The organism is Geodermatophilus sp. SYSU D00705 (assembly GCF_054050135.1).
This window is the reverse complement of record NZ_JBJGYT010000005.1, coordinates 1-111,830: the sequence shown is the minus strand read 5'-3', so window position 1 is coordinate 111,830 and position 111,830 is coordinate 1. Positions and strand designations below refer to the sequence as shown.

At 74.4% G+C, this 111,830-nt stretch carries 111 protein-coding genes and 1 tRNA gene; 49 read left to right on the top strand and 63 right to left on the bottom strand.

The window, feature by feature from the left end:
• Positions 1–64 precede the first annotated feature (64 nt).
• The 3 genes from ACI78Q_RS06040 (at position 65) to ACI78Q_RS06030 (ending at position 5,897) form a co-directional block, all read left to right on the top strand.
• Entirely contained in the window at positions 65–3,808 is a 3,744-nt protein-coding gene (locus ACI78Q_RS06040) for a Helicase associated domain protein (RefSeq protein WP_456922417.1), read from the top strand.
• 101 nt (positions 3,809–3,909) lie between these two features.
• Positions 3,910–4,059 (top strand): hypothetical protein, encoded by a 150-nt coding sequence (locus ACI78Q_RS06035; RefSeq protein ID WP_456922416.1) that lies wholly within the window; start codon positions 3,910–3,912, stop codon positions 4,057–4,059.
• A gap of 413 nt (positions 4,060–4,472) precedes the next feature.
• Positions 4,473–5,897, top strand: coding sequence for a DNA sulfur modification protein DndB (locus ACI78Q_RS06030; RefSeq protein WP_456922415.1), 1,425 nt, complete (start codon positions 4,473–4,475; stop codon positions 5,895–5,897).
• 747 nt (positions 5,898–6,644) lie between these two features.
• Here the strand turns inward: ACI78Q_RS06030 and ACI78Q_RS06025 are convergent.
• From ACI78Q_RS06025 to ACI78Q_RS06000, 6 genes are all read right to left on the bottom strand, one after another.
• Positions 6,645–7,346: a hypothetical protein gene (locus ACI78Q_RS06025; protein WP_456922414.1), complete on the bottom strand. Its 702-nt coding sequence runs from the start codon at positions 7,344–7,346 to the stop codon at positions 6,645–6,647.
• Complete coding sequence (locus tag ACI78Q_RS06020; RefSeq protein ID WP_456922413.1) at positions 7,343–7,822, bottom strand: hypothetical protein; 480 nt, start codon at positions 7,820–7,822, stop codon at positions 7,343–7,345. The genes ACI78Q_RS06025 and ACI78Q_RS06020 overlap by 4 nt, the downstream gene beginning before the upstream one ends.
• On the bottom strand, positions 7,819–10,368 hold the full coding sequence (locus ACI78Q_RS06015) for a hypothetical protein (RefSeq protein WP_456922412.1): 2,550 nt from the start codon (positions 10,366–10,368) through the stop codon (positions 7,819–7,821). Before ACI78Q_RS06015 ends, ACI78Q_RS06020 begins: the two co-directional genes overlap by 4 nt.
• A complete protein-coding gene (locus tag ACI78Q_RS06010; RefSeq protein ID WP_456922411.1) occupies positions 10,365–10,715 on the bottom strand; it encodes a hypothetical protein in 351 nt (116 codons plus the stop codon). Before ACI78Q_RS06010 ends, ACI78Q_RS06015 begins: the two co-directional genes overlap by 4 nt.
• Complete coding sequence (locus ACI78Q_RS06005) at positions 10,712–11,125, bottom strand: hypothetical protein (protein ID WP_456922410.1); 414 nt, start codon at positions 11,123–11,125, stop codon at positions 10,712–10,714. Before ACI78Q_RS06005 ends, ACI78Q_RS06010 begins: the two co-directional genes overlap by 4 nt.
• Before the next feature lie 329 nt (positions 11,126–11,454).
• Positions 11,455–12,888 (bottom strand): recombinase family protein, encoded by a 1,434-nt coding sequence (locus ACI78Q_RS06000; protein ID WP_456922512.1) that lies wholly within the window; start codon positions 12,886–12,888, stop codon positions 11,455–11,457.
• Positions 12,889–12,910: 22 nt separating this feature from the next.
• On the opposite strand from ACI78Q_RS06000, the gene ACI78Q_RS05995 reads away from it, so the two are divergent.
• The 3 genes from ACI78Q_RS05995 (at position 12,911) to ACI78Q_RS05985 (ending at position 14,185) form a co-directional block, all read left to right on the top strand.
• On the top strand, positions 12,911–13,123 hold the full coding sequence (locus ACI78Q_RS05995; RefSeq protein WP_456922409.1) for a hypothetical protein: 213 nt from the start codon (positions 12,911–12,913) through the stop codon (positions 13,121–13,123).
• Between the two features lie 164 nt (positions 13,124–13,287).
• Positions 13,288–13,776, top strand: coding sequence for an ester cyclase (locus ACI78Q_RS05990; protein ID WP_456922408.1), 489 nt, complete (start codon positions 13,288–13,290; stop codon positions 13,774–13,776).
• A 184-nt stretch (positions 13,777–13,960) separates the two neighbouring features.
• On the top strand, positions 13,961–14,185 hold the full coding sequence (locus ACI78Q_RS05985) for a DUF3073 domain-containing protein (protein ID WP_456922407.1): 225 nt from the start codon (positions 13,961–13,963) through the stop codon (positions 14,183–14,185).
• Positions 14,186–14,320: 135 nt separating this feature from the next.
• On the opposite strand, the gene purM is transcribed toward ACI78Q_RS05985, so the two are convergent.
• Both purM and purF read right to left on the bottom strand, forming a co-directional pair.
• Positions 14,321–15,382, bottom strand: a complete 1,062-nt coding sequence (purM, locus tag ACI78Q_RS05980; protein WP_456922406.1) for a phosphoribosylformylglycinamidine cyclo-ligase — start codon at positions 15,380–15,382, stop codon at positions 14,321–14,323.
• Positions 15,379–16,932: an amidophosphoribosyltransferase gene (gene purF / locus ACI78Q_RS05975; protein WP_456922405.1), complete on the bottom strand. Its 1,554-nt coding sequence runs from the start codon at positions 16,930–16,932 to the stop codon at positions 15,379–15,381. The genes purM and purF overlap by 4 nt, the downstream gene beginning before the upstream one ends.
• A 149-nt stretch (positions 16,933–17,081) precedes the next feature.
• On the opposite strand from purF, the gene ACI78Q_RS05970 reads away from it, so the two are divergent.
• Positions 17,082–17,750 carry a DUF5701 family protein gene (locus ACI78Q_RS05970; RefSeq protein WP_456922404.1) on the top strand — a complete coding sequence of 223 codons (669 nt, stop codon included), beginning with the start codon at positions 17,082–17,084 and terminating at the stop codon, positions 17,748–17,750.
• Positions 17,751–17,804: 54 nt separating this feature from the next.
• On the opposite strand, the gene ACI78Q_RS05965 is transcribed toward ACI78Q_RS05970, so the two are convergent.
• Both ACI78Q_RS05965 and ACI78Q_RS05960 read right to left on the bottom strand, forming a co-directional pair.
• On the bottom strand, positions 17,805–18,413 hold the full coding sequence (locus ACI78Q_RS05965; RefSeq protein ID WP_456922403.1) for an MBL fold metallo-hydrolase: 609 nt from the start codon (positions 18,411–18,413) through the stop codon (positions 17,805–17,807).
• A complete protein-coding gene (locus tag ACI78Q_RS05960; RefSeq protein WP_456922402.1) occupies positions 18,410–19,498 on the bottom strand; it encodes an S-(hydroxymethyl)mycothiol dehydrogenase in 1,089 nt (362 codons plus the stop codon). Before ACI78Q_RS05960 ends, ACI78Q_RS05965 begins: the two co-directional genes overlap by 4 nt.
• Positions 19,499–19,705: 207 nt before the next feature.
• Here ACI78Q_RS05960 and ACI78Q_RS05955 point away from each other — a divergent pair, with 207 nt between their 5' ends.
• The gene (locus ACI78Q_RS05955; protein ID WP_456922401.1) at positions 19,706–21,118 is read left to right on the top strand and encodes an L-lactate MFS transporter; all 1,413 of its coding nucleotides are present in this window, start codon (positions 19,706–19,708) and stop codon (positions 21,116–21,118) included.
• Positions 21,115–21,255: an MFS transporter small subunit gene (locus tag ACI78Q_RS05950; RefSeq protein WP_456922400.1), complete on the top strand. Its 141-nt coding sequence runs from the start codon at positions 21,115–21,117 to the stop codon at positions 21,253–21,255. Before ACI78Q_RS05955 ends, ACI78Q_RS05950 begins: the two co-directional genes overlap by 4 nt.
• 79 nt (positions 21,256–21,334) lie before the next feature.
• Here ACI78Q_RS05950 and ACI78Q_RS05945 read toward each other — a convergent pair whose 3' ends face one another.
• From ACI78Q_RS05945 to purB, 8 genes are all read right to left on the bottom strand, one after another.
• The gene (locus ACI78Q_RS05945) at positions 21,335–21,724 is read right to left on the bottom strand and encodes a sterol carrier family protein (RefSeq protein WP_456922399.1); all 390 of its coding nucleotides are present in this window, start codon (positions 21,722–21,724) and stop codon (positions 21,335–21,337) included.
• Entirely contained in the window at positions 21,724–24,012 is a 2,289-nt protein-coding gene (gene purL, locus ACI78Q_RS05940) for a phosphoribosylformylglycinamidine synthase subunit PurL (protein ID WP_456922398.1), read from the bottom strand. The genes ACI78Q_RS05945 and purL overlap by 1 nt, the downstream gene beginning before the upstream one ends.
• Positions 24,009–24,680, bottom strand: coding sequence for a phosphoribosylformylglycinamidine synthase subunit PurQ (gene purQ / locus ACI78Q_RS05935; protein WP_456922397.1), 672 nt, complete (start codon positions 24,678–24,680; stop codon positions 24,009–24,011). Before purQ ends, purL begins: the two co-directional genes overlap by 4 nt.
• Positions 24,681–24,691: 11 nt before the next feature.
• Positions 24,692–24,931: a phosphoribosylformylglycinamidine synthase subunit PurS gene (gene purS / locus ACI78Q_RS05930; protein ID WP_456922396.1), complete on the bottom strand. Its 240-nt coding sequence runs from the start codon at positions 24,929–24,931 to the stop codon at positions 24,692–24,694.
• A 121-nt stretch (positions 24,932–25,052) separates the two neighbouring features.
• The gene (locus ACI78Q_RS05925; protein ID WP_456922395.1) at positions 25,053–25,934 is read right to left on the bottom strand and encodes an endonuclease domain-containing protein; all 882 of its coding nucleotides are present in this window, start codon (positions 25,932–25,934) and stop codon (positions 25,053–25,055) included.
• A gap of 135 nt (positions 25,935–26,069) precedes the next feature.
• On the bottom strand, positions 26,070–26,831 hold the full coding sequence (locus ACI78Q_RS05920; RefSeq protein ID WP_456922394.1) for an alpha/beta fold hydrolase: 762 nt from the start codon (positions 26,829–26,831) through the stop codon (positions 26,070–26,072).
• Position 26,832: 1 nt separating this feature from the next.
• Positions 26,833–27,696, bottom strand: a complete 864-nt coding sequence (locus tag ACI78Q_RS05915) for a phosphoribosylaminoimidazolesuccinocarboxamide synthase (RefSeq protein WP_456922393.1) — start codon at positions 27,694–27,696, stop codon at positions 26,833–26,835.
• Positions 27,693–29,018 (bottom strand): adenylosuccinate lyase, encoded by a 1,326-nt coding sequence (gene purB / locus ACI78Q_RS05910; RefSeq protein WP_456922392.1) that lies wholly within the window; start codon positions 29,016–29,018, stop codon positions 27,693–27,695. The genes ACI78Q_RS05915 and purB overlap by 4 nt, the downstream gene beginning before the upstream one ends.
• Positions 29,019–29,064: 46 nt before the next feature.
• Here purB and ACI78Q_RS05905 point away from each other — a divergent pair, with 46 nt between their 5' ends.
• On the top strand, positions 29,065–30,525 hold the full coding sequence (locus ACI78Q_RS05905) for an AI-2E family transporter (protein WP_456922391.1): 1,461 nt from the start codon (positions 29,065–29,067) through the stop codon (positions 30,523–30,525).
• Between the two features lie 104 nt (positions 30,526–30,629).
• On the opposite strand, the gene purD is transcribed toward ACI78Q_RS05905, so the two are convergent.
• Positions 30,630–31,886 carry a phosphoribosylamine--glycine ligase gene (gene purD / locus ACI78Q_RS05900; RefSeq protein WP_456922390.1) on the bottom strand — a complete coding sequence of 419 codons (1,257 nt, stop codon included), beginning with the start codon at positions 31,884–31,886 and terminating at the stop codon, positions 30,630–30,632.
• Between the two features lie 21 nt (positions 31,887–31,907).
• Entirely contained in the window at positions 31,908–32,930 is a 1,023-nt protein-coding gene (gene rsgA / locus ACI78Q_RS05895) for a ribosome small subunit-dependent GTPase A (protein WP_456922389.1), read from the bottom strand.
• A gap of 104 nt (positions 32,931–33,034) precedes the next feature.
• Between rsgA and ACI78Q_RS05890 the strand changes: the two genes are divergently transcribed.
• Positions 33,035–34,078 carry a glycerophosphodiester phosphodiesterase family protein gene (locus ACI78Q_RS05890; RefSeq protein WP_456922388.1) on the top strand — a complete coding sequence of 348 codons (1,044 nt, stop codon included), beginning with the start codon at positions 33,035–33,037 and terminating at the stop codon, positions 34,076–34,078.
• A gap of 61 nt (positions 34,079–34,139) precedes the next feature.
• On the opposite strand, the gene ACI78Q_RS05885 is transcribed toward ACI78Q_RS05890, so the two are convergent.
• The gene (locus tag ACI78Q_RS05885) at positions 34,140–35,429 is read right to left on the bottom strand and encodes an adenylosuccinate synthase (RefSeq protein WP_456922387.1); all 1,290 of its coding nucleotides are present in this window, start codon (positions 35,427–35,429) and stop codon (positions 34,140–34,142) included.
• A gap of 69 nt (positions 35,430–35,498) precedes the next feature.
• Here ACI78Q_RS05885 and ACI78Q_RS05880 point away from each other — a divergent pair, with 69 nt between their 5' ends.
• The 3 genes from ACI78Q_RS05880 to ACI78Q_RS05870 all read left to right on the top strand — a co-directional run bounded on the left by ACI78Q_RS05880 (position 35,499) and on the right by ACI78Q_RS05870 (position 38,090).
• On the top strand, positions 35,499–36,116 hold the full coding sequence (locus tag ACI78Q_RS05880) for a hypothetical protein (protein ID WP_456922386.1): 618 nt from the start codon (positions 35,499–35,501) through the stop codon (positions 36,114–36,116).
• A gap of 100 nt (positions 36,117–36,216) precedes the next feature.
• Positions 36,217–37,278 carry an ABC transporter permease gene (locus ACI78Q_RS05875; RefSeq protein WP_456922385.1) on the top strand — a complete coding sequence of 354 codons (1,062 nt, stop codon included), beginning with the start codon at positions 36,217–36,219 and terminating at the stop codon, positions 37,276–37,278.
• On the top strand, positions 37,275–38,090 hold the full coding sequence (locus ACI78Q_RS05870; protein ID WP_456922384.1) for an ATP-binding cassette domain-containing protein: 816 nt from the start codon (positions 37,275–37,277) through the stop codon (positions 38,088–38,090). The genes ACI78Q_RS05875 and ACI78Q_RS05870 overlap by 4 nt, the downstream gene beginning before the upstream one ends.
• A gap of 20 nt (positions 38,091–38,110) precedes the next feature.
• Here the strand turns inward: ACI78Q_RS05870 and ACI78Q_RS05865 are convergent, their stop codons facing one another.
• The 8 genes from ACI78Q_RS05865 to pyrE form a co-directional block, all read right to left on the bottom strand.
• On the bottom strand, positions 38,111–38,254 hold the full coding sequence (locus tag ACI78Q_RS05865; protein ID WP_186817115.1) for a GPGG-motif small membrane protein: 144 nt from the start codon (positions 38,252–38,254) through the stop codon (positions 38,111–38,113).
• Positions 38,255–38,531: 277 nt separating this feature from the next.
• A complete protein-coding gene (locus ACI78Q_RS05860; protein ID WP_456922383.1) occupies positions 38,532–39,125 on the bottom strand; it encodes a hypothetical protein in 594 nt (197 codons plus the stop codon).
• 134 nt (positions 39,126–39,259) lie between these two features.
• A complete protein-coding gene (locus ACI78Q_RS05855) occupies positions 39,260–39,682 on the bottom strand; it encodes a DUF3151 domain-containing protein (protein WP_456922382.1) in 423 nt (140 codons plus the stop codon).
• Positions 39,683–39,759: 77 nt separating this feature from the next.
• Positions 39,760–40,794, bottom strand: coding sequence for a class II fructose-bisphosphate aldolase (gene fbaA, locus ACI78Q_RS05850; protein ID WP_456922381.1), 1,035 nt, complete (start codon positions 40,792–40,794; stop codon positions 39,760–39,762).
• 76 nt (positions 40,795–40,870) lie between these two features.
• A complete protein-coding gene (locus ACI78Q_RS05845) occupies positions 40,871–41,467 on the bottom strand; it encodes a pentapeptide repeat-containing protein (RefSeq protein ID WP_456922380.1) in 597 nt (198 codons plus the stop codon).
• Positions 41,464–42,816, bottom strand: a complete 1,353-nt coding sequence (locus ACI78Q_RS05840; RefSeq protein WP_456922379.1) for an FAD-dependent oxidoreductase — start codon at positions 42,814–42,816, stop codon at positions 41,464–41,466. The genes ACI78Q_RS05845 and ACI78Q_RS05840 overlap by 4 nt, the downstream gene beginning before the upstream one ends.
• A gap of 4 nt (positions 42,817–42,820) precedes the next feature.
• Positions 42,821–44,218: an FAD-binding oxidoreductase gene (locus tag ACI78Q_RS05835; RefSeq protein ID WP_456922378.1), complete on the bottom strand. Its 1,398-nt coding sequence runs from the start codon at positions 44,216–44,218 to the stop codon at positions 42,821–42,823.
• Between the two features lie 47 nt (positions 44,219–44,265).
• On the bottom strand, positions 44,266–44,868 hold the full coding sequence (gene pyrE, locus ACI78Q_RS05830; protein ID WP_456922377.1) for an orotate phosphoribosyltransferase: 603 nt from the start codon (positions 44,866–44,868) through the stop codon (positions 44,266–44,268).
• Between the two features lie 33 nt (positions 44,869–44,901).
• Between pyrE and ACI78Q_RS05825 the strand changes: the two genes are divergently transcribed.
• Entirely contained in the window at positions 44,902–45,381 is a 480-nt protein-coding gene (locus ACI78Q_RS05825; RefSeq protein WP_456922376.1) for a TspO/MBR family protein, read from the top strand.
• Here the strand turns inward: ACI78Q_RS05825 and ACI78Q_RS05820 are convergent.
• The 3 genes from ACI78Q_RS05820 to clpB all read right to left on the bottom strand — a co-directional run bounded on the left by ACI78Q_RS05820 (position 45,365) and on the right by clpB (position 49,658).
• Positions 45,365–46,012, bottom strand: a complete 648-nt coding sequence (locus ACI78Q_RS05820) for a fasciclin domain-containing protein (RefSeq protein WP_456922375.1) — start codon at positions 46,010–46,012, stop codon at positions 45,365–45,367. The genes ACI78Q_RS05825 and ACI78Q_RS05820 overlap by 17 nt on opposite strands.
• A gap of 121 nt (positions 46,013–46,133) precedes the next feature.
• Positions 46,134–46,820, bottom strand: a complete 687-nt coding sequence (locus tag ACI78Q_RS05815) for a hypothetical protein (protein ID WP_456922374.1) — start codon at positions 46,818–46,820, stop codon at positions 46,134–46,136.
• 252 nt (positions 46,821–47,072) lie between these two features.
• On the bottom strand, positions 47,073–49,658 hold the full coding sequence (gene clpB / locus ACI78Q_RS05810; RefSeq protein ID WP_456922373.1) for an ATP-dependent chaperone ClpB: 2,586 nt from the start codon (positions 49,656–49,658) through the stop codon (positions 47,073–47,075).
• 202 nt (positions 49,659–49,860) lie between these two features.
• On the opposite strand from clpB, the gene ACI78Q_RS05805 reads away from it, so the two are divergent.
• Positions 49,861–50,304 (top strand): MarR family winged helix-turn-helix transcriptional regulator, encoded by a 444-nt coding sequence (locus ACI78Q_RS05805; protein WP_456922372.1) that lies wholly within the window; start codon positions 49,861–49,863, stop codon positions 50,302–50,304.
• Positions 50,305–50,373: 69 nt separating this feature from the next.
• Complete coding sequence (locus ACI78Q_RS05800) at positions 50,374–50,814, top strand: OsmC family peroxiredoxin (RefSeq protein ID WP_456922371.1); 441 nt, start codon at positions 50,374–50,376, stop codon at positions 50,812–50,814.
• Between the two features lie 107 nt (positions 50,815–50,921).
• Here the strand turns inward: ACI78Q_RS05800 and ACI78Q_RS05795 are convergent, their stop codons facing one another.
• The 9 genes from ACI78Q_RS05795 to ACI78Q_RS05755 form a co-directional block, all read right to left on the bottom strand.
• Complete coding sequence (locus tag ACI78Q_RS05795; protein WP_456922370.1) at positions 50,922–51,479, bottom strand: hypothetical protein; 558 nt, start codon at positions 51,477–51,479, stop codon at positions 50,922–50,924.
• 186 nt (positions 51,480–51,665) lie between these two features.
• Positions 51,666–53,261: an MDR family MFS transporter gene (locus ACI78Q_RS05790; RefSeq protein ID WP_456922369.1), complete on the bottom strand. Its 1,596-nt coding sequence runs from the start codon at positions 53,259–53,261 to the stop codon at positions 51,666–51,668.
• A 46-nt stretch (positions 53,262–53,307) separates the two neighbouring features.
• The gene (locus ACI78Q_RS05785) at positions 53,308–53,781 is read right to left on the bottom strand and encodes a MarR family winged helix-turn-helix transcriptional regulator (protein ID WP_456922368.1); all 474 of its coding nucleotides are present in this window, start codon (positions 53,779–53,781) and stop codon (positions 53,308–53,310) included.
• Between the two features lie 140 nt (positions 53,782–53,921).
• A complete protein-coding gene (locus tag ACI78Q_RS05780) occupies positions 53,922–54,416 on the bottom strand; it encodes a MarR family winged helix-turn-helix transcriptional regulator (protein WP_456922367.1) in 495 nt (164 codons plus the stop codon).
• Positions 54,413–54,868 (bottom strand): heat shock protein transcriptional repressor HspR, encoded by a 456-nt coding sequence (locus ACI78Q_RS05775; RefSeq protein WP_456922366.1) that lies wholly within the window; start codon positions 54,866–54,868, stop codon positions 54,413–54,415. The genes ACI78Q_RS05780 and ACI78Q_RS05775 overlap by 4 nt, the downstream gene beginning before the upstream one ends.
• A complete protein-coding gene (gene dnaJ, locus ACI78Q_RS05770; RefSeq protein WP_456922365.1) occupies positions 54,865–56,070 on the bottom strand; it encodes a molecular chaperone DnaJ in 1,206 nt (401 codons plus the stop codon). The genes ACI78Q_RS05775 and dnaJ overlap by 4 nt, the downstream gene beginning before the upstream one ends.
• A 19-nt stretch (positions 56,071–56,089) precedes the next feature.
• Complete coding sequence (gene grpE, locus ACI78Q_RS05765) at positions 56,090–56,815, bottom strand: nucleotide exchange factor GrpE (protein WP_456922364.1); 726 nt, start codon at positions 56,813–56,815, stop codon at positions 56,090–56,092.
• The gene (dnaK, locus tag ACI78Q_RS05760; protein WP_456922363.1) at positions 56,812–58,689 is read right to left on the bottom strand and encodes a molecular chaperone DnaK; all 1,878 of its coding nucleotides are present in this window, start codon (positions 58,687–58,689) and stop codon (positions 56,812–56,814) included. The genes grpE and dnaK overlap by 4 nt, the downstream gene beginning before the upstream one ends.
• Positions 58,690–58,933: 244 nt before the next feature.
• On the bottom strand, positions 58,934–59,788 hold the full coding sequence (locus ACI78Q_RS05755) for a type IV toxin-antitoxin system AbiEi family antitoxin domain-containing protein (RefSeq protein ID WP_456922362.1): 855 nt from the start codon (positions 59,786–59,788) through the stop codon (positions 58,934–58,936).
• Positions 59,789–60,034: 246 nt separating this feature from the next.
• Between ACI78Q_RS05755 and ACI78Q_RS05750 the strand changes: the two genes are divergently transcribed.
• Positions 60,035–62,329 (top strand): heterodisulfide reductase-related iron-sulfur binding cluster, encoded by a 2,295-nt coding sequence (locus ACI78Q_RS05750; protein WP_456922361.1) that lies wholly within the window; start codon positions 60,035–60,037, stop codon positions 62,327–62,329.
• A 105-nt stretch (positions 62,330–62,434) separates the two neighbouring features.
• Here the strand turns inward: ACI78Q_RS05750 and ACI78Q_RS05745 are convergent, their stop codons facing one another.
• On the bottom strand, positions 62,435–62,899 hold the full coding sequence (locus tag ACI78Q_RS05745; protein WP_456922360.1) for a DUF4760 domain-containing protein: 465 nt from the start codon (positions 62,897–62,899) through the stop codon (positions 62,435–62,437).
• Between the two features lie 144 nt (positions 62,900–63,043).
• Between ACI78Q_RS05745 and ACI78Q_RS05740 the strand changes: the two genes are divergently transcribed.
• Entirely contained in the window at positions 63,044–64,390 is a 1,347-nt protein-coding gene (locus ACI78Q_RS05740; protein ID WP_456922359.1) for an MFS transporter, read from the top strand.
• Here ACI78Q_RS05740 and dcd read toward each other — a convergent pair.
• A complete protein-coding gene (dcd, locus tag ACI78Q_RS05735) occupies positions 64,356–64,946 on the bottom strand; it encodes a dCTP deaminase (RefSeq protein WP_456922358.1) in 591 nt (196 codons plus the stop codon). The genes ACI78Q_RS05740 and dcd overlap by 35 nt on opposite strands.
• A gap of 165 nt (positions 64,947–65,111) precedes the next feature.
• Between dcd and ACI78Q_RS05730 the strand changes: the two genes are divergently transcribed.
• The 4 genes from ACI78Q_RS05730 to ACI78Q_RS05715 all read left to right on the top strand — a co-directional run bounded on the left by ACI78Q_RS05730 (position 65,112) and on the right by ACI78Q_RS05715 (position 72,267).
• A complete protein-coding gene (locus ACI78Q_RS05730; protein ID WP_456922357.1) occupies positions 65,112–67,790 on the top strand; it encodes a S8 family serine peptidase in 2,679 nt (892 codons plus the stop codon).
• Between the two features lie 143 nt (positions 67,791–67,933).
• On the top strand, positions 67,934–68,512 hold the full coding sequence (locus tag ACI78Q_RS05725) for a PAS domain-containing protein (RefSeq protein WP_456922356.1): 579 nt from the start codon (positions 67,934–67,936) through the stop codon (positions 68,510–68,512).
• 1 nt (position 68,513) lies between these two features.
• Positions 68,514–69,479 (top strand): methyl-accepting chemotaxis protein, encoded by a 966-nt coding sequence (locus ACI78Q_RS05720; protein WP_456922355.1) that lies wholly within the window; start codon positions 68,514–68,516, stop codon positions 69,477–69,479.
• Positions 69,480–69,585: 106 nt separating this feature from the next.
• A complete protein-coding gene (locus tag ACI78Q_RS05715) occupies positions 69,586–72,267 on the top strand; it encodes an ATP-binding protein (RefSeq protein WP_456922354.1) in 2,682 nt (893 codons plus the stop codon).
• A gap of 42 nt (positions 72,268–72,309) precedes the next feature.
• Here ACI78Q_RS05715 and ACI78Q_RS05710 read toward each other — a convergent pair whose 3' ends face one another.
• Positions 72,310–73,455 carry an RNA polymerase sigma factor gene (locus ACI78Q_RS05710; protein ID WP_456922353.1) on the bottom strand — a complete coding sequence of 382 codons (1,146 nt, stop codon included), beginning with the start codon at positions 73,453–73,455 and terminating at the stop codon, positions 72,310–72,312.
• A 7-nt stretch (positions 73,456–73,462) separates the two neighbouring features.
• Positions 73,463–73,870, bottom strand: a complete 408-nt coding sequence (locus ACI78Q_RS05705; RefSeq protein WP_456922352.1) for a YciI family protein — start codon at positions 73,868–73,870, stop codon at positions 73,463–73,465.
• A 210-nt stretch (positions 73,871–74,080) separates the two neighbouring features.
• Between ACI78Q_RS05705 and ACI78Q_RS05700 the strand changes: the two genes are divergently transcribed.
• Positions 74,081–74,151, top strand: a tRNA-Gly gene (locus tag ACI78Q_RS05700).
• Positions 74,125–75,015 carry a putative protein N(5)-glutamine methyltransferase gene (locus tag ACI78Q_RS05695; protein ID WP_456922351.1) on the top strand — a complete coding sequence of 297 codons (891 nt, stop codon included), beginning with the start codon at positions 74,125–74,127 and terminating at the stop codon, positions 75,013–75,015. Before ACI78Q_RS05700 ends, ACI78Q_RS05695 begins: the two co-directional genes overlap by 27 nt.
• A gap of 60 nt (positions 75,016–75,075) precedes the next feature.
• Here ACI78Q_RS05695 and ACI78Q_RS05690 read toward each other — a convergent pair whose 3' ends face one another.
• A complete protein-coding gene (locus tag ACI78Q_RS05690; protein WP_456922350.1) occupies positions 75,076–75,504 on the bottom strand; it encodes a VOC family protein in 429 nt (142 codons plus the stop codon).
• Between the two features lie 181 nt (positions 75,505–75,685).
• Here ACI78Q_RS05690 and ACI78Q_RS05685 point away from each other — a divergent pair, with 181 nt between their 5' ends.
• Complete coding sequence (locus ACI78Q_RS05685) at positions 75,686–76,270, top strand: universal stress protein (protein WP_456922349.1); 585 nt, start codon at positions 75,686–75,688, stop codon at positions 76,268–76,270.
• A 59-nt stretch (positions 76,271–76,329) separates the two neighbouring features.
• A complete protein-coding gene (locus ACI78Q_RS05680; protein ID WP_456922348.1) occupies positions 76,330–77,988 on the top strand; it encodes a GAF domain-containing protein in 1,659 nt (552 codons plus the stop codon).
• 15 nt (positions 77,989–78,003) lie between these two features.
• Here ACI78Q_RS05680 and ACI78Q_RS05675 read toward each other — a convergent pair whose 3' ends face one another.
• The 3 genes from ACI78Q_RS05675 to ACI78Q_RS05665 all read right to left on the bottom strand — a co-directional run bounded on the left by ACI78Q_RS05675 (position 78,004) and on the right by ACI78Q_RS05665 (position 80,618).
• Positions 78,004–78,663, bottom strand: a complete 660-nt coding sequence (locus tag ACI78Q_RS05675) for a response regulator (protein ID WP_456922347.1) — start codon at positions 78,661–78,663, stop codon at positions 78,004–78,006.
• 80 nt (positions 78,664–78,743) lie between these two features.
• Complete coding sequence (locus ACI78Q_RS05670; protein ID WP_456922346.1) at positions 78,744–79,772, bottom strand: type III polyketide synthase; 1,029 nt, start codon at positions 79,770–79,772, stop codon at positions 78,744–78,746.
• Between the two features lie 144 nt (positions 79,773–79,916).
• The gene (locus ACI78Q_RS05665; RefSeq protein ID WP_456922345.1) at positions 79,917–80,618 is read right to left on the bottom strand and encodes a methyltransferase domain-containing protein; all 702 of its coding nucleotides are present in this window, start codon (positions 80,616–80,618) and stop codon (positions 79,917–79,919) included.
• A gap of 122 nt (positions 80,619–80,740) precedes the next feature.
• On the opposite strand from ACI78Q_RS05665, the gene ACI78Q_RS05660 reads away from it, so the two are divergent.
• The 7 genes from ACI78Q_RS05660 (at position 80,741) to ACI78Q_RS05630 (ending at position 85,003) form a co-directional block, all read left to right on the top strand.
• Complete coding sequence (locus ACI78Q_RS05660) at positions 80,741–81,238, top strand: DUF6328 family protein (RefSeq protein ID WP_456922344.1); 498 nt, start codon at positions 80,741–80,743, stop codon at positions 81,236–81,238.
• 49 nt (positions 81,239–81,287) lie between these two features.
• Positions 81,288–82,214 carry a ribokinase gene (locus ACI78Q_RS05655; protein WP_456922343.1) on the top strand — a complete coding sequence of 309 codons (927 nt, stop codon included), beginning with the start codon at positions 81,288–81,290 and terminating at the stop codon, positions 82,212–82,214.
• 61 nt (positions 82,215–82,275) lie between these two features.
• Positions 82,276–82,422 carry a hypothetical protein gene (locus ACI78Q_RS05650; protein ID WP_456922342.1) on the top strand — a complete coding sequence of 49 codons (147 nt, stop codon included), beginning with the start codon at positions 82,276–82,278 and terminating at the stop codon, positions 82,420–82,422.
• 42 nt (positions 82,423–82,464) lie between these two features.
• Positions 82,465–83,505 carry a TIGR03617 family F420-dependent LLM class oxidoreductase gene (locus ACI78Q_RS05645; RefSeq protein ID WP_456922341.1) on the top strand — a complete coding sequence of 347 codons (1,041 nt, stop codon included), beginning with the start codon at positions 82,465–82,467 and terminating at the stop codon, positions 83,503–83,505.
• Positions 83,506–83,580: 75 nt separating this feature from the next.
• The gene (locus ACI78Q_RS05640; protein ID WP_456922340.1) at positions 83,581–83,721 is read left to right on the top strand and encodes a hypothetical protein; all 141 of its coding nucleotides are present in this window, start codon (positions 83,581–83,583) and stop codon (positions 83,719–83,721) included.
• A 172-nt stretch (positions 83,722–83,893) separates the two neighbouring features.
• Complete coding sequence (locus ACI78Q_RS05635) at positions 83,894–84,520, top strand: TetR/AcrR family transcriptional regulator (protein ID WP_456922339.1); 627 nt, start codon at positions 83,894–83,896, stop codon at positions 84,518–84,520.
• A 57-nt stretch (positions 84,521–84,577) separates the two neighbouring features.
• Complete coding sequence (locus ACI78Q_RS05630) at positions 84,578–85,003, top strand: hypothetical protein (RefSeq protein ID WP_456922338.1); 426 nt, start codon at positions 84,578–84,580, stop codon at positions 85,001–85,003.
• Between the two features lie 95 nt (positions 85,004–85,098).
• On the opposite strand, the gene ACI78Q_RS05625 is transcribed toward ACI78Q_RS05630, so the two are convergent.
• On the bottom strand, positions 85,099–86,493 hold the full coding sequence (locus ACI78Q_RS05625; protein WP_456922337.1) for an amidase: 1,395 nt from the start codon (positions 86,491–86,493) through the stop codon (positions 85,099–85,101).
• 2 nt (positions 86,494–86,495) lie between these two features.
• On the bottom strand, positions 86,496–86,696 hold the full coding sequence (locus ACI78Q_RS05620; RefSeq protein WP_456922336.1) for a hypothetical protein: 201 nt from the start codon (positions 86,694–86,696) through the stop codon (positions 86,496–86,498).
• Positions 86,697–86,907: 211 nt separating this feature from the next.
• Here ACI78Q_RS05620 and ACI78Q_RS05615 point away from each other — a divergent pair, with 211 nt between their 5' ends.
• Positions 86,908–87,072, top strand: a complete 165-nt coding sequence (locus tag ACI78Q_RS05615; protein WP_456922514.1) for a hypothetical protein — start codon at positions 86,908–86,910, stop codon at positions 87,070–87,072.
• 33 nt (positions 87,073–87,105) lie between these two features.
• Positions 87,106–87,477 (top strand): lipopolysaccharide assembly protein LapA domain-containing protein, encoded by a 372-nt coding sequence (locus ACI78Q_RS05610; protein ID WP_456922335.1) that lies wholly within the window; start codon positions 87,106–87,108, stop codon positions 87,475–87,477.
• A gap of 10 nt (positions 87,478–87,487) precedes the next feature.
• On the opposite strand, the gene ACI78Q_RS05605 is transcribed toward ACI78Q_RS05610, so the two are convergent.
• Together ACI78Q_RS05605 and ACI78Q_RS05600 are read right to left on the bottom strand one after the other, a co-directional pair.
• Entirely contained in the window at positions 87,488–88,315 is an 828-nt protein-coding gene (locus ACI78Q_RS05605; RefSeq protein ID WP_456922334.1) for a DUF2182 domain-containing protein, read from the bottom strand.
• A gap of 4 nt (positions 88,316–88,319) precedes the next feature.
• A complete protein-coding gene (locus ACI78Q_RS05600; protein ID WP_456922333.1) occupies positions 88,320–88,922 on the bottom strand; it encodes a DUF1326 domain-containing protein in 603 nt (200 codons plus the stop codon).
• Between the two features lie 179 nt (positions 88,923–89,101).
• Between ACI78Q_RS05600 and ACI78Q_RS05595 the strand changes: the two genes are divergently transcribed.
• From ACI78Q_RS05595 to ACI78Q_RS05585, 3 genes are all read left to right on the top strand, one after another.
• Positions 89,102–90,940, top strand: coding sequence for an acyl-CoA dehydrogenase (locus tag ACI78Q_RS05595; RefSeq protein ID WP_456922332.1), 1,839 nt, complete (start codon positions 89,102–89,104; stop codon positions 90,938–90,940).
• 173 nt (positions 90,941–91,113) lie between these two features.
• On the top strand, positions 91,114–91,329 hold the full coding sequence (locus ACI78Q_RS05590) for a hypothetical protein (protein ID WP_456922331.1): 216 nt from the start codon (positions 91,114–91,116) through the stop codon (positions 91,327–91,329).
• 24 nt (positions 91,330–91,353) lie between these two features.
• Positions 91,354–91,545, top strand: coding sequence for a hypothetical protein (locus tag ACI78Q_RS05585; RefSeq protein WP_456922330.1), 192 nt, complete (start codon positions 91,354–91,356; stop codon positions 91,543–91,545).
• Positions 91,546–91,605: 60 nt separating this feature from the next.
• On the opposite strand, the gene ACI78Q_RS05580 is transcribed toward ACI78Q_RS05585, so the two are convergent.
• A complete protein-coding gene (locus ACI78Q_RS05580) occupies positions 91,606–92,979 on the bottom strand; it encodes an MFS transporter (RefSeq protein WP_456922329.1) in 1,374 nt (457 codons plus the stop codon).
• 95 nt (positions 92,980–93,074) lie between these two features.
• Between ACI78Q_RS05580 and ACI78Q_RS05575 the strand changes: the two genes are divergently transcribed.
• Positions 93,075–93,830 carry a 3-hydroxybutyrate dehydrogenase gene (locus ACI78Q_RS05575; RefSeq protein WP_456922328.1) on the top strand — a complete coding sequence of 252 codons (756 nt, stop codon included), beginning with the start codon at positions 93,075–93,077 and terminating at the stop codon, positions 93,828–93,830.
• Between the two features lie 16 nt (positions 93,831–93,846).
• Here the strand turns inward: ACI78Q_RS05575 and ACI78Q_RS05570 are convergent, their stop codons facing one another.
• On the bottom strand, positions 93,847–94,011 hold the full coding sequence (locus ACI78Q_RS05570; RefSeq protein WP_456922327.1) for a hypothetical protein: 165 nt from the start codon (positions 94,009–94,011) through the stop codon (positions 93,847–93,849).
• Between the two features lie 67 nt (positions 94,012–94,078).
• Between ACI78Q_RS05570 and ACI78Q_RS05565 the strand changes: the two genes are divergently transcribed.
• Together ACI78Q_RS05565 and ACI78Q_RS05560 are read left to right on the top strand one after the other, a co-directional pair.
• Positions 94,079–95,005 carry a 3-methyladenine DNA glycosylase gene (locus ACI78Q_RS05565; RefSeq protein WP_456922326.1) on the top strand — a complete coding sequence of 309 codons (927 nt, stop codon included), beginning with the start codon at positions 94,079–94,081 and terminating at the stop codon, positions 95,003–95,005.
• Positions 95,002–95,832, top strand: coding sequence for a tyrosine-protein phosphatase (locus tag ACI78Q_RS05560; protein ID WP_456922325.1), 831 nt, complete (start codon positions 95,002–95,004; stop codon positions 95,830–95,832). The genes ACI78Q_RS05565 and ACI78Q_RS05560 overlap by 4 nt, the downstream gene beginning before the upstream one ends.
• Before the next feature lie 3 nt (positions 95,833–95,835).
• Here the strand turns inward: ACI78Q_RS05560 and ACI78Q_RS05555 are convergent, their stop codons facing one another.
• A complete protein-coding gene (locus tag ACI78Q_RS05555; RefSeq protein WP_456922324.1) occupies positions 95,836–97,896 on the bottom strand; it encodes a diguanylate cyclase domain-containing protein in 2,061 nt (686 codons plus the stop codon).
• A 215-nt stretch (positions 97,897–98,111) separates the two neighbouring features.
• On the opposite strand from ACI78Q_RS05555, the gene ACI78Q_RS05550 reads away from it, so the two are divergent.
• A complete protein-coding gene (locus ACI78Q_RS05550) occupies positions 98,112–98,606 on the top strand; it encodes a DUF4396 domain-containing protein (protein WP_456922323.1) in 495 nt (164 codons plus the stop codon).
• 63 nt (positions 98,607–98,669) lie between these two features.
• Here the strand turns inward: ACI78Q_RS05550 and ACI78Q_RS05545 are convergent, their stop codons facing one another.
• Complete coding sequence (locus ACI78Q_RS05545; protein ID WP_456922322.1) at positions 98,670–98,816, bottom strand: hypothetical protein; 147 nt, start codon at positions 98,814–98,816, stop codon at positions 98,670–98,672.
• Positions 98,817–98,949: 133 nt separating this feature from the next.
• Entirely contained in the window at positions 98,950–100,662 is a 1,713-nt protein-coding gene (locus tag ACI78Q_RS05540; protein WP_456922321.1) for a phosphoenolpyruvate--protein phosphotransferase, read from the bottom strand.
• A gap of 159 nt (positions 100,663–100,821) precedes the next feature.
• Between ACI78Q_RS05540 and ACI78Q_RS05535 the strand changes: the two genes are divergently transcribed.
• From ACI78Q_RS05535 to ACI78Q_RS05520, 4 genes are read left to right on the top strand one after another with little or no spacing between them, the layout of a single operon-like run.
• A complete protein-coding gene (locus ACI78Q_RS05535; RefSeq protein WP_456922320.1) occupies positions 100,822–101,589 on the top strand; it encodes a DeoR/GlpR family DNA-binding transcription regulator in 768 nt (255 codons plus the stop codon).
• Positions 101,586–102,647: a 1-phosphofructokinase family hexose kinase gene (locus ACI78Q_RS05530; RefSeq protein ID WP_456922319.1), complete on the top strand. Its 1,062-nt coding sequence runs from the start codon at positions 101,586–101,588 to the stop codon at positions 102,645–102,647. The genes ACI78Q_RS05535 and ACI78Q_RS05530 overlap by 4 nt, the downstream gene beginning before the upstream one ends.
• Before the next feature lie 22 nt (positions 102,648–102,669).
• Entirely contained in the window at positions 102,670–104,781 is a 2,112-nt protein-coding gene (locus ACI78Q_RS05525) for a PTS fructose transporter subunit IIABC (protein WP_456922318.1), read from the top strand.
• Between the two features lie 43 nt (positions 104,782–104,824).
• Positions 104,825–105,085: an HPr family phosphocarrier protein gene (locus ACI78Q_RS05520; RefSeq protein ID WP_456922317.1), complete on the top strand. Its 261-nt coding sequence runs from the start codon at positions 104,825–104,827 to the stop codon at positions 105,083–105,085.
• Positions 105,086–105,164: 79 nt separating this feature from the next.
• On the opposite strand, the gene ACI78Q_RS05515 is transcribed toward ACI78Q_RS05520, so the two are convergent.
• From ACI78Q_RS05515 to pdhA, 5 genes are all read right to left on the bottom strand, one after another.
• Entirely contained in the window at positions 105,165–105,632 is a 468-nt protein-coding gene (locus tag ACI78Q_RS05515; protein WP_456922316.1) for an SRPBCC family protein, read from the bottom strand.
• 75 nt (positions 105,633–105,707) lie between these two features.
• Positions 105,708–106,874 carry an AGE family epimerase/isomerase gene (locus ACI78Q_RS05510; RefSeq protein ID WP_456922315.1) on the bottom strand — a complete coding sequence of 389 codons (1,167 nt, stop codon included), beginning with the start codon at positions 106,872–106,874 and terminating at the stop codon, positions 105,708–105,710.
• 4 nt (positions 106,875–106,878) lie between these two features.
• A complete protein-coding gene (locus ACI78Q_RS05505; protein WP_456922314.1) occupies positions 106,879–108,378 on the bottom strand; it encodes a dihydrolipoamide acetyltransferase family protein in 1,500 nt (499 codons plus the stop codon).
• Positions 108,379–108,380: 2 nt separating this feature from the next.
• Complete coding sequence (locus ACI78Q_RS05500; RefSeq protein ID WP_456922313.1) at positions 108,381–109,358, bottom strand: alpha-ketoacid dehydrogenase subunit beta; 978 nt, start codon at positions 109,356–109,358, stop codon at positions 108,381–108,383.
• Positions 109,355–110,497 carry a pyruvate dehydrogenase (acetyl-transferring) E1 component subunit alpha gene (gene pdhA / locus ACI78Q_RS05495; protein ID WP_456922312.1) on the bottom strand — a complete coding sequence of 381 codons (1,143 nt, stop codon included), beginning with the start codon at positions 110,495–110,497 and terminating at the stop codon, positions 109,355–109,357. The genes ACI78Q_RS05500 and pdhA overlap by 4 nt, the downstream gene beginning before the upstream one ends.
• 214 nt (positions 110,498–110,711) lie before the next feature.
• Here pdhA and ACI78Q_RS05490 point away from each other — a divergent pair, with 214 nt between their 5' ends.
• Entirely contained in the window at positions 110,712–111,185 is a 474-nt protein-coding gene (locus tag ACI78Q_RS05490; protein ID WP_456922311.1) for an Lrp/AsnC family transcriptional regulator, read from the top strand.
• Between the two features lie 257 nt (positions 111,186–111,442).
• A partial coding sequence (locus ACI78Q_RS05485; protein ID WP_456922310.1) for a DUF222 domain-containing protein occupies positions 111,443–111,830 on the top strand: 388 nt, incomplete at its 3' end.

Genomic DNA, 111,830 nt, shown 5'->3' with positions numbered 1-111,830 from the left:
CCCCGGCGCGGGACATCCGGCCCGACCGACGATCGATTCAGTAGCCACGGAGGTCGGCGGCTTGATGAACGACACCCCGACCAGATCCCACGACGAGCCGAGCGAGGCTCCTGAAGGACTCGGCGCCAGCTCGCAGGCGGGGACTTCGGCTTCCTTGGACACGCTTCTGCACGCCCTAGACCGGGAGTCCGCGTCCATCTTCGGCCGGCAGGGCGAGGACATCGCGCGCCTGGCGTTGTGGCGCAGCCCGGCCACGCGCGGCGAGCTCGTCTCAGTGCAACCTTGGGCCGACTGGGTCCACCAGTGGAACGTTGAGCACCCTGATCGTTCCGAGCAGGTGACTGACCGAGGCATCGACCTGGTCGCCACCTACGCCGACGGTCATCACACCGCCGTCCAGGTGAAGCTGCGGGACGGCCGCGGGGCACCGGTCAGCGTGGGCTGGGAAAAGCTGTCCACCTTCGCCGCGAAGTCAGCCATCGCTCCCTTCACCGACCGGCTCCTCATCCTCCTTGGGGACGCCACGCTGTCCAGCAACGCCCGTGACGAACTGGCCCGGCAGCCGGCACTCACCATCTGGTCGGCCGCGGAGATCGAGACACACGCCGGAGACCAGTGGCCGGCGGACCACGCCGGCGTGCTGGCCGCTCTGGGCAGCGCCCCAGCGCAGGCCATCGGGCCCCGACCGCTCCATGGGTACCAGCTTGATGCAGTTGCCGATGGGGAGGCGGTGTTCGGCAGTGGGGCCGACCGAGCGCAGCTGCTCATGGCCTGCGGCACGGGCAAGACGATCACCACCCATGGACTGGCCGACGCGCTCAACGCCCGCCGACTGCTGGTCCTCGCGCCCAGCCTGTCGCTGCTGCGGCAGCTCATCGGCGAGTACCGCTGGCAGTACGGCGGCCAGATGAGCGGTATCGCGGTGTGCTCAGACAACACCGTCGGCACCGCGACCCCAGGCGAAGACGCCGACGACCCGCGAGTGATCGACGCCGAACTGGGGGTGCCGACAGTCGCCGACCCGGCGCAGATTGGCGCCTTCCTCGCCACGTCCACCGACGACCGGCCACGGGTCGTGTTCGCCACCTACCAGTCCTCTGCCCGGGTGGCCGAGGCCCAGGCTGTCGAGGGCGTCCCGAAGTTCGACCTCGTCGTCGCCGACGAAGCGCACTACCTGGCCGGCCGGCCATCAAGCGCCTTCGCCACCGTGCTCGACAGCGCACGGATCCGGGCGTCCCGTCGACTGTTCGCCACGGCCACCCCCCGGCTCGTCGCCCCACACCTGCGCGCCTCGGACCCCGAGGTCTGGGCCTCCATGGACGACCCCGCCGTGTTCGGCCCGGTCGCCCACCGGCTGCCGTTCGGGGCGGCGATCGCTGGGAAGCTGCTGTCGGACTACCGGCTGCTCGTGCTCGGGGCCGACGAGCAGGCTGCCGCCGCGATCGACACCCGCGCACTCGTTGACGCCGGGGCGGTCACCGACGCCCGTACACTGGCCGCGGCGCTTGCGGTCCTGAGACTGGCCCGCGAGCACGGCCGCCGGCGCATAGTCACTTTCCACTCCCGCCGGACTGGAGCGCGCGCCTTCGCCCGGCTGCTGGAGACGCATCACGCGTGGGCCCCGCCGGAACTGCACGTCGACTTGGCCGCTGAGACCGTCACCGGCGACCAGCCCACCGACCAGCGCGCCGCCGTCCTCGCACGCCTTGCCCGCGCCGGCGACGCAGGGCAACCAGCCGTCCGGGTTCTCACCAACGCCCGCTGCCTCACGGCCGGCGTCGACGTCCCGGCGCTGGACGCGGTCGTCTTCGTCGACCCACGCCGGTCGCGGGTGGACGTGGTTCAGGCCATCGGCCGCGTGCTTCGCCGGGCCGAGAATAAGGACCTCGGCTACGTCGTCGTCCCGGTCCCCATCCCAGAGGACACCGACGCGGAGGCCGCGGTCACCGGAAGCTCCTTCGCCCCCGTGTGGGAGGTTCTGGCCGCCCTCGCCGACCATGACGACGTTCTTGCCGACGAGATAGAGCAGGCCCGCAGGGCACTCGGGAGAACGGGCCAGGTGGGGCGCGAGGGACGCCACCGGCTGGTCGTGGATGTGCCGGGGGTCAGCTCCGCCGAGCTGGCGGGCTCAGTCTGGCTCGCCGGGGTCACCCGGGTCGGCTCCGGCTGGGCTCAGGGCTTCGGCGCGCTGCAAGCCTTCGTGTCCGACCACGGTCACGCCCGCGTCCCACAGAAATATCAAACGGCTGATGGGTTCGCCCTCGGCTCCTGGGCCTCCAGTCGGCGGATGGACCGGACGCGGGGACGGCTGAGCGCCGAGCGGATCACCGCGCTGGACTCGATGGGCTTCGTCTGGGATCCGGGAGCCGAGGACTTCGCACGCGGGCTGACTGCGCTGGCGGCGTTCGTCGCCGCGAACGGTCACCCTCGTGTTCCTCGCGCGCACCGGACGGAGGGCGGGTTCACGCTCGGCGCATGGGTCAGCGGTCGGCGCCAGGACCGCAAGGTGGGGCGCCTGACCGAAGAGCGGATCACTGCGCTGGACGCCTTGGGCTTCGTCTGGGACGCGGGAGTCGCGGACTTCGCCCGCGGGCTGGCCGCGCTGAAGGCGTATGTGGCCACCAACGGTCACGCCCGTGTTCCCCGGTCGCACCGGTCGGAGGACGGGTTCGCCCTTGGCTCATGGGTGGTCGACCGCCGTCGAGCCCGGACTCGGGGGCGGCTCACTGACGATCAGGTGGCCGCGCTGGAGTCAACCGGCATGGTCTGGGACCCCTATGGCGAGAACTTCGCCCGCGGGCTGGCCGAGCTGGAGGCGTACGTGGCCGAGTGGGGGGACTCGCGGGTTCCCCAGAACTTCCGGGCCAAGAACGGCTTCGCCCTCGGCGCGTGGGTGTCCAACCGCCGGAGAGACTGGAAGCAGGAGAGGCTGTCCGCCGAGCAGAGCGCCAGGCTGGAGGCGCTGGGCTTCGTTTGGGACCAGACGGCAGATCAGTTCTCTCTGGGGCTTGCCGCGCTGGAGGCCTTTGTGGTCGAGACCGGCCACGCGCGAGTTCCCCAGAGACACCGAACCGAAGACGGCTTCGCCCTCGGCTCGTGGGTGTCAGCTCGGCGAGCGGACCGCCGGCGAGGCCAGCTCGCCCGTCATCAGGTCGCCGCACTCAACGCCGTAGGGTTCGTCTGGGGGCTTTCCAGCGAGGGCTTCACCCGCGGATTGGCCGAGCTGACGGCCTTCGTGGACGAGACCGGGCACGCCCGGGTTCCAAGCAGCTACCGGACTCCCGGCGGGTTCGCCCTCGGCGCGTGGGTGACCAGCCGCCGTCGGGATCGGGCCGAGGAGCGGCTGACCGCCAGCGAGATCGCAGCGCTCGACGCAACGGGCTTTGTCTGGGACACGAGAGGCGATGACTTCGCCAGCGGGCTGGCGGCCCTGGAGGCGTTCGTGGCCGAGACGGGTCACGCATGTGTTCCCCAGAAGTACCGAACGCAGGAAGGGTTCACCCTCGGCTCGTGGGTGTCGAGTCGCCGGCAGGATGGCCTGAAGGGGCGCCTGGCTGACGACCGGATGGCCGCCCTGCAAGCGCTGGGGTTCGTATGGGACGCGTGGGAGTGGGACTTCACTCGCGGGCTGGCCGCCCTGGAGGCGTTCGTGGCCAAGACCGGCCATGCGCGCGTTCCTCAGAGGCACCAGACCGAGGACGGGTTCGGCCTGGGGGCTTGGGTGCGCAACCGGCGCCAGGACCGCAAGGTGGGACGGCTGGCGGCTGAGCGCATCGCCGCGCTGGAGGCGGTGGGGTTTGCCTGGTGATGTCGACGTTCTCTGCCCCACCGGCCCACCCGAGCGCAGGCGATCGTCGCGACTCGGACGAGGGGCGACGGCGACCCACCTGCGCCTCTACCTGCTTTCGGGTGCCCTATCCACCTCGACCGCAGCTGCGACCGCTGCCGGAGTTCGCCGGGACGGCGAGCCCGCGGCCGGATCCGGCGATGCAGGCCCGGGTCGAGGCGTTCATCGTCGAGCACTACGCCGCCGGCCGGTCGCTGGCGGGAGCTGACTGAGCTTGCGGACCGCTCCTTCGGCGCCGTGCGCAACATCCTGACCAGGCGCGGAGTTCACCGTCGGAGCTCCGGTGCGGCGGCCCTGCGGCACGCGGATGACCCGACGGCAGCGGCGCAGACAACCACGACGCAGGCGAAGTCGTCCGACCGGCACGTCGGCTCCGATGAGCGGCCCGAGGCCACCTGACGGGACCGGGCCGTCGTGGGCGCTGGCGAAAGCCCTGGTCAGAGGCCTTCTAAGAGAATTAATCTAGTAATTCGCCGGCGGATTTACATGCGGGTTCTCTGCTGCTAGCTTCTCCGTCGTCAGCACAGGATGCGACCCGGCGCGAGGGTCAGTGGCATGAACACGCGCCGGGCCGCAGAGCCGCGGAGCCCTCAAGCGAGGGACCCGCAGAGATGAGAGTAAGACGATGAGTGTCATCAGCGCGCCCTCCGTCGCCGACGACTTCGACGACATCCCGCTGCCCAGCAACATCAAGTTCCAGCGCGTCGCCTTCATGTCCTACGCCGGGGACATGACCAAGGTGTCGTTCTCCCTGCCGTTCAAGGAGCTGGCCGAGCACTGGAACTTCGACAAGCTCCTGGAGCGGCACGACTTCGACCTCGACGATGAGTCGACGCCCGGCCAGCGCGACATCACCGAGAGCCACGTCAAGAAGATCGCCGCCGGCATCCAGTCCAGCAACCGGCCCTACCTCGGCAACATCACGGTCGCCCTCGCCGAGGAGCACATCGACATCAAGCCGCTGCGGCAGCTCGACGAGAACATCTGGCTCGTCCAGATCACCGTCTACCAGTCGGCGCCCAACCCGATCGTCGAGGACGGGCAGCACCGGATCAGCGTCTGCGCCTACCTGTGGCCGCTGATCCGGCAGGCCACCGAGGGCGACGCCGCCGTCGCCCGGGCGTACCTGGAGAAGACGTCGGTGGAGATGACCATCCTCCTCGAGGACGACCCGGCCGTCCTGTCGACGCTGTTCGTCAAGATGAACTCGACGAAGCCCATCAGCCCGAGTCTCATCGCGGTGATGGACGTCAGCGCCGAGCAGAACAAGCTGGGGCGTTACGTCACCCGGCGGGCCGAGCTGTTCAAGGACCGCACCGGCTACCTCTCCACCAAGGCGGCGAAGGAGCTGGCCAAGAAGAAGGGCCGCACCTACGACGACCTCTACCCCGCCGCCTCCGTCCGGTCGGCGGCGGCCTCGATCGCCGGGGTCGGCGTCCGGGACCGCACGCCCGAGCAGCGGGAGGCCGTGCTCATGACGATCCTGGAGGAGCGGGCGCAGCTCGACCACGTCACCCTCGACGTGGCGCGTGACCGCATCGGCCAGGAGATCGTCGCTGCCTTCGACTACGCCTACAAGACCCTCCCCGGGTGGCGTGAGATGAAGAAGCAGACGCTCACGGTGGCGGACTTCAAGCGCAAGTACGTCCACTCCTCGGCGGCCGGGCTCCACGTCATCGCCAACGTCATCGCCGCCGGGAGGGCTGCGGGGATCAGCGCCTACCCGGTCATCGACGCCCTGGCGAGCCTCCCGTGGCGCCGCGACGCCCTGCGCGACGCCACGGACCAGGACAACAACCCGATCAAGGTCCACGAGTTCTTCGAGAACACGCTGGTCAAGACGACCTACGACGTCCGGCTCGGCGACTGGCGCGCGGGCACCGGCGGTGCCACCCGCTCCACGTACGAGCCGGCCATCCAGAAGGTTCTGGACCACCTCGCCGGGCAGGACAGCAGCCTGTCGGGCCTGCGTGACCTCACCACCCTCATGGAGATCGGCCTGGTCGCCCAGCAGCGGGGCCCGGGTCGCCCCCGGAAGGCCGCGGCGTAGTTACGGCAGCACCACGGTGCCCTCGCCAGGACGTCCTGGCGGGGGCACCGTCGCGTTCGGCCGATGATCAGTCCCCGGGCGACCCTCGGAGGCTGGCGCGCTGACGGCATCCCGCGCTGCAGAACGTCTGCAGGGCGTTGGTCGTCATGAACATGTCGCCGCACCCCGGGCAAGTGTCCTGCCGTAGGGCACGCTGCCGGCGCCCGGGAGCCACCACCTCGTCGTACCGCCGCCGCGCGTTCGCCAAGTAGCGGTCGCGGTGCTGCCGATACCGGGAACGACCACGGGCGCGCTGAGCCTGCACGCACGGCTCACAGGGGTCCTCGCCACGACGCTGGTGCCGCTTGTAGGCGGCCCAGGTGCCGCACGGCTGGACGGCCGGGATGGAGGTCGCTGAGGCGTCGTCGCTCAGTGCCGACGACTCCTGGCTCGGCGTGGGGAGGGAAACGGCGCTACACGTAGCGGGCTCCGGAGGGGGGCGGGAGAAGGGTTCCTCCCCCAGGGTGGCACCGGGCGTCGGCGAGCCGTCGCGCGCGTCGCTCATCGTGGCCGGCGATCGACCGGGGCAGCGTCCCGCGTGCGTCGGCGTCCCGTAGTGCTGACCGTCGGCCATGGCCAGGTCCCATGGCTGCCCCGGCTGAAGGCGGTCGCGACACCGGGAGCACCGCACGATGCCGACGGCGACGAGCGGGGACCAGCGCCGACGCTCGGCCCCCAGCTCGCCGTCGTCCTGCGGCATTGCCGAGGTCACAGCCCCACGAGCGGGGGCAGGGCGCGCGCACGCTGCGCCGGACCGCGGCTCTGGTTGAACCGCTGGACCTCGGCCACGGCCTGGGCCTGCAGGTCGGGCAGACGCTCCACCTCCTGCGGCTTCGGCAGCGGCGCGAAGGCGTTGCGCACGGCCAGCGACCAGGGGCCCCAGCCGTCCAACAGCTCGGCCGCCTCATCGATGGCGTCGGCCAGCCCGGCCGCGTCGGCCCAGCGGGACTTGACGATGTCGATGCGGCCCCGCTCCACCAGCGCGGTGAGTACGGCCCTGGTCACCACCTCGTCGCCGTACCTCTGCGAGTCGGCCAGCGTCTCGGTGAGCTGGTCGTCGGAGCTGGAGCGCGCCTCGGCCAGCGCGGCCCGGAACAGCGACTGGATGACCGCCCGGTCGGCCGGGGACTGGTCCTCGTCGAGGGCCGGGCCGACGGGCAGGAAACCCTGCAGGTGCTCCTTGCGGGCCTGCCGGCGGGCCATCAGGTCCTTGTAGGCGGTGACCAGCTCGGTGTTGGCGAAGGACAAGACCTGGGCGATCTCCTGCGCCATGGTCAGCTCGCTGGCGGTCTGGTCGGCCCGGATGTCGGCCACCGTCTCGTCGTAGCCCTGGCGCAGCTCCAGCGCCCGCTGAAAGGCGGGGTCGAACTGCACCGGCGGCAGCGGCTCGGGGGTGGGGGTGTAGGTCATCGGGTCCTCTTGTCCTCTCGGCGCTGCTCCAGCAGCTGCACGTCGCCCCGCGTCCACTCGTAGGGCTTCTCCTTGCGCGGCGGGATGTCGTACTGCGCCATGAGCCGCCGCACATGGCGGGGGTCGTGGTGGAGCAGGCCGGCGATCTGGGCCACGGTCAGCAGCTCGTCCTGCCGACGCTCCGAGCATCGGGCCATGTCCGGCGAGGTCCGTCGAATCGGCGGCAGCTCGTCCGCCGACGTCCGTCCGGCCGGCACGCCCACCAGCCTCTGCCGCTCGATGGCGAAGTAGGCCTGCGCCTGCCGGATCTGCTCGCGCAGCTCCCCGACGGCGGGGTGCACCGTCCGGCCGTCCCTCTCCCACGTCGCCGCGTAGAGGTCGATGCTGACCTTGACGATCTGCAGCAGGGGCCCATGGACGAGCACACCCGAGCCCTGGATCAGGGTGGACGGCGACATGGTCGACCGACCGGTCACGAGGCCACCTCGGTGCGCCCGCCGTCCCCCGGGCTCTCGCAGCTATGCTGCGCCGCGAGGCACACGGCGCACTTGCCGTTCTTGGCGCGGACGTTCAGCGGGTGGCCGCAGGCCTGCTGGCCGGGCGAGCCACTGACGATGCCGACGGCGGTCAGCTCGGTGCAGCTCCGGCACCGGCCGTCGTCGCCCGCGAAGGGGTCGAGGGCCTTCCCGCAGACGTCGCAGAGGCCGGCAGGGAGCGTGGGGACGGTGGCGAGCTGAACGGTGGCGACCGTCTCGCCCCTGATCGAGGCCGGCACCGGCGGGACGACGTCACCAGGAATGTCGACAGGGAGCGAGGACCGGTCGCCCTTCTTATCCACCCGAACACCCGGTGTACTGACATTCCTGGTGATGAGCGCGCGCAGGGTCGGCTGGTCGACGGCCTTCGACAGCTCGTAGGGCCAGCCCCTTCCGGCCGCCTCGTGCTGCTCGACCAGGCCGAGCAGGTGCAGCTCCTGCAGCGCCCGATCGACGGTGCTGCGCGGCTTCTGCAACCGCTTGTGGACGTCGGTCACCCTGGCCATCGGGTAGACCAGCAGATCGGCCAGGATGGCCAGGCGCAGCGGCGGCATCGAGTCACCGGCCACCCGCCGGGCCAGCGCCAGCGCCTGCTGGTGGTGCAGGCCCAGGGCCAGCCCGCCACGGACGATCTGCCCGAGCATCTTGGCGAAGCGGGTGGGCATCTCCGGGGCGTGCGCGTCGATGATCTCACCCCTGCTGTCCCGGTCCACGGCGGTGCGGGCGAGGGTGACCAGGTCAGCGAGCGCCAACAGCTGGTCCTCGTCGTCCTCGGTGAGCCGGGCGGCGGCAGGCTGCAGCTGGGCGAGCACCCCGCCGGCGGCCTCGGCCAGCTCCGGGCGCATCTGCTCCTCCCGGCCAACGTTGCGCAACGCCTGCCGCCCAGCGGCCAGCCGCCCGCTGCTGGCCCCGGAGTCCATGCGCACCAGGGCGAAGCGGTCCCCCATCGCGGAGATTACGGCGTGCGCGGCATCCCACGCGGTGGTCACCGCACCGATCAGCGACAGGCGACCGGTCCAGGTGAGCGTGCGCCCGCCGTCGGTGCCGACGTTGCGCTCCCACCGGCCGTCGTAGACCTCCCGCAGGGCGGCGAGGACGGCGGCGCGGCTGTCCCTGTTCATGGACAGGATGGAGGTGACGTCCTTGATGACGAGCAGCCCGTGGTCGCCGATCTTGCGCAGCAGGCCGCCGGTGGCGTCGGTGCCGCGCTCCTTCTTCGAGGTGGCCGACAGCAGCGCACCCTCGCTCGTGATCGTCGACGTGACGTGTGCGCCGATGCCGGCCAGCGCGGCCACGGTCTCGGTCTTGGCGTTCCCCGGCCCGGAGACCACCAGCAGCCACACAGGGTCGCCGTCGAGCTGCTCCACGGCCGCAGCAGCCAGCGCGACGTCGAGGGCCTGCAGGTCGTAGACGTCGCCGAGCCACCGGCGGAACACCGCGTGCGCCTGGTCGAGGTTGCACGGCGTCACCGTCGGCCCGAGAAGCGGCTGCGCCGTCGTCGGGGACGCCTCCGACCGCTTGCCGTAGCCCTGGGCGGCCAGCGCTCTGGCGGCCTGCGAGAAGTCCCCGCCGTGGTGCCAGGCCGCGTGGTAGCCGAACCGGTCGTAGGTGCGCTCGGGCGTCAGGACGGTGGAGCTGGTGAACACGTACAGCCAGTCCCCGCCGTAGCCGGTGGTGGCGCTGATGCCGCGAGCCTTGCCCGGCCGGGTCCAGAACGTGACCTCGCCGCTGGTGAACGCCCGACGCCACCCGTCGGGGGTCAGCACCTCGTCCCAGGTGGTCTGCCGGCTGTAGTCATCGCCGGGGCTCACACTCGCGGCCGCGCCACGGGACAGCGGAGCGAACACAGCCGGGGCCTGGGGCTCGGGCGCGGGGCGCTCGTCCAGCGTGCGGATCAGGGCGTGGAACCGCTCGCGCTCGTCGGCGGTGACGGTCGGGATGGTGTCGGGGCCGCCGCTGATCAGCGCCCACGGGCGCTTGGTCGGGTGGACGTTGCCGTGCGACGGGGCGGTGACGAACCACCCGCCCTCGCCCCGCGTCTCGGCCAGGGTCACGTGGTCGGTGGTGGCGGCCAGCTTGGTGTTGCCCGGCGTCGTCCCGTCGGCGTTGCGGGCGACGATGTGGATACCACCGGCCGGGCTCTTGACCACGTAGCCGTTGACAAGCCGGTCCCACAGCTCGCGCTCACCGGCCGCGTCCACGGCGTCGCGGAGCCTGTCCAGAGCCCCGGCCTCGACCGCCCGGCCCTCGATCTCGGTCAGCTCGATGCCGCCCGAGACGGCCCCCGCGACCACGCCCAGGCCCGTGCGGGCACCGGTGAACCACGCCCGCAGCTCGGCCTCGGTGGGACGCTCGGCCTGGTACCGCTTCCAGTCCACGGCCGGGCGCTTGCTGCCGTCCTCGGCGGCCGGCAGCACGCACAGCCCGGCCGCGTGCAGCGCCAAGGCGGCGCCCAGCAGCTCGCTGGTGATCGTCGGCGCGCTCACCGGGCGGCGTCCAGGTCGAGGACGTAGGTGGTGGTGCGCCCGGAGTCGCAGCGGACCCGGCGGGTGACCGGCCGGTCCTCGTCGTGGCCGACGTGGTGACGGTGGGCCTGCCCGCAGTCGGTGCAGGCAGCGATCACCTCGTCCCAGTCCGCCCGCGGGATCACCGCGTGGATGCGCGCGGTCGGCGTACCGGCGTCGCCGACCATGCCCAGCAACCGGGCGCGCAGGGCCGCGATGGCGGCGGCCTCGCCGTTAGTGTGGGCGAAGAGGCTGGGCATCTGGGCGGCGTTCGTCTCGATGGGGTCGGCCACCTTGGGCGAGGTGGTCGACCTCTTGCTCTTGGTCACGCGGCAGCGCCCCGACCCGGGGTCGAGGCACCGCGCAGCAGGTGGGCGACCCGCACGCACTGCTCATAGGTCAGCGGGGGCAGGTCGGCCACGACTCGGCGGACGTACTCGTCCAACGGATCATCAGCCGGCGCGTCGACGGCGCTCTCGCGGGTCTCAGCGGCCTTGGCACGCCGGGCCTGGGCCGAGCGCAGGGCCAGGCGGGTGTAGTGCGCCTTCTTCGCGGACGCGACACAGCGGGCGCGCTCGGCCGGCGGCAGGGTGCCATCCGGGTCCACGTCGCGCTCGAACTTGGCCATCAGGCCGGCGCGGGCCGGGGCGGTGCGGGCAGAGCGGTCAGCAGTGTTGGCCCACGAGACGCGGGCGGCGAGACGGGCGCGCAGGGCACGCTCGGACGCGGGGCTGGACAAGGGGGGCTCCACGGGGGCAGGGGTCAAGGGATGGCCCCCGGCCCTGCTACGGCTCGCCCGTCCGAGCTGGCTTCGTAGTCCTACCGGAGCATTGTTCAGTTAGTCAGCGATCAAGCGGCGGGTGTCGTGACCCGCGAGGCTCGGACCAGGCCCCCATGTCTGCCGGGCACGCTATGGGCAGTCGCACATCGTCCGCAACCGATGACGCACAGTGCTCGTCTCCCAGGCCTCTCGCGTAACACACGGCCCCCGCGCGGGAGTGTTCACCGCCTGCCATCGGTCCCGGCGTGGGCGGCGGTGCAGGCGGGACCTTCGGCCGAACACCCCTGCTACCTCCGGGGCGGGTCGAACCTCACCGTCTCGGGATCGAAGGGCGCCCGCCCCGGGCGGCCCCGCAGCAGCACGACGCGCAGCAGCCCCTCCACCACGGCTTGCCGGGCCGCCACGTCGTCCAGGGCCCGCCACTCCGCGACCGGGTTCTTGGCGCTGAGGACGGCGCCCAGGCGCGAGGAGCGGGTGAGCGCGGCCACCTGCCGGTCGATCTTGGCCAGCTCGGTGGTCTGCCGATCGATCTGCTCCCGCATGACGCGGGCAGTGATCTCCCCGTCGCCGTAGTCGGCCTCGATCCGCCGGACACGGGCGCGGACGGCAGCGGCCTGCTCGTGCAACGCAGTCAGCTCGGGCTGATCGGCGGTTAGCACCTCGGCGATCGTCGGGCTGGCCAGGCGCTTCTCGACGCCCCGGACCACCAGGTCGTCGATCGGGTCGGCCAGCCGGGTCAGGTGGCGGGCGCTGCCGCAGACGTAGATGCGGACCTTACTCTCCCGGTAGGCGGTGCGCACGGTGGCGTCGACCCCGGCCGCGTCGCAGACGCCGCAGCGGTACAGCGAGGCGCCCAGATGCTTGCGTGCGGTCGATCCGCCCGAGCTGACCCGGGCCGGGTCGCGCAGAACGGCGACGGCCTGCCGGTAGGTGTCCTCGGGGACGATGGCCGGCCACACGCCGAGGCCGGCCTCCTCGCCGTAGTAGGTGCGGATGCCGGCGTTGCGGGCGTTCAGCAGCAGTGTGCGGACGGCAGTCGGCTCCCAGGGCCGGCCCAGCGTGGTCGCCAGCCCTCGCTCGTTGATCCGCCGGGCGATGGTGGCAAGGCTCGTGCCGGCCAGCAGGAGCCGGTAGGCGTCCGCGACGGCGCTGGCCTCGGCCGGCTCGACCGCCATGCCGCCCTTGGCGTAGCCGAACGCGCGCCGGCGGGGCGGGCGACCGCGCTCGACAGCCTGCTGCTCGGACTCGATCTGCCGGGCCGCCTTCTGGTCGGCCTCGAACCGCGCCATGTTGGCGAAGGTACGGGCGGCGAGCTTGCCCTGCGGCGTCTCGAAGTCGAGGTCGCCCTGCACAGTGATCACGCGGACACCGAGGGGCTCACACAGGTCGATCAGGTGCTCCAGCTCCACCGGCTTGCGCAGCAGGCGGTCGAGCGCCCAGGCGATCACCACGTCGACCTCGCGCGCCTCGATGCGCCGCAGGAGAGCGGTCCAGCGCGGTCGGGGCTTGCTCTTGCTGGCGCTGACGTCGTTGTCGACGAAGATCAGCGCCGGGTCGACGGACCACCCTCGCCGTTCGGCCAGCTCGCGGCACCGGTTCTCCTGGCGCTCGACGGCCATCCCCTCGTCGTCACCGCGACGGTGGCCAGTGTCCTGGGACTGACGCAGATACAGCGCGACGCGGGGCGGAGCGGCCTCGGTTGTCGCGTCGCGGGCGCGCATGCGGCGGCGTGACGCTGTGCTCATGCGTCCAAACGTAGCAGTAGACCAGACGAGCGGCACGGGGTTCTCCTTCGCCCGCGCCGGGGCCAGGGCCGCCGGCATCTTCGACGTCGCGCTGCGGGTGTTCCGCAGCGCCGAGGAGCAGGGCGTCTCCCCCGCCGTCGCGGCCGACCGGCTGGCCGAGGAGCGCATGGCCGCCGTCGGCCGGCTGGCCACCATCCGCCTGCCGCGCTGAGGTCGTTCGCCCCTTGCTCCGCGGGACGGCGGGGACCGAGGCTGGGGACGGTCCCGCCGCAGGCGTGGGCCCGGCCCGGGACGCGCTGCTCGCGACGGCGCCCGGCGCCTCGCCGACGGCGACGGTCGGACGGACGGGGCGGCGGGGCGACCGAGGAGGTCGTCATGGGTCAGGCACGCGAGACCATGGACCGCATCACCGACGCAGTCGTCCGGGGCGATGCCGAGGCTCTGGGCCGGCTGTACGCGTCGGACGCCGTCGCCGACCGGCCGGAGGGGCCCCGGCTCCAGGGCGGTCCGGCGATCGTCGAGTACCTCATGGGCTTCCGGAGCGCGTTCCCGGACCTGACGTGGGAGTCCGGGAACGAGTACGAGAGCGGCGACACCGCCATCGACGAGGGGTACCTCGTCGGGACGCACACGGGGACGCTCAGCGGACCCGAGGGCGACATCCCTCCCACCGGCAGGGCCCTCCGCCTCCGCGAGTGCGACCTCGTCACCGTGCGGGACGGGGTGGCCGTGCAGCACCGCTTCTACTACGACCAGCTGGACTTCCTGACCCAGCTGGGACTCAGCCAGCCCGAGGCGGCCCCCGCAGCGGTCCCCGGGCCGCGGGCCACCACCGACGAGGCGCCCGCCCGCGCGCCCCGCTGACACCCGGACGGACGGGTCCGGCCTCCCCACGACGCCCTGACGGGGGACTGCGGGGGGAGACCCGTGCCCGTCGCGGATCCGTGTCGTAAGCTCGTCCGAGACACAGTCACTCAGTCGGGGTCGCCACGCGGGCCGTCCAGCCCGGAGCTGGGCTCCCGTACTCCGTAACGAGGGGGTCGAGCCGATGGGGCGCGGCCGAGCGAAGGCCAAGCAGACACGCGTGGCCCGTGAGCTCAAGTACAGCTCACCGAACACCGACCTCTCCGCGCTCCAGCGCGAGTTGGCCGGTTCACCGTCGTCGTCGTACACCGCTCCTCACCGGGCGACCGACGACGATGACGAGGACGACGAGTACACCGACCGCTGGGCGGACGACGACTCGGACGACGACTGGGCCACCAGCCGTTGATCCGGGTGCGCCCGCACCCGTCGGTCTGACCGCACGACACCGCCGCCCCCTCGGGGGCGGCGGTGTCGTTGCGCGTGCTCCTGCTGCCGCCGGCCCCCCGGGTCCGGCGGCTCCCCGTGCCGGCTGGCAGCGGGCTCAGCGGTAGCTGCCGACCAGCCGTGCAGCGGTGTCGGTCGAGCGCTCCTGCACGCTGCCCGCGACCCAGGCCGGGACCCCGCGCGCGGACAGCGCCGCGACCGCCTCGTCGGCGACCTCCGGGGCCACCGCGGCGACCATGCCGACGCCGCAGTTGAAGGCCCGCTCGGACTCCGTGCGCGGCACCCCGTGCTCCTCGAGCAGGCGCACGGCCGCCGGCAGCGCCCAGGTGCCCCGGTCGAGGACGGCCTCCAGGCCGTCGGGGACGACGCGGGCGGTGTTGCCGGCCAGGCCACCGCCGGTGATGTGCGCGTAGGCGTGCACGCCGTCGACGCCGAACCGCTCCACGAGGGCCAGGCAGTCGAGCGCGTAGATGCGGGTGGGCTCCAGCAGCTCCTCGCCCAGCGGCCGGCCCAGGCCGGCCGGGGTGGCGTGCAGGTCGAGCCCCGCGGCGGCGACCACGCGGCGGACCAGCGAGTAGCCGTTGGAGTGGAAGCCGGAGGACGCCATCGCGATGACGGCGTCGCCGTCCCGGACCCGCTCCGGGCCCAGGACCGCGTCGGCCTCGACGACGCCCACGGCGGTGGCGGCCAGGTCGTAGTCGTCGGCGCCCATTAGGTCGCCGTGCTCGGCGGTCTCCCCGCCGACCAGCGCCGCGCCGGCCAGCGTGGCACCGGTGGCGATGCCGGTGACGATCGCCGCGATGCGCTCGGGCACCACCCGGCCACAGGCGACGTAGTCCTGCAGGAACAGCGGCTCGGCGCCGCAGGCCACCAGGTCGTCGACGACCATCGCGACCAGGTCGATCCCGACGGTGTCGTGGCGGTCGAGGGCGCGGGCCAGCGCGATCTTGGTCCCCACGCCGTCGGTGGAGGAGGCCAGCAGCGGCCTGCGGTACCTGGTCGTGTCGAGGGCGAACAGGCCGGCGAACCCGCCGAGGCCGCCGACGACCTCCGGGCGGTTGGTCTTCTCCACCGCCGCCCGCATCAGCGTGACGGCGCGCTCCCCCGCGTCGATGTCGACGCCGGAGGCGGCGTAGGTGAACTCGCTGCCGTTGCTCACGGGCGGGTCAGGGCGTCGTCGGCACCGCCGGGCACGGTGGCGCTGCCGGCCTGCTGGCCGGTCCAGCCGCTGACCGCACGCGTGGCGTCCACCCGGCGGCCGATGCCCTCCAGCAGGTGCTTGCCCAGCACCTCGGTCTCGCCGAGCGGGATCGGGTACTGGCCGGTGAAGCACGCGGTGCACAGCCGGGTGGCCGGCTGCTCGGTGGCGGCGATGAGGCCCTGCTCGGAGACGTAGGCCAGCGAGTCGGCGTTGATGGAGGCGCGCACGCCGTCGACGTCCAGGCCGTTGGCGATCAGCTCCGCGCGGCTGGCGAAGTCGATGCCGTAGAAGCACGGCCACTTCACCGGCGGCGAGGAGATCCGCACGTGCACCTCGACCGCGCCGGCCTCGCGCAGCATGCGGATCAGCGCCCGCTGCGTGTTGCCCCGCACGATCGAGTCGTCGACGACGACCAGCCGCTTGCCGCGGATGACGTCGCGCAGCGGGTTGAGCTTGAGCCGGATGCCCAGCTGGCGGATCGTCTGCGACGGCTGGATGAAGGTGCGGCCGACGTAGGAGTTCTTGACCAGGCCGAGCCCGTAGGGGATCCCGCTGGCCTCGGCGTACCCGACCGCGGCCGGCGTGCCGGACTCGGGGACCGGGATGACCAGGTCTGCGTCGACCGGGTGCTCCTTGGCCAGCCGCCGGCCGATCTCGACGCGCGCGGCGTGCACCCCGCGGCCGCCGATCGTCGTGTCGGGGCGGGCGAGGTAGACGTACTCGAAGACGCAGCCCTTGGGCTCGGCCGCCGCGAAGTGCTGGCTGCGCAGGCCGTCCTCGTCGATGGCGATGAGCTCACCCGGCTCGACCTCGCGCACGATCGAGGCGCCCACGATGTCCAGGGCCGCCGTCTCGCTGGCCACCACCCAGCCACGCTCGAGCCGGCCGAGGACCAGGGGTCGCACGCCCTGCGGGTCGCGGGCGGCGTACAGGGTGGTCTCGTCCATGAAGGTGAAGCTGAAGGCGCCGCGCAGCTGCGGCAGCACCTCCATGGCGGCGGCCTCGACCGAGAGGTCGGGCCGGGCGGCGATCAGCGCGGTCACCAGGTCGGAGTCGGTGGTGGAGCTGAAGGCGCCCCGCACCCCGCTGTCGGCGGCCTTGGCGGCCAGCTCCGCGGTGTTCACCAGGTTGCCGTTGTGGCACAGCGCCAGGCCGGTGCCGGCGTCGGTGGTGCGGAAGGTGGGCTGGGCGTTCTCCCACGTCGACGCACCGGTCGTGGAGTAGCGGGTGTGCCCCACGGCCAGGTGCCCGTGCAGGCTGCCCAGGGTGGCCTCGTCGAAGACCTGGCTGACCAGCCCGAGGTCCTTGTAGACGACGACCGAGGCACCGTCGGAGACCGCGATCCCGGCCGCCTCCTGACCGCGGTGCTGCAGGGCGTAGAGACCGAAGTAGGTGAGCTTCGCGACCTCCTCCCCCGGCGCCCAGACACCGAAGACGCCGCACGCGTCCTGGGGGCCGGGAGACTGGGGGTCGAGGTCGTGCGTCAGCCGTCCATCACCGCGAGGCACGGTGTCCACGGTACCGGGGCGGCGGCCGCTGCCCGCGAGCCGCGGGGTGACCGTGCCCACGTCCGGCCCGGCCCGCGCGGGTCGTCAGGAACCCGGGCGGGGACCGGCGCGTTGGTCTCCGGCCGTGTCCGTCCGTCTCGGAGGTGCCCGTGCCCGCCGTCCTGCCCGCCGCCCCGCCCACCGTGCTCCCCGCTCTGCCGCGCGTCGCGGACCAGGCCGAGCGGCTGATCGCCCTCGGTGCGCACGAGGTGGCCGGGCTGTCCGCCCAGGACCTGCGCGGCTGCGCTGCCCGCGTCCGGGACGACGGCGCGCTCCTCGTCCTGTCGCCGCAGCTGGCACCGGTCTCGGCGCTCGCGCCGCTGCTGGAGGTCGGCGGTCGCCGCGGGTTCGTCGTCGCCGACATGACCGACGTCGACGCGTTCGCCCCGATCGAGCAGGTCGGCCTGCCCGGCGGGCCGCTCTACCTGGTCGAGCAGCCCGACCGCGGCGACGCCATGGCGAACTGGAGCCCCGACGAGGCGCTGCCGGCGATCACCGGCGCGGACCGGACGCCGCTGACCCTCGGGGAGGGGCTGCACTGGGTGCTGCAGGCTCCGGGGGTCCTCGACCGCAACCACTGCTTCATGACGATCGGCTCGCGGCGGCGGAGGCCCGACGGGCGGCTCGACGCCCGGACGCCGGCGCTGTGGATCAGCAACGGGACCGGCCGCGACGGCCGCGAGCGGCGGCACGCCCCCAAGGTCGGCTGGTGCTGGGCCGGCAACCGGCACACGTGGCTGGGCTTCGCCTCCGCCCGGCGCCGCGCGCCGGTCACCTGAGAGCGCCGCTCCGCCCCACCTCCCGCGTGCGGGAGGTGGGGCGGAGGGGGTCGCTCAGTGGATGTTGTCGGTCTCGGCGGCGACGGTGGTGTCGTCGCCGTGGCCGGTCTTCACCACGGTGTCACCGTGCAGCGTCAGCAGCCGCGCCCTGATGGAGTTCAGGATCGTCGGCTTGTCGCTGTAGGACCGCCCGGTGGCGCCGGGACCGCCGCAGAACAGCGTGTCGCCGGTGAACACCGTGTTCAGGTCCGGGGCGTGCAGACAGGTGCTGCCCGGCGAGTGGCCGGGGGTGTGCAGCGCCGTCAGGGTCGTCCCGGCGACGGTGAAGGTCGTCCCCTCGGTCAGCTCGTCGTCCGGCGCGGCGTCCGGGTGGACGACGTCCCACAGCATCCGGTCCTGCGGGTTGAACCAGATCGGCGCCCCGGTGGCCTCGCGCAGCGCGACCGCGGCGGTGATGTGGTCGTTGTGCCCGTGGGTGAGCACGATCGCCGTCACCCTGCGTCCGCCGACCGCCTCGAGGATCGGTGCGGCGTCGTGCGGGGCGTCGATGACGAGCACCTCGCTGTCGTCGCCGACCAACCAGACGTTGTTGTCGACGTCGAAGTCCTGGCCGTCGAGGCTGAAGACCCCGCTGACGACGGTCTTGTCGATGCGAGCGCTCACTTGAAGACGACCACCGAACGCAGCACCTCGCCGTGGTGCATCTTCTCGAAGGCGGCGTCGACGTCGTCGATGCCGATCGTCTCGGAGACGAAGTCGTCGAGCGGGAAGCGGCCCTGCAGGTACAGGTCGATGAGCATCGGGAAGTCGCGGCTGGGCAGGCAGTCGCCGTACCAGGAGGACTTCGTCGCACCGCCGCGGCCGAAGACCTCGATCAGCGGCAGCTCGATCGTCATGTCCGGGGTCGGGACGCCCACCAGGATGACGCGGCCGGCCAGGTCGCGGGCGTAGAAGGCCTGCTCGAACACCGCGGGGTGGCCGACGGCGTCGATGGCGACGTCCACACCGAAGCCGCCGGTGTGGCCCTTGATCGCCTCCACCGCGTCGGTGTTCTTGCTGTTGACGGTGTGGGTGGCGCCGAACTTCTTGGCCCACTCCAGCTTCCGGTCGTCGATGTCGACGGCGATGATCGTCGTCGCGCCGGCCAGCTTCGCGCCGGCGATCGCGGCGTCACCGACGCCGCCGCAGCCGAACACCGCCACGCTCTCGCCGCGCTTGACCGCACCGGTGTTGATCGCGGCGCCGACGCCGGCCATGACGCCGCAGCCGAGCAGGCCGGCGGCGGTCGGCGGGGCGGCCGGGTCGACCTTGGTGCACTGGCCGGAGTGGACCAGCGTCTTCTCCACGAACGCGCCGATGCCCAGCGCCGGGGACAGCTCGGTGCCGTCGGCCAGGGTCATCTTCTGCGTGGCGTTGTGGGTGTTGAAGCAGTACTGCAGCTCGCCCTTGCGGCAGGCGCGGCACTCGCCGCACACCGCGCGCCAGTTGAGGACCACGTAGTCGCCGACGGCGACGTTGGTGACGCCCTCGCCGACGGCGGAGACCACGCCGGCGGCCTCGTGGCCCAGCAGGAACGGGAACTCGTCGTTGATGCCGCCCTCGCGGTAGTGCAGGTCGGTGTGGCAGACGCCGCACGCCTGGATGTCCACGACCGCCTCACCCGGGCCGGGGTCGGGGACGATGATCGTCTCGACGGTGACCGGAGCACCCTTGCTGCGGGCGACGACGCCCTTCACCTCATAGGCCATGCGGGCAGCCTAGAACGGGGCCGGAACGCCTCCGCGCCCACTCCCGGGACGTGGAAGCCACCCCTCAGGTGGTTGAGTTCGCAACGGAACGGTCACGGTCACCGCGCGGTGCGGCCCGGCCGGACGTACGGTTCCCCGGGTTTCGTGAGCCTGTGCACCCGATGCACCCCGGGACCCCGGGGGCACCCCTCGACCGGAGGTCCGTCCGTGGCAGTACCGAGTTTCCTGGCGCGTGAGCGCATCGTGGCCCGACCGGGGTTCAACCGGTGGCTCATCCCGCCCGCCGCCCTGGCGGTGCACCTGTGCATCGGCCAGGCGTACGCGACCAGCGTCTACAAGACGGCACTGGTCGAGGACTTCGGCACGAGCCAGACGGCGATCGGCATCGTCTTCTCGATCGCCATCGTCATGCTGGGCCTCTCCGCCGCCCTCTTCGGCACGTGGGTGGACCGCAACGGTCCCCGCGCGGCGATGTTCGTGTCGGCCTGCTTCTGGGTGACCGGCTTCCTGGTGGGCGGGCTCGGCATCGAGACCCGCCAGCTGTGGCTGCTGTACCTGGGCTACGGCGTCATCGGGGGCATCGGTCTGGGCATCGGCTACATCTCGCCGGTCTCCACGCTGATCAAGTGGTTCCCGGACCGCCCTGGCCTGGCCACCGGCATGGCGATCATGGGCTTCGGCGGTGGCGCGCTGATCGCCTCGCCGCTGTCCCGGCAGCTGATGAGCTGGTACGACCCGGCCTACGACCCGGGCACCGCCGGCTCCGTGCCGAACGGGGGCGCCGTCTCGGCGCTGTTCTTCACCTTCGCCGCGGTCTACCTGGTCTTCATGATGTTCGGGGCCTTCCTCGTGCGGGTCCCGGCCGACGACTGGAAGCCGGCCGGCTTCGACCCGTCATCGGTCAAGCAGAAGGCGCTGGTCACCACCGAGAGCGTGTCGGCCAACAACGCCATCCGGACGCCGCAGTTCTGGCTGCTGTGGGTGGTGCTGTTCTGCAACGTCACCGCGGGGATCGGGATCCTCGAGCAGGCCAGCCCGATGATCCAGGACTTCTTCCGCACCGGGGAGACCTCGACCGTCGCCGCCACCGCGGCCGCGGGCTTCGTCGGCGTCCTGTCGCTGTTCAACATGGGCGGCCGCTTCGTGTGGTCCTCGACGTCGGACTTCATCGGCCGCAAGCCGATCTACATGGTCTACCTGGGCGTCGGGCTGGTGCTCTACGTCCTGCTGGCGACCGTCGGCAGCAGCGCCACCTGGGTGTTCGTCATCCTGGCCGCGATCATCATCTCGTTCTACGGCGGCGGGTTCGCCACCGTCCCGGCCTACCTGCGTGACCTCTTCGGCACCTACCAGGTCGGCGCCATCCACGGCCGGCTGCTCACCGCGTGGTCGGCCGCCGGCGTCGCCGGGCCGCTGATCGTCAACAGCGTGCTCGACACCCAGGGCGAGCCCGGTTCGCTGGTCGCGGCCAACTACCGGCCGGCCCTGTTCATCATGGTCGGCCTGCTCGCGGTCGGCTTCGTCGCCAACCTGCTGGTCCGCCCGGTCTCCAGCAAGTGGCACGAGCCGCAGCGCCGGACCGCCGCCACCCCGACCCCCGAACGGAGCGCCGCCCGATGAGTTCACCCGCCCGAGAACAGCAGCAGACCCACACCCCGGTGGGGCTGATCGCCTTCGCCTGGACGCTGGTCGGCGTCCCCCTGGCCTACGGGCTCTACCAGACGGTGAAGACCGCGCTCACCCTCTTCACCGGCTGACCGATCCCGCGCTCCCCACGACGCCCCGTCCGCTGCTGCAGCGGGCGGGGCGTCGTGCTGTGCGGATCGGCCCCCCGGGTCAACTCTCGCGCCGGCCGAGCGGCGGCAGCGGCAGGTGGGCCGACAGGTCGGCGCGGTTGCCACTGGCGGTGAGCAGTCCGTCGGCCACGGCGGTCGCCCAGTCGAGCCGGCCGCTGGCCAGCCGCAGCCAGGTGGCGGCGTCGGTCTCCACCACGTTCGGCGGGGTGCCGCGGGTGTGCCGCGGCCCGGGCACGCACTGGACGGCGACGTGCGGGGGCACCCGCAGCTCGACCGAGCGCCCGGGCACCTGCTGGGCCAGCCAGCGGGCGCTGGTCTTCACCGCGGCGCCGACCACCGACCGGGGCGGCTGCTCGGCCTCCCCCGCCAGCCAGGCCAGCGTGGGCGCCAGCGCCCCCCGCAGCTCCTCGGCGGAGATCGGCGCGGGCATCAGCTGGTCGGGACGGTCCCCGCCGGGACGGTGCCCACCGTGGCCTCGGGGGTGCCGAACAGCGCGGGCAGCGTGGCGCTCCACGCGGCGCGCAGCTCGGCCAGTGGCAGCTCGCCCACGCCGTCGACCGCGAGCACGTCGCCGCCCGTCGTCCCCAGCTCGGTGACGGGGACCCCGGCCGCCTCGGCGGCGGTGCGCACCGCCGCCGGGTCGGCCGTCGTGACGACCGCGCGGGCCGCCGACTCGCTGAACAGCGCGGTGAACGGGTCGTCACCGACGCCCAGGCGGGCGCCGAGGCCGTACCGCAGCGCGGACTCGGCCAGCGCCTGGGCGAGGCCACCGTCGGCGAGGTCGTGCGCCGAGCCGACCAGCCCGTCGCGGGCCAGCGCGGCCAGCAGCTCGCCGAGCGACCGCTCCGCCGCGAGGTCGACCGCCGGCGGTCGGCCGCCGAGGTGGCCGTGCACGACCGACGCCCACGCGGACCCGCCGAACTCCGGCCGGGTCTCGCCGAGCAGCAGCACCGTCTCCCCCGGCGTCCGCCAGCCGGTGGGGACCCGCGTGCGGACGTCGTCGTGCACGCCGAGGACGCCGATGACCGGGGTCGGGTTGATCGGCACGTCGCCGGTCTGGTTGTAGAGGCTCACGTTGCCGCCGGTGACCGGCAGGCCGAGCTCGCGGCAGGCGTCGGCGAGGCCGCGGACTGCCTCGGCGAACTGCCACATCACCTCGGGCTCCTCCGGGGAGCCGAAGTTCAGGCAGTTGGTGACCGCCAGCGGCCGGGCGCCGCTCACCGCCACGTTGCGGTAGGCCTCGGCCAGGTTCAGCTGCGCACCGGTGTACGGGTCCAGCCGGGCGTAGCGGCCGTTGCCGTCCAGCGCCAGGGCGATGCCGCGGGAGCTGCGCTCGTCGATGCGGACCACGCCGGCGTCGTCGGGCTGGGCCAGCACGGTGTTGCCGCGGACGTAGCGGTCGTACTGCTCGGTGACCCACGACTTGTCCGCGCCGTCCGGGCTGGCGACGACGGCCAGCCAGTGCGCGGTGAGCTCCTCCGGCGTCCGCGGGCGCGCCAGCGCGGCCGGGTCGTCGGCCTGCAGCGCGTCGAGGTCGGCCGGGCGGGCCATCGGCCGCTCGTAGACCGGGCCCTCGTGCGCGACGGTCCGCGGCGGGACGTCGACGATGCGCTCGCCGTGCCAGTCGACGGTCAGCCGGTCGCCGTCGGTGACCTCACCGATGACGGTGGCCAGCACGTCCCACTTGCGGCAGACGGCGAGGAAGGCGTCGACCTTGCCCGGTTCGACGATGGCGCACATGCGCTCCTGCGACTCGCTCATCAGGATCTCGGCCGGGGTGAGCGTCGAGTCGCGCAGCGGCACGGTGTCCAGGTCGACGTGCATGCCGCCGGTGCCGGCGCTGGCCAGCTCGGACGTCGCGCAGGAGAGGCCGGCGCCGCCGAGGTCCTGGATGCCGGTGACCAGGTCGGCGGCGAAGATCTCCAGGCACGCCTCGATGAGCAGCTTCTCGGTGAACGGGTCCCCGACCTGCACGCTGGGCCGCTTCGCCGGGCCCTCGGCGTCGAAGGTCTCGCTGGCCAGCACCGAGACCCCGCCGATGCCGTCGCCGCCGGTGCGCGCCCCGAACAAGATCACCTTGTTGCCGACACCCTCGGCCTTGGCCAGCCGGACGTCCTCGTGCCGCATGACGCCGACGCACAGCGCGTTGACCAGCGGGTTGCCCACGTAGCAGTCGTCGAACAGCAGCTCGCCGCCGATGTTGGGCAGGCCCAGGCAGTTGCCGTAGCCGCCCACGCCCGCGACGACGCCGGGCAGCACGCGCGCGGTGTCGGGGGCGTCGGCCCGGCCGAAGCGCAGGCTGTCCATGACGGCGATCGGGCGGGCGCCCATCGTCAGGATGTCGCGCACGATGCCGCCGACCCCGGTGGCCGCGCCCTGGTAGGGCTCGACGTAGCTGGGGTGGTTGTGCGACTCGACCTTGAAGGTGACCGCGTAGCCGTCGCCGACGTCGACGACGCCGGCGTTCTCGCCGATGCCGACCAGCAGCGCGTCGCTCGGCGGCAGGTCACCGAAGCGGCGCAGGTGCACCTTGCTCGACTTGTAGGAGCAGTGCTCGCTCCACATCACCGAGTACATGGCCAGCTCGGCGGTGGTGGGCCGGCGGCCGAGGATGTCCCTGATGCGGGTGTACTCGTCGGCCTTGAGGCCCAGCTCGGTCCAGGGCTGCTCGTCGTCGGGGGTCTGCCCGGCCCGCTCGACGGTGTCGATCTGAGTCACGCGCTGACGACCGCCTTCAGGACGCTGGTGAAGAAGCCGAGCCCGTCGGTGCTCGGGCCGGTGAGGTCCTCCACGGCGTGCTCGGGGTGCGGCATCAGGCCGACGACCCGGCCGTCGGCGCTGGTCACCCCGGCGATGTCGCGCATCGAGCCGTTCGGGTTGCCCTCGACGTACCGGACGGCGACCCGGCCCTCGCCCTCGATGCGGTCGAGGTCGGCGGGCGCGGCGACGTAGCGGCCCTCGCCGTTCTTCACCGGGACGACGATCCGCTGGCCGGCCTCGTAGGACGCCGTCCACGCGGTGTCCTCGCGCTCGATGCGCAGCGCCTGGTCGCGGTTGCGGAAGTGCAGGTGGCCGTTGCGGGTCAGCGCGCCGGGCAGCAGGCCGGCCTCGCAGAGCACCTGGAAGCCGTTGCAGATGCCGAGGACCGGCATGCCCTTGCGGGCGCGGTCGACGACGTCGGCCATCATCGGCGCCCGCGCGGCGATCGCACCCGCGCGCAGGTAGTCACCGTAGGAGAAACCCCCGGGGAGGACGACGGCGTCGACGTCCTTGAGGTCGTGCTCGGCGTGCCAGAGCGCGACCGGCTCCGCGCCGGCCAGCCGCACCGCGCGCGCGGCGTCGACGTCGTCCAGGGAGCCCGGGAAGGTGATGACACCGATGCGCACAGCGGTTCCGTTCAGTCGGTCGGGAGGTGCAGCTCGACGTCCTCGATGACGGGGTTGGCCAGCAGCGTCTCGGCGATCTGCTTCAGCTCCGCCTCGTCCGGCGTCCCGTCGACCTCGAGCACGAAGTGCTTGCCCTGGCGGACGCTGCGGACGCTGTCGTGGCCGAGCCGGCCCAGCGCTCCCAGCACCGCCTGCCCCTGGGGGTCGGAGATCTCCGGCTTGAGGACGACGTCGACGACCACCTGGGGCACGACGTCGAGGGTACCGGGGTGGCGTGGCCCACTGGCCGGGGTGCGGGTGATGCTGCTCTCCCCAGCGCGAGATCGGCGGTCTCGTGGCGATCAGCGGCTGATGACCACGAGACCGGCGATGTCACTGGCGCAGCGCCCGGCGGATCTCCGCCACGACCTCGTGCGGCCTGCCCAGGACGTCGGCGGAGGTGAACCGCAGCACCGTCCACCCCGCCGCGACGAGCCGGTTCTGGCGGCGCAGGTCGTTGACGAAGACGTCCCGCTCGCGGTGGACGTCGCCGTCGAACTCCACGATGACGCGCAGGTCCGGCCAGGCGAGGTCGGCGCGAGCGAGCGGACGCCCGTCCACGCCTCGCACGACGTGCTGCAGCACCGGCGACGGCAGGCCGGCCGCGTGGAGGAGCCAGCGCAGCACCGACTCCATCGGCGACTCGGCCAGCGGGTCCGCCACCGGGAGCACCTCCCGGGCGCGCGCCGATCCGCGCCCCCCGGGGCGTCGGCGCAGCTGCTGCTCGAGGGCCGCCGCGGTGCACCAGCGACCGAGCAGCTGGTCGGTCACGGCGAGCAGCGCCGCGGGCTGCAGGACGCCGGCCAGGTCGCGCCAGGTGCGCTCCGGAGTGGTGACCGGCACCGCCCCGCGCCGCGTGGTGTCGTCCTCGGGCAGCGGGGTGCGGTGCACCCTCCGGTCCCGTCGGCTCTCCGAGCGCGAGGTCATCGGAACCGTGAGGTCGACGCGGCGGTCGGCCCTGTCCTGCAGCGGGATGTCCAGGCCCCAGAGTGCTGCAGCGGTCGCGTGGCTGGCGACGGTCCCCGGCGGTGACGTCAGCAGGACGGCCGCGACGCGGGCGCTCATCTCGTTCGACAGCGCTCGAGGCAGGTAGGTGTCCCGCGAGAGCGGCTCGACGTCGGCATGCCGCAGTTGCCAGTCGCGGATGCCGGCAGCCCGTGCACCCGCCCTGGTCGCCGGGCCGGTGAGACGGGACCGGACACGACGGGTGGGCACTCGGGCACTCTGGCCCAGCAGGCGCCGGTGGCGCTGCGGCCGTCCACAGCCCCCGCGCGAGATCGGCGGTCTCGTGGCGATCAGCGGCTGATGACCACGAGACCGGCGATCTCGCGCAGGTCGTGACCGGCCGCGTCAGGGAGAGACCAGCGACCAGACGGCCTCGGGGGTCTCCCAGTGGGCGTTGTGGCCGGCGCCGTCGAGGAGCACCGCGTCCGGGTCGACCCGCCGCATCGCGGCCAGGCCGACCATCGGGTCCGCGGCCCCGGCGGCCAGCCGCAGCGGGGCGACCGCCCGCGACAGGACCTCCTCCACCGACGGACCCACGGCGCCGAACGCACGCGGGTCGAGGGCCGCCGCGAACCCGCCGTCCGCCTCGCGCACGCCCGCCCGCGCGACCGGGTCGTCCGGCGCGACCAGTCCGCTGAGCCCGGCGAGCCGCAGGTGCCGGTCCGCGGCTTCGGCGGCGGTCGGGAAGACCTGCGGCGGGCGGGCCGCCATCACCCTGGCCCGCGCCTCCTCGTCGACGGTCCAGTCGATCTTGACGCCGACGGCGACCACGCGGGCCACCTCGACGCCGTACCAGCCGCCGGCCAGCACCGCGCCGACGACGCCGCCGAAGGAGTGCCCGAGCACGGTCACCCGGCCGGCGCCGAGAGCCACGGCCAGCGAGGCCACGTCGGCCGCGTGCACCGCGTACCCGTACGGCGGCTCGGTCACCGACCGCCCGTGGCCCCGCAGGTCGGGCACCGCCCAGGACCCCGGCCACGACGCCTCGACCAGCGGCAGCAGCCGGTCCCAGACCGCGCCGGTGGCGCCCAGCCCGTGCAGCAGCAGGAGCAGGTCGTCCCCGGACCCGCCGGACCGGTAGGAGATCCCCGCGCGCGTCAGTGGCACGTCAGCGGAACGTAGTGCCCGTCAGCTCCTCGTAGGCGGTCACGTAGCGCTCGCGGGTCGCCTCGACCACGTCGGCGGGCAGCTCCGGCGGCGGGGAGACCCGGTCCCAGCCGGACGCCGTCAGCCAGTCACGGACGAACTGCTTGTCGTACGAGGGCTGCGCCGCCCCCGGCGACCAGGTGATCGCCGGCCAGAAGCGCGACGAGTCGGGGGTGAGCACCTCGTCGCCGAGGGTCAGCCGGCCCTGGGCGTCCAGACCGAACTCGAACTTGGTGTCGGCCAGGATGATCCCGGCCTCCGCCGCGATCTCCGCGCCGCGCCGGTACAGGGCCAGCGTGAGCGCGCGCAGCTCGGCGGCCCGGTCCGCGCCGACGGCGGTCTCGACCGCGGCGAAGTCGATCGCCTCGTCGTGCTCGCCCACCTCTGCCTTGGTGGACGGCGTGAACACCGGCTCGGGCAGCTGCGAGCCCTCGACCAGACCGGCCGGCAGCGCGACGTCCCGGATGGCGCCGGACCGCTGGTACTCCACGGTGCCCGACCCGGACAGGTAGCCGCGCGCCACGCACTCCACCGGCAGCATCGACAGCCGCCGCACGAGCATCGCCCGCCCGGCCACCTCGCCGGGCACGTCGGACGCCGACACCAGGTGGTGCGCCGCGCCGAACTGCTCCAGCACCGGCTCCAGCTGCCCGAACCACCACACCGACAGCGCGGTGAGCACCCGCCCCTTGTCCGGGATCGGCGTCGGCAGCACGTGGTCGTAGGCCGAGATGCGGTCGGAGGCGACCAGCAGCAGCCGGTCGGCGCCGGCGTCGTAGATCTCGCGCACCTTGCCGCGCGCCACCAGGGGCAGGTCGAGGCTCATGACAGGGCGGCCAGCCGCTCGAACAGCGGGTCCAGGTCGGCCACGTACCGCTCCGGCCGGCAGATCTCGTCCAGCCGGGCCTCGTCGAGGGTCACGCCGGACGCCGCCGCCCGCTGCCGCAGCGTCTCGCGGAACGGCGTCCCGGTGTTCCACGTCTCCATGGCCGCGGACTGCACGAGCGCGTACGCGTCCTCGCGGGACAGCCCGCCCTCGACCACCTCGAGCAGCACCGACGAGGTGTAGATCAGCCCGCCGGTGGACTCCAGGTTGGCCCGCATCCGGTCGGCGTCCACCACGAGGCCCTCCACCAGACCGGTGGTCAGGTGCAGCAGGTAGTCGGTGGTGATCGCGGCGTCGGGCAGGAAGACGCGCTCGGTCGAGGAGTGCGAGATGTCCCGCTCGTGCCACAGCGGGATGCCCTCCATCACCGGGACGACGGCGGCGCGGACGACGCGGGCGAGCCCGGCGATGCGCTCGGAGCGGATCGGGTTCTTCTTGTGCGGCATGGCGCTGGAGCCCTTCTGGCCGGAGCCGAAGGCCTCCGACAGCTCGCGCACCTCGGTCCGCTGGCCGTGGCGCACCTCCAGCGCGACCGTCTCGCAGACCGTGGCGATGATCGCCAGCGCCGCCACCCACTCGCTGACCGAGTCGCGCAGCACCACCTGGGTGGAGGCGTCGGCCGGGCGCAGGTCCAGCGCCTCGGCGACGGCGACCTCCACCGACGGGTCGATCAGCGAGTACGTGCCGACGGCGCCGGAGATGGCGACGACGCCGACCCGCTCACGGGCCGCCCGCAGCCGGTCGCGCGAGCGGGCCGCGGCGAAGGCGATGTCGGCGACCCGGTGGCCCCACACGTCGGGCTCGGCGTGCACACCGTGGGTGCGGCCGACCTTGATCGTGTGCCGGTGAGCCAGCGCGTGGTCGCGCAGCACCGCGACCAGCCGGTCCATCCGGGCCAGCAGCAGGTCGGTGGCCTCGGTCAGCTGCACCGCCAGCGCGGTGTCCAGCAGGTCCGACGAGGTCATGCCGTGGTGCACGTACGCCGCGGCCGACCGCGGCTCGGTGTTGTCCGCCCACGCGGTGAGGAAGGCGATGACGTCGTGCTGCGTCGTCTCCTCGATCTCCGCGACCCGCTCGGGGGTCGGCGGCGCCGCCTTGCGCACGGGCTCCACGACGTCGGCGGGCACCCGCCCGGCCGCCGCGTGCGCCTCCAGCACCAGGGTCTCGACCCGGCACCACAGCTCGTACTTGTGCTGGTCGCTCCAGACCCGCCCCATCGCGGGGAGCGTGTACCGCTCGATCATCGGGGTACCGCCCGCCACCGGTCAGCTCGTCGCACCACGGGGACAGTCTCCCCGTAGGGCTAGCGTGATCATCGACGACCCCTACTGCCCGCCGGAGGTCCCCGTGCTGCGTCGGGCATCCCACCTGCTCGAGCGGGCGCGCGAGCGCATCCGCGCCGCCGCCGAGCACGACCCGCACGGGTGGCCGGAGCGGGACGACGACCGCGCGATCCTCGTCCGCGACGACGACGTCGCCACCGAGCCCCCCGCCGACCTGCCGGCGGGGGACGACGCGGCACAGCCGCCCCTGGGCAGCCCCCAACCGGGCGCCCCCGACCTCGACGGGCCGATCGGCCCCGGCGGGGTGAGCGGGCCCCCGGCCGGCGGCCGCCCGCACCGCAACGGCCGGCACGCCCGCCGGCTCACTGGCGCCGACCGCCGGACCAGCGACGACGCCGTCGTCCCGACCGGGCTGCGGATCGCGGCCGCGTGGTCGTGGCGGCTGATCGTGGTGATCGCCGGCATCTACGTGCTGCTCTACGCCGCGGCCTACGTCGCCGTCGTCGTCGTCCCGGTGTTCGTGGCGCTGCTGCTCTCCGCCCTGCTCCAGCCCGGCGCCGCGGCGCTCGTGCGGCACGGCTGGCCCCGGTCGCTGGCCGCGCTGACCATGCTCATCGTCGGGCTCGCCGTCGTCGCCGGGATCATCACGCTGGTCGTCGAGCGGTTCACCGCCGGGTTCTCCGACCTGGCCGACCAGGTCAACCAGGGCCTCACCCAGGTGCGCGACTTCGTCGTCGACAGCTTCCCCGTGTCCCAGCGGCAGATCGACGAGGCGCTGACCGCCGCGCAGGACGCGCTGGTGGCCAACCAGGACACCCTCACCTCGGGGGCGCTCACCACCGCGGCGACGGTGGGCGAGGTCTTCACCGGGATCGTCCTCGCGCTGTTCACGCTGTTCTTCTTCCTCAAGGACGGCCGGTCCATCTGGCTGTGGCTGATCGGCCTGTGCCCCGCCGACGCCCGCGCCTACGTCGACGAGGCCGCCCGCCGCTCCTGGCGGACGCTGATCTCCTACGTGCGCGCGACCGTCGCCGTGGCCCTGGTCGACGCGCTCGGCATCGGCATCGGCCTGGCGATCCTCGGCGTGCCGCTGGTCATCCCGCTGGCCGCGCTGGTGTTCCTCGGCGCGTTCATCCCCATCATCGGGTCGTTCCTCGCCGGCTCGGTGGCGGTGCTGGTCGCGTTGGTGTCCAAGGGCCCGATCACCGCGCTCATCGCGCTGGCCATCGTGGTCGCGGTCATGCAGCTGGAGGGGCACGTCCTGCAGCCGCTGCTGCTGGGCCGGGCGGTGCGGGTGCACCCGCTGGCCGTCGTCCTGGCGATCGCCGCGGGCCTGCTGGTGGCCGGCATCTTCGGCGCCCTCATCGCCGTTCCGCTCGTCGCCTGCGCGAACGTGGCCGGCACCTACCTGAGCCGGCGGCACGACGGGCCGCGGCCCCCCGAGCCACGCCCGGAGCGGGCGCGCCCGGCGGTCAGCGCCGAGTAGGAGGACCCCCTCCTCCTCACCCCTGGCACGCTCGGGGTGAGCCTCGGGACGGGGCCGAACCCTGGACGGGGCCGGAGCCGGAGTGGAACCGGGCGTGCCGGCCCTCAGCCGGCGGTGATCCGGCCCTCGACGGCGGCCAGCGCGATGTCGGTGCGCCAGTGCGCGTCGGCCAGCCGCACCCCGGCCACCCGCTCGTAGGCCAGCCGGCGGGCGGCGGTGAGGTCGTCGCCGACCGCCGTCACCGCCAGCACCCGCCCGCCGGCGGACCGGACCGTCCCGTCCGCGTCGACCGTGGTGCCCGCGTGCAGCACGCCCTCGCCGTCCGCGCCGGTGATGGGGTCGCCGGCGCGTGGCCGCTCCGGGTAGCCGGCCGCGGCGACGACGACCGTGACCGCCGCCCCGTCCCGCCAGCGCAGCGGCGGGTGGTCGGCGAGCGTGCCGGTCGCGGCGGCGTGCAGCAGGCCCGCCAGCGGGGTCTCGAGCAGCGGCAGCACGACCTGGGTCTCCGGGTCACCGAAGCGGGCGTTGAACTCCACGACCCGGACGCCGCGGGAGGTCAGCGCCAGCCCGGCGTAGAGCAGCCCGGCGAAGGGCTCACCGCGGCGGGCCATCTCGTCGACCGTCGGCTGCAGCACGGTGGCCAGCACCTCGTCGACCAGGCCCGCCGGCGCCCAGGGCAGCGGCGCGTAGGCGCCCATCCCGCCGGTGTTGGGGCCGGCGTCGCCGTCGTCGCGGCGCTTGGCGTCCTGGGCGGGGACCAGCGGCAGCACCGTCGTCCCGTCGGTGACGGCGAACAGCGACACCTCGGGCCCGTCCAGGTACTCCTCGACCAGCACCGCGCCGCCGGCCTCCAGCACGCGGTGGCCGTGCGCGACGGCGGCGTCCCGGTCGGTGGTGACGACGACGCCCTTGCCCGCGGCCAGACCGTCGTCCTTCACCACGTACGGCGCGCCCGCCTCGTCCAGGGCGGTCTCCAGCTCGGCCGGGCCGCCGACCGGCCACGACCGGGCGGTGGGCACGCCGGCGGCGGCCATCACGTGCTTGGCGAAGGACTTGCTGCCCTCCAGCTGGGCGGCCTGCTCCGACGGGCCGAAGCAGGCGATGCCGGCGTCGCGGACGGCGTCGGCGGCACCGGCCACGAGCGGCACCTCGGGGCCGACGACCACCAGGTCGGCGCCCCAGCCGGTGGCCAGCGCGGCGACGGCGACCGGATCGGCGACGTCGACCGGCGCGGCCTCGGCGAGCGCCCGCGTGCCGGCGTTGCCGGGAGCGCACGCCAGCGCGGTCACGGCGGGGTCGTTCTGCAGAGCGACGCACAGGGCGTGCTCCCGGGCACCGGAGCCGATCACGAGCACGCGCACGTCCGGCGACCCTACCGGGGCTCAGCGCGGGCGGTTCGGCTGCGCCCGGTAGGACCGGTACAGGGCGCGCACCCGGGCGTGCTCGGCGGCCCGCGCCCGCGCGTCGGAGCGCAGCGCCTGCCGCCGGGCCTCGGCCTGCAGCTTGCGCCAGGCGGTGTAGCGGGCGGGGTCCAGCCGGCCCTCGGCGATCGCCCCGGCGACGGCGCACCCGGGCTCGGACCGGTGCCCGCAGTCGCGGAACCGGCACCGCCCGGCCAGCTCGGTGACGTCGGCGTAGGCGGTGTCGATGCCCTCGTCGTCCACCACACCCAGCTCCCGCATGCCGGGGGTGTCGACGAGCAGGCCGCCGCCGGGCAGCTGGTGCAGCTCGCGGGCGGTGGTGGTGTGCCGGCCGCGGCCGTCGCTCTCCCGCACCTCCGCCGTGGCGACGACCGGCGCCCCCAGCAGCGCGTTGGCCAGGCTGGACTTGCCCACCCCGGACGGCCCGACCATCGCGGCGGTGCGGCCGGGGCCGATCCGGGCGGCGACGCCGGCGAGGCCGGCCCCCGTCACCGAGCTCACCGGCAGGACGTCGACGCCGAGGGCCGCCTCGGCCACCTCCTGCACCACCGCCGGGACGTCGTCGCACAGGTCGGCCTTCGTGAGGACGACGACCGGTGCCGCCCCGCTGCCCCACGCCACCGCCAGGTAGCGCTCCACCCGCCGGGTCCGCCGCGGCCCGGTGAGGGCGTCGACGACGAGCACCGCGTCGAGGTTGGCGGCCACCACCTGCTCGCCCGACGTCCGGCCGGCCATGACGCGGGTGAACGCCGTCCGGCGGGGCAGCACCGCGACGGCGAGCTCCCCGCGCAGCGCCACCCAGTCGCCGACCGCGGGCCCGGCGTCGCCCAGCAGCGCCGACGCGGGGTGGGCGCGCAGCTCGCCGTCGGCGGTGAGCACGGTCAGGCGGCCGCGGTCGACCCGCGCGACCCGGGCCGGTGCGCACCCCGGCGGCAGCTCGGCGCCCCGCTCCGGCGTCCAGCCCAGGAGTGAGAGTTCCGTCACTCCCGCATGGTGACGCGCTGGTCAGGGCGGTGTCTTCCGAATTGTGCTGCACGCGACTCTCCGCGTTCACGTTCTCGTCAGGTCACTGCGGTGTTCTCAATGACATGCACGCGAGCGAGTCGCTGGCAGTCCGTCCCGCGACCGGCCTCCCCCGTCCCGTCGTCGTGGGTCACCGCGGCGCCTCCGCGTACCGGCCCGAGCACACGGCCGCCAGCTTCGAGCTCGCGATCGACCTCGGCGCCGACCTCATCGAGCCCGACGTCGTGGTCAGCCGCGACGGCGCGCTCGTCGTCCGGCACGAGAACGAGCTCTCCCCCTCCACCGACGTGGCCGACCGGCCGGAGTTCGCGGACCGCCGCACCACGCGCGTCGTCGGCGGCCGCGAGCGCACCGGGTGGTTCGCCGAGGACTTCACCCTCGCCGAGCTGCGCACCCTGCGGGCCGTCGAGCGCATGCCGGCGCTGCGTCCGCTGAACACGACCTACGACGGCCGCTACGGCGTCCTGACGCTGGCGGAGGTCGTGGAGATCGCCCGCCGCCGCTCCACCCCGGGCCGGCAGGTGCGCGTCCTCGCCGAGCTGAAGAAGCCCACCTGGGCCGGCGACCACGGGCTGCCGATGGTGGAGCTGGTCGCCGCCGAGCTGCGCCGCCTGGGCGCCGACACCCCCGACGGCACGGTCGTGCTGCAGTCCTTCGACGCCGCCGCGCTGCGGCAGCTGCGCGCCGACCTGGGCGCCGCGGGGCCGACCATGCTCCAGCTGGTGGACGACGTCGCCGCGGACGACGCCCTCGTCACCCCCGCCGGCCTGCGTGCGGTGAGCACCTACGCGCAGGGCATCGCGCCCAGCCGGCACCGCATCCTGCTGCGGGACGCCGACCAGGCGCTGACCGGCGTCTCCGACCTGGTCGCCCAGGCCCACCGCGCCGGGCTTCTCGTCGTCCCGTGGACGCTGCGGCCGGAGAACGCCTTCCTGCCCCGGCACCTGCGCCGCGGCGAGGACCCGATCGGCCCCGGCGACGCCCAGACCGAGGCCCGGCTGCTGCTGGCGCTCGGCGTCGACGGCGTCATCACCGACGCCCCCGAGGTCGCCGTCCGCGCCCGGGCGGAACTGCAGACCGCGGCCCTCGCCCCCATCCGCCGTCCGTAGCGGAGGCGGCCGTCCGTAGCGGAGGCCGGGAGCGCAGGTCCCCTGCGCTCCCGGCCTCCGCTCAGCCGATCAGGTCGTGGACCACGACGTTCTCGTCGCGGCCGGGGCCGACGCCGATGACGCTGATGCGGGCGCCGGAGAGCTCCTCCAGCCGCCGCACGTAGGCCTGGGCGTTGGCCGGCAGCTCGTCGAAGGTGCGGCAGTGCCGGATGTCCTCGAACCAGCCCGGCAGCTCCTCGTAGACCGGCTTGGCGTGGTGGAAGTCGGTCTGGGTCATGGGCATCTCGTCGTGCCGGACGCCGTCGACGTCGTAGGCCACGCAGATCGGCACCGTCTCCAGCCCGGAGAGCACGTCGAGCTTGGTGAGGAAGTAGTCGGTGATGCCGTTGACCCGGCTGGCGTAGCGCGCCACCACGGCGTCGAACCAGCCGCAGCGGCGGTCGCGGCCGGTGGTGACGCCGACCTCGCCGCCCTGCTTGCGCAGGTACTCGCCGCTGGCGTCGAACAGCTCGGTCGGGAACGGGCCCGAGCCGACGCGGGTCGTGTAGGCCTTGAGGATGCCGACCACCCGCTGGATGCGCGTGGGGCCGATGCCCGAGCCGGCCGCGGCCCCGCCCGCGGTCGGGCTGGACGACGTCACGAACGGGTAGGTGCCGTGGTCGACGTCCAGCAGCGTGCCCTGGGAGCCCTCCAGCAGGACCCACTCGCCGGCGTCGAGGGCCTCGGCCAGCAGCAGCCGGGTGTCGGCGATGCGGTGCTTGAGCTGCTCGGCGTACCCGGCGTACTCCTCGACGACCTCGTCGACGTCGATCGCCTTGCGGTTGTAGACCTTGACCAGGACCTGGTTCTTCTCCTGCAGCGTGCCCTCGAGCTTCTGCCGGAGGATGGAGAGGTCGAGCAGGTCCTGCACGCGGATGCCGGTGCGGGCCACCTTGTCGCCGTACGCGGGGCCGATGCCCCGGCCGGTGGTGCCGATCCGGCGCTTGCCGAGGAACCGCTCGGTGACCCGGTCCAGCGCGCGGTGGTGCGGCATGATCAGGTGCGCGTCGGCCGAGATGACCAGGCGTGAGGTGTCCACGCCCCGCTCCTCCAGGCCCGCCAGCTCCCCGATCAGCACCTCCGGGTCGATGACGACGCCGTTGCCGATGACCGGCGTGCACCCCGGGGTGAGGATCCCCGACGGGATCAGGTGCAGCGCGTAGCGCTCACCGTCCGGCGTGATCACGGTGTGGCCGGCGTTGTTGCCGCCCTGGTACCGCACCACGTAGGGCACGCGGCCCCCCAGCAGGTCGGTGGCCTTCCCCTTGCCCTCGTCGCCCCACTGGGCGCCGATCAGCACGACTGCCGGCATCGCTCGCTCAGATCCCCTCGGAACTCCGTCACCGGCGGATGACCGGCTGGCAGGTGGCAGGGTATCCGCATGTCGCTCGTCCGGTTCGACCTGCGCGGCCTCGACCCCGGCCAGGCACCGGCCCGCGAGACGGTCGCGCCGGCCGTCGACGCCGACGCCGTGCTGGTCAGGGGCCCGGTGCCCGCGCTGGCCGCGGTGCTCGCCGCGCTCGACAAGGCCGGGCGGACCGCCGGGGTGCCGGTGTCGTGGGAGCCCGCCGACGACACCGCGTCGACCGGGCTGGCCCGCGCGCTGGGCGTGGGTGCCGGCGAGGAGCGCGAGCTCAGCCTGGTGCGCGACGACCACGGCGGCGTCCTGCTGCACCACGGCCGGGTCGAGGCGGCCGATCCCGGACGGCGCGGCCCGCTGGCCCGCCGGTTCGGGGCGCAGGCGCACAACGACGCGGCCAAGGTCGCCGACGGGATCATCACGCGCATCGACGTCCGGCCGGAGTGGCGGCAGGTGGACACCCTCGGGGTCGTCGTCATGACGCTGCCCCTGCGGCCCGCCCGGCGCACGACGGGCCGGGCGGTGCAGATCGCCTGCGACCCGGCCCGGGTCGTCCGGGACGGCGTGCCGTACCCGCGGCCGGTCAGCCGCTGGACCTGGTACGCCGACCACCGCGTGCGCTGGCGGCTGCGCCCCTGATCGGCGGCGCGGGGCGCTGCGGGTGGGTCGCGCCGTTCGTGGACACTGGACGCACGTCCCTGGTCGAGGAGGCCCCGCTGCCGACGTCCTGTCCCCGCCGGTGACAGCCGACGGACTGCCCTCGTTCGGGCCGCACGCCACGCCGGCCCCGGCCCGGGGACGACGGCTGCTCGACCGGGCGCTGGCCCGCCCCAGCCTCGCGGCGTTCGTGGGCCTGGCCGTCGTCCTGCTGTTCTTCGCCCCGCAGGCACCCCACCTGCTCAGTCCGGGCGGGCTGGCCAGCGCCCTGGACGCGGCAGCGCTGATCGGCATCGGCGGTGTCGCGGTCGCGCTGCTCCTGGTCGCCGGGCACTTCGACCTGTCGATCGGGATGATCTCCGTCGGCAGCGCCCTGGTCACCGGCGTGCTCATCACCGAGGCCGGGTGGGGCACCTGGCCCGCGCTGGCCGGCTCGCTGGCGGCCGCGCTGCTGGTCGGGCTGGTGAACGGCTGGCTGGTGGTCACGACCGGGCTGCCGAGCTTCCTGGTCACCCTCGCGACGTTCCTCGTGCTGCAGGGCGTGGCCCTGGCCGGCACCCGGTCGCTGACCCGCTCGGTGCGCATCGACGGGCTCGGCGAGGCCCCCGGCTGGTCGTCGGCGACGGCGGTGTTCGGGTCGACGGTGCAGATCGGCGACGGGCGGTTCCGCGTCTCGCTGCTGTGGTGGGTGCTCCTGACCGCTTGGGCGTCGTGGACGCTGTGGCGCACCCGCTTCGGCAACGGCGTGTTCGCCGTCGGCGGCGCCCGCCGTGCGGCCCGCGAGCTCGGTGTCGCCGACCGGCGGACGACGGTCGCGCTGTACTGCTGCACCGCCGCGGCCGGCTGGCTGGTCGGCACGCTCGGGGTGGTGCGCCTGGGCGGCGTGCAGGCCAGCACCGGGCTCGGGACGGCGATCACCTTCGTCGTCGTCGCGGTCATCGGCGGCTGCCTGCTCACCGGCGGGTACGGGTCTGCGGTCGGCGCCGCGGTGGGTGCGCTGCTCTACGCCACGGCGCGGCAGGGGGTGGTGCTGGCCGGGTGGGACGCCCGCTGGTTCGAGGCCTTCCTCGGCGTCCTTCTGCTGGTGGCGCTGCTGGCCAACGGCGTCGTCCGGGACCGGCTGAAGGCGGTGCCGCGATCGTGAGCGGGCCGGCCGACCGCCCCGTCCCGCTGCTGGAGCTGCGCGGTGTCAGCGTCCACCACGGCAGCGTGGCGGCGCTGGCCCGGGTGAACGCGGCGTTCCGCCCCGGCGAGATCACCTGCGTGCTGGGCGAGAACGGGTCCGGCAAGTCCACGCTGGTCTCGATGCTCTCGGGCCTGTGCCGGTACGACGAGGGGGAGCTGCTGCTCGACGGTCGGCCGGTGCGGTTCCGGTCGCCCAAGGCCGCCCGCGCCGCCGGCATCGCGACCGTGTGGCAGGACCTCGCGGTGGCACCGCTGCTGTCGGTGTGGCGGAACTTCTCCCTGGGCGCCGAGCCCACGCGCGGGCCCTGGCCACTGCGCCGGCTCGATCTCGAGGCCGCGCGGGAGACGACGGTGCGGGCCCTCGCCCAGGTCGGCGTCCCGGGCATCGACCCGGACCAGCCGGCCTCGGCACTGCGCGCCGGGGAGCGGCAGACGCTGGCGATCGCCCGGGCGCTGCACTTCGGCGTCCGGGCCCTGGTGATCGACGAACCGACCGCGCCGATGACGATCCAGCAGCACACCCTGGTGGGCCGGGCCGTGCTGACCGCCCGCGCGCGGGGGCTGGCCATCGTGGTGGTCACCAGCAACCCGCGGTACGCCCACCTGGTCGGCGACCGGTTCCTGCTCCTCGCGCACGGGCACGTGGCGGGCGACCTGACGCGTGAGGACGTCGATGCCGACGTCCTCACGCGTCTCATGGCCGGCGGGGACGAGCTGGCCTCACTCACCGCCCGGCTGCGGGAGCTGCACCCGGAGCTCGACGAACGCTGAGTCGGGGCTCCGGGTGCCGCTCAGGTGAAGATGCTCACCCCACCCGGCCCGACGAGCAGGCCCACGATGATGAGCACGATCCCCCACAGCAGTTGCCTGCGCACGATCGCGACGATGCCGGCGACCACGAGGATGACCGCGAGGATCCAGAGAAGCGTTGCCATGCAGCACCTCCGGTGACGGGCGTCCCCAGTGGACGCCGGAGACGGAGCGTAGGCATGGTCCTGGAAATCCGCACGTCGAGCGATCACCCAGCGTCACAACGCCTCCACGATGGGACCGGCACCCACTTCTGGGGCGCGGGTCGCCGGGATCCCCGGCCTCGTCGTGCCCCGGAGCGCCCGGCGGTGTCCGGCCGCTCCCTGTGAGCCCGAGACCGCCGGCGTCGGCCCCCGGCCGCCGCTGCCCTCCCTGGATGCGCCCCGGGCGGGCAGCGGCACCTCAGGCGGCTGGGCGGACCACGCGCTCGAGCAGGTCGACGTGCCAGTCGACCTGCACCCGCCGGCCGGCGTGCCCGCCGGGCCGGACGAGGTCGAAGCGGGTGAGGACGGCGCCGGCGTCGGCCCACAGCAGGGCGAGGTGCCCGGGCGCCGGGCGCGGGACGCCGGACCGGTCGTCGAGGTCCAGCTGCAGCTGGCGGCTGGGGGCCTGCCGGTAGAAGGCGCGCAGCCCCTCGGTGGCGGCCGCGGGCAGCTCGCCGTCGTCGGAGCGCCAGACGCGCAGGACGTCGGTGGCGGTGCGCAGCAGCAGCCCGCTCATCGGCAGGCCGAGGTTGTCGGTGCTGGTGTCGGTGAACTCCAGCTGGCGGGTCAGCCACGGATCGGCCTCGTCGTCCGGGGCGGCACCCCACGGCTTGAGCCGCTCCATCGCCTCGCGGCGGACGAGCTGGTGGTCGAGGTGGCGGTCCGCGCTCGGGTTCCAGCCGTGGGCGGCGTGGATCGCGGCGCTGACCGCCACGCCCGCCGACAGCGCCTCGTGGACCGCGAGCAGCAGCGGCCGCAGGCGGGCCACCACGGCTGCCGGCGTGTGCTCCACGGGGGTCAGTCTGCCGCTCCGGGCCGACAGCAGTGCGGGCGTCCCCCGGGGCTGTCTCAGCGGAGGCTGGGGGCGCAGGAAACCTGCGCTCCCAGCCTCCGCTGCGCGTCAGGAGGGACGCCCGCAGAGGGGGGTCAGGCGGCGAGGCTGGGGTCGCAGTCGCGCAGCAGCTCGGTGAGGCGCTCCTGCTCGGCCGTCTCCCCGATCGCCTCGGCGGCGCGGGCCAGCACCGTCACGCAGCGCAGGAAGCCCCGGTTGGGCTCGTGCGACCAGGGCACCGGGCCGTAGCCCTTCCAGCCGTTGCGGCGCAGCGCGTCCAGGCCGCGGTGGTAGCCGGTGCGGGCGTACGCGTAGGCCTCGATGGTGTCCCGCAGCGCCCGCTCCGGCCGGTTCAGCGCCTCCTCGGCCAGCGCGGCCCAGGCCGCGCTGACCGTCGGGTGGTGCGCGGCGACCTCGGCCGGCGTGCTGCCGGCCGCGAGCTCGGCCTCGGCCTCGGGGTTGGCCGGCAGCAGCGTGGCCGGCGGCTCCCCGAGCAGGTTCTGGTGCGAGTGCGTCACAGCTCCTCCTCGCCGGCGCTCGTCGGACATGCGCCGCGCGTCGCTCCGTCCATGCGTGACCTCGCGAGCTCGGTCACTCAGGCGCTCGGCGACTGGCCGGCCGACAGCAGGTCCTCGCACGCCTGGACGATGCGGGCGGCCATGCCCGTCTCGGCGGCCTTGAGGTAGCTGCGCGGGTCGTAGGCCTTCTTGTTGCCCACCTCGCCGTCGACCTTCAGGACGCCGTCGTAGTTGCTGAACATGTGCCCGGCGATGGGCCGGGTGAAGGCGTACTGGGTGTCGGTGTCGACGTTCATCTTCACCACGCCGTAGGAGAGCGCCTCGCGGATCTCCTCCTGCGCCGACCCGGAGCCGCCGTGGAAGACGAGGTTGAACGGCTTGCTGCCCTCGGCCAGGCCGAACTCCTTGGCGACGACGTCCTGACCCTGCTTGAGGATCTCCGGGCGCAGCTTGACGTTGCCCGGCTTGTAGACCCCGTGCACGTTGCCGAAGGTGGCGGCGAGCAGGTAGACGCCCTTCTCGCCGAGCCCCAGCGCCTTGGCGGTCGCGACGAAGTCGCCCTCGGCGGTGTAGAGCTTCTCGTTGATGTCGTGCGCGACGCCGTCCTCCTCCCCGCCGACGACGCCGATCTCGACCTCGAGCACCAGCTTGGCGGCGGCCGACTTCTCGATCAGCTCCTCGGCGATGTGCAGGTTCTCGTCGAGGTCGATCGCCGAGCCGTCCCACATGTGCGACTGGAACAGCGGCGCCTGGCCGGCGTCGACGCGCTCCTTGGACAGGGCGATCAGCGGGCGCACGTAGGCGTCCAGCTTGTCCTTCGGGCAGTGGTCGGTGTGCAGCGCGACGTTGACCGGGTACTTCTCGGCGACGACGTGCGCGAACTCGGCCAGTGCGACGGCACCGGTGACCATGTCCTTGACCCGGGTGCCCGAGCCGAACTCCGCGCCGCCGGTGGAGAACTGGATGATGCCGTCGCTGCCGGCGTCGGCGAAGCCGCGCAGGGCCGCGTTGACCGTCTCGGACGAGGTGCAGTTGATCGCCGGGTAGGCGAAGCCGCCCTCCTTGGCCCGGTTGATCATGTCGGCGTAGACCTCAGGGGTCGCGATGGGCATGCGAGGCACTCCTTGCGTCGGGATCGGCGCTTGCTGGCGGCCAGTATCCCGCCGCGCCCGTGCCCCGCGACACCCGCTACACCCCGCCGGGCTCCACCCGCAGCCCGAGCGCGGTCACCAGGGCGACCGCCTGGACGACGTCAATCCGCGCCCCGGCCAGCTCCACCTCCCGCGGGTCGACCCCGGCGAGGTCGGTGCCGCGCAGGTCGGCACCGGAGAGGTCGGCCCCGTGCCACTCGGCGGCGGAGAGGTCGAGGTCCCGCAGCGTCGCCCCGACGGCGCGCACCCCGGTCAGGTCGGCCTCCCGCATGCGGACGCCGGTGAGCGTGGCCTTCGCCAGGTCCGCCCCCGCCAGCCCGACGAAGGACCAGTCGCCGCCGGTGACGGTGAGCAGGTCGAAGCCGCAGCGCTCGAACCGGGAGCCGACCAGCTTGCAGCCGGTGAGCGTCGCCTGGGAGAACGAGCAGCCGGTGAACGTGCAGGTGAGGAACGCCGCGTCGGTGTGGGTGGAGAGGGTGAACCGGCAGTCCCGGAACACGCAGTCGGTGAAGACGGCGCCGTCGTCGGTCGTCTCCGAGAGGTCCACGGCGCTGAAGGTGACCCCGGTGTGCTCCTGGCCGGAGAGGTCGTCGCCGTACCAGTCCGCCCCGCGGACCTCACCCTTGGCGGTCACCCCCGCTCCGCCCGGCTGGCCACGCGCGCGGCGACGAGCACCGGGTCGTAGACCGGCGAGAACGGCGGGGCGTAGGAGAGGTCGGAGCCGGCGAACTCCTCGGCGGTCAGGCCGGCCCAGATGGCGGTGGCCATGACGTCGATCCGCTTGCCGCTGCCCGGCCCGCCCACGATCTGCGCCCCGAGCAGCTCCCCGGACCCGCGGTCGCTGACCAGCTTCACCGCCATCGGCTCGGCGCCGGGGAAGTAGCCGGCCCTCGTCGTCCCCTCGATCGTCTCGGTGCGGATCTCGTAGCCCGCCGCCTCCGCCTGGCTGGTGCACAGCCCGGTGCGGGCGATCTCCAGCTCGCCGATGCCGGTGAGGGCGGTGCCGAGCACCCCGGCGAAGCGCGCCGGCCGGCCGCCGACCACCGAGCCCACGACCCGGCCCTGCTTGTTGGCGTGGGTGCCCAGCGCGACGTGCGCCGGCTCGCCGGTCAGCCGGTGGAAGGTCTGCACGCAGTCACCGGCGGCGAACACCTCGGGGTGCGAGCGGGAGCGCTGGGTGCGGTCGACCTCGATGGCGCCGGTCTCCCCCAGCCGCAGGCCGGCGTCGCGGGCGAGGGCCACCTCCGGGCCCATGCCCAGCCCGAGGACGACGAGGTCGCAGGGGTAGCTGCCGGCGTCGGTGCGGACGGCCCGCACCACGCCGTCGGCGTCGGTCTCGATCTCGCGCACCGGCTGGTTGGGCTGGACGTCGATGCCCATGTCCCCGATCGCCTTGCAGACCCGCTCCCCCATGTCGGCGTCCAGCAGCGCCATGGGGAGGGGGTCGGCGAGCACGACGGTCACCGCCACGCCGCGGGCGTGCAGGACGTCGGCCATCTCGAGGCCGATGTAGCCGCCGCCCAGGACGACGGCGCGGCGGGCGCCGGCGGCGACCGCGGCCCGGATGGCGGCGCCGTCGGCCAGCCGGTGCACCCCGTGCACGCCGTCGGCGTCCAGGCCGGGCACCGGCGGGCGCAGCGGGCGGCCGCCGGTGGCGACGAGCAGGTGGTCGTAGCCCAGGGTCTGCCCGTCGGCGGTGCGCACCGTGCCGGCGTCGAGGTCGATCGCCTCTGCCCGGGTGCCGGTGCGGACGTCGATGTCCTGGGCGGTGAACTCGTGCCGGCTGCGGGCGATCAGCCGGTCGCGGTCGGAGACCACGTCCCCGACCCAGTAGGGGATGCCGCAGGCGGAGTAGGAGACGTCGGGCCCCTGCTCCAGGACGGTGATGGCCAGGCTCTCGGCCGGTCGCAGCCGCCGGGCCTGTGCCGCCGCGGACATGCCGGCGGCGTCCCCGCCGATGACCAGGAGCCGGTCTGCAGCCATGGGGTCAGCGTGTCAGGCGGCGCAGCACCTTGCCGGGGTTGAGCAGCCCGTCCGGGTCGAGCGCGGCCTTGATCGACCGGTGCACCTCCAGCGACACCGGGCCGACCTCCCGCTCCAGCCAGTCGACCTTGATCGCCCCGACGCCGTGCTCGCCGGTGATCGTGCCGCCGAGGGACAGGCCGAGCTCCAGGATGTCGTCGAAGGCGGCGAAGGCCCGCTCGCGCTGGTCGGCGTCGGTGGGGTCGAAGCAGATCGTCGGGTGCATGTTGCCGTCGCCGGCGTGCCCGACGACGCCGATGGTGAGCCCGCGCTCGGCGGCGATGGTGTCGCAGCCGTCGAGGAACTGGGCGATCCGCGAGCGGGGCACGGCGACGTCGTCGATGAGCGTGCTGCCCAGCTGCTCGAGCGCCGGCAGTGCCATGCGCCGGGCGGCCAGCAGGAGGTCGCCCTCGGCCGGGTCGTCGGTGGTGTGCACGAGGTCGGCGCCGGCCTCCCGGCACAGCTCAGCCAGCGTCTCCATCTGCCGGACGGCCGCCTCGCCGCCGGCGTCGGACTGGGCCACCAGCAGCGCGTGGGCGTCGCGGTCGAGGTCGGCGCGCAGCAGGTCGTCGACGGCGCAGATGCAGGTGTTGTCCATGACCTCCAGCAGGCTGGGCACCAGGCCGCTGGTGACCACCCGCTCGACGACCTGCCCGGTCTGCGCGGTCGTGGCGAAGGTGGCCACGAGGGTGACCGGCCGCTGCGGTGCCGGCCGCAGGGCCAGCGTCGCCTCGGTGATGACGCCGAGGGTGCCCTCCGACCCGACGAACAGCCGGGCGAGGTCGTAGCCGGCGACGCCCTTGACGGTGCGCCGTCCGGTGCGCAGGACCCGCCCGTCGGCGAGCACGACCTCCAGGCCCAGCACGTAGTCGGTCGTGACGCCGTACTTGACGCAGCACAGCCCGCCGGAGTTGGTGGAGAGGTTGCCGCCGATCGTGCACCAGTCGTAGCTGGAGGGGTCCGGCGGGTAGAACAGCCCGGACCCGGCGACCGCGTCCCGCAGCGCCTTGTTCACCACCCCGGGCTGGACGACGACCAGGCGGTCCGCGGGGGACACCTCCAGGACGGCGTCCATCCGGGTCATGACCAGCGTGATCGCGCCGTCGACGGCGTTGCTGGCCCCGGCCAGACCCGACCCGGCACCCCGGGGCACCACCGGGATCCCGTGCCGCGAGGCGATCTGCATGACCGCGACGACGTCGGCGGTGCTGCGCGGGAGGACGACGGCCGCCGGCGTCCCGGCCTCGGCGAGCATCGCCTGGTCACGGGAGTAGGAGGCGGTGACGTCGGGGTCGGTCAGCACGCTGTCGGCACCCAGGGCATCGGCCAGCTCGGCCGCCCACGCCGTCGTCACCGTGGTCATCGTCACACCGTACGACGCCGCGGCCGCGGGTCCGTCCCTCTCGGTGTTCAGTCCAGGCCGAGGTCGGCGAGGGTGAAGGCGGCGCGGTACTCCAGGCCCGCCTCCTCGACCGCGGCGCGGCCCCCGCGGTCGACGATGACCGCGACCGCGACCGGCTCGGCGCCGGCCTCGCGCAGCGCCTCGACGGCGGTCAGCGGGCTGGAGCCGGTGGTGGACACGTCCTCGACCACGAGGACGCTGCGGCCGTCGACGTCCGGGCCCTCGATCCGCCGCTGCAGACCGTGCGCCTTGCCGGCCTTGCGCACCACGCAGGCGTCGAGGAAACCCTCCCCCGCGGCGGCCGCGTGCAGCATCGCCGTGGCGACCGGGTCGGCGCCGAGGGTCAGCCCGCCGACGACGTCGTAGCGCAGGTCGCCGGTCAGCTGCCGCATCACCCGGCCCACCAGGGGCGCGCCCTCGTGGTGCAGGGTCAGGCGGCGCATGTCGATGTACCAGTCGGCCTCCTGCCCGGAGGAGAGCGTGACCCGTCCCTGCACCACGGCGAGCTCGACGATCAGCTCCAGCAGGCGGTCGCGGTCGGGCAGGGCGGCCCCGCCCCAGGGTCCCGTCCCGAGGGACGAGGGGTGGGGAGGGGCGGGGTCCTTTTCCATGCAGCCGACCCTACTGACGGCCACGATCGGGGCATGTCGCTTCCCCGGACCCGCCTCGTCGCCGCGGCCGGGCCGCTGACCGCCGCCGTCCTCGGCGGGCTGGCCACCGACCCCGGCAGCCGGTGGTTCCGCCGGCTGGACAAGCCCTCCTGGTACCCGCCGCCGCAGACCTTCGGCATCGTCTGGACCGCTCTGTACGCCGGGATGGCGTGGGCCGCCGGCGAGGTCCTCACCCGCAGCAGCGACGGCCGGCCGTTCGCCCGGGCCTACGCGCTGAACCTCGCGCTCAACGCGGGGTGGTCGCCGCTGTTCTTCCGGGCCCACCGCCCGTGGGCCGCCACGGCCGAGTGCGCCGTGCTCACCGTCTCCACGGTCGACCTCGTCCGCCGGGCGGCGGCAGTCAGTGGCCCGGCGGCGGTCGTCCTGGCCCCCTACGCGGGATGGACGGCGTTCGCGACGGCGCTGACCGCGGCCATCGCCCGGAGGAACGGGGCTGTCACGCCGGCGGGCTGAGCACCTGGTCGATGACGTAGACCGTCGCGTTCGCCGTCGGCAGGTTGCCGCAGACCACGGTGGCGTCGGTGCTGCCGACGAGGGTCTGCTCGGCGCTGATGGTGAACGACCCACCGGAGCCCTCGATGGTGACCGGGTCGCCGCTGAGGGTGGCGTGCGTGCCCGCCAGCTCCTCCGGCACCAGCCGGCCGGGGATCACGTGGTGGGTGACCAGCTCGGTCAGCCGCGGGGTGTCGGCCAGCAGCGGCTGCAGCGTCTCCGGCGGCACCGCCTCGTAGGCCTGGTTGATCGGCGCGAGGATGGTGATGTCCTGGGTCGTGTTGAGCGGGTCGACGAGGGTGGCCGCGTGCACCGTGATCATGAGGTTGGACAGCGGCGGGGCCCCGGCGACCGCGGTGGCCAGCGGGGCGTCGGCCATGGCGGCGATGCTGCCCTCACCCTCGGGCGGGAACGCCCCGCACCCGGTGCCGATCGGCCCCGTGGCGGCCGGGGCGGCAGAGGTGGGAGCCGCCGTGGCGCCGGGGGCCGGGGCGGCGTCCTCCGCGGCGTCCCCGGAGCCGCAGGCGGCCAGCGGGACGGCCAGAGCCGACGCGGCGGCGAGCAGGGCGCGGCGGGCGGGGGTGTGCGTCACGGGACGGAGCTCCTTCGCAGTCGACCGCCGGCCATTCTCCCCGGACCGCCGGGTGCCCCCGGGGACCGGCGCGGCCCGGCCCCGGCGCACCGCATCGGCGCGCCGGGGCCGGGCCCGGCCGTCAGCGCAGGCCGGCGGCGCGGCGCCGGCCCATGGCCCGGTACCACTCGTTCGACGGCGGCCGGGCCAGCAGCACGACACCGGCGATGACCACCAGCATCTGGCAGACCGACAGCGCGGTGAGGAAGCCGGTGGTCGGCTGCGCCAGCGCGGACAGGCCGCCGATGATGCCGAGCCCACCCAGCACGAACAGGATGATCCGCGCCCAGTTGCGCCCGTTCCAGGCGAACCAGATGAACAGCGCCTCCAGCGCCACGAACAGCAGCCCGATGACGGCGCTCACGGTGATGACCGCCTGGACGGCGTCCTCGGAGACCGTGACGCCCTCCCGCGCCAGCTCGGAGTCCAGCAGGGTGTCGATGCTGGCGAAGGTGACGATCGCGCCGACGAGCCCGATCAGCAGGTTGGCGACGAAGGCGCCGATCCCGAAGCGCACGCTGTCGGGGCGCGGCGGCGCCTCCTGCGGCGCGTACCCGGGAGCCGACGGCGCGGGGGCGTAGCCGTACTGCCCCGGCTGCTGCCAGCCCTGCTGCGGCTGCTGCCACCCGGGCGGAGGCGGCGCCTGCCAGCCCTGCTGCGGCGGGGCCTGCCAGCCCTGCTGCGGCGGCTGCCAGCCCTGCGGGTCCTGGCCGCCCTGCTGGGGGTCCTGACCGCCCCACCCACCCTGGCCGCCCTGCCCTGACGTCATCTGTGCTCCCGTCGTCGTCCCCCGGTGTCGGCGGAGATGATCACCCACCGCCGAGTCCCCGAGCCACCCCTCGACGTGTTTCGAGACCGGATCGGTAGGGACGACGACCGGCCCACGACGACAGCGCCGGCCTGCCGGCCGACACCGCGGCCGGCTGCCGTCCCCCCGGCGCGCGGAGCCCGCACCCGCGGACCCGGCGGGAGGCCTCCGGCCTCCACACCGGGTCCACGGTGGTCGTACAGGGCGCGGCGCTCAGCCGCGGCGGACGATCAGACCCTCGACGGCGAGGTCGTCCGGCGCGTCGACGACCACCTCGTCGCCGTCCCGGATGTCGCCGGCCAACAGCGCCTTGGCCAGCTGGTCGCCGATCGCCGACTGCACCAGCCGGCGCAGCGGCCGGGCGCCGTAGACCGGGTCGAACCCGTTGATCGCCAGCCAGTCCCGCGCCGCGTCGGTGACCTGCAGCGTGAGCCGGCGAGCGGCCAGCCGCCGCGCCAGGACGCCGACCTGGATGTCGACGATCCCGGCCAGCTCCTCGCTGCCCAGGGCCCGGAACACCACGACGTCGTCCAGCCGGTTGAGGAACTCCGGCTTGAAGTGCTGCCGGACCACCTCGAGCACCGCCTGCCGGCGCCGCTCCTCCTCCACCGACTGGTCGGCGATCACGTGCGAGCCGAGGTTGGACGTGAGGATCAGGATCGTGTTGCGGAAGTCGACGGTGCGGCCCTGGCCGTCGGTGAGCCGGCCGTCGTCGAGCACCTGCAGCAGCACGTCGAACACGTCGGGGTGGGCCTTCTCGACCTCGTCGAGCAGCACGACCGTGTAGGGCCGCCGCCGCACCGCCTCGGTGAGCTGCCCGCCGGCCTCGTAGCCCACGTAGCCGGGCGGAGCGCCGACGAGCCGGGCCACCGAGTGCTTCTCGGAGTACTCGCTCATGTCGATGCGGACCATCGCCCGCTCGTCGTCGAACAGGAACTCCGCCAGCGCCTTGGCCAGCTCGGTCTTGCCGACGCCGGTCGGGCCGAGGAACAGGAACGAGCCGGTCGGCCGGTCGGGGTCGGCCACGCCGGACCGCGCACGACGCACGGCATCGGAGACGGCTCGGACGGCGTCGGGCTGGCCGACGACCCGCTGCCCGAGCTCCTCCTCCATGCGCAGCAGCTTCTGGGTCTCGCCCTCCAGCAGCCGGCCCGCGGGGATGCCGGTCCAGGCCTGCACGACCTCGGCGATGTCGTCGGGGCCGACCTCCTCCTTGAGCATGGAGTCACCGGCCTCGACGGACGCCTCGGCGTCGGTCAGCGCCTTCTCCAGCTGCGGGATCCGGCCGTAGCGCAGCTCGGCCACGCGGGCCAGCTCGCCGTCCCGCTCGAACCGCTCGGCGTCCAGGCGCGCCCGCTCCAGCTCCTCCTTGATCTGCTGGATGCGGACGATCGCGCCCTTGTCCTGCTGCCACCGGGCGGTCAGCTCGTCGAGCTGCTGGCGCTTGTCGGCGAGGTCCGCGCGCAGCGCGGCCAGCCGCTCCACCGAGGAGGGGTCGTCCTCCTTGGCCAGCGCCATCTCCTCGATCTCCAGCCGGCGGACGGCGCGCTCGACCTCGTCGACCTCGACCGGCCGGCTGTCGATCTCCATGCGCAGCCGGCTGGCGGCCTCGTCGACCAGGTCGATCGCCTTGTCCGGCAGGAACCGGGCCGTGACGTACCGGTCCGACAAGGTGGCGGCGGCGACGATCGCGGCGTCGGTGATCCGGACGCCGTGGTGCACCTCGTAGCGCTCCTTGAGGCCGCGCAGGATGCCGATCGTGTCCTCCACGGAGGGCTCGCCGACGAAGACCTGCTGGAAGCGCCGCTCGAGGGCCGGGTCCTTCTCGATGTGCTCGCGGTACTCGTCGAGCGTGGTCGCCCCGACCATGCGCAGCTCGCCGCGGGCCAGCATCGGCTTGATCATGTTCCCGGCGTCCATCGCGGAGTCGCCGGTCGCGCCGGCACCGACGATGGTGTGCAGCTCGTCGATGAAGGTGACGATCTCGCCCTCGGACTCGGTGATCTCGTGCAGGACGGCCTTCAGCCGCTCCTCGAACTCACCGCGGTACTTCGCGCCGGCCACCATGCTCGCCAGGTCCAGCGCCATCAGCCGCTTGCCCTTGAGGCTCTCGGGCACGTCGCCGGCGACGATCCGCTGGGCCAGGCCCTCGACGATCGCGGTCTTGCCGACGCCGGGCTCACCGATGAGGACCGGGTTGTTCTTGGTGCGCCGGGACAGCACCTGCACGACCCGCCGGATCTCGGTGTCGCGGCCGACCACCGGGTCGATCTTGCCCTCGCGGGCACGCTCGGTGAGGTCGACGGCGTACTTCTCCAGCGCCTGGAAGGTGCTCTCCGGGTCGGGGGTGGTGACCTTGCGGTTGCCCCGCACGGTGCGGAAGGCGGCCAGCAGCGCGTCGCGCGTGGCACCGGCGCTGCTCAGCACCGTCGCGGCCTCGCCGTCGGAGCTCGCCAGGCCGACCAGCAGGTGCTCGGTGGAGACGTACTCGTCCCCGAGCGCACTGGCCTGCTCACCGGCGGCGTTGAGCACCCGCAGCAGCTCGCGCGACGGCGAGGGCGCGGGCACGGTGGCCCCGCTGACGCTGGGCAGGCGCCGCAGCGCCGCCTCCGCCTTGGCGCGGACGTCGGAGACGTCGGCGCCCACGGCCTTGAGCAGGGGCCCGGCGATGCCGTCGGTCTGCTCCAGCAGGGCGAGGAGCAGGTGCAGCGGCTCGAGGGCCGCCTGGCCACGGTCGACCGCCAGCCGCTGAGCAGCGGCGATGGCCTCCTGCGAACGGGTGGTGAGCTTGCTCTGCATGGTGGGTGCAGCGGTCCTCTCGGCGTGGGGTCGGCCGGGGCTCGGCCGTGGTTCTCGCCCCGTCCAACGTGGACGAGGTTGAGTCTGTTCCACTCAATCTCGCTGCGCGCCCCTGGTGCAAGCACCGGAGGTCCTCACCCGCCCGTGTCGATCCTCGGCAACCCCCCGTGGCGGCCTGGCCAGGACGCCTAGACTCCCGGGGATGACGCGTCTGCCGGCACCGAGCGCGGTCCTCGAGGACCAACTCTGCTTCGCGCTCTACGCCGCATCCCGGGCGATGACGGCGCGGTACCGCCCTCTGCTCGACGCGATCGGCCTCACCTATCCGCAGTACCTCGTGATGATGCTGCTCTGGGAGACCGACAACCAGACCGTCGGCCAACTGGGCGCGCGGCTGTCCCTGGACAGCGGCACGCTCTCCCCGCTGCTCAAGCGGCTCACCTCCGCCGGCCTGGTCACCCGCCACCGCCGGGTGGAGGACGAGCGCTCGGTGTCCATCGCCCTCACCGACGCCGGCCGCGCGCTGCGGGACGAGGCCGAGTCCATCTCCGGCGAGATCATCTGCGCCCTCGACCTGGACCGCGAGGAGTTCGCCGAGCTCAAGGCGAAGCTGCAGCTGGTCACCGAACGGGTCAGCGGGGGCTGAGCCGTGACGGTTGCGTGCAACCGTCACGGGTAGGGCGAGCCCCGTAGGCCCCGAGACGGAGGAGATCGCATGCCCACCCGCACTGCCCGCACCGCGTGGAACGGCACCCTGCAGGAGGGGTCCGGTCAGGTCGAGCTGTCCAGCTCGAAGGTCGGCACCTACGAGGTCTCGTTCCCCAAGCGCGCGGCCGAGGACGCCGGCGGCACCACCAGCCCCGAGGAGCTGATCGCCGCCGCCCACTCGGCCTGCTTCGCGATGGCGCTGTCCAACGAGATCGCCAAGGCCGGCGGCACCCCCCAGGCCCTGGAGATCGGCGCCGACGTCACGCTCGGCCAGAAGGACGGCGGCCCGCACATCACCAAGATCGCCCTCACCGTGCGCGGTGAGGTGGAGGGACTCGACGCGGCCGGCTTCGAGAAGGCCGCCCAGGCCGCCAAGGCGGGCTGCCCCGTCAGCAAGGCCCTGGCCGGCGTCGACGAGATCACCCTGGACGCAGCGCTCGAGAGCTGAACAGCACGACGGCGGCAGGACAGAGCCCCCCGGGTGATCGCCCATCCGGGGGGCTCTGTTCGCGCTGGGCGTCGCGGACGTCGGTCCGTTCCGCGTCGACGATCCTCCTACTGCGTCCCTTCCAGCAGTTCCGAGGAGACGTCGGGCGCGGTGCCGCCGACGGTGGTGGTGAGCTCACCGTTGACGGGGTTGAGGACCCCCGCCAGCCTGGCGTTGTTCAGCGCGTGCTGGCCGTTGCCACCGTCACCGGGATTGACGCCGTGGGGCCCCTCGTCGTCCGCCGACACGTTGCCGACACCCTCCCGACCGGTCGAGCCGTCGGTGTTGTCGCTCAGCGTGATGCCCAAGGCGTTGTCACTGCTGGCGAAACCACCGTTGTTGTCGGCGGCCTTGGTCGAGCGCGAGTGCTGCCCCATCGCACCGCCGGTGCCGCCCTCGGCAGTGGTGTCCAACTGCGCCAGGTTGCTCGCGACCTCGCCCCACGCGCTGTTCAGCTGGCCACCCACCTTCGGGGTGTTGGCCACCCTGTCCACCGGATGCGGATTGTCGGCCATCGCGACCGGAGCCCCCATCATCATGAAGCCGGCGGCGCCGGCGAGGACCACTGCTGCTGCACGCTTTCGCACGGGTGTCCCTCCCCCTGGATTGGCTTGCGGGATCAGCACGTTTCCAAGGCTGGGAGGAGAGCCCGCAGGCTGAAGGTCCCGAGTACCCGGGACCGACGACCGCTCGACACCATCCACCGTCGACGGTCGCTCACGATTCGCGACGACACGCACCCGGGCGTCCACGATCGCCCGTCAAGCGTGTCGATCATCCGACGACCCATGTCGGTCCCCGGCCGTCGCGGGCTACTCGCCGCTGCGCAGCCGCTCCTCACCGCTCTGGGTGCTCAGCGCGACCTCGCGGATGAACAGGATGACCACCACCGCGACCACGGCCAGGACGGCGGAGATCGCGAAGATGCGGCCGGTGGCGTCGCCGTAGGAGACCTGGATCAGCGTCCGGATCGCCGGCGGCGCGTCGGCCAGGTCGGCCAGCCCCACCTCGCCGGACGACGCGGCCTGCGCGGCCCCGGGGACGCCGGCCAGGCCCTGGGCGATCAGGTCGCCGACCCGGCTGCTGAGCACCGCGCCGAGCACCGAGACGCCGATCGTGCCGCCCAGGCTGCGGAAGAAGGCCACGGCCGAGCTCGCCGCACCCAGGTCGCGGGCGGCCACCGTGTTCTGCACCGCCAGCACCAGGTTCTGCATGGTCATGCCGATGCCGACGCCCAGGACGAACAGGAAGGCGCCCAGCAGGACCATGTCCGTCTCGTGGTCGATCGTCGACAGGAGCCCGAAGCCGGCCACGACCAGCACCGAGCCCGCGACCAGGTAGGCCTTCCACCGGCCGTGGCGGGTGATGAGGATGCCGGAGACGGTGGAGGAGATCAGCAGGCCGCCGACCATCGGGATGGTCAGCAGACCGGCCGCCGTCGGGGAGTAGCCGCGGGAGATCTGCAGGTACTGGCCGAGGAAGACCGACGACCCGAACATCGCGACACCGATCGCGATGCTGGCGACGATGGCCAGCGTCGTCGTCCGGTCGCGGAACAGCCGCAGCGGGACGATCGGCTCGGGGTGCCGCAGCTCGGTGACGACGAAGGCCACGATGGCCAGCACGCCGCCGGCGAGGAACAGCGCCGTCTCGACCGACCACCAGGGGAAGGTGCCGCCGGCCAGGGTGACCCAGATGAGCAGCGCCGAGACGCCGGCGGTGAGGAAGGTCGCGCCCAGGTGGTCGATGCGCACGTGGCGCCTGGTCATCGGCAGGTGCAGCGTGCGCTGCAGCAGGACCAGCGCGACGACGGCGAACGGGACGCCGACGTAGAACACCGACCGCCAGCCCAGCCAGCTGGTGTCCACCAGGACGCCGCCGATGAGGGGGCCGCCGACGGTGGCCACGGCCATGACCGCACCGATGAGGCCGGAGTACCGGCCGCGCTCGCGGGGGCTGATCATCGCCGCCATCGCGATCTGCACGAGCGCCTGGACGCCGCCGAGGCCGAGGCCCTGCAGGACGCGCCAGGCGATGAGGGTGTCCACCGACTGCGACAGGCCGGCCAGCATCGAGCCGACGATGAAGATGACGATCGAGATCTGGATGAGCAGCTTCTTGCTGAACAGGTCGGCGAGCTTGCCCCAGATCGGCGTCGACGCGGTCGAGGCCAGCAGGGTCGCGGTGACCACCCAGGTGTACTGGCCCTGGGTGCCGCGCAGCTCGGTGATGATCGTGGGCAGGGCGTTGGAGACGACGGTCGAGGACAGGAACGCCACGAACATCGCCAGCAACATGCCCGACAGCGCCGAGAGGATCTGCCGGTGCGTCATCCCGCCCTGCTGCTCGACGGGGGCGACGTCGTCCGGGGCGGCCGCCGCGGTGCGGGGCTCGAGGGTGCTGGTCACGGTGCTCCTGGGCTCGGTGCGGAAGGGGAGGGAGGTGTGGCGCCCCTCACGAGGCGGTGCGGGCGACGCCTGCGGCGGCGGAGGCGTCGAGGTCCGCGGCGAGCCGCTCGAGCAGGTCGCTGAGCAGGCCGGCGTCGTGCTCGTCCCAGTCCGCCAGGGCGGTCTCGGCCCACTCGGAGCGCAGCGCCCGGGTGCCGGCGAGAGCGGCCTCCCCGGCCTCGGTCACGTACACGAGGTGGGCGCGCCCGTCGGCCGGGTCGGGACGCCGGGCCACGTAGCCGGAGCGCTCGAGCACGGCCAACTGGCGGCTGACCACGGAGACGTCCACGCCGGCGCGGGCGGCCAGCACGCTGCAGCGCTGCTCGCCGTCCTGCTGGAGGGGGGCGAGCAGGGCCCAGCCGTAGGACGGCAGGTCGCCGTAGAGCGCGGCGGCCGCGCGGACGCTGAGGTGCCGCCCGCTCCGGACGATGCGGGCCACGCCGGCGGTGAGCCGGTCGCGGGTCTGGGGGGTGATGGGCACGGGGTTCCTCGCCACGATCGTTGCTTGCAGAGTGCAACCATACTGTCCGTTGGTTGTGGTCTGCAACTGTTGTGACGCAGAAGACCCCCGCGGTAACCCAGCGGTCACGACGGGGGTCTGCGGGGGTCGTGCGGGGCGGCTCAGCCGCCCGGGGCGCCGTCCCGGGGTTCGGGGACGGCGCCGGCGTCGCGCGCCTCGCCCAGTCGGTTGAGCCGGCCGAGCAGGTCGCCGAGCGTGGCGATGTCCTCGACCGGCCAGTCGGAGAGGTCGGCCTCCCAGCGGGCGCGCCGGGCGTCGCGGATGCGGCTGAGCCGGGCGTGGCCCTCGGCCGAGGTGCCGAGCACCTGGGCGCGGCCGTCGGCGGGGTCGGGTTCGCGGGTGACCAGGCCGAGGTCGACGAGGGAGGCGATCTGACGGCTCACCGTGCTCTTGTCCAGGCCGAGGCGGGCGACGAGGTCGCTGGCCCGCAGCGGCCCGGAGTCCTCGAGGAGCACCAGCAGGCCGTAGGCCGCGCCGTCCAGGTCGGGGTGGAGCTCACGCGACAGCCGGGCGGACATGGCCCGCGACCGGCGCAGCAGCAGCGCGATCTCCCGCTCCACGTGGACGATCGCCTCGTGCTGGCTGCTGCCGCTCACCGCTGCTGCCCGGGACGCCAGACGACCAGTGCCGAGGTGGCGGGACGCAGCGGCACGAGGTCGCGGCCGTAACCGGCCCGGACGGCGGACTCCGCAGCAATCCGCCGGGCCTCGGCCAGCTCCAGCTCGCCCAGCAGTTCGGTCACCCGCTGCTGCAGCGCCTCCACCTGCGACTCCAGGTCGATGATCCGCTTGATGCCGGCCAGGTTGACGCCGTCCTCCTGCGAGAGGCGCTGGACCTCCCGCAGGAGGGCGACGTCGCGCGGGCTGTACCGCCGGCCGCCACCGGGCGTGCGCCCGGGGCTGACCAGGCCCAGCCGGTCGTACTGGCGCAGGGTCTGCGCGTGCATGCCGGCCAGCTCGGCGGCCACCGAGATGACGAAGACGGGGGCGTCCTCGGCGACCGCGCGCCCGGCCTCGCGCCGCTCCCGGCCGTCGGCCGCGGCGGTCACTTCGTGCTCCCCTGGACGGCGGCGGTGATCCGCGGCCGCGGGTCACCCAGCTCGGCGTCGAGCACCTTGACCGCCTCCTCGGCCGCGGGGCTGAGCCGCTTGGGCACGGCGACCTCGACGGTCACCAGCAGGTCACCGGCCCGGCCCTTGCCCGGCACGCCGCGCCCGCGCACGCGGAGGGTCTGCCCGCTGGCCGTGCCCGCGGGCACCTTGAGGGAGACGCTGCCGTCCAGGGTCGGGACGGTGAGCGTCGTCCCCAGCGCCGCCTCGGCGTAGGTGATCGGCACGGTGAGGGTGAGGTCGCTGCCCTTGCGGCCGAACAACTCGTGCTCGGAGACGTGGACGACGACGTACAGGTCGCCGGCCGGGCCGCCGCGGCGGCCGGGTGCCCCCTTGCCCGCCAGCCGGATCCGCTGGCCGTCCTTGACCCCGGCCGGGATCCGGACGGTGATGGTGCGGGTCTGGGTGGTGACGCCGTTGCCCGCACACGTCGGGCACGGGTCGTCGACCACCTGTCCGGTGCCGCGGCAGTTGCGGCACGGCTCGGAGAAGGCGAACGCGCCCTGGCTGCGGCTGGTGACGCCGGCGCCCTGGCACACCGGGCAGGTGTGCGGCGAGGTGCCGGGCTTCGCGCCGCTGCCGTGGCAGGTCGGGCAGGTGCCCGGGCTCTGCATGCGCAGCGGCACGGTCACGCCGAGGACGGCCTCCTCGAAGGAGAGCGTCGCCTCGGTCTCGACGTCCTGGCCGCGGGCGGGGCCGGACGCCGCCTGGCTGCGCGCCCGCGCCGAGCCCGATCCCCCGCCGCCACCGAACAGGCCGCCGAAGAGGTCCCCGAGCCCGCCGGCACCGGCCCGGCCGGAGGTCCCGGCCGCGCCGAACAGGTCGCCGAGGTCGAACGGCTGACCGCCGCCGGCCCCGCCCGGGAACCCCCCGGGGAAGCCGGCGCGCGCGCCCGCGCCGCCGGCCCCGAACAGCCGCCGGGCCTCGTCGTACTCGGCCCGCCGCTTGGTGTCCGACAGCACGTCGTAGGCCTCGGAGACCTCCTTGAACCGGGCCTCGGCCTCGGTGTTGCCCGGGTTCTTGTCCGGGTGGAGGTCCCGCGCCAGCTGGCGGTAGGCCTTCTTGATCGCAGCCGCGTCGGCGTCCTGGGCGACGCCGAGAGCGGCGTAGTAGTCCTTCTCGATGAAGTCCCGGGTGCTCATCGGGCGCCCCCTCTCTGGCTCAGTCGGACGCCGGAGCGCCGTCGCCCGGCGGCGTCGCGGCCTCGATCACCGCGCCGTCGCCCGCGGGAGCCGGGCTCTCCGGGTCGGTGACCGCGACCATCGCCGTCCGCAGCACGCGGTCGCCGCGACGGAAACCCTGCCGCAGGACCGTGCTCGCGGTCGGCACCTGCACCTCGGTCGAGGTGTCGTGCATGACCGCCTCGTGCAGCGACGGGTCGAACGGGTCCCCGGAGACGCCGAAGGCCTCCACGCCCAGCCCGTCGAGCAGGCCCAGCACACGGTCGGCGACCACCTTGAAGGCGCCGGTCAGGTCGCCGTGGTCCCGGGCCCGCTCGATGTCGTCGACGATCGGGAACAGCTGCGCGGCGAACCGCTCGGCGGCCTGGTCGACCACGAGCTGGCGGTCCCGCTCGACCCGCCGGCGGTAGTTGGCGTACTCCGCGGTGACCCGCTGGAGGTCCTCGGTCCGCTCGGCGAGCTGGCGGCCCAGGTCGTCGTCCCCCGCCACCGGCTGCTGCTCGGCGACGGTCTCGTGCTCGCTCATCTGCTCCCCTTGCGCCGTCCAGCCCTGTGCTGGCCCCGGCGCGGTCCGGTCCGGAACGTCTGCGCCCGTGCGGGCGCCGGCCGGCTGCTCGCCGGCCGGCTCCCGCACGGTGCCGCTGGTCGGGTCGATGCGCCGCTTGTCGCGGATGACGACCCGCGGCTCCTCTTCCCTCTCCGTCATCGGCGGTCGTTGTCCTCGTCGACGATCTCGGCGTCGACGACGTCGTCGTCGCCCGTCGTCGTACCGGACGGACCGGTGTCACCCGGGGTTCCCGCACCGGCGCCGGGAGCACCCGCGGCGGCCTGGTTCTCGGCCTGCTGGGCGTAGAGGGCCCCGCCGACCTCCTGCGAGACGCGGGCGACCTTCTCCTGCGCCGCCTTGATGGCCGCGATGTCGGAGCCGCCGAGGGCGGAGCGCAGCTCGGTGAGGGCCTCGCCGAGCTCCTCCTTCTTCTCGGCCGGGATCTTCTCGCCGTTCTCCGCGAGGAACTTCTCGGTCTGGTACTGCAGCGACTCGGCCAGGTTGCGGGTCTCGGCCTCCTCGCGGCGGCGCTTGTCCTCCTCCGCGTGGGCCTCGGCGTCCTTCATCATCCGCTCGATGTCGTCCTTCGGGAGGGCCGAGCCGCCGGTGATGGTCATCGACTGCTCCTTGCCCGTGCCGAGGTCCTTGGCCGACACGTGCACGATGCCGTTGGCGTCGATGTCGAAGGCCACCTCGATCTGCGGCACGCCGCGCGGCGCCGGGGGCAGACCGGTCAGCTCGAACATGCCGAGCTTCTTGTTGTAGGCGGCCATCTCGCGCTCGCCCTGGAACACCTGGATCTGCACCGACGGCTGGTTGTCGTCGGCCGTCGTGAAGATCTCGCTGCGCTTGGTCGGGATCGTGGTGTTGCGCTCGATCAGCTTGGTCATGATGCCGCCCTTGGTCTCGATGCCCAGGGACAGCGGGGTGACGTCGAGCAGCAGGACGTCCTTGACCTCACCGCGGAGGACACCGGCCTGCAGCGCGGCGCCGATCGCCACGACCTCGTCCGGGTTGACGCCCTTGTTGGGCTCCTTGCCGCCGGTCAGCTCGCGCACCAGGTCGGAGACGGCGGGCATGCGGGTGGAGCCACCCACCAGGACGACGTGGTCGATCTGGCCAACGGAGATGCCGGCGTCCCGGATGGCCTGGTTGAACGGCGCGCGGGCGCGGTCGAGCAGGTCCTGGGTCATCCGCTGGAACTCGGCGCGGGTGATGGTGACGTCGAGGTGCAGCGGGCCCTCGGCGCCGGCGGTGATGTAGGGCAGGTTGACGTTGGTCGACTGCGCGCCCGACAGCTCGATCTTGGCCTTCTCGGCGGCCTCACGGAGCCGCTGCATGGCCAGCTTGTCCTTGGACAGGTCGATGCCGTTGGAGGCGTTGAACGTCTGCACCAGGTGCTTGACGACGCGCTCGTCCCAGTCGTCACCGCCGAGGTGGTTGTCACCGGCGGTGGCCTTCACCTCGATGACGCCCTCGCCGATCTCCAGCAGGGAGACGTCGAAGGTGCCACCACCGAGGTCGAAGACGAGGATCGTCTGCTCGGTCTCGCCCTTGTCCAGGCCGTAGGCCAGCGCGGCGGCGGTGGGCTCGTTGACGATCCGCAGGACGTTGAGGCCCGCGATCTCACCGGCCTCCTTGGTGGCCTGGCGCTGCGCGTCCTCGAAGTAGGCCGGGACGGTGATGACCGCGTCGGTCACCGGCTCGCCCAGGTAGGTCTCGGCGTCCCGCTTGAGCTTCTGCAGGACGCGGGCGCTGATCTCCTGCGGCGTGTAGCGCTTGCCGTCGATCTCCGGCGACTTCCAGTCGGTGCCCATCTCACGCTTGACGCTGCGGATGGTGCGGTCGACGTTGGTGACGGCCTGGTTCTTCGCCGACTGACCGACGAGGACCTCGCCGTTCTTGGCGAACGCGACGACCGACGGGGTGGTGCGCGAACCCTCGGAGTTGGCGATGACCGTCGGCTCGCCGCCCTCCAGGACGGTGACGACGGAGTTGGTGGTGCCGAGGTCGATACCGACCGCTCGAGCCATGGAGCTGGCCTCTCTTCCGTGTGTACCGGTGTGGTTCTGGTCTACGGGTCAGTTGCCGGATGCCCGCCTTGCGCGGGGTCCACTCAACTTTCCTGCCCACCCTAACGGCAGTCCGGACGGAACTGTTCCCGGGGGGAGCGAGCGGGGTCGCGCGTGCCCGCCGTCCCACCTCCCGGCGACCTGTGACGGCTCATGGCCGCCCGGCAGCTGTGGTGCGGCGTCCTCCGCGGTGACACGGCCAGGATCACGAGGACGGCGGCCCGTCCGCGCGCCGGCGTCCGAGCTCCCGCGGCACCGCCTCGAAGGGGCGGACGACCGGCCCGGGGACGGCGAGCAGTCCCCGGAGACGCCTCTCCAGCGCCGGCCACCCGGCACCGAGGTCGGCATCGGCGACGCGCACGACGCGGACACCGAGCGCGCGGAGCTCGTCCTCGCGCCGCTTCTCCTCCCACAGCACACGCTCGGGCGAGCGCCCCCGCCACGGGTCGGTGTACTCCACCTGCCCGTCGAACTCGACCGCCACGGCCTCCCGGTCGAACCAGGCGTCGACGACGGCCACGAGCCGTCCGCCGGGCACGCGGATCTCCACCTGCAGCTCCGGCACGGGCAGGCCGGCACCGAGGATGCGCAGCCGGCCCCGGCTCTCCGGGGGCGACTCGGCGCGCCCGTCCGCGAGGGCGGCCGCCGTCAGCCGCACGGGGCCGGCACGGACGACCTCGCCCGGCGCCAGCGACGCCCTCGTCGCCCGGTAGCCCTCACCGCGGCGCCAGACCACCGGGTCGGTGAGCCGCACCGTGTCCTCGAGGCCGCGCCGGACCGGCAGGCCCCCCAGGCGCGCCGCGGAGACCGAGCTGATCGCGGTGGCCGGCCGCCCGAGGGTGAGCAGGACCGCGAGACAGTCCAGCCGGTGGCGGCGCCCCCGCTCCTCGGCCGCCGCCAGGTCCGCGGCGGTCGCGTACACGCCCCGCCGCAGGCGCCGCCAGGACCCGGCCCGGCACCGACGCTGGATCTCCTGGTGCCCGTAGCCGGCACGGAGGGCGTCGGTGGACGTGAAGAGGCCGAGTTGCGCGTCGGCGCGGGCGCGGAGGAGGGGGTGCACCTCGGCAGGCTCGTCCGCCCGCGCTCCTCCGTGGTGCTCGCAGCCGCATCGGTGGAGGAGCGGCTCGCCTGTGGACGAGCGCCGGACGGCGGCTGCGAGGGCAGGTGGGCAGCAGGGGTTACCGACGAGTAGCGTCCGCGACCGGCGGCTATCGTGCGACGCGTGCGGGCGGTGGCGCCCGCCGCGGTCCGTCGCCGGCGGGCGGGGGATCGACCGACGCCGTCAGGCGTGTGCGGGAGGAAGAAGATGACGGGCCCGTTGCAGGTCGTCCTCGGGACGATCAGCGTCCTGTTCCTGGTGGTGGCCTCGGTGATGGCCTACCGGGCGGTGCGCGCCATGGTCCGGATCATCCGGATCGGCCAGCCCGACGGCACCCGGTCCGGCCCGGTGGGCGCCCGGCTGAAGACGCTGGCAGTGGAGTCCCTGGGCCACACCCGGATGCTCAAGTGGTCGTCGATCGGCGTGGCCCACTGGTTCGTCTTCGCCGGGTTCTACGGCCTGTTCCTCACCCTGGTCGAGGCCTTCGGCGAGGTCTGGAACCCGGCCTTCCACCTGCCGTTGATCGGCGAGTGGAGCCTGTGGAACCTCTTCGCCGACATCATCGGCACCGGCACGATCCTCGGCATCCTCTACCTGGTCTACCGGCGCCAGCGGGACCACCCGCGCCGGCAGGGCCGCGCCAGCCGCTTCGCCGGCACCAACGAGGGCCGCGGCTACTTCGTCGAGGCCGTCGTCCTCACCGTCGGCGTCTGCATCCTGCTGATCCGCGCCCTGAAGATCTCCTCGGACCTGACCGACGCCCCGGCCTGGTCGCACCCGGTCTCCGGCGCGGTGGCCACCCTGCTGCCCGACAGCCCCGACCTGCTCAGCGTCGTCGCCTTCGTCAAGATCGTCGTCTCGCTGGTCTGGCTGGTCGTCATCAGCCGGATCCTCAACATGGGCGTCGCCTGGCACCGGTTCAGCGCCTTCTTCAACATCTACTTCAAGCGTGAGGACGACGGCGGCGTCGCGCTGGGCCCGCTGCAGCCGATGACCTCCGGCGGCGAGCCGATCGACTTCGAGGACCCCGACGAGGACGCGATCTTCGGCCGCGGCAAGATCGAGGACTTCACCTGGAAGGGGATGCTGGACTTCACCACCTGCACCGAGTGCGGGCGGTGCCAGAGCCAGTGCCCGGCGTGGAACACGGGCAAGCCGCTCAGCCCCAAGATGGTGATCATGGACCTGCGGGACCACCTGTACGCCAAGGCCCCGTACCTGCTCGGCGAGAGGACCGCCGGCGAGACCGCCCCCGACTACGACGTCCTGAAGCCCAGTGACGAGCAGGTCTGGGCGTCGGGCTACGCGCGCATCGAGGGCACCAACGACGCCCAGGCCCACCGCCCGCTGGTTGGCACCCTCGAGGAGGGCGGGGTCATCGACCCCGACGTCCTGTGGAGCTGCACCAACTGCGGCGCCTGCGTCGAGCAGTGCCCGGTCGACATCGAGCACGTCGACCACATCGAGGACATGCGCCGCTACCAGGTCCTCATCGAGTCGAGCTTCCCCTCCGAGGCCGGCGTGATGCTGCGCAACCTGGAGAACCGGGGCAACCCGTGGGGCGTGCCGGCCAGCACCCGCGAGGACTGGATCAAGGAGCTGGACTTCGAGGTCCGGATAGCCGACGGCCCGCTGGACTACGACGTCGAGTACCTGTTCTGGGTGGGCTGCGCCGGCGCCATCGACGACCGCGCCAAGAAGGTCACCAAGGCCGTCGCCGAGCTGCTGCACACCGCCGGCGTCGAGTTCGCCGTCCTCGGCTCCGGGGAGACCTGCTCCGGTGACCCGGCGCGGCGCATGGGCAACGAGTTCGTCTTCCAGATGCTGGCGCAGGAGAACGTCGCCACCCTGGACGGCGTCTTCGAGGGCCGGGTGCCGGGGATGCGCAAGATCGTCGCCACCTGCCCGCACTGCTTCAACTCGCTGGGCCGGGAGTACCCGCAGCTGGGCGGGAACTACGAGGTGGTGCACCACACCCAGCTGCTGGGCCAGCTGGTGGAGGAGGGCCGGCTGACCCCGGTCACCCCGGTCGACCGCAAGGTCACCTACCACGACCCGTGCTTCCTCGGTCGGCACAACAAGGTCTACACGCCGCCGCGGGAGATCCTCGACTCCGTCCAGGGCCTCACCACCCAGGAGATGCACCGCTGCAAGGACCGCGGTTTCTGCTGCGGCGCCGGCGGTGCGCGCATGTGGATGGAGGAGAAGATCGGCAAGCGGATCAACATGGAGCGCACCGAGGAGGCGCTCGACCTCGATCCCGACGTCATCTCCACCGCCTGCCCGTTCTGCATCACGATGCTGTCCGACGCGCTGACCACCAAGAAGCAGAACGGCGAGGCCGGCGAGCACGTGGAGGTCCTCGACGTCAGCCAGATCCTGCTGCGGTCGCTGGCCCCGGTCGGCGCCCCCGGCACCGAGTCCGGTGCCGACGTCGGCACCAAGGACGACGACGTCGTGGGCCTGGACTCGGCCAACACGGAGCACGGCCCCCAGAGCTGAGGACCACCGACGGCGCGCGTTCCCCCACGGGAGCGCGCGCCGTCGTCGTCTCCGGAGGGACACCGGGACGCCGACCGCACCGTCCCCACGACCGCCCCTCCGGTGTCACCGCTCCCCCGCCCGGGCCGCCAGCCACTCGAAACCGCGCCACAGCCCCGGGTCCTCGCGACGGGCCCGCTCCCACGCCACGAACTCCGCCGTCACCGACCAGGTGCGCGCGACGTTGGCGCCCCACCCCTCGAGAAGGACGTCTGCGGGCACGATGTCCCGCCGGGCGAGCAGTCCGGCGGCGGACCACGTCGAGCAGACGTGGCGCGCCGCGTCGATCTCCGCCGGGGTCCAGTTCCGGAGGTCGGGGTCGAACGGGCCCGTCCGCGCGACGGCCGCGTAGAGGGTCCGCCCGTCGGCCCGTGCGGTCTCGCTCTGCAGGAAGGTCCACAGCTGGAGCACGTTCGCCCCGCCGCCCCCGTGGCGCGCCAGGCGCACCTGCTTGGCCGCGAACAGCAGGGCGGTGGCCGCGACGACCAGGGCCACGGTCTGGACGAGGTTGGCCCACGCATCACTCGACATGCGCATCGATGCTCCTCGGCGGCCCAGCACCGCGGGTGCACCGCGGGCCCCCGCCTCCCGGGGCGGCGTGGCCCCACCGCCGATGGTTGCGTGGGCTAACCACCCGACGCGATGTGGTCGCGGCCCGGGGAGGACCATCGTCGGGTGACCCGCGCCGCCGTCCCCGCCTCCCCCGCCGGCCCGACCGCCACGGATCACCGCCGCGGGCTGCTGCTCATCGGGACGGCGATCGTCCTCACCGGCTTCAACCTGCGCACCGCGGTGAACAGCATCGGGCCGGTGCTGGAGGAGATCGAGCACGGCCTGGGCATCTCCAGCGGGATGGCCGGGCTCATCACGACCATGCCGGTCCTGTGCTTCGCCGCGATCGGCTTCGCCGGGCCGCCGCTGGCCGCCCGCTTCCGCGACGGGCACGTGCTGGCCGGCGCGCTGCTGGCCATGGCCGCGGGGCTGGTGGTGCGGGCCCTGGCCGGCACCTTCTGGCTGTTCCTCGTCGGCACGGTGCTGGCGATGGTCGGCGGGGCGCTGGGCAACGTGCTGCTGCCCAGCCTGGTCAAGCGCTACTTCCCCAGCCGGACGGGCCTGCTGGTCGGCGCCTACAGCATGTCGATGGCCGCGGGCGGCGCGATCGCCTCGATCTCCGCGGCGCCGATCGCCGCCGCGGCCGGGCCCGACGGCTGGCGCTGGGCGCTGGGCTGGTGGGCGGTGCTCGCGCTGCTGGCCGCGCTGCCCTGGCTGGCCGTGCCGGCCCGCCCGGGCGCCTCCCGGGACGCCGCCCGAGACGCCCGCGGCGCCGTGCGGATGCGCTCCCTGGTGCGCAGCCCCATGGCCGTGGCGCTGGCGGTCTTCTTCGGCGCCCAGTCGATGCAGGCCTACGTCCTCATCGGGTGGACGGCGCAGTACCTGCGGGACTCCGGCCTGAGCGCGGCCACCGCCGGTCTGCTGCTCGGCATCAACACCATCGTGGTCATCCCGCTCAACGCGATCATCCCGGTGCTCACCGTGCGCCAGCACCTGCAGCGGCCGCTGCTGGCCGGCTTCGGGCTCTGCTACGTCGCCGGCTGGATGGGCCTGATGCTCGCCCCGCTGACCGTGCCGTGGCTGTGGATGAGCCTGCTGGCCCTCGGCATGGGCACCTTCGCGATGGTGCTCACGCTGATCGGGCTACGGGCGCGGACGGCGGAGACGACCGCGGCCCTCTCCACCGTCGTCCAGGGGTGGGGGTACCTGCTCGCCGGTGCCGGACCGCTGCTGGTCGGCGTCCTGCGGGGCAGCACCGGCGGCTACACCGGCATGTTCGTCGTCGTCCTCACCGGGGTGGCGGTGCTCATGGTCACCGGCTGGCTGGTGTCGCGGCCGCGGTTCGTCGACGACGAGGTGCCCGGCTGGGCCCGCGACGCCCACCACGGCGACGTCATCGAGGTGGCCGGCACCGAGCCGCCGGTCACCGTGCACGTCACGGAGCCGGACGGCGGGTCTCGGCGCGGGTGAAGTTGCGGAAGGACCGGGACGGCGTGGGGCCGCGCTGGTCCTGGTAGCGCGAGCCGTAGACCGCCGAGCCGTAGGGGTGCTCGGCGGGGCCGGTCAGCCGGAACAGGCACAGCTGGCCGATCTTCATGCCCGGCCACAGCGTGATCGGCAGGTTGGCCACGTTGGACAGCTCCAGCGTGATGTGCCCGCTGAACCCCGGGTCGACGAAGCCGGCCGTGGAGTGGGTGAGCAGGCCCAGCCGGCCCAGTGAGCTCTTGCCCTCCAGGCGGGCGGCCAGGTCGTCGGGGATGGTCACCACCTCGAGCGTCGAGCCGAGCACGAACTCCCCCGGGTGGAGTACGAACGGCTCGTCGCCGTCGGGCTCGACCAGGGTGGTCAGGTCGTCCTGCTGCTGGGCAGGGTCGATGTGGGTGTACCGCGCGTTGTTGAAGACCCGGAAGAACCGGTCCAGCCGGACGTCGATGCTCGAGGGCTGCACCAGGCCCTTGTCGTAGGGCTCGATGCCGAGCCGCCCCTCGGCGATGGCAGCCGTGATGTCGCGGTCGGACAGCAGCATGCGCCGGAGTCTAGGGAGGTCCGCGACCTCACCATTCCGGGCGAGCCCGAACGCGACCGTCTCAAGCCCTCCGCACAGGGCGTCGTTGCCGTCCCGCAGGCCCTCTGGGGGCCACGTCGTCCGGGGACGTGCCGGGCAGGGAGTGGAGTGGACGTGCGGAGTCTGATGAGGAGACGGGAGCTGGCCGCGGTACTCGTGGCCGCCGCCGTCGCGGGGTACGCCGGGGCCGCGGCCGTGACCGCACTCGCGGGACCGGCTGTGGCGCCGGCCGGCGAGTACGGCCCCGGAGACGGGCTGAGCCGCTACGTCGTCACCGCCGACGCGGGCGTCCCCACTGCGGACCTCGTGGCCCGTCTGGGCGCAGCCGGCGCCGTGGTGACCGTCCAGGCGCTCAGCGACGGCCGGGCGCTGGCCGCGACCGAGGGGCTCACCCCGCGCGACCTCGAGGCCGTGCCCGGTGTGGCCGAGGCCGAGTACTCGCCGCCGGTGCCGGTCCTGGGGAGCATCACCGACCCGTACTGGCCGTCCTACGGCTGGAACCTCGAGAACACCGGCGCGAACGCCTACAGCCAGGCCATCACCTCTGACGTGGACGTCGACGCCACCACCGGCTGGGAGGGCGGGACCGGCCGCGGCATGATCGTCGCCGTCACCGACACCGGCTTCGACTCCGACCACCCCGACCTCGTCGGCTCGCTGTGGAGCAACCCGGCCGAGAGCTGCGGCTCGGTGGACCGGGACGGCAACGGCAAGGCCGGTGACTGCCACGGCTGGAACTTCGTCACCGGCTCCGCGGACATCGACAACGGCGCCGGCGGCACGCACGGGACCAACGTCGCCGCGGTCGCCGGTGCCCGCGCCGGCAACGGCCAGGGGACGGCCGGCGTCGCCCCGGACGTGCAGCTCATGCCGCTGGTCATCGGCACCGGGGACGGCGTCGACGCCTTCCTCGGCGCGGAGGCGATCCGGTACGCCGCCGACCACGGTGCGGCCGCGGTCAACGCCTCGTGGGGCGGCGCGTTCACCGGTTCGGCGCTGACCGCGGTGCGGGACGCGATCGAGTACGCGGAGTCCAAGGGCGTCGTCGTGGTCGCGGCGGCGGGCAACGACGCCGGCGACCGCGACACCGCGCCGCTGTACCCGGCGAGCTACACGAACAGCAACCTCATCACCGTGGGCTCGCACACCGCCTCGGACACGATCACCCCCTCCTCCGCCTACGGCGCCACCTCGGTGGACCTGTTCGCTCCGGGGAACCTCGTCTTCACCGCCTGGAACGACGGGGGCTACCGGCTGGTGGGCGGGACGTCCATCGCGGCTCCGCACGTCGCCGCGGCGGTGGCCCTGTACCGCGCGCAGATGCCGGACGCGACCGCCGACGAGGTCAAGGCGGCCCTCCTCGGGGACGTCGTGCCGGTGTCGGCCTACGCCGGGAGGTCGGTGACCGGCGGTCGCCTGTCCCTCGCGGGTCTGGCCGAGGCCCGCTGGGACCGGGTCGACTACACCTTCACGTCGATGACCGCGCCGGCGGGCGTGGTGACCCCGCGGATCGCCGCCTCCGGCACCGCCGGCAGTGGCGACTACGCCGTCACGCTGGGCCTCGGCATGGAGCACCAGGGCGAGGTGTGGGCCGTCGCGGACGCCGAGCTGACCGTGGGCGGCACCACCGTGGCCACCGACGACACCGGGACGGCGCGCTTCCCGCTGGGCAGCGCCGCCGGCCCGGGCGCCCTCGCCCTCTCCCCCTCGGTCGAGCTGGGCGACGGCCGCTACGTGCTCACGGTGCAGCTGGAGAAAGACGGCGCCGCCCTCGGGCAGACCGTCGCGGCCCCGCTGGTCGTCGGCTCGGTGGCGGGATCCCCGTCCGCCGGCTCCGGCGGCCCGGGCACGGGTGGCACCCAGCCCGGCACCGGCGGGACGATCCCCGGCGCCACCACGCCCGGGACCGGCGGCTCCGGTGGCAGCAGCCCCGGCACACCCAGCACCCCGAGCACGCCGAGCACGCCCAGCAGCCCCAGCACGCCCGGCACCCCGAGCACGCCCGGCAGCACGCCGGGCACCGGCGGCTCCGGCGGCGACGACCCCGGCACGCCCAGCACGCCGAGCAGTCCGAGCTCGCCGGACACCGGGGGCACCCAGCCCGGCAGCGGCGGGACCAGCCCCGGCGGCACCAGCCCCGGTGGCACCACGCCGGGCACCGGCGGCTCCGGCGGCAGCACCCCCGGCACGCCGAGCAGCCCGAGCTCGCCCGGCACCGGGGGCACCGAGCCCGGCACCGGCGGCACGGACCCCGGCACGGGTGGCGAGGTCACCTTCCCGAACGTGGGCCCGTTCGGCATCACCTCGCTCAGCCCGGCGCGGGTCGGCACGGCCGGCGGTGAGACGGTCACCATCCGCGGCAGCGCCCTGCCGGACGGCGCGCGGGTGCGCGTCGGGGACTCCGCCTCCGCGGCGGTGCTCCGGGTCGCGGCCGACCAGGTGCAGTTCCGGGCGCCGGCCCGGGCGGCGGGGACCTACGACGTCCACGTCTTCGCCCCCGACGGCCGGGAGTCGGTCCTCGCCTCGGCGCTGACCTACCTCGCGCCGGCTCCCGGCGGGTCCGGCACCGGCGGCAGCGACCCCGGCACGCCGGGCGGCACCACCCCCGGCGGCTCGGGCAGCAGCCCCGGTGACAGCACCCCCGGCGGCACCACGCCGGGTGGCTCCGGCACCGGGGGCACCGTGCAGCCGGACGTCGCGACCGGCCCCGCCGGCCAGCGACTGGTGCGCAGCGCGGTGTTCGGCGGGCTGCGCGGGATCTGGTCGACCGACTGCTCGGTGTCCTGCACCGGCGTCCGGATCTGATCACCCCCGCCCCGTCCCGGATCCCCGGTCCGGGGCGGGGCGCGGCGCCGTCCGCCGGAACGGACGGCGGCGTTCCGGCTACACCGGGGGCGGTCCCTGCCGATGACACAGGGGTCACGTCGGCGCCCGCCCGAGGAGGACCCTTGCTCGACACGCAGGTGACGCGTCCCGCTCCCCGGGGCGCCGGCCGCGGCATGCGGCCCACCGGCGAGGAGCGCACGTTCCGCCCCGACGAGCTGATCGTCTCCAAGACCGACCAGCGCGGCGTGATCACCTACGCCAACGACGTCTTCCTGCGGGTCAGCGGCTACCACCTCGACGAGGTCGTGGGGCAGCCGCACAACCTCATCCGGCACCCGCAGATGCCGCGCGCGCTGTTCGCGCTGCTGTGGCAGACCCTCACCGAGGGCCGGGAGCTGTTCGCGTACATCAACAACCTCGCCTCCGACGGCGCCCACTACTGGGTCCTGGCCCACGTCACGCCGTCCTACGGCGCCGACGGCTCGGTGACCGGCTACCACTCCAACCGGCGCAGCCCCGCCCGCGGCGCGATCCGGCAGGTGACCCCGCTCTACGAGCGGCTGGTGGCCGAGGAGCGCCGGCACCCCACGGCCAGGGCCGCGGTCGCGGCGTCCTCGCGGTTGCTGGACGACCTGGTCGCGGAGCAGGCGTCGTCCTACGACGAGTTCATCTGGTCGGTCATCAACCGCGAGGAGCGCTGACGTGGGCATCCGCACGAGGGGCGAGGGCACCCGGCGCAGCGACGCGGAGGAGCTCGCCGCCTACCGGGAGTTCGTGCGCCAGCTGACCGCCACCTGCGAGGCCGCCGCCCGCGGCGACCTGGAGGCCCGCAGCCGCCCGACGCCGGGCATGGAGGACGTGCCGGAGCTGCTGGCGCTGCACCACAGCGCCAACCGGGTGCTGGACGTCTCCGACGCCTTCGTCCGGGAGTCCTCCGCCGCGCTGGGGGCGGCCGCGGAGGGCCGCTTCCACCGCTCGGTGCTGCTCACCGGCCTGGCAGGGGCCTACCGCAAGGGCGCGACGGAGATCAACACCGCGCGGCAGGCCATGGAGCGGACCGCCGGCCGGGTCACCGAGGCCCAGACCGCCCGGCTGCGGCTGGCCGACGAGTTCGAGGCCGTCGTCCTGGCGATGTCGGAGCAGGTGGCGACGGCGTCGACGGAGATGAGCGCCTCGGCGTCCGGGCTGACCGCCGCGGCGTCGGCGGCGAGCGCGGAGACCGGCACCGCCCAGGAGACGATGAGCTCGCTCACCCGCTCCTCGGCGGAGATCAAGGACGTCATCGCGCTCATCGACGCCGTCGCGGCACAGACCCGGCTGCTGGCCCTCAACGCCACCATCGAGGCCGCGCGCGCCGGCGAGGCCGGCAAGGGCTTCGCCGTCGTCGCCACGGAGGTCAAGGACCTCGCCGACCAGACCGCCCGGGCCACCGTGCGGGTCACCACGCAGGTCGAGCGGATCCGGGAGGCCTGCGAGGAGGTCGCCGCCGTCATGGACGAGGTGGGGACGACGGTCACCGAGATGAACGGGCTGGTCGACGGGATCGCCGCGGCGGTCGACGGCACGGCCTCGATGGGCGCCGGGGCCGGCGACATCACCGGGCTGTCCCGGATGGCCGAGCGGCTGCGGTCGGAGGCGACCGGGTTCCTCGCCGAGATGCGCCGCTGACGCCGGGGTACCGTTTCGGGCTGTCGTCCGGATGCTGACCGGGCGGCGGGCCGCGCACGAGCCACAGCGCCGGCGCAGCAGTCGAGGACCGGAACCGGAGGTGTGCGTGCGCGCCAGCGCCGGTGCCGAACGGCCGCCGGGCCCCGGGGACGTCGAGCTCTTCCGGGACGGCGGCGAGAACGGCCGGTTCATGGCCGCGCTGGACTGGTCGGCGACCCCGCTCGGGCCGGTCGACGGCTGGCCGGCCAGCCTGCGGCACGCCGTCCGCACGGTGTTGGCCTCGCGGTTCCCGATGATCCTCACCTGGGGCCCGCGGTACACCCAGATCTACAACGACGCCTACGCCGACCTGATCGGCGCGAAACACCCCGGCGCGATCGGCGAGGACCTGCGGGTCACGCTCGCGGAGGGCTGGTCCGCGCTGCGGGAGCCGGTCGAGCGTGCCATGACCACCCGCGAGCCGTCGTGGATCCCCGAGCTGCTGCTCCTGCTGGAGCGGGCCGGCTACCGCGAGGAGACCTACTTCACCGTCTCGCACGCCCCGGCCTACGGCGACGACGGCGAGGTCGCCGGCATGCACGCGGTGTGCACCGAGGTCACCCGCCGGGTGCTGGCCGAGCGCCGGCAGCGGCTGCTGCGCGACGTCGCGTCCTCCGCGGGACTGGTGGGCGAGGAGGAGCACGACCCGGTGGCGGACATGACCGCATCGCTGGCCGGGCACCCCCTCGACGTCCCGTTCGCGGCGGTCTACCTCGCCGAGCCGGGCACCCCCGGACTGCGGCGCGCGGCCACCGTCGGCTGCGACCCGCGGCTGCTGCCCGAGACGGCCGACTCCGCCGCCGCGCTGCAGCCCTTCGAGGCCGAGGGCCTCGGGATCCCCGGCGGGCCGTGGGGCGACCCGGTCACCGCCGCCGTCGTCCTCCCCCTGGCCGGCCCCGGTGGCGACGAGGTCGGGGCCCTGGTGGTCGGCGTCAACCCGAACCGGGCTCTCGACGAGGAGTGCCGCTCGTTCCACGAGCTGCTCGCCGGCCAGTTCACCGGCGCCGTGCTCAACGCCCGCGCCTACGCCGCCGAGCGGTCCCGCGCCGAGGCGCTGACCGAGCTCGACGAGGCCAAGACGGCGTTCTTCGCCAACGTCAGCCACGAGCTGCGCACGCCGCTGACGCTGCTGCTGGCCCCCATCGGCGACGCCCTGGCCGGCACCGCGCTGCCGCCGTCCGTCCGTGACCAGCTCACCCTCGCCCTGCGCAACGGCCAGCGGCTGCAGGGCCTGGTGAACGACCTGCTGGAGTTCGTCAGCATCGAGGCCGGCCGCACCTCCGCCGTCCGGGTGGCGACCGACCTCGCCGCCCTCACCGCGGAGCTGGCCGGGGTGCTGCGCGCGGCCGCGGAGCGGGCCGGGCTGCGGCTGGTCGTCGACTGCCCGCCGCTGGGGCGGCCGGCCCACGTCGACCGGCGGATGTGGGAGAAGGTCGTCCTCAACCTGGTCGCCAACGCGGTGAAGTACACCTTCGTCGGCAGCATCGGGGTCACCCTGCGGGCCGACGGCGACACGATCACCCTGCAGGTGTCCGACACCGGCGTGGGCATCCCGGCCGAGGAGCTGCCGAACCTGTTCGAGCGGTTCCACCGGGTCCCCGACTCCCCCGCCCGCAGCAGGGAGGGCACCGGGCTCGGGCTGGCGATGGTCCGCGAGCTGGTCGGCCTGCACGGCGGCACCGTCACGGTGACCAGCGAGCCCGGGGTCGGCAGCACGTTCACCGTCACCCTGCCGTTCGGTTCCCCGGACGCCGCCGACGGCGCCGCCGCACCGTCGCCGGCCGCGCGCGGTGCGGCCGTCACCCCCTGGGACGACGACCTCGCCTGGACCGCGCCCGAGCCCCGCCCCGCCGGGGGCGCCGGCGTCCTCGTCGTGGACGACAACGCCGACATGCGCGCCTACCTCACCCGGCTGCTGTCCCCGCACTGGACCGTCCGGACGGCGACCAACGGCGAGGAGGCGCTGGAGAGCGTGGCCGCGGCCCGGCCGGACGTCGTCCTGACCGACGTGATGATGCCGGGGCTGGACGGCTTCGGGCTGCTGCGGGCGTTGCGCGCCGACCCCGCGACCCGGAGCGTGCCGGTGGTCGTGCTGACCGCGCGCGCCGGCCAGGAGGCCGCCGTCGAGGGCTTCGACGCCGGGGTCGACGACTACCTGGCCAAGCCGTTCGAGTCGGCGGAGCTGGTGGCTCGGCTGCGGGCGGTGCTGGCGCGCGCCGCCGGGGCCCGTGCCGCCGTCCCGACGCCGCCGTCGTCGGCACGGATCGACGTCGACGGCGCTCCGCCGCCCGCCCCTGCCGGACCGCCCGTCCCGCGCGTGCCGATGACCGGTCCCCCGCCGGCCGCGACGGTCCGCGGGGACGGCGCGGCCGCGGCGCCGGGCCCGGTCTCCGGCCGCTGGCGGTTCCCCGCGGCGAGCTCCTCCATCCCCGCGCTGCGCCGCCGGCTGCGCGGCCTGTTCGCCGAGGCGGGCCTCGACGAGGAGCGGGCCTACGACCTCGTGCTGGCCACCTGCGAGGCGGCCACGAACGCCGTCGAGCACGCGCAGGACCCGACCGAGCCGTTCATCGACGTCGCGGCGGAGGTCGTCGCCGGGCGGGTGGAGGTGGCCGTCCGCGACTACGGCCGGTGGCGCGAGCGGGTGCCGAGCATGGACCGCGGTCGCGGGTCGATGCTGATGAGCGCGGTCGGGGAGATCACCGCCACCCCGAGCCCGGCCGGGACGACGGTGGTCATCCGCTCGGCCTGAGCCGGCCTGGCATCCCGCCTCCGCACGGGCACGTGCGACCGCTCAACCGCGCAGTTCCGCGTTGAGCCGTGCGGCCTGCCGCGTGAGGTGGTCGCGTTCGGGGAGGTTGGGCGCCGATCGGGCCGCGTCGGCGTAGAGGCGGGCTGCGGTCGCCGGGTTCCCCGCCCGCTCGTGCAGGTACGCCGCGACGGCGGAGTGGCGGGGCAGGGCGGGGTCGAGCTCCGCCAGAGCGGCCAGACCGGCCCGCGGGCCGTCGGCCTCGCCGACCGCGACGGCCCGGTTGAGGCGGGCCACCGGGCTGCCGGTGAGCCGCACCAGCTCGTCGTACCACTCGACGATCTGGACCCAGTCGGTCTCCTCCGCCGTCCGGGCGTCAGCGTGCAGGGCGGCGACGGCGGCCTGGGCCTGGAACTCCCCCAGCCGGTCGCGGGCGAGGGCGGCCTGGAGCACCTCGACGCCCTCGGAGATCAGAGCGGTGTCCCACAGCGAGCGGTCCTGCTCGGCGAGGGGCACGAGGCTGCCGTCGGCCCGGGTCCGGGCGGGGCGCCGCGCGTGGTGCAGCAGCATGAGCGCGAGCAGGCCCGCGACCTCCTCGTGGTCGGTCCGCGCCGCCAGCTGGCGAGTGAGCCGGATGGCCTCGGCGGCGAGGTCGACGTCGCCGGAGTAGCCCTCGTTGAAGACCAGGTAGAGCACCCGCAGCACCGTGGCGACGTCGCCGGGCTGGTCGAGCCGGACGCCGGAGACGGTGCGCTTGGCCCGGCTGATGCGCTGGGCCATGGTCGCCTCCGGCACGAGGTAGGCCTGCGCGATCTGGCGGGTGGTCAGACCGCCGACCGCGCGCAGGGTGAGCGCGACGGCCGAGGCCGGGGTCAGGGACGGGTGGGCGCACAGGAAGTACAGCTGCAGCGTGTCGTCGACCTCCGTCCCCGGTCCGGGCGCCGGCTCGTCCTCGACGACCTCCTCGCGCCGCCGGCGGGACGTGTCGGCGCGGGCGGCGTCGAGGAACTTGCGCCACGCCACGGTGACCAGCCAGCCCTTGGGGTCCCGCGGCGGGTCCTCCGGCCACACCCGCACGGCCTCGACCAGCGCGTCCTGGACGGCGTCCTCGGCCGCCGCGAAGTCTGCTCCGCGGCGGCCGAGGATCCCGATCACGGTGGGGGTGAGGGTCCGCAGCAGGGCCTCGTCCACCGGTGCGTCACTCCGTGATGGTCGGCGGCGCGGCCAGGAACGGGCGCACCTCGAGCCACTCGTGGATCGGCTTCCCACCCGCGCCCGGGGCCGAGGACAGCTCGCCGGCCAGTTCGACCGCCCGCTCCTGGGTCTCGACGTCGATGATCATCCAGCCGGCGATCAGGTCCTTGGTCTCGGCGAACGGGCCGTCGGTGACCGGCGGCCGCCCCTCCCCGTCGGAGCGGACCCACATGCCCTCCGGGGAGAGTGCCTGCCCGTCGACGAACTCACCGGTGCCCTCGAGGCGGGCGGCGAAGTCCTGCATGTACTGCACGTGGGCCGTCACCTCCTCCGGCGTCCACTGGTCCATCGGCACGTCGTTGGCCGGCGCCGGCGCGCCACGGTAGTGCTTGAGGAGCAGGTACTTGGCCATCGTGTCCTCCCTGGTCAGGTGCGCCCATTCTGGCCGCGTGCACCCGGGGGACGGAGCCGTGCGCCGGTTCTCGACATCCCACCGCGACACATCTCCTGGCGGATTCGTTCTGCGGACCGGGCCGCTGCTCCCGCGCGGACGAGCCGTGTACGATCTCCGGGAACGCTCACCGAGCGGCGGGTCCCCCAGCCGCTCAGGCCCGAGCGCTCCGCGGGTGTAGTTCAATGGCAGAACATCAGCTTCCCAAGCTGACAGTGCGAGTTCGATTCTCGTCACCCGCTCTCTCCGCCCCTCGCGGGCAGCCCCGGCGGGCCGACGTCCGTGCCCGGCCGGAGGCCCCCATCCCCCCTCCTGACCTCGTCGTCCGGCTGCGCGCCGCCGGCTGCGTCTTCGCCGAGGAGGAGGCCGCCGCCCTCGTCGCCACGGCGCCCGACCCCCCCGCGCTTGAGGCCCTGGTCGCGCGGCGGGTGGCCGGCGAGCCCCTGGAGACTCTGCTGGGCTGGGCGGAGTTCTGCGGCCTGCGCATCGCCGTGGAGCCCGGCGTCTTCGTGCCGCGCCGGCGGACCGGCCTGCTCGTCGACCGCGCCGCGGCGGCCCTGCGGGGCGTCCCGCGCCCGGTCGTGGTCGACCTGTGCTGCGGCACCGGCGCCGTGGGCGCGGCCGTGGCCGCCGCGGTGGGCGCGGTCGAACTGCACGCCGCCGACGTCGACCCGGTGGCGGTCCGCTGTGCCGCGCGCAACGTGGCCCCCGCCGGCGGACGGGTGCACCAGGGAGACCTCTACGCCGCGCTGCCGCCGCAGCTGTGCGGGCGGGTGGACCTGCTCGCGGTCAACGCCCCCTACGTGCCGACCGCGGCGATCGCGCTCATGCCCCCGGAGGCGCGCGACCACGAGCCCCGCACGGCCCTGGACGGCGGTCCGGACGGCGTCGACCTGCAGCGCCGGGTGGCCGCGGGTGCGCGCCGCTGGCTGGCGCCGGGCGGGGTCCTGCTGCTGGAGACCAGCCGGGCGCAGGCGGCGCTCACCGCGGCCGTCGTCACCGCCGGCGGCCTGGTGGCCGAGGTGCTGCACGACGAGGAGCGCGACGCCACCGTCGTGGCCGGCACCGCCGGCCGGCGCCTCACTGCAGGGCCGGCGCCAGGCTGACGAGGGCGAGGACCAGGACCACGGGGGTAGTGACCAGCCGCTCCCGCTCGGCTCGCGGGCTCACCCGGTGAACCGCACCGTCCCGTCGGGGTCGACGACCAGCCCGGGGTTGTGCGCGATCTCCCAGCGGAAGCCGTCGGGGTCGGCGACGTGGGCGGTGTACCCGCCCCACGACGCCCGCGCCGGTGCGGCCACGACCTCCCCGCCGGCCGCGGCCATCTCGGCCACGACCCGGTCCACCTCCGCCTCGCTGCCGACGTTGTGCGCCAGCGCGATCGGGGGTGGCGGCACGGGGCCGCGCGCGGTGCCGGCGTCCCGGGCGAGCAGCTCGCGGTCGTAGAGGGCCAGGAGCAGCCCCGCCCCCACCTGGATGAAGAACGACTCGCCGGCATCGAGCACCGGCCGCCACCCCAGGCCGTCGACGTAGAAGCGGCGGGACGCGTCGAGGTCGGTGACGCCGAGGGTCACGAGGGTCAGGCGCGGCTGCACGCCCCCACCCTGCCGCGACGGCACCCGCCCCGACATCCCTCCGGATCCGTACCTGGCCGATCACTGTCCGCAGTGGCACGCGCGATCGGGATCCGGAACGGTGTCGGCACTCCTCCTCCCGGCGGACACCGGGTCCTTGGGCCCTGCCGCGGGGCTGCGCCCGCCGGACACCATGCCCGGCATGACCGACGCGCACCGGTTCAGCAGCGAGCCGGAGGAGCCGGACACGGTGGCCCGTGCGGCCGACCGGCGGTCGGACGACGGCGCCCTGCGCGCACTGGGAGACGACGAGATGCCGACTGGCACCGTGCCGGAGCAGCCCGACACCGCGAGTCCGGCCGTCGAGCCCACGCGGCTGACCCCGCTGCTGCCACGACGGCAGAACCCGTGGCTGGTGGTCGACGTCGACGGCTCGGCCGCCGGCTACGGCGCGCTGGTGTGGGCGCTGCGGGAGGCCGCCCGCCGGGAGGCCACGGTGGTGGCGGTCAGCGTCCTGGAGGAGGCCGACCCCGACCCGCTGGCCGGCCTGGGCCGCCGCGACCCGTCGCCCGCCCTCGAACGCCTGGAGGCGGTGGTGCTGCGGGCGATCGCCGAGACCGGCGTAGTCGGGCGGACCCGCACCGCGGTGCTGGAGCGCCCGGTGTTCGACGCCCTCACCAGCGCGGCCCGCGGCGCCGACCTCGTCGTCGTCAGCGCGCACGGCAAGTCGCTGCTGCGCCACGCGGTCCCCCGCCCGCACTCCCGGCGCCTGGCCCGCGGAGCGTGACCGGCGGCACCCATCCCCGGAGTGACACTCCCTCCTCCGAGACCCTCGCCGGCCGGGCCGTGACCCCGCCCGACCCCGAGGGTCCCGACGACCGGGGCCCCGTCCCGGTGCTCGCGGCCGGTGTACGCGCGGCCGCGACGAGCGACCACGTCGAGTCGACGCTGCGCGGAGTCGTGAGCGCGGCGATCGAGCGCGTGCAGGCCGCCTACGGCGCCCTCGGCGTGGTCGACCGCGCCGGCACCGGCTTCGAGCGGTTCGTCGTCGTCGGCATGGACGCCGCGGACCGGGAGCGGATCGGCCGACTACCCACGGGCGAGGGCGTGCTCGGGGTGATGATCGGCGCCTCGGACCCGCTGCGGCTCGAGGACCTCACCGTCCACCCGGAGGCGGTCGGCTTCCCGCCCGGCCACCCGCCGATGCACACCTTCCTGGCGTTGCCGATCCGCGCGGCGGGCCGGGCGTTCGCCGTCCTCTACCTGACCGAGAAGCGCCCCGGGGGCCCCTTCACCGACGCCGACGAACGGGCCGCCCTGGCGCTGGCCGCGACGGCCGGGCTGGCCATCGAGAACGCCCTGCTGGTGGAGCGGGCCGAGCACCGGCGGGCGTGGGCCCAGGCCGGCAGCAGCATCGCCACCGCCCTGCTCTCCGGGGCCGACCCCGACACCGTGCTCCACGCCATCGCCGAGCGGGTCGCCGCCCTGGCCTCCGCCGACGTCGCCGGGGTCCTGGCGCCCAGCCCGGACGACGAGGACGTCCTGATCGTCGTCTCCGCCTTCGGCCTGGAGAGCGAGGACCTGGAGGGCGTGCGGCTGCCCCTGGCCGATACGCAGCTGGGCGCCGCGCACCGGTCCGGCGTCCCCCGTCTCATCTCCGACGTGAGCGCCGCGGCGCCCGGCGGGCGGCGGGCACCGGTGCTGGGAGAGATCGCCGTCGACTACGGCCCCACGCTGTTCATCCCGCTGGGCGGGCGCCCGCCCCTGGGCACGGTGGTCGCGATGCGACGCAAGGGCGGCATGCCGTTCGAGCCCGACACCCTGGAGCTCGCCTCGGCCTTCGCCGCCCAGGCGGCCGTCGCCCTGCAGCTGGCCCGCAGCCAGCAGCGGGAGCGCCGGCTGCAGGTCGAGGCCGACCGCGACCGGATCGCCCGGGACCTGCACGACCACGTCGTCCAGCGGATCTTCGCGACGGGCCTCGCGCTGGACCGGATCAGCCGGTCCCTGCAGACCGACCACCCGGAGGCGGCCGCCCGGCTGGCGGAGCGGGTCGACGAGCTGGACGGGACGATCGCCCGCATCCGCTCGGCGATCTTCGAGCTGCACCAGCCGGAGGACGACTCGCCGGACGCCGTCCGCACCCGCCTGGCCGACGTCGTCCGCTCCATCACCGGCGGGCACGGGCTGCGGCCCGACGTCCGCCTCCGTGGCCTCGACGAGCTGCCGGGGAGCCTGGTGCCCGACGTCGTCGCCGTCGTCCGTGAGCTGGTGACCAACGTGGTCAAGCACGCGCGGGCGACCCGGGTGATGGTGCTGGTGAGCGTGGAGTCGGACGTGCGGGTCGTGGTCACCGACAACGGCATCGGGCTGCCGCCGGTCACCGTGCGCAGCGGCCTGACCAACGTCGCCGACCGCGCCGAGCGGCACGGGGGCCGCCTGACGACCTCGACCGGCCCGTCGGGGACGGAGTTCCGCTGGACGGTGCCGCTGCCGCCGCAGCGCTGAGCGGCCGCCCGGCGCTCAGCTGCCGCCGGGGCGGTCGCGCAGCTCCGTGGCGAGGATGGCGGCCTGGGTGCGGCGCTCCAGGCCCAGCTTTGCCAGCAGGTGGCTGGTGTAGTTCTTGACCGTCTTCTCCGCCAGGCCCATCCGCTCGCCGATCTGCCGGTTGGTCAGGCCCTCCCCGATCAGCCGCAGCACCGTGCGCTCCTGCTCGGTCAGCACCGCCAGCCGGCGGTCGCGCTCCACCGGCCGGCTGCGGGCGGCCACCGCCACCGCGGGGTCCTGGTCGAACAGCGTGCCGCCGGAGGCGACGGTGCGGACCGCGGACACCAGCGCCGAGCCGCGCACCTGCTTGAGCAGGTAACCGGCCGCCCCGGCGGCCACCGCGGCGGCGACCGCGTCGTCGTCGGAGTAGCTGGTCAGCACCAGGCAGCGCTGGTCGGGGACGCGGTCGCGCAGCAGCCGGCACACCTCGGCGCCGTCGCCGTCGGGCAGCCGCATGTCGACCACGGTGACGTCCGGCCGCACGGCGGGCACCCGCGCGAGGGCCTCGGCGACCGAGCCGGCCTCGCCCACCACCCGGATCGCCGGATCCTCCTCCAGCAGTTCGGCCACCCCTCGCCGGACGACCTCGTGGTCGTCGACGAGGAAGACGCGCACCTCGGTGGGTTCCTCCCCCATGCGGCCGCCCCCTCCGGTGTGAGCCAGCGCACAGAGCCTAGGGGGCGCGACGACCGTCGGCACGCCGCATGCACACCGTGTCAGGCCGGCAGCAGCAGGGCGGCGTACAGGGTCAGCCCCGGCCCGAACGCCATGGCGACCACCGGGCCGTCGACGTCCCCGAGCTCGTCGAGCACGAGCAGGACGGTGGCCGAGGAGCAGTTGCCGTGCTCGGCCAGCACCCGCCGGGAGGCCGCGAGCTGGACCTCGGCCAGGCCGAGCTCGTCGCGGACGACGTCCAGGATGCGCGGTCCACCCGGGTGCACCGCCCACCCGGCGACGTCCTCCGCCCGCAGCCCCGCGGCGGTGAGCAGCTCGTCGACGACGTCCCCGACGTGGCGGGCCAGCACCTCGGGCACCCGCGGCGACAGCCCCATGCGGAACCCGAGGTCGGTGACGTCCCAGGTCATGTGGTCGGCGGTGGAGGCGTCGGTGCGCGCGACGATGCCGGCCAGGCGGCGCCCGCGCCGGGCCCCGGGCTGGACGACGACCGCGGCCGCGGCGTCGGAGAACAGCGCGTGCGCGACGACCTGCTCGAGGTCGGCCTGGGCCGGCTGCACGTGCAGGCTGGTGAGCTCGCAGCACAGCAGCACCGCCGGGCGGGACCGGGCCGTCACGAAGTCCGCGACGGCGGCCAGCCCCGGGATCGCCGCGTAGCAACCCATGTGGCCCACGAGCAGCCGCTGCAGGCCCGCGGGCATGCCCAGGTCGCCGGCGAGGCGGATGTCCAGGCCGGGCGTGGCGTACCCGGTGCAGGTGGCGACCGCGAACAGCCCGACCTCGCCCGGCGGCAGCCCGGCGGCGTCCAGGGCACCGGCCACGGCCTGCTTGCCGAGTGGGAGCGCCTCCTCCACGTAGCGCTGCATGCGGGCGCCGGTGCCCCAGCTGCTGAGGTCCTCGTCCAGCGGGTTGGCCACCGCGTGCCGGCGGCGCACGCCCGAGGAGCTGAAGATCCGCCGGGCCGCGCGCAGCCCGGCGTAGTGCTCGGCGAAGAAGCCGTCCCAGACCGCGTCCTGGTCGATCGTGGTGGGGAGGGCGGCTCCGGCGCCGGTGACCACGGCGGCGCTCACCGGGCCACCTCGCCGGCGTTGCCGGGCCGCGACGGAGAGGCGTCCACGGGGCTGCTGGACGGCTCGGCTGCGGGTGCCGCTCCGCAGGCGCACGGGCTCGGCGTCATGCGGAGACGGTACGGCCGAGCAGGGGCTGCCGCCGCATCAGCGCTTGCGCCCGTAACCGGCGAAGACGACCGCGGTGGAGCGGATCGGCTTCATCCGGACCGACCGGCGCCGGCCCAGCCGCCAGCCGACCGCCTCCCGCACCGAGGGGCGCAGACCGACCAGCCGCAGGTCCAGGCCCAGCCGGTCCGCCGCGGCCAGCAACCGGCGGCGGTCGACGAACAGCGCCGGGTCGTGCAGGCCCGGCGGCGGGCCACCAGGCAGCCGCTCGGCGACGGTCACCATGAGGAACCGCCCCAGGCGGGTCGCCGCCAGCGCGTCGATCACCAGGGTGCCGCCGGGGCGCAGCAGCCGGGCGCACTCGGCGAGCACGCCGACGTCGTCCTCGACGTGCTCGAGAATCTCCCCGGCGACGACGACGTCGGCGCACCCGTTCCCGAGCGGGACGGCGTGCACCGAGCCCTGCACCGCCAGGACGCCGTGCGCCCGCGCCAGCTCCAGCCCCGGCCGGCCGAGGTCGACCCCCACGTGCCGGTAGCCCAGCCGGGCCGCGTGCGGCGCCATGAGGCCTCCGCCGCACGCCAGGTCGACCAGCACCGCGCCCGGTGCCGCGGCGGGTGGGATGTGCTCGGCGCGCGACTCGGCCAGCCAGTGCAGCGCGGCGAACCCGCCCGAGGAGTCCCACCACTCGTCGGCGAGCTCGTCGTACTGGCGGGGGTCGTTGCGGGGCAGACCGCTCATGCGGGCATTCAACGGCCCTCGAGCGGATCGTGTCCCCAGTTCGTCGCCCGGCACCGCAGGTCCGGGGTGTCGAGTGGGTCCCCGCGCGGTACCGCAGCGGCGTGGCGTGGAAGAGGTCGGCCGTGTCGCGGGAGCGGACCGACGTGGCCGGGGCCGCGCAGCTGCGCGGCCAGACGCCGGAGCAGGTGCTCGACCGCAACCTGGGCGAGCTGCTCCAGGAGCTGCGGGTCGCGATCACCGGCGTGCAGGTGCTGTTCGCGTTCCTGCTGACCCTGCCGTTCATGGCCCGCTTCGACGACGAGGACCCGTTCGGCACCACGGTCTACACGATCACGCTGCTCAGCACGGCGACCGCGATCCTCGTGCTCATCGCCCCGGTGTCGTTCCACCGCACGCTCTTCCGTCAGCGACGCAAGGCCGAGCTGGTCGCCTTCGCCGACCGTGCGCTGCTCCTGGGGCTGGGGCTGCTCTTCCTCGGCATCACCAGCGCCGTCCTGCTGGTGCTCGACGTGGTGCTGGGCCGCTGGCCGGCGGTCGTCGGGTGCGCGTTCGTCGTCGTGGTGGGAGCGGTGTCCTGGTACGCCCTCCCCCTGCGCCACCGCCGGTCGGCGGCCGGGTGAGGCGGGTCTGGTAGAGCTGACCTCCCGTCCCGCTCCTGGAGGTGCACGCGTGTCGGTGACCGTCGTCGGGAGCCTCAACGAGGACGTGCTCGTCCGCGTCGGCCGCCTGCCCGGGCGGGGCGAGACCGTCATCGGCTCCGGCACCGCGCTCGCGCCCGGGGGGAAGGGCGCCAACCAGGCGGCGGCCGCGGGCCGGCTCGGCACCGGGGTGGTCATGGTGGGCCGGGTCGGCGCCGACCCCGCCGGGGAGCGGCAGCTGGCGGCGCTCACCGCGGCCGGCGTCGACGCCGGGCACGTGCAGCGGACGCCGGAGGCGCCCACCGGCACCGCGACGATCCCGGTCGAGGAGGGCAGCGGGGAGAACCTCATCGTCGTCGTCCCCGGGGCCAACGCCGAGCTGCGCCCGGAGGACGTCGACGTCGACCCGGTGCGGCGGGCGCGGGTGGTCCTGCTCCAGCTGGAGGTGCCGCTGGCCACCGTGGCGGCCGCTGCGGCCGTCGCCGGCGGCACCGTCGTCCTCACCCCGGCTCCGCCCCAGCCGCTCCCGGCGGAGCTGCTCGCGCGCGTCGACGTGCTCGTGCCGAACGAGCACGAGCTGGTCGCACTGGCCGGCGCGGCACCCGGCGAGCGCGACCCGGCCGAGCTCGCCGACCTCGCCCGCGCCCTCGGGGCGGGCACGGTCGTGGTCACCCTCGGCGCGCGCGGCGCGCTGCTCGTGCCCGCGGACGGGCCGGCGCTGCTGCAGGCCCCGCCGCCGGTCGAGCCGGTCGACACCACGGGCGCCGGGGACTGCTTCTGCGGCGCGCTCGGCATCGCGCTGGCCGACGGCGCGGCCCCGGCCGAGGCGGTCGCCCTCGCGGTCACCGCCGCCGCGCTGTCCACCACCGGTGCCGGCGCCCGGGGCGCGCTGCCCGACGCCGCGGCCGTCGCCCGGCTGCGCCCCCGGCTGCCGCCGGCGGCGCCGCTGCGGGGTTGAGCGGCCGGGTCCCCGGGCACAGGCCCGCCGAACGGGAGAGCCCCGACCGAGGAGGACGACGATGACCGATCCGGACCGCCCGCCCCGCTCCGCCGAGCGCGCCGAGGGCGACCCGCCCGGCGAGGAGTCGACCGACGGCCGCACGCCGCACCCGTCGGAGCCCGCCGAGGGCCAGGACCGGCCCGAGGAGGGCGCGGACACCCCCTGAGCGCTGGCGGGCGGGGTGGCCGGTGCGGCAGGCTGCGGGGCCGTGCTGCTCGACGCCACCCTGCCCGCCGACCTCAACGCGGTGCCCGGGGTCGCGCGCGAGCTGGAGGCGCGCGGCTGCGCCGGCGTCTGGACCTCGGAAACCGACCACGACCCCTTCCTCCCGCTGCTGGTCGCGGGCCGGGCGACCACCCGGCTGCAGGTCGGGACGGCGATCGCGGTCGCCTTCGCCCGCTCCCCGATGACGGTGGCCGCCACCGCGCACGACCTCCAGCGGTACACCCGCGGCCGCTTCGTGCTGGGCCTGGGGACGCAGGTGCGTGCGCACGTGGAGCGGCGGTTCTCGATGCCGTGGAGCACGCCGGTGCCCCGGATGCGCGAGTACGTGGCCGCGCTGCGGGCCATCTGGACCGCGTGGCAGGAGGGCACCCCGCTCCGGTTCCGGGGCGAGCACTACACGCACACCCTCATGACGCCGGTGTTCAGCCCGGAGCCGCACGAGTGGGGCGGGCCGCCGGTGCACCTGGCCGCGGTCGGGCCGGGGATGACCCGGCTGGCCGGTGAGGTCGCCGACGGCCTGTTCGCGCACCCGTTCACGACCGCCCGCTACCTGCGCGAGCGCACGCTGCCGGCGCTGGGCGAGGGGCTGACGGCGTCGGGCCGGGCGCGTACCGACGTCAGCGTGGGCCTGCCGGGGTTCGTCGTCACCGGGGACACCGCGACGGAGCGGGAGGCCGCGGCCGCCGCCGTCCGGGCCCAGATCGCGTTCTACGGCAGCACCCCGGCCTACCGGCCGGTGCTGGAGCTGCACGGGTGGGAGGACCTCGCCGACGAGCTGCACTCGCTGTCGGTCGGGCGCCGGGAGGACCGGTGGACGGCGATGCGCGACCTGGTCGACGACGAGGTGCTGGGCGCGTTCGCCGTGGTCGCCGACCCCGCGGACGTCGGGGCGCGGGTGCGCGAGCGGTACGACGGCCTGGTGGACCGGTTCAGCGTCAACACGGTCGCGCCGGCCCCACGCGGGGTCTGGGACTCCCTGGTCGCGGCGCTGCAGGGAGGCCCGGCGGACACGGGGAGTGACTGATCTCTCATCGTTTCGGCTTCAACTCACCGTTTCGGGTCTGTTTCCTCCGCCCGGATTGGGGGGACGCTGGGTGCCATGGAGGACACGCAGCGCGACATGCGAGTAGTTGACGAGACCCCGGCCGAGCGCCAGGCCGACGAGTCGCAGGCCCAGCAGGCCTCCGCCGTCCCCGTGGCGCGGATGCTGGCCAACCCCCGCCGGGTGCGCCGGGCCTGACCCGAACGGGGATCGGTCGGTCGCTCGACGGTCACTGATCGTCACACGCGTCCCACCGATCCCCGGGGTCCCGGCCAGCCCGGGCGTCTCTCGTCACTCACTGCGACCAACCGGCGCCGGATCCCGGCGTGCCGCGAACTGATCCGTCACGGGCTGGGGCAGCATCCCCGACGTGACCGCAGCCGCCCTCCCCCTCGCCGCCGACGACGTCTCGGTTCCCGTCCGCCGGAGCCGGGCCGAGCGGCAGGCCATCGTCCTGGACACCGCTGAGCGGCTGTTCGCGACCCGCAGCTCCCGCAGCGTGGGCATGGACGAGCTGGTCCGCGAGACCGGGCTGGGCAAGATGACGGTGTACCGGCTCTTCAAGAGCAAGGACGACCTCGTCGGGGCCTACCTGGCCCGCAAGGCGGCCACCGTGCTCGCCTCCATCGACGCCGAGCTCGTGCGCCTGGACGGCGACCCGCGGGCCGCGCTGCTGTCGGTGGTCGACACCGTCGAGCGGGACGTGACCCGCGCCGGCTTCCGCGGGTGCCCGTTCACCAACGTGAGCAGCGAGTACGACGATCCCCAGCACCCCGCGCGCAGCGCCGCCGCCGACTACAAGTTCGAGCTGCACGGGCGCCTGGAGCGCCTCGCCGACCAGCTGGTGCCCGGTGCCGGGGACGACCTCGCCGCGCAGGTCCACCTGATCATCGACGGCATGTACCTCTCCGGCGGGCTGCTGGGCCCCGACGGCCCCGCTTCGCACGGCCGCGCCCTCGCCGAGCGGCTCATCGACGCCGCCATCGCCGCCCGCTGAGCCGCCGCGGTCGCCGGCGCGGTCGCCCACCCGCGCGGGGCACCGCAGGATGGGCCGGTGAGCACCGACCGCAGCCGGCCCGACCTCGACGACACCACGGTGGAGGGCCTCGGCAAGTTGTCCGAGGCCCTGGAGACCATCGAGCAGGCCCGCGGCCAGCTCTACGGCTTCCACCAGCACTCGGGCAAGGCGGACCTGCTCCTGCAGGACGCCGTCGAGCTGTTCCGCAAGGCCGGCCACACGCAGCTGGCCAACGACCTCGACCGTGACCTCGTCGGCCGCAACGTCATCGCCGACCGCTGGACGTTCCAGATCGTCGAGGACTACGACGCCACCTACTGGTCGGTCTTCCGGGACTTCGACGAGCGGGCCCGCACCGAGCTGGCCGGCGGCGACCGGCACGTCTACGAGGCCCGCATGAAGCAGCGCGAGCGCACGCACGGCCACCCGCACCACGAGGCCGGCCCCTCCCTCGACGAGTAGCGGGACCCGCGCAACTCCGGGGAAGTCGTCGTCCCGACCCGCAGGGAGACCGCCTCTCCCCCGGAGTTGCGTCGCGGCGCCGGCCGCCGGGCCGGCTACGGCAGCGGTGCGATCCGGCCGACGACGTCGGTGGCCGCCTCGTAGGCGGTGCCGACGTCGAGCAGCGTGAGCTCGTCGAAGGGCCGCCCCGTGAGCTGCATGCCCAGGGGCAGTCCGGCGGCGTCGAACCCGGTCGGCAGCGCGATCGTGGGCAGGCCGGTGAGGTTGGCCGGGGAGGTGAGCCGCACCATCGCCAGGTCGACGGCCTCAGTGGTGCCGTCGGCCCAGGTCACGTCCATCTGGTCGACCAGCGGGGCGGGGAAGGGCTGCACCGGGGCGACGACGACGTCGACGTCGCGGAACAGCTCGGCCCAGGCCCGCTGGATCAGCGTGCGCACCCGCAGCGCCTTGATGTAGTCGGTGGCCAGCACCAGCTCGCCCACCTCGAGCTGCATGCGGGTCTCCGGGCGGTAGAGCTCGGCCTTCGTGCGCAGCGCCTCCTGGTGGTAGGCGGCGGCCTCGGGGAGCACGATGCCCCACTCCGCGGCCAGCACCTGGTCCGGGTACGGGATGGTCACCTCGCGGACCTCGGCCCCCAGGCCCTCCAGCACCTCGACCGCCGCCCGCACCGAGGCCTCGACGTCCGGCTGCACGTGGTCGAAGAAGTAGTTGGCGGGCACGCCGATCCGCAGGCCCCGCACGTCGCCGGTGGTGCCGGCCGCGTAGCCGGGCACCGGTACGTCGACCGAGGCCGGGTCCAGCGGGTCGTGCCCGGCGATGGCGTCGAGCACCAGGGCGGCGTCCCGGACGTTGCGGGTGAGCGGGCCGACGTGGTCCAGCGACCACGACAGGGAGGCCACCCCGCGCCGCGACGTCCGCCCGTAGGTCGGCTTGAGCCCCACCGTGCCGCACAGGTTCGCCGGGATGCGGATCGAGCCGGCCGTGTCGGTGCCCATGCCGACCAGGCAGGAGCCTGCGGCGACCGCAGCTCCGGAGCCGCCGCTGGACCCGCCGGGGATGCGGGTGGTGTCCCACGGGTTCCGGGTGGTGTGGGTGCGCCCGCCGTAGGCGAACTCGTGCGTGTGGGTCTTGCCGACCATGACCATCCCGGCCCCGAGCAGCCGCTGGACGGCGACGGCGTCGGTGTGGGGCACGTGGCCCTCGCGCACCTTCGAGCTCGACGTCGACGGGATGCCGGCGGTGTCGTAGAGGTCCTTGACGCCCAGCGGGATGCCGTGGAGCGGCCCGCGGTAGCCGCCGGCGGCGATCTCCTTCTCGGCGGTCCGCGCCTGGTCCCGCGCGAGGTCCGCGCAGACGTGGGCGAACGCGTTGATCGCGGGCTCGGTGGCCTCGATGCGGTCGAGCACCGAGTCGGTGAGCTCCACCGGGGACAGCCGGCCGGCCTCGATCTCCCCGGCCGCGGCGGTCAGCGACAGCTCGCAGGGCTGCACGGTCAGGCCTCCCAGCGGGCGTCGAAGGCGGTGGCCGGCGGGGTCTCCCCCAGCGGGACGTCGTCCAGCCGGTCGATGAGGGCGTACATCTCGCCCAGGACGGCGCCGACCGCCTCGTGCCGGTCGGCGGCGAGGTCGAGGCGGGCGCCGCGGGCGGCGTGCGCCGTCGCCTCGGCGGAGAAGGAACGCGGGGTGGGTGTCACGGGCAGCTCCCGGGCTCGAGGGATCGTCCCAGCAGTCTGCCGCCCCGCGCGCCCCGGACCCTGCCTACCTGTGACGTCGTCGGCCGCACCGCCGGCGTTCCCCGTGCGTTGCCGGTTGCACCACCCGCAGTGCACGAGGTGGACCGGCAGTGCGCAGCGCCGGCCCACCGCTGCGGTCGCCGTCCGGCTGTCGCCGCCGGAGACTCGGGGCGTGACGATGCCCGAGCCCTCCGAGGACCGCGACGCCCAGCCCCTCGGCGCGGAGGTCGCCCCGCCGGCCGACCCGGAGTCCCAGGGCGGCAGCGAGGGCTCCGCCTCCGGGGCCGCCGGCCCGAGCTACCCCCCGGCGGAGAGCGAGCCCGACGCCGGGCGGTGACGTACACCGGGGGACGGCGGCAGACTCCTCGGCGTGACGTTCCCCGGTTCCCCCGTCGACCCCCTGGCCACCTCGACCGGGGCCGGTGCCGGCACGCCGGGCACCAGCTCCGGGACCACCGGCGCGGCGGGCGGCTCCCCGGCGCCCGCCGCTGCCGGCCGCTCGACGCCCGCGCGCAGCACCGGCCGGACCATCGGGCGCACGCTGGCGCTGGCCCTCCTGCTGTTCGTCACCGTCATCCTGGTGCTGTTCGTCGTCTTCAACACCCAGACCGTCGACGTGAGCCTCGTCTTCGGCAACGTCGACGCCCCGCTGGTCGTGGCGCTGCTCCTCGCCGCCGTCCTCGGCGGGCTGGTGGGGTGGCTGAGCAGCCTCGTGCTGCGCGCCCGGCGGCGCAACCGCTGACCGGCCGGCGTCAGGAGCCCATGGCCGGCATCTCGCCGGCCATGTCGCCGCCGGGCACGGTGAGGGCCGGGACCACGTCGGGGGCGGCGAGCACCAGCACGCCGAGGGCGAGCAGCAGGGCCGCCGTCCCGTAGGTCGCCGTCCGGCGCCACGGCAGGGTCTTCTCGATCGCGATCAGGCCGGCGACCACCGCCATCCACACGACGCTCATGACCCCCAGGGCGAACAGCGAGGCCATCAGCGCCCAGCAGCAGCCGACGCACCAGGCGCCGTTCTTCGCGCCCATGCGGAGCGCTCCCGACCGCCCCTCCCGCCACGAGCCGAGCACGAAGCCGAGCGGGCTCCGGCACTTCCCGAGGCAGACGTCCTTCAGCGGGGTCAGCTCGTAGACGGCCGCGACGACGAGCGTGGCGCCCGCGACCCACCGGCCCGCGCGGTCGAACGCGAGCACGTCGCCCAGGAACCGGTCCAGGGCGGTCAGGAGCCCGAACGCCACCAGGCCGGCGGTGGCCCACGTGAGCAGGTAGCCCGCCGTGAACAGCAGGGGCGAGAGCGGGGACCGCTGCCGGGTCATGCGCGAGTACAGGGCGACGGTCGGTGCGACCGACGGGAACATCATCGCGGCCATCATCACGACCCAGACCCCGAGGAACCAGCCCAGCGTCCCCAGACCGGTCCAGGGCCCGTCGTCCATGCCCCGCATCTGCCGGACCGTCCACCACCAGCCGACGCCGGCGAGGGCGAACAGCACGGCGACGAGCCCGACCCGGGCGCGGACGGCGGCGAAGGCGGGCGCGAGGCCGTCGCCGGGAAGGCGTTCTCGCGCCTCGACGCTCATCGGATCAGGCGGACCAGGAGAACTCGGCGGTGGACAGGCCGGTCTTGCCCTCGTACGAGATGCCGAAGGCATCGATGCGTGACCGCCGCGCCTCTGCCGCCACCAGGTTCGACGCGACCGGGTGGAATGCGCCGTCGAAGCGGACCGGGCGCCCGTCCTCGGACCCGAAGGGGACGATGTCCTCGATCTCGAAGTCGATCGCGTCCCCGACACGCACGCTGTGCAGCAGACCGTCGTCGCGCATCTCGATCGCCGCCCGCTCGACACCGACGACCTCGCCCACGAGCGGGGCCATCGCCGCCATCGGGCCACCGAGCTGACCCCCGAAGACCTTGACCAGCTCGTCGAACTGCTCGTCGCTGGCCTGGTCGTCGACGAACATCCCGAGCCGCCAGTTGCCGTCGGTCATGACCTTGGGGGTGTCGATGATCAGCACCACCCTGCGGCCCCGGACGTCGGTGCCGTCGACCTCGCCCTCGCGGATGTCGAAGCCGAGCGTCGCCCGGCAGTAGTCGTACGTGGCCCCGTGGTCGAACGAGAGGTTGCAGGGGCACATCAGCTCGCAGGAGCAGGTCTCGGCGTAGCTGCCCTTCAGGCTCCATGCCATGGCAGGTCCCCCTCCATGAGGCGGCCAGTGTCCAGCCGCCCAGAGAGGGGGGTCAACCACCTCGTGAGCGGCCCGCGGGCACCCTCCGGGTGGAGTTGCTTGCTCCGGTTACCGGCCGGTAATACCGTTTGTTACCCGCGGGTACGAACCCGTCGGTCACGGACACGGGAGCACGACACATGGGCCACTACACCGCGAACCTGCGGGACCTCGAGTTCAACCTCTTCGAGTTCCTCGACACCAAGGAGCGGTTCGGCACCGGCCCGTTCGAGCAGATGGACGCCGAGACCGCGCGCGGCGTCCTCGCCGAGATCCGCCGGCTGGCCGAGGGCCCGATCGCGGCCTCCTTCGCCGACGCCGACCGCAACCCGCCCGTCTTCGACCCGGCGACGCACTCCGTGACCCTGCCCCAGTCGTTCAAGCACTCGGTCCAGGCCCTGCACGCCGGCGAGTGGTACCGCCTGGACCTCTCCGAGGAGCTCGGTGGCTTCGGCGCCCCCGCCGCCCTGACCTGGGGCGCCTTCGAGATGGTCCTCGGCGCCAACCCCGCGGTGTTCATGTACGGCTCCGGCCCGGCCTTCGCCCAGACGCTGTTCGACCTGGGCACCGAGGACCAGAAGCAGCTGGCCCGCCTCATGATCGACCGGGGCTGGGGCGCCACGATGGTGCTCACCGAGCCCGACGCCGGCTCCGACGTCGGCGCCGGCCGCACCAGGGCGGTGCAGCAGCCCGACGGCTCCTGGCACCTCACCGGCGTGAAGCGGTTCATCACCTCCGCCGAGCACGACCTGTCGGACAACATCGTCCACCTGGTGCTGGCCCGCCCCGAGGGCGCCGGGCCGGGCACCAAGGGCCTGTCGCTGTTCGTCGTCCCCAAGTTCCACGTGGACCTCGCGACCGGCGAGCTCGGGGAGCGCAACGGCGCCTACGTGACCAACGTCGAGAAGAAGATGGGCCTCAAGGTGTCCACCACCTGCGAGGTCACCTTCGGCGACGGCCCGGTGCCGGCGAAGGGCTGGCTCGTCGGCGACGTGCACGACGGCATCGCGCAGATGTTCAAGGTCATCGAGTACGCCCGGATGTTCGTCGGCACCAAGGCGATCGCCACCCTGTCGGCCGGCTACCAGGTGGCCCTCGACTACGCGAAGACCCGCGTCCAGGGCGCCGACCTGACCGCGACGTCGAAGGACGCACCCCGGGTCACCATCACCCACCACCCCGACGTCCGCCGCTCGCTGATGCTGCAGAAGTCCTACGCGGAGGGCATGCGTGCGCTGTACCTGTACGCCGCCAGCTTCCGCGACCAGGTGACCGAGGCCGAGGCGGCGGGCACCGACGGCAGCGAGGCCGCCACCCTGGCCGCGCGGGTCAACGACCTGCTGCTGCCGGTGGTGAAGGGCTTCGGCTCCGAGCGGGCCACCCAGCTGCTCACCGCCGAGTCGCTGCAGACCCTGGGCGGCTCGGGCTTCCTGCAGGACTACCCGATCGAGCAGTACATCCGCGACTCCAAGATCGACACGCTCTACGAGGGCACCACCGCGATCCAGGGTCAGGACTTCTTCTTCCGCAAGATCGTGAAGGACGGCGGCGTCGCGCTCACCTGGCTCGCCACGCAGATCAAGGCCACGGTCGAGGCCGGCGACGACCGGCTCAAGGAGGAGCGGGCGCTGCTGGGCGCCGCCCTCGGCGAGGTCCAGTCGATGCTCACGGCGATGTTCGGCCACCTGACCGCCGCCCAGCAGGACGTCACCAACCTCTACAAGATCGGCCAGAACACCTCCCGCCTGCTCCTGGCCACCGGCGACCTGGTCACCGCCTGGCTCCTGGTCCGCCAGGCCGAGGTGGCGCTGACCGCCCTCGCCGGCGAGGTGGGCGAGAAGGACAGGCACTTCTACGAGGGCAAGCTCGCCGCCGCCCGGTTCTTCTGCAGCCAGGTGCTGCCCCGGCTGGCCTCGGACCGGGTCGTCGTCGAGCAGACCGACAACGCCCTCATGGAGGTCGACGAGGCCGCGTTCTGAGCACTTCGTCGTCCTCCGGACGACACCGCGGCCAGGTGCCGTCCAGGCCTGCGCTGAGCCGCTGCCCGCGTCCCGGCGGCCGTCGTCCCCCCGGACGGCGGCCGCCGGTCGTTTTCGGGTGCTCGGCGACGGGCAAGGCTCCGGGTGACACCGCCGTCGCACAGGAGGCCACCGTGAGCGACCCACAGGGCAGCGACCGGATCCAGCAGGACGTCCCGACCGCGTCGGGCACAGGGGACAACAGCAGCACCGGGTCCGGTTTCGACGACGTGCCCCTCACCCGCGAGGAGGCGGTGGAACGCGACGCCGCGCAGCCCGACGACCTGCCCGCCAAGGCCGACAGCGACCCGGCGCGCGCCGAGCGCGGCGGGCCCGGCGGCAGCGTCTGAGCCACGACCACCAGGAGGAACAGCATGAGCGCACCCGACCCGACCGGCTACCACGAGGGCGACGACATCTCCGACGGCCCGAGCAGCGGCAACCTCGTCGACGGCGTCCCCGGCGAGGACCGCCCCGACGGCGGCGCGCAGGACACCACGCTGACCACCGACGAGGAGGCCCAGCGCGACGACACCACGGCCCGGCCGGGCAACGCGGCGTCCTGAGCCGCCGGCTCACCCGGGCCGGCGCGCCGCCGTGGCGGCGTGCCGGCCCGGCCCGCGTCGTCAGACCGACGTGCCGGAGCGGTCCTTCACGACGACGGCCTTGTCCGCGGCGAGGTCGCGCCGGCCCGTCTCGCCGTAGGTGGCGACGGCGAGCAGCGTGACGACCGCGCAGGCGACGATGTACAGCGCCACGGCGAACTCGTTCGGGTCGTCGAAGCTGCCCAGCAGGGCCAAGGCGATCAGCGGAGCCGGAGCGCCGGCCACCAGGGAAGCGAGCTGCGCGCCGATCGAGACGCCGGTGTAGCGCGCCTTGGTGCCGAACAGCTCCGAGAAGAACGCCGCCTGCGGCCCGTACATGGCGCCGTGGAACAGCAGCCCGACGGTGATCGCGACGACGGCGAGGAAGAAGTCGCCGGTGTCGAGCAGGCCGAAGAAGGCGAACGCCCACACCCCGACGCCCAGGGCGCCGAAGAGGTAGACCGGCTTGCGGCCGATCCGGTCCGACAGCGCCCCCCACAGCGGGATGGTCACCAGGTGCACGGCCGAGGCGATGAGCACCGCGTTGAGGGCGAAGGAGGAGTCCATCCCCTCGACGTTGGTCAGGTAGGTGAGGCTGAAGGCGGTCAGCAGGTAGAACGAGACGTTCTCGGCGATCCGTGCCCCCATGGCGGTGAGCACCTCGCGCTTGTACCGGGTGAGCACGGTGACGATCGGCGCCTTCTCGGCCACCCCGCTCGCGGCGGCCTTGGCCTCGGCCTCCCGCTGGGCCTCGAGGAAGACCGGCGACTCGCTCACCGTCAGCCGCACCCACAGGCCGACCAGGATCAGCACTGCGGAGAGCAGGAACGGGATCCGCCAGCCCCAGGCCTCGAACGCCTCGTCGGACTGGAAGGTGGCCAGCAGCGCGAGGACGCCGGTGGCCAGCAGGTTGCCCGCCGGTGCGCCGGCCTGCGGCCAGGAGGCCCAGAAGCCGCGGTTCTCGGGTTTCCCGTGCTCGGAGACGATGAGGACCGCGCCGCCCCACTCGCCGCCGAGGGCGAAGCCCTGGACCAGCCGCAGCGCGATGAGCAGCACCGGCGCCAGCACGCCGACGGAGCCGTAGGTGGGCAGCAGGCCGATGCAGAAGGTGGCCCCGCCCATCATCATCAGCGAGATCACCAGCAACTTCTTGCGGCCGAGCCGGTCGCCGAAGTGGCCGAAGACGAGCGCACCCACGGGCCGGGCGAAGAAGCCGACGGCGTAGGTCGCGAACGCGGCGAGGACGCCGACGAAGTCGTCCTGCTCCGGGAAGAAGAGCGGGCCGAAGACGAGCGCGGCGGCCGAGCCGTAGAGGAAGAAGTCGTACCACTCGACGGTCGTGCCGATGATGCTCGCACCGACCACCCGGGCGAAGTTCGAGCCCGAGGGTGCGGCGGACTGCGCGGGCGCGGACATGCGGTCTCCTCGTCGTGCAGTTCCGGAACGGTCGGGATCGACGCTAGGGCCCCGTGACGTGGCCCACCATCCGAGGCTGTGCCACGGTGACGGTCATGGAGGCGACGGGCACGCTGGCGGGACGACGGGCACTGGTCACGGGAGGGGCGTCGGGCATCGGCCGCGCCTGCGTGGAACGACTGGCCGCGGCAGGGGCGTCCGTCGTCGTGCTGGACCGGGACGCCCAGGCGGCGAAGGACGTGGCCGCGACGGTCGGCGGCACCGCGCTGGCCGCGGACCTGACCGACCTGGACGGCATCGACTCCCTCGACCTGGACGTCGACGTCCTGGTCAACAACGCGGGGCTGCAGCACGTCGCCCCGCTGCACGAGTTCCCCGTCGACCGGTTCTCGCTGATCATCCGGCTGATGCTCGAGGCGCCGTTCCGGCTGGTCCGCGGCGCGCTCCCGCACATGTACGGCCGCGGCTGGGGCCGGATCGTGAACGTCAGCTCGATCCACGGGTTGCGGGCCTCGGCGTACAAGAGCGCGTACGTCACCGCCAAGCACGGCCTGGAGGGGCTGTCGAAGGTCATCGCGCTGGAGGGCGCCCCGCACGGGGTCACCTCCAACTGCGTGAACCCCGCCTACGTCCGGACGCCGCTGGTGGAGGGGCAGATCGCCGACCAGGCGAAGGCACACGGGCTGAGCGAGGACGAGGTGGTGGAGCAGGTGATGCTCGCCCCGGCCGCGGTGAAGCGGCTCATCGAGCCGGCGGAGGTGGCCGAGGCGGTCGCCTACCTGTGCTCCCCCGCGGCCGCCTCGGTCACCGGCAGCTCGCTGGTCATGGACGGCGGGTGGAGCGCCCACTGACGAGGGGCGCGCCGGGTCACCCGCCGACGAAGCCGGGCGGGACGCCCTCGGTCGTCAGGTGCCGCTGCCGCCCGCACGACCGACACACCTGGTGGTCGGGCCCCTCGGCGCGTTCCCCCGGCGGGTGCCGGCGGACGTAGGCGTGGAAGCCGAACCGGCAGCGGAGTGGCTTGGTCGCCATGGGTCGAGGGTCGGCGTGGCCGCGGGAGCCGGACAGGGGCGAAGGGCTCCCCGCCTACCCTGGACGGGTGCGCCCCGAGCCCGTCCACCTGCCCCCCGAGGTCTGGCAGGAGCGGGCCCGGGTGCACGCGGAGCGGGCCGACGCGCTGACCGCCGGCCACCGCGCCCGCCGGGTGACCGGCCAGCGGCACGCGGTGGAGGACTTCCTCTACGAGTACTACGGCACCCGCCCGTCGGTGCTGCGCCGCTGGCACCCCGGCGCCGGCACCACCCTGGGGCCGTCGGACGGCGTCCCCGCTCCGCACGCGGCGTGGCGCTGGTACCGCACCGACGACGACGGGGCCGCCACCCTCGACGGGACGGCGTTCCTGGCCGACCGCGGGGACACCGTCGGCTTCGTGCACCGGCTGCTGGCCGCCACCGCCTCGCGGCCGGCCCACTCCGGCTGCTTCGGGCTGCACGAGTGGGCGATGGTCTACCGGCAGGAGCAGCACCGGCACCCGCTGCCGCTGCGGCTGGGCCAGGCCGGCACGGACGCCGTGGTGGAGGCGCACCCGGTGCGGTGCACCCACTTCGACGCCTTCCGCTTCTTCACCCCCGCGGCGGTGGGCCTCAACCAGCTCACACCCACCCGCGCGACCCAGCCGGAGCTGGAGCAGCCGGGGTGCCTGCACGCGAACATGGACCTGTACAAGTGGGCCGCCAAGCTGGGTCCCGCCGTCCCCGGCGAGCTGCTGCTGGACTGCTTCGAGCTGGCCCGGGACGTGCGCGAGCTGGACATGCGCGCCTCCCCCTACGACCTGCGCGGCTACGGGCGCGCGCCGGTCCGCATCGAGACGCCGGAGGGGCGGGCGGAGTACGCGGCCGCCCAGCGCGGGTTCGCCCGTCGCGGCGCGGTCCTCCGCGAGCGGCTGCTGGGCGTCACCGGGGCGTTGCTCGCCGTCCCCGGCGGTGTCGCCGCGGCGTCCCCGGCGGGTCGTACCGTCGGGAGGTGACCACCACGCGCACCGACCGCTGGCTGCGGCTCGACGGGACGACGAACACCCGCGACCTCGGCGGCCTGCCCACGCACGACGGCGGGACGACACTGCCCGGGCGGGTGCTGCGCAGCGACAACCTGCAGACGCTGAGCGACGCCGACGTCCGCCGGCTGGTCGACCAGGTGCGGCTGACCGAGGTCATCGACCTGCGCACCACCGCCGAGGTGCTGCTCGAGGGCCGCGGCCCGCTGCGCGCGCTGCCGGGCGTCACCCACCGGCACTTCACCCTGCTGCCCGAGCGTGGGCACCACACTGACGTCTTCGCGGTGGAGGAGGCCGAGGTGCCCGACCTCCCCGCGGACTGGGCGGAGTCGCTCCTGCCGCGCCAGGTCGCCGAGCACGACGCGGACGAGCCGCCGGCGGTGCGCTCCTACCTCGGCTACCTGGCCCACCGGCCGGAGAACGTGCTGGGTGCGCTGCGCGCGCTCGCCGCGGGCACCGGGGGCGCCGCCGTGGTGCACTGCGCGGCGGGAAAGGACCGCACCGGCGTCGTGTCGATGTTCGCGCTGGCCGCGGCCGGCGTCCCCCACGAGGAGATCGTGGCCGACTACGCGCTGACCGCCGAGGTGATCGACGCCCTCGTCGCCAAGCTGGCCGCCTCGCCCACGTACGCGGAGGACATGACCCGCCGCGACGTCGCCGTCCACACGCCGCGGGCGGAGACGATGGACCGGCTGCTGTCCCTGCTCGACGACCGGCACGGCGGCCCGCTGGGCTGGCTCACCGAGCACGGCTTCGGGCCGGAGGAGCAGGCGGCGCTGCGCGCCCGGCTGCGGTCGTAGGGCTCAGCCCTCGGAGTCGTCCGCGCGGGCCCGTCCCGCGTGCTTCTCCCGGTACATCGCCGCGTCGGCGTCGCGCAGAAGCGCGTCGGGCCGGCCCCACTCCCCGCTGTGGACGGCGACCCCCACGCTGGTGCCGACGGCGACCTGGGTGCCCTCCAGCCGGAAGGTGTCGTCGAAGCAGCGCAGCACGCGGGCCACGACGCGGTCGGCGTCCTCGGGCTGGGCGAGGCCGGGCAGGAGAACGGCGAACTCGTCGCCGGAGAGCCGGCCCACGGTGTCGCCGGGGCGGACCGCCGCCCGCAGCCGGGCCGAGACCTGGCGGAGCAGTTCGTCGCCGGCGGCGTGACCGAGCGAGTCGTTGACCGCCTTGAACCGGTCGAGGTCGCAGAAGAGCACCGCCGCGTGCTGGTCGGGGCCGGTGGCGGCCAGCGCGCTGCCCAGCCGCTCGAGGAAGAGCACCCGGTTGGGCAGGCCGGTCAGCGCGTCGTGGGTGGCCTGGTGTCGGACGGTCTCCAGCAGCCGGGCCTTCTGCAGCGCCGTCGAGGCCTGGTCGCCGACGCCGCGCAGGCGGGCGAGCACGTCGCCGTCCAGACGCGCGGGGTGCCGGCCGGCCGCCCAGCCGGCGGTGGCGACGCCCAGGAAGGTGCGCCCGGCCAGGAGTGGGACGGCGACGACGTGGGTGACGCCGAGCCCGTCCAGCAGCGCGCCCAGGCCGGGGCTGCAGGCCGCGGCGTCGAGCACCAGCGGCTCCCGGTCGGTGAGCATCCCGACCAGCTCGGGGGTGTCCTCCGCGCGCAACGTGCTCGCCAGCAGGAGCTCGTCCCCGCGCCCGAGGTGCCCGGTGGCCGCCGCCGGCACGAGTGAGCCGCTCCCCGGCTCCCAGAGCAGCATGGCGCCGCTGTCGGAGCCGACGATGCGGGGCAGAGCCTGGGCGACGACGGTGCAGACCGCCGCGGCGTCCTCCGTGCCGGCCAGCTCGTGGGCCAGCGTCAGCAGCGCGCCGGCCCGGTGCGCCTCCCGGCGGGTGTCCTCGAGGGCGAGCAGCAGGTCCAGCGCGGCCGCGGCGTGGCCGGCGTAGGCGGCGAGCATGTCGCGCTCGTGCCCCAGGGCGCCGTCCCCGGGCGGGAAGACGGCCGCGAGCCGGCCGTGGGTGCGGCGGGCCGAGGCGACGTCGACCGCCACCACGTTCGGCCCCGGGGCCGCCCCGGACAGCAGCACGGCGGTGAGTGCGTCCACCTCGTCCGGCGGCAGGCCGGCGCTGTGCACCAGGCCGGGACCGCCGGTCGGGTCGGCCACCGCGAGCACGTAGCCGGGGGCGAGCACCGCCTCCGCGGCCCGGTTGACGATGCGGTGCAGCACGGTGGCGACGTCGTCGCTGGCCACCAGGTCGGTGGCCGCGGCCTGGAGGATGCGCAGCTGCCCGCGCAGCGCCTGCAGCTCGGAGGCGACCTCGGACGCCCGCCGGCGCCGGCGCCACCGCCGGCGGTGTGCCCACGTCAGGTGGTAGACGCAGGCGGGGTGACCGTCGGACTCGCACTCGTCGTGCAGCACCTCCGCCGGGGCGTCCCCGAAGATCGTCGGCACCATGCCGATGAGGCCGCGCGCGTAGTCGCAGTCCAGCCGCGAGTGGGCGTAGCCGGGGTTCAGGGTGTAGCGGATCGTGGCGTGGCCGGGGCCGATCTCGACGATCTCCATCGTGGAGGTGGTGGAGAACTTCGCGACCGCGCGCGGCAGCTGCCGGTAGACCTGTTGCGGCGAGCCCATGGCCCGGACCACGAGGACCAGCGCGGGGTTCACCCCGTGGGCGAGCGCCTCGCGCCCGACCCGGAACATGGTGTCGGGCGCACCGAGCACCTCCGTGGCGGCCGCGAACAGGCGCACGCGCGTGGCGTAGCTGGTCCAGTGGGCGGCACTGGAGAGCTGCTCGGCGGTGGAGGTGACCCCCGCCCGGCGCAGGACCTCCTGGACCGCGGCCTCGCCCGCGCGGGTGCGGACGTACCCGAGCAGGAGCCCGGTGGTCGCCCCGGAGGTCTCGCGAGCCTCCGGCGGCGGGACGACGCTCATCGGGCCCCCGCCGGCGGGCGGCACCCTGCGGCGCGCGTCCGGCGCCGGCCCTCGGTTCTCACAGGTGGTCGATCGGCACCCCGGCGCCGGCGGTTGAGGGAGAGGACCCGAAGGGGGGAGGCGCTTCCTCTTGCCCCGCCGTCCGGCCGGGAGTACAACGGTTGATACCCCAGGGGGGTATGAATCGACCGACACGGACGAGGAGGTGGGTCTCGATGGAGACCGCCCCGCACCACCACTCCGACCAGCAGGCCGCCGGGCAGGACCACGGGTCCGGCACCTCCTGGGCGATGGCCGCCTCCGCGACGCTGCACTGCCTGACGGGGTGCGCCATCGGCGAGGTGCTCGGCATGGTCATCGGCACCTCGATCGGCCTGCACGACGGCGCCACCGTCGCCCTGTCGGTGACCCTGGCCTTCGTCTTCGGCTACGCCCTGACGATGCGCGGGGTGCTGCGCGCCGGCCTGCCGTTCCGCCGCGCCCTGCGGATCGCCCTGGCCGCCGACACCGTGTCGATCGCCGTGATGGAGGTCGTCGACAACGCGGTCATGGTCTCGGTGCCCGGCGCCATGGACGCCGGCGTCACGAGCGCCTTCTTCTGGCTCACGCTGGCCGGCTCGCTGGTCGTCGCGTTCGTCGTCACCCTGCCGGTGAACCGCGCCATGATCGCCCGCGGCCGGGGGCACGCCGTCGTCCACGGCGTGCACTGAGCCCGGACAGCAGACGACCCCGGTCTCCAGACGGAGGCCGGGGTCGCGTGTGTCGCGGCTGGTTCAGCGGGCGTAGCCGCTGCCGTTCGCCATCGTCAGCAGCTCGTCGCGCATCGACGGACTGCTGCTGCGCGCGAGGGCACGCTCCAGCGCCCGGCGCGTGCGCGCCACCTGCCGACGCCGCCGCCAGCTGGAGGTCACGGTGTTCATCGCCTGGTGCCTTCTCTCGGTGTCGGGGTCTGCCACCTGTAGTAAAGCAGGTACGAGCCAGAGTATTCCGACGATCCGTAGGAAGACGGCGTGACACGGTGACGGATCATCACCCGCCGGGGTGATGTCGCCCTCACTCCACGGTCAGCACCGCCCGCGCCGCGGCCCGCGCCGCCTGGGGATCGTCGGTGGCCAGCGCCGCCTCCGCGGCCCGCCGGCAGGTGTCGAGGTCGACCGTGGCCAGGCGGGCACCGACGCCCGCGATCGACGACGCCGCGCACGACAGCGAGGTCACGCCGAGGCCGACGAGGACGCACCCCAGCAGCGGGTCGGCCGCCGCCTCGCCGCAGACACCCACCGACCGGCCGGCACGGGCCCCGGCGGCCGCGGTCAGCCGGACCAGCTCGAGCAGCGCCGGCTGCCAGGGGTCGGTGAGGTCGGCGAGGTCGGCGGAGAGCCGGTCGGCGGCGAGCGCGTACTGGGACAGGTCGTTGGTGCCGATCGACAGGAAGTCCACGTGCTGCAGCAGCCGGTCGGCCTGCAGGGCCGCCGACGGCACCTCGATCATCACGCCGGGGACGAGCCCGCGGTCGCGGACCAGCCGGGCGAACTCGGCCGCCTCCGGGACCGTGGCCACCATCGGCGCCATCACCCAGGGCTCGGCGCCGGTCCGCCGGGCGGCCTCGGCGATCGCGTCGAGCTGCCGCTCCAGCAGGCCGGGGTCGCGGCGGGCGACGCGCAGCCCGCGGACGCCGAGCGCGGGGTTGGCCTCGTCCGGGGCCGTGGCGAAGGCCAGCGGCTTGTCCGACCCGGCGTCCAGGGTGCGCACGACGACGCGCCGCCCCTCGAAGGCGGCGAACACCTCGGCGTAGCCGCGGGCCTGCTCCTCCACCGAGGGCTCCTCCGCGCGGCCGAGGAAGGCGAGTTCGGTGCGGAGCAGGCCGACACCCTCGGCGTGGGCCTCGACGGCGGCCCGGGCCCCGGCGCCGTCCTGCACGTTGGCCAGCACCTTGACCGCCACGCCGTCCCGGGTCGCGCCCGGACCGCGGTAGCCGGCCAGCGCCGCGGCCGCCGCGCGGGCGGCCGCCACCCGACCGCGCGCCTCCTCGGGGTCGGGGTCGACGGTGACCGTGCCGTGCTCGCCGTCGAGCAGGACGGTCGCCCCCGCGGGGACGTCGTCGAGGCCGCCCACCGCGACCACGCAGGGCAGGCCGAGCTGGCGGGCGATGATCGCGGTGTGGCTGGTCGTGCCGCCCAGGCGGGTGGCCAGTCCGATCACGCGGGTCGGGTCGAGGCCGGCGGTGTCGGCGGGCGCCAGGTCGTCGGCGAGCAGGACCGACGGCACGGCCGGGCTCGGCACACCCGGCTCACCCTGCCCGGTGAGCGCGGCGACGATCCGGTCGCGGATGTCGCGGACGTCGGTGACCCGCTCGGCCATGAGCCCGCCGAGGCCGGTGAACAGGTCGACGAACTGCTGGGCGGCCTGCACGGTCGCCACCGCGGCCGGGGTGCCGGCGGCGATGCGCTGCTCCACGGCCGACAGCAGCCCGCGGTCCCGGGCCAGGCCGGCGGTGGCGGCCAGCACCTCGGCGCTCACGCCGGTCGCCCCGGACGCGCGCTCGGACAGCCGCTCGGCGACCAGGCCCGCGGCTGCGGTGAAGCGCTCCTTCTCCCCCGCGCGCTCCTCCTCGCGGACGACCTCCCCCTCGTCGGCGGGCAGGAGCACCGCACCGGAGGGCCGTACCACGGGGCCGTACGCGACGCCGGGGACGACGGGCGTACCCGGGAGCACGGTGGGCCCGCCGGTGGGCGAGGGGGTGACGGTGGTGGGAGCGGTGGTGGACATGGGTACCTGCCTTGGCGGACGAGGGGACAGGAGCGCGGCGGCCGGAGCCTTCTGGTGACCACGGTCACGGAAATGTGTTGACTTGTCAATGGATCGGACGTAGAACAACACCATCACAACCGCAAACCCACACAACCGGGCACGGAGAGGAGGCGGGTCGTGTACGCAGAGGAACGGCAACAGGCCATCGCCGGGCTGGTCGCCGATCGTGGCCGCGTCGCGGTGACCGCGCTCGCCGAGGAGTTCGGCGTCACCACCGAGACGGTGCGCCGCGACCTCGCCGTCCTCGAGCGGGCCGGGATGCTCCGCCGCGTGCACGGCGGCGCCGTGCCGACCGGGGCGCTCACCTACGTCGAGACGGCGCTCGGGGAGCGGCACGGTACCCGCAGCGAGCAGAAGCGCAAGATCGCCGCCGCCGCCCTCGACCTGCTCCCGGGCGCCGACGGCAGCCTGCTGCTCGACGGCGGCAGCTCCACCGCCGCGCTGGCCGAGCTCCTGCCGAGCGACCGGCGGCTGTTCGTGGCCACCCACTCGGTGCCCATCGCCGCCCGGCTGGGCACCATGCCGGGCCTGTCGCTGTACGTCGTCGGCGGCCGGGTCCGGGGCATCACCCAGTGCGCGGTCGGCGAGCAGGCCGTCACCACCCTGGCCGACCTGCGGGTCGACGTCGCCTTCCTGGGCACCAACGGCATCTCCCCCGACCACGGCTTCTCCACCCCGGACGAGGCCGAGGCGTCGGTCAAGCGGGCCATGACGCGGGCCGGGCAGAAGGTCGTCGTCCTGGCCGACAGCAGCAAGCTGGGCCGGGAGCACCTGGTCCGCTTCGCCACCCCGGCCGACGTCGACGTGCTGGTCACCGACTCCGACGCCGACCCCACCGCGGTCGCCCGCCTGGAGGACGCCGGCGTCGAGGTCGTGGTCGCATGAGCGCCCAGCTCGCGCGGCCCGCCACGGGCCCGGTCGCCGGCCGGATCGTCACCCTGACCGCGAACCCGAGCCTCGACCGCACCCTCGCGCTGCCCGGGCCGCTGGAGCGCGGCAGCGTCGTCCGCCTCGCGCCGAGCTCCACCGAGCCCGGCGGCAAGGGGGTCAACGTCGCGCGGGCGGTCGCCGCGGCCGGCGCCGACGTCGTGACCGTGCTCCCCGCGGGCGACGACGACCCGATCGTGGCCGCGCTGCACCGGCTGGGCCTCCCGCTGGCCTCGGTGCCGATCGGCAGCCCGGTGCGCACCAACTACACCCTCGCCGAGCCCGACGGCACCACCACGAAGCTCAACGAACCCGGCGCCGAGCTCGACGCCGGCACCCGGGCCGCGCTGGCCGCCGCCCTGCACGAGCACGCCGCCGGCGCGCGCTGGGTGGTGCTGTCCGGCTCGCTGCCGCCGGGCACGCCGGTCGACTGGTACGCCGACCTGGTCCGCTCGCTGCGCGACACCGGCGCCCGGATCGCCGTCGACACCTCCGAGGCCCCGCTGCTGGCGCTGCTGGCCGCGGGCCCGGACGCCGCTCCGGACCTGCTCAAGCCCAACGCCGAGGAGCTGGCCCAGCTGGCCGGGGCCACGGAGGCGGAGCTGACCGCCGACCGGGACGCCGCCCTGGCCGCCGTCGCCACGCTGCACGGGCGCGGTGTCGGGGAGGTGCTGCTGACCCTGGGTGCCGACGGCGCCCTCCTCTCCGGTGCGGAGGGGGTCTGGTCGGCGACCCCGCCGCCGATCGCCGTCCGCAGCACCGTCGGCGCCGGGGACTGCAGCCTCGCCGGCCACCTGCTGGCCGACCTGACCGGCGCCCCGGCGGACGAGCGGCTGCGCTCGGCCGTCGCCTACGGGGCGGCCAGCGCGTCGCTGCCCGGGTCCGCCGTCCCCACCCCGGCCCAGGTCGACCGTGCCGCCGTCGCGGTGCACGCCGTCCGCGGCCCCGCGTCTGCTCCCGTACCGCCCGGCACGTCCCGCACCACCGTCCCGGCCGCCGGCCGCGACGTCCGCTGAGGCCCTCCCGGAGAGGCAAGCCATGCCCGACCTGATCACCCCCGACCTGGTGGCACTCGACGCCGATCTCGGCGCCGACAAGCACACCGTCGTCCGCCGGCTGGCCGCGCTGGTCGCCGATGCCGGCCGGGCCACCGGCGCCGACGCGCTCGCCGACGACGCCCTGGCCCGCGAGGCCCAGGCGGCCACCGGCCTGCCCGGCGGCATCGCCATCCCGCACTGCCGCTCCGAGGCGGTGACCGAGGCGTCGCTGGCCTTCGCCCGGCTCTCGCCCAAGGTCGACTTCGGGGCGCCCGACGGCCCGGCGGACCTGGTCTTCCTGATCGCCGCCCCCGCCCACGGGGACGCCGACCACCTCACGCTGCTGACCGCCCTGGCCCGGGCGCTGGTGCGGCCGGAGTTCGTCGCCTCGCTGCGTGACGCGGGCTCCGACGCCGACGTCGTCCGTCTGGTGCAGGAGGTCGTGGCCCCCGAGCCGGCCGCCGCGCCCGTCGGGTCCCCGGCCGGCGCCCCCGCGCCCACCCCGGCCCCGGCCGCCCAGCCCGAGGCGGCCGCCGCCCGGCGCAGCGTGGTCGTGGTCAGCGCCTGCCCGACCGGCATCGCGCACACCTACATGGCCGCCGACAAGCTCACCGCCGCCGCCGAGGCCGCGGGGGTGGACGTCCACGTCGAGACCCAGGGCTCCTCGGGCTCCACGCCGCTGGCGCCCGACGTCATCCGCGCCGCCGACGCCGTGATCTTCGCCGTGGACGTCGGCGTGAAGGACCGCGAGCGGTTCGCCGGCAAGCCGCTCGTCCAGTCCGGCACCAAGCGGGCCATCAACGAGCCCGACGTCATGATCCGCGAGGCGCTGGCCGCCGCGGACGACCCCAACGCCCGCCGGGTGCCCGGTGGCGCCGCGGCCGGCGCGGACACCGGCGCTGCGGCGGCCGGGAAGCCGAGCACCGCCGCGGAGATCCGCCGCTGGCTGCTCACCGGCGTGAGCTACATGATCCCGTTCGTCGCCGCGGGCGGCCTGCTCATCGCGCTGGGCTTCGCCCTCGGCGGCTACCAGATCGTCAACGACAACCCGGACGTCGAGGGCCAGAGCTACGCCCTGAGCTGGGTGCTCAACAACTCGCTGTTCGACCTCCCCGTCGGCTCGAACACCGAGGAGCTCCGCTTCGGGATCCTCGGCTACCTGGGCGCGGTGTGCACGGTGCTCGGCCAGGCGGCGTTCGGCTTCCTGGTCCCGGCGCTGGCCGGGTACATCGCCTACGCGATCGCCGACCGGCCCGGCATCGCGCCGGGGTTCGTCATCGGCGCGGTGTCGGTGACGGTGGGCGCCGGCTTCCTCGGCGGCCTGGTGGGCGGCATCCTGGCCGGCCTGGTGGCGCTGTGGATCAGCAAGTGGAAGCTGCCCGCCGGCGTCCGCGGCCTGCAGCCGGTGGTCATCATCCCCCTGCTGGCCACACTCATCTCCAGCGGGATCATGGTGATGGTGCTCGGCCGCCCGCTGGCCGCCGCCCTCGTGGGCCTGGGCAACTGGCTCAACAGCCTGACCGGCACCTCGGCGGCCCTGCTCGGGATCATCCTCGGCCTGATGATGTGCTTCGACCTCGGTGGCCCGGTGAACAAGGCGGCCTACCTGTTCGCCACCGCGGGCCTGGCCTCGGCGACCACCGGCTCGTTCGTCATCATGGCCACGGTCATGGCCGCCGGCATGGTCCCGCCGCTGGCGATGGCGCTGAGCACCGCGATCCGGCCGAAGCTCTACACCCCGGCCGAGCGGGACAACGGCAAGGCGGCCTGGCTGCTGGGTCTGTCCTTCATCTCCGAGGGCGCCATCCCGTTCGCCGCGGCCGACCCGGTCCGCGTGATCCCGTCGATGATGCTCGGCGGCGCGACGACCGGCGCCATCGTGGCGGTCCTGGACATCCAGGCGCGGGCTCCGCACGGCGGGGTGTTCGTGTTCTTCGCGATCAGCAACTTCCTCCTGTGGCTCCTCGCGATCGCCATCGGCGCCGTCGTGGGCGGCATCGCGGTCACGATCGCCAAGAGCATCGGCAAGTCCGACGCCGAGGAGGCGCCGGAGGACGCCGTCGACCTCGAGCACGCCCACGCCGCCGTCCACACCCAGCCGGCCCGCGCCTGACCGGGCACGCTAGTCCTGACCGCCCCAGCAGCGAGGAGATCTCATGCCCAGTCAGACCGTCACCGTCGGATCCCGCGTCGGGCTGCACGCCCGCCCGGCCGCCCTCATCGCCGAGGCCGTCGGCAAGGCCGGGGTCCCGGTCACCCTGGCCACCGAGGGCGGCATGCCGGTGGACGCCGGATCACCGCTGATGATCATGACGCTCGGCGCCAAGCAGGGCACGTCGGTCGTCGTGACCACCGACGACCCCGCCGTGCTGGAGCAGATCGCCGGCCTGGTCGCCCAGGACCTCGACGCGGAGTAGCGGCCAGCGGCCCCACGAACGACGGCGCCCGTCCCCTGCAGAAGGGGGCGGGCGCCGTCTCGTGCTGTGGGGCGGACTTCTACGGCTGGTCGGGCCGCGAGACCTCACCGCGCCAGGCACCGGTCTCGGTGCCGCGGCTCTCGATGAACTCCTTGAACCTCTTCGCGTCGGCCTTCACCTGGCGGTCGTCGAAGCCGAGCGCCGCGCCGGCCTTCTCGACGATCCCGGTCGGCTCCCAGTCGATCTGGATCATCACGCGGGTCTTGGTGTCGTCGAGCCGGTGGAAGGTCACCACGCCCGCGTGCTTGGCCTCGCCGCTGGTGCTGGTCCAGGCCACCCGCTCCTCGGGGCGCTGCTCGGTGATCTCCGCGTCGAACTCGCGCTTGACGCCGTCGATGCTGGTGACCCAGTGGGTGTGCCGGTCGTCGAGCTGGGTGATGCGCTCCACCCCGCCCATGAACTGCGGGAAGGTCTCGAACTGCGTCCACTGGTCGTAGGCCACGCGGATCGGCACGTCGACGTCGATGGCTTCCTGCACGCTGGCCACTGTCAGCTCCTCTGCTCGGGTACTGGTCGCGTCCGACCTACCCGCGGGAACCGGACGGGACACGTCCGTCTCGGTTCAGCGCAGCGCGGCCGTGACGCTTCCCCGCACCGGCCGGCCCTCGGCCAGCAGCAGCATCTGCACGAGGTGGTAGGCGTCGGGCTGGCCGTCCCAGGTGCCCGAGGCGACCTCTCCCGCCGGCGTCAGCTCGTGGTGCCAGCTGCCGGTGACCGGGTCGGCGAACCGCTGCTCGCCGTGCGCCCGCCACCGTCGCGCCAGCTCCCCGTAGCGGGGCTCGCCGGTGACCGCGGCCAGCGCCGCCGCGGCGGCCACCGCCTCGCAGACCACCCAGTGCATGCGGGCACCCACGACCGGCCGATCGTCCCAGTCCAGCGTGTACGGGAAGCCGTCGTGCCCGTCGGCGGCCCACCCGCGGGTCGCCGCCGCGTCGAACAGCGCGACGGCGTCCTCGAGCAGCCAGGACGGCGGGTCGGGCGTGACCGCGGCGAGGTGCAGCGCGAGCCGGGACCACTCGAACTGGTGCCCGATCGTCACGCCGTACGGGCGGAAGGGGTGGGCCGGCTCGTCGCGGTTGTAGCCGGGCAGCGGCGTCCAGTCGGCGGTGAAGTGCTCGGGCAGCCGCCAGTCGCGCTCCCGTGCCTCGCCGTGGACCAGCCGCTCGGTGGCGCGCAGGGCCTGGGCGCGCAGCCGGGTCGCGCGCGGGTCGTCGCCCAGCGCGTCGGCGGCGGCGAGCGACGCCTCGACGCCGTGCATGTTGGCGTTGGCGCCGCGGTAGTCCGACAGCGTCGTCCAGCCGGCGTCCCACTCCTCGACCGCGAGGCCGGCGTCGTCGTCCCAGAAGCGGGTCTGCCAGACCTCGAGCGCGTCGTCGAGCAGCTCCCGGCCGCCCGGGGCGCCGACCGCGGTCGCCGTCGCCCCGGCCAGGACGACGAAGGCGTGCACGTAGGCGGACTTGGTGTCGTCGTCCGCCGTGGCGTACCAGCCCCCGCGCGCGGCGTCCCGCAGCGGCCCGTCGGTGAGGGCCTCGACGCCGTGCGCCACGAGGGCGGCCGCCCCGGGCCGTCCCAGCAACTGGGCCAGCCCGAAGACGTGCGTCTTGCGGGCGGTGATGAAGGTCATCAGCGGCCGCTCGGCGAGGACCTGCCCGTCCCCGCCGAGGAAGCCGAACCCGCCGGGCACCGCGGAGCGCTCGGCGAAGTCCAGCAGCCGCTGCAGGTCGGTCATGCGCTCAGAACGCCAGCGCGGTGCCGGGGTCGGAGAGCAGCGCACCGACGTCGGCGAGGAACCGGCTGCCCAGCTCGCCGTCGATGACCCGGTGGTCGAACGACAGCGCCAGCTGCGTCACCTGCCGCGGCCTGACCTTGCCTTTGTGCACCCACGGCATCTCGCGGACCGCCCCGAAGGCCAGGATCGCCGACTCCCCCGGGTTGAGGATCGGCGTGCCCGTGTCGACGCCGAACACCCCGACGTTGGTGATCGTGATCGTGCCGCCGGCCATGTCCGCGGGGGCGGTGCGCCCCGCGCGCGCGGTCTCGGTCAGCTCGGTGAGCGCGCCGGCCAGCTCGGGGAGGCTCAGCCGGCCGGCGTCCTTGACGTTCGGGACGACGAGCCCGCGCGGCGTGGCGGCGGCGATGCCGAGGTTGACCTGCCCGTGGACGACGATCTCCTGCGCGGCCTCGTCCCAGGAGCTGTTCACCATCGGGTGCCGGCGGGCCGCCAGCAGCAGCGCCTTCGCGACGAACAGCAGCGGGCTGACCTTGAGCCCCGCGAACTCCGGCCGGGCCGCCAGCCGCGTGCGCAGCTTCGTCATCCGGGTCACGTCGACGGTGAGGAACTCGGTGACGTGCGGCGCGGTGAACGCGCTGGCCACCATCGCCGCGGCGGTGTGCTTGCGCACGCCCTTGATCGGGATCCGCTGGGCCAGGCCCGCGCTGCCGGTGTCGAAGGCTCCCTGGAGCGCGGCGGCCGCCTCCTGCGCCGGCGTCGTCGGGCCGGCGGCCGCCGCCTCGACGTCCGCACGGGTGATGACGCCGCCGGGTCCGCTGCCGGTGAGCGCGGTGAGGTCGACGCCGAGGTCCTTGGCGAGCTTGCGCACCGGCGGCTTGGCCAGCGGGCGCGGCCGCCCGCGGCCCGGTGCGGCGACCAGCGCGGTCGCGGCCTCCTCCGCGGCGGCGTGCGCCTCGGCGGCCCGGCCGACCTCCAGCCCGCCGTGCCGCACCGGCTTGGTGCGCGCGTCGGGTGCGGTGGTCAGCAGCGGGGTCCCGCGCGAGCCGTCGTCGGCCGACCCGGCCAGCGAGGTCGGCACGGGGTGCGCGTGGACGGCACGCCGCGGGCGCCGGCGGGCCTCGGTGGTGCGGGGGCCGTAACCGACCAGGACCGCGGTCCGCCCGCCGGGCGCGGCGCCGCCGATCAGCCCCGCGGCCGGCTCGCCGGCGGGTTGCGCGGCGGGCGGGGCGGTGTCCCCGGCGGGAGCCGGCCCGTCGCCCCCGACGTCGATGGTGATGATCGGCGTGCCGACGTCCACCATGTCGCCCGCCTCGTGCAGCAGCGCGGTGACCGTGCCGGCCCACGGCGAGGGCAGCTCGACGGCGGCCTTCGCCGTCTCCACCTCGCACAGCGGCTGGTTGACGGTGACCGTGTCACCGACGGCGACCAGCCACTGCAGGATCTCGCCCTCGGTCAGGCCCTCGCCGACGTCGGGCAGCTTGAACTGGCGCAGCTCACCCATCCTCAGAACCCCATCGCGCGGTCGACGGCGTCGAGCACCCGGTCGAGGTCGGGGAGGTACTCCTCCTCCAGCTTCGACGGCGGGTACGGGGTGTCGTAGCCGCCCACCCGCAGCACCGGCGCCTCCAGCGAGTGGAAGCAGGTCTCGGTGACCCGCGCGGCGATCTCGGCACCGAGGCCGAGGGTCACCGGCGCCTCGTGGACGACGACGCAGCGCCCGGTGCGCCGCACGCTGTCGTACACCGGCTCCAGGTCCAGCGGGCTCAGCGCGCGCAGGTCCACCACCTCCAGCGAGCGGCCCTCCTCCGCGGCCGCCTCCGCCGCCTGCAGCGCCGTCTTCACCATGGGCCCGTAGGCGAGCACGGTGACGTCGTCCCCACCGCGCACGACGCGGGAGGCGAACAGCGGCTCCGGCGAGGCGTCGGTGTCGACCTCGGCCTTCTCCCAGTACCGCCGCTTGGGCTCGAGGAAGACGATCGGGTCGGGGTGGGCGATCGCCTGCTGGATGCTCCAGTAGGCGTCGACCGGGTTGCTGACCGCGACCACCTTGAGGCCGGGGGTGTGCGCGAAGTACGCCTCCGGGCTCTCGCTGTGGTGCTCGACCGCGCCGATGCCGCCGCCGAAGGGGATGCGGATGACGATCGGCATGGCCAGCTTCCCGCGGGAGCGCGCGTGGATCTTGGCGACCTGGGTGACGATCTGGTTGTAGGCGGGGAAGACGAAGCCGTCGAACTGGATCTCGCAGACCGGCCGGTAGCCGCGCATGGCCAGGCCGACCGCGGTGCCGAGGATGCCGGCCTCGGCCAGCGGGGTGTCGACGACGCGGTCCTCGCCGAAGTCCTTCTGCAGGCCGTCGGTGATGCGGAAGACGCCGCCGAGCCGGCCGATGTCCTCGCCCATGAGCAGGACCTTGGCGTCGTCCTCCATGGCCTTGCGCAGGCCGAGGTTGAGCGCCTTGCCGATGGTGAGCGTCTGCGTCATCGCTCCTCGCCCCCCTCGAAGCTCGCCTGGTACGCCTCGAACTCCGCCTGCTGGGCGGCCAGGTGCGGCGTCTGCTCGGCGTAGACCTGGTCGAAGATGGCCGAGCCGGGCGGGTCGGGCATCTCGACGGTGCCGCGGCGGATGCGCACGGCGAGCTCGTCGGCCTCGGCCTCGACCGAGTCGAAGAAGGCGGCGTCGGCCGCGCCGGAGCGCGACAGGTACGCCTTGAGCCGGGCGATCGGGTCGCGCAGCTTCCACTCCTCCAGCTCGCTGGCCAGGCGGTACCGGGTGGGGTCGTCGGAGGTGGTGTGCGCGCCCATGCGGTAGGTGAACGCCTCGATGAACGTGGGGCCCTGCCCCTCGCGGGCGGCCTGCAGGGCCGCCCTGGTCACCGCGAGGACGGCGAGGACGTCGTTGCCGTCGACCCGGACGCCGGGGAAGCCGCAGCCGGCCGCCCGCTGGTAGAGCGGCACCCGCGACTGGCGCTCCAGGGGCACGCTGATCGCGTACTGGTTGTTCTGGCAGAAGAAGACGACGGGGGCGGAGAAGCTGGCCGCCCAGATCATCGCCTCGTTGACCTCGCCCTGGCTGGTCGCGCCGTCGCCGAGGAAGGCGATGGTCGCGGTCTCCGCACCGTCGCGCTGCAGGCCCATCGCGTAGCCGGTGGCGTGCAGGGTCTGCGCGCCGATGACGACGGTGTAGAGGTTGAAGCCGGTGGCGACCGGGTCCCAGCCGCCGTTGTCGACGCCGCGGAACAGGCTGATGACGTCCAGCGGGTCGACCCCGCGGGTCCACGCCACCCCGTGCTCGCGGTAGGTGGGGAAGGCCATGTCGTCGGGCTGCAGCGCGCGGCCGGCGCCGATCTGGGCGGCCTCCTGGCCGAGCAGCGAGGCCCAGATGCCCAGCTCGCCCTGCCGCTGCAGCGCGGTGGCCTCGACGTCCCACCGGCGGACCAGCACCAGGTCGCGGTAGAGGTCGCACATCTCGTCGGGCGCGAGGTCGAGGGAGTACCCGGGGTGCTCGACCCGCTCACCCTCCGGCGTCAGGAGCTGCACCAGGTCGGGCTGCTGCGGCAGGTGGGGCGCCTCGGCCCCGGGGACGGGGTCGACCACCTCGGTGGTCGCGCTCGACACGCTCACGCACTCACTCCTCCGTCGACCGGGCCGCCGGGGTCGCCGGCCGTGCTCGGTGGTGGACGCCTCGTGGCACCGGGGTGTGGCGCCACTCACACATCGTGGCACGTCCCCCGCCCTGGCGAGAAGATCACCGCGCCGCCGGGATGCGCAAGGGGCGTCCCACCTGGTGCGCAGATTGCTCGGTACTAGGACGTCCTCGCATGTCAGACTGAGCACCGTGCCGGTCCTCGACGCCACCGACGCCCGCCTGTTGCGGGCCCTGACCGAGGACCCCCGCGCCACCGTCATGGCGCTCTCGCAGAAGCTCGGCCTCGCGCGCAACACCGTGCAGGCGCGCCTGGCCCGGCTCGAGAGCAGCGGCGCCCTGGCCCCGTTCGACGCCCGGGTGCACCCCGAGTCGCTGGGCTACCGGCTCGGCGCGTACGTCACCGTCCAGGTGGTGCAACGCAGCCTGGCCGACGTCGGGGACGCGCTCGCCCACATCCCCGAGGTGCTGGAGGTGACGGCGCTGTCCGGGGTGGCCGATCTCCTGGTGCGGGTCGTGGCCACCGACGCCGACGACCTGTGGCGGATCACCGAGCGGGTGCTCGCCATCCCGGGCGTCCAGCGCACCGACACCGCGCTCGCCCTGCGCCGGCTGGTCGACCACCGGATGGCCCCCCTGCTGGACCGGACCGCCGGCGCCGACTGAGCCTGCTGGTCGTCACCCCGCACCCCCGGACGTCCCCCACTCGCCCGGCCACCCGCTTCCCATCGCCGACAGGCGCCCCGGTGAGACGTTCCCGCCGGGCGCCGCACCTGACTTCGCCTCTGAGGGCCAGCCGATCGGCCCCACTTGCGCAAGGGGGCTCCGCGATCTGTGGACAGCGCTCTGAACTGGGAATTCAGGTGGTTAGGGGCCTCCTGCGGCGGTAGACTTCGAACGTCTGATCGAAAGTGGGAGGTGTCGTGGACGGCTTGCCCTGGGTGCTCGACGCCGTGGTCGGTGAGGAGCTGGCGCCGCTGGGCGCGGCGGAGTTGCTGGACCGGCTGCGCGGGTTGCTGGCTGCGTCGAACCGGCTGGCGGCGGAGGTCGCCCGCACGGTGCGGGCGTGCGAGGTGAGCGGGGCGGCCGAGCACGACGGGCTGACGAGCATGCAGTCGTGGCTGCGGGGGCACGGGCGGTTGTCGCCGGCCGAGGCCGGGCGGGTGGTGCGCAACGGCCGGGCGCTGGTCCAGCTGCCGGCGGTGGCCGCGGCGTGCGCCGACGGGCACGTCACGCCCGAGCAGGTCGCCGTCATCGCCCCGATCACCAAGGACGACCGGCTGGCCGCCGCCGTCGAGCAGGGCGTGGACC

Coding starts and splice junctions, on each gene's coding strand:
- ACI78Q_RS05525 (WP_456922318.1), top strand. CDS start 102,670: ATGCCCGACCTGATCACCCCCGACCTGGTGGCACTCGACGCCGATCTC.
- ACI78Q_RS05600 (WP_456922333.1), bottom strand. CDS start 88,922: ATGGCATGGAGCCTGAAGGGCAGCTACGCCGAGACCTGCTCCTGCGAG.
- ACI78Q_RS06030 (WP_456922415.1), top strand. CDS start 4,473: ATGAGTGTCATCAGCGCGCCCTCCGTCGCCGACGACTTCGACGACATC.
- ACI78Q_RS05745 (WP_456922360.1), bottom strand. CDS start 62,899: ATGTCGAGTGATGCGTGGGCCAACCTCGTCCAGACCGTGGCCCTGGTC.
- ACI78Q_RS05500 (WP_456922313.1), bottom strand. CDS start 109,358: ATGACGCAGACGCTCACCATCGGCAAGGCGCTCAACCTCGGCCTGCGC.
- ACI78Q_RS05540 (WP_456922321.1), bottom strand. CDS start 100,662: ATGTCCACCACCGCTCCCACCACCGTCACCCCCTCGCCCACCGGCGGG.
- ACI78Q_RS05685 (WP_456922349.1), top strand. CDS start 75,686: ATGACCGACGCGCACCGGTTCAGCAGCGAGCCGGAGGAGCCGGACACG.
- ACI78Q_RS05605 (WP_456922334.1), bottom strand. CDS start 88,315: ATGAGCGTCGAGGCGCGAGAACGCCTTCCCGGCGACGGCCTCGCGCCC.
- ACI78Q_RS05665 (WP_456922345.1), bottom strand. CDS start 80,618: ATGAGCGGTCTGCCCCGCAACGACCCCCGCCAGTACGACGAGCTCGCC.
- ACI78Q_RS05505 (WP_456922314.1), bottom strand. CDS start 108,378: ATGGGTGAGCTGCGCCAGTTCAAGCTGCCCGACGTCGGCGAGGGCCTG.
- ACI78Q_RS05825 (WP_456922376.1), top strand. CDS start 44,902: ATGTCGCTTCCCCGGACCCGCCTCGTCGCCGCGGCCGGGCCGCTGACC.
- ACI78Q_RS05730 (WP_456922357.1), top strand. CDS start 65,112: ATGAGGAGACGGGAGCTGGCCGCGGTACTCGTGGCCGCCGCCGTCGCG.
- ACI78Q_RS05985 (WP_456922407.1), top strand. CDS start 13,961: ATGGGGCGCGGCCGAGCGAAGGCCAAGCAGACACGCGTGGCCCGTGAG.
- ACI78Q_RS05805 (WP_456922372.1), top strand. CDS start 49,861: ATGACGCGTCTGCCGGCACCGAGCGCGGTCCTCGAGGACCAACTCTGC.
- ACI78Q_RS05840 (WP_456922379.1), bottom strand. CDS start 42,816: ATGGCTGCAGACCGGCTCCTGGTCATCGGCGGGGACGCCGCCGGCATG.
- ACI78Q_RS05570 (WP_456922327.1), bottom strand. CDS start 94,011: ATGGCGACCAAGCCACTCCGCTGCCGGTTCGGCTTCCACGCCTACGTC.
- ACI78Q_RS05865 (WP_186817115.1), bottom strand. CDS start 38,254: ATGGCAACGCTTCTCTGGATCCTCGCGGTCATCCTCGTGGTCGCCGGC.
- dnaJ (WP_456922365.1), bottom strand. CDS start 56,070: ATGAGCACCCGGGACTTCATCGAGAAGGACTACTACGCCGCTCTCGGC.
- ACI78Q_RS05995 (WP_456922409.1), top strand. CDS start 12,911: ATGCGTCCAAACGTAGCAGTAGACCAGACGAGCGGCACGGGGTTCTCC.
- ACI78Q_RS06040 (WP_456922417.1), top strand. CDS start 65: ATGAACGACACCCCGACCAGATCCCACGACGAGCCGAGCGAGGCTCCT.
- ACI78Q_RS05550 (WP_456922323.1), top strand. CDS start 98,112: ATGGAGACCGCCCCGCACCACCACTCCGACCAGCAGGCCGCCGGGCAG.
- ACI78Q_RS05545 (WP_456922322.1), bottom strand. CDS start 98,816: ATGAACACCGTGACCTCCAGCTGGCGGCGGCGTCGGCAGGTGGCGCGC.
- ACI78Q_RS05890 (WP_456922388.1), top strand. CDS start 33,035: ATGCACGCGAGCGAGTCGCTGGCAGTCCGTCCCGCGACCGGCCTCCCC.
- ACI78Q_RS05800 (WP_456922371.1), top strand. CDS start 50,374: ATGCCCACCCGCACTGCCCGCACCGCGTGGAACGGCACCCTGCAGGAG.
- dcd (WP_456922358.1), bottom strand. CDS start 64,946: ATGCTGCTGTCCGACCGCGACATCACGGCTGCCATCGCCGAGGGGCGG.
- clpB (WP_456922373.1), bottom strand. CDS start 49,658: ATGCAGAGCAAGCTCACCACCCGTTCGCAGGAGGCCATCGCCGCTGCT.
- ACI78Q_RS05990 (WP_456922408.1), top strand. CDS start 13,288: ATGGGTCAGGCACGCGAGACCATGGACCGCATCACCGACGCAGTCGTC.
- ACI78Q_RS05945 (WP_456922399.1), bottom strand. CDS start 21,724: ATGCCCGCGCCGATCTCCGCCGAGGAGCTGCGGGGGGCGCTGGCGCCC.
- ACI78Q_RS05555 (WP_456922324.1), bottom strand. CDS start 97,896: ATGAGCGTCGTCCCGCCGCCGGAGGCTCGCGAGACCTCCGGGGCGACC.
- ACI78Q_RS05510 (WP_456922315.1), bottom strand. CDS start 106,874: ATGACCGACCTGCAGCGGCTGCTGGACTTCGCCGAGCGCTCCGCGGTG.
- ACI78Q_RS05815 (WP_456922374.1), bottom strand. CDS start 46,820: ATGACGTCAGGGCAGGGCGGCCAGGGTGGGTGGGGCGGTCAGGACCCC.
- ACI78Q_RS06025 (WP_456922414.1), bottom strand. CDS start 7,346: ATGACCTACACCCCCACCCCCGAGCCGCTGCCGCCGGTGCAGTTCGAC.
- ACI78Q_RS05915 (WP_456922393.1), bottom strand. CDS start 27,696: ATGAGCCTCGACCTGCCCCTGGTGGCGCGCGGCAAGGTGCGCGAGATC.
- ACI78Q_RS05595 (WP_456922332.1), top strand. CDS start 89,102: ATGGGCCACTACACCGCGAACCTGCGGGACCTCGAGTTCAACCTCTTC.
- ACI78Q_RS06000 (WP_456922512.1), bottom strand. CDS start 12,888: ATGCGCGCCCGCGACGCGACAACCGAGGCCGCTCCGCCCCGCGTCGCG.
- ACI78Q_RS05650 (WP_456922342.1), top strand. CDS start 82,276: ATGACCGATCCGGACCGCCCGCCCCGCTCCGCCGAGCGCGCCGAGGGC.
- grpE (WP_456922364.1), bottom strand. CDS start 56,815: ATGACGGAGAGGGAAGAGGAGCCGCGGGTCGTCATCCGCGACAAGCGG.
- ACI78Q_RS05530 (WP_456922319.1), top strand. CDS start 101,586: ATGAGCGCCCAGCTCGCGCGGCCCGCCACGGGCCCGGTCGCCGGCCGG.
- ACI78Q_RS05575 (WP_456922328.1), top strand. CDS start 93,075: ATGGAGGCGACGGGCACGCTGGCGGGACGACGGGCACTGGTCACGGGA.
- ACI78Q_RS05520 (WP_456922317.1), top strand. CDS start 104,825: ATGCCCAGTCAGACCGTCACCGTCGGATCCCGCGTCGGGCTGCACGCC.
- ACI78Q_RS05885 (WP_456922387.1), bottom strand. CDS start 35,429: ATGCCGGCAGTCGTGCTGATCGGCGCCCAGTGGGGCGACGAGGGCAAG.
- ACI78Q_RS05835 (WP_456922378.1), bottom strand. CDS start 44,218: ATGACCACGGTGACGACGGCGTGGGCGGCCGAGCTGGCCGATGCCCTG.
- ACI78Q_RS05950 (WP_456922400.1), top strand. CDS start 21,115: ATGAGTTCACCCGCCCGAGAACAGCAGCAGACCCACACCCCGGTGGGG.
- ACI78Q_RS05705 (WP_456922352.1), bottom strand. CDS start 73,870: ATGGCCAAGTACCTGCTCCTCAAGCACTACCGTGGCGCGCCGGCGCCG.
- ACI78Q_RS05750 (WP_456922361.1), top strand. CDS start 60,035: ATGACGGGCCCGTTGCAGGTCGTCCTCGGGACGATCAGCGTCCTGTTC.
- fbaA (WP_456922381.1), bottom strand. CDS start 40,794: ATGCCCATCGCGACCCCTGAGGTCTACGCCGACATGATCAACCGGGCC.
- ACI78Q_RS05640 (WP_456922340.1), top strand. CDS start 83,581: ATGGAGGACACGCAGCGCGACATGCGAGTAGTTGACGAGACCCCGGCC.
- ACI78Q_RS05960 (WP_456922402.1), bottom strand. CDS start 19,498: ATGGCCTATGAGGTGAAGGGCGTCGTCGCCCGCAGCAAGGGTGCTCCG.
- ACI78Q_RS05580 (WP_456922329.1), bottom strand. CDS start 92,979: ATGTCCGCGCCCGCGCAGTCCGCCGCACCCTCGGGCTCGAACTTCGCC.
- ACI78Q_RS05675 (WP_456922347.1), bottom strand. CDS start 78,663: ATGGGGGAGGAACCCACCGAGGTGCGCGTCTTCCTCGTCGACGACCAC.
- ACI78Q_RS05880 (WP_456922386.1), top strand. CDS start 35,499: ATGTCGCTCGTCCGGTTCGACCTGCGCGGCCTCGACCCCGGCCAGGCA.
- dnaK (WP_456922363.1), bottom strand. CDS start 58,689: ATGGCTCGAGCGGTCGGTATCGACCTCGGCACCACCAACTCCGTCGTC.
- pyrE (WP_456922377.1), bottom strand. CDS start 44,868: ATGGAAAAGGACCCCGCCCCTCCCCACCCCTCGTCCCTCGGGACGGGA.
- ACI78Q_RS05585 (WP_456922330.1), top strand. CDS start 91,354: ATGAGCGCACCCGACCCGACCGGCTACCACGAGGGCGACGACATCTCC.